The 113,342-nt window shown below is 72.5% G+C and carries 112 protein-coding genes, 4 tRNA genes and 10 pseudogenes (2 of these 126 only partly in view); 110 read left to right on the top strand and 16 right to left on the bottom strand.

Annotation, left to right across the window (positions count from 1 at the left end; genetic code table 11):
• The 9 genes from IPM45_08840 to IPM45_08800 form a co-directional block, all read left to right on the top strand.
• A protein-coding gene (locus IPM45_08840; GenBank protein MBK9179658.1) for an NADH-quinone oxidoreductase subunit H crosses the window boundary here: on the top strand, positions 1–487 show its final stretch. 494 nt of this gene lie to the left of the window's left edge; 487 of the gene's 981 nt are visible here — the last part of the coding sequence; its start codon lies off the left edge, out of view; the stop codon is at positions 485–487.
• Entirely contained in the window at positions 487–969 is a 483-nt protein-coding gene (locus IPM45_08835) for an NADH-quinone oxidoreductase subunit I (GenBank protein ID MBK9179657.1), read from the top strand. The genes IPM45_08840 and IPM45_08835 overlap by 1 nt, the downstream gene beginning before the upstream one ends.
• A 3-nt stretch (positions 970–972) precedes the next feature.
• Positions 973–1,464, top strand: coding sequence for an NADH-quinone oxidoreductase subunit J (locus IPM45_08830; protein ID MBK9179656.1), 492 nt, complete (start codon positions 973–975; stop codon positions 1,462–1,464).
• Between the two features lie 21 nt (positions 1,465–1,485).
• Positions 1,486–1,785: an NADH-quinone oxidoreductase subunit NuoK gene (nuoK, locus tag IPM45_08825; protein MBK9179655.1), complete on the top strand. Its 300-nt coding sequence runs from the start codon at positions 1,486–1,488 to the stop codon at positions 1,783–1,785.
• A gap of 7 nt (positions 1,786–1,792) precedes the next feature.
• Complete coding sequence (gene nuoL / locus IPM45_08820; protein MBK9179654.1) at positions 1,793–3,886, top strand: NADH-quinone oxidoreductase subunit L; 2,094 nt, start codon at positions 1,793–1,795, stop codon at positions 3,884–3,886.
• A 13-nt stretch (positions 3,887–3,899) separates the two neighbouring features.
• Positions 3,900–5,417 (top strand): NADH-quinone oxidoreductase subunit M, encoded by a 1,518-nt coding sequence (locus IPM45_08815; protein ID MBK9179653.1) that lies wholly within the window; start codon positions 3,900–3,902, stop codon positions 5,415–5,417.
• Between the two features lie 70 nt (positions 5,418–5,487).
• Complete coding sequence (locus IPM45_08810; GenBank protein ID MBK9179652.1) at positions 5,488–6,927, top strand: NADH-quinone oxidoreductase subunit N; 1,440 nt, start codon at positions 5,488–5,490, stop codon at positions 6,925–6,927.
• Complete coding sequence (locus IPM45_08805) at positions 6,924–8,099, top strand: SAM-dependent methyltransferase (GenBank protein MBK9179651.1); 1,176 nt, start codon at positions 6,924–6,926, stop codon at positions 8,097–8,099. The genes IPM45_08810 and IPM45_08805 overlap by 4 nt, the downstream gene beginning before the upstream one ends.
• A gap of 301 nt (positions 8,100–8,400) precedes the next feature.
• Positions 8,401–16,437 (top strand): DUF11 domain-containing protein, encoded by an 8,037-nt coding sequence (locus tag IPM45_08800; GenBank protein ID MBK9179650.1) that lies wholly within the window; start codon positions 8,401–8,403, stop codon positions 16,435–16,437.
• A 41-nt stretch (positions 16,438–16,478) separates the two neighbouring features.
• On the opposite strand, the gene IPM45_08795 is transcribed toward IPM45_08800, so the two are convergent.
• Positions 16,479–17,612, bottom strand: coding sequence for a peptidase M29 (locus tag IPM45_08795; protein MBK9179649.1), 1,134 nt, complete (start codon positions 17,610–17,612; stop codon positions 16,479–16,481).
• Between the two features lie 139 nt (positions 17,613–17,751).
• On the opposite strand from IPM45_08795, the gene IPM45_08790 reads away from it, so the two are divergent.
• Complete coding sequence (locus tag IPM45_08790) at positions 17,752–18,603, top strand: fumarylacetoacetate hydrolase family protein (protein ID MBK9179648.1); 852 nt, start codon at positions 17,752–17,754, stop codon at positions 18,601–18,603.
• 63 nt (positions 18,604–18,666) lie between these two features.
• Here the strand turns inward: IPM45_08790 and IPM45_08785 are convergent, their stop codons facing one another.
• On the bottom strand, positions 18,667–19,539 hold the full coding sequence (locus tag IPM45_08785) for an SDR family NAD(P)-dependent oxidoreductase (protein ID MBK9179647.1): 873 nt from the start codon (positions 19,537–19,539) through the stop codon (positions 18,667–18,669).
• Positions 19,540–19,602: 63 nt separating this feature from the next.
• Between IPM45_08785 and IPM45_08780 the strand changes: the two genes are divergently transcribed.
• Complete coding sequence (locus IPM45_08780; GenBank protein ID MBK9179646.1) at positions 19,603–20,295, top strand: type 1 glutamine amidotransferase; 693 nt, start codon at positions 19,603–19,605, stop codon at positions 20,293–20,295.
• Between the two features lie 42 nt (positions 20,296–20,337).
• Here the strand turns inward: IPM45_08780 and IPM45_08775 are convergent, their stop codons facing one another.
• Positions 20,338–21,393: a DUF362 domain-containing protein gene (locus IPM45_08775; GenBank protein MBK9179645.1), complete on the bottom strand. Its 1,056-nt coding sequence runs from the start codon at positions 21,391–21,393 to the stop codon at positions 20,338–20,340.
• Positions 21,390–22,217: a hypothetical protein gene (locus tag IPM45_08770; GenBank protein MBK9179644.1), complete on the bottom strand. Its 828-nt coding sequence runs from the start codon at positions 22,215–22,217 to the stop codon at positions 21,390–21,392. The genes IPM45_08775 and IPM45_08770 overlap by 4 nt, the downstream gene beginning before the upstream one ends.
• Positions 22,218–22,312: 95 nt before the next feature.
• Here IPM45_08770 and acs point away from each other — a divergent pair, with 95 nt between their 5' ends.
• The 3 genes from acs to IPM45_08755 are packed head-to-tail and all read left to right on the top strand — an operon-like array spanning position 22,313 to position 25,516.
• Positions 22,313–24,268 (top strand): acetate--CoA ligase, encoded by a 1,956-nt coding sequence (gene acs, locus IPM45_08765; protein ID MBK9179643.1) that lies wholly within the window; start codon positions 22,313–22,315, stop codon positions 24,266–24,268.
• A gap of 23 nt (positions 24,269–24,291) precedes the next feature.
• Positions 24,292–24,780 carry a hypothetical protein gene (locus tag IPM45_08760; protein ID MBK9179642.1) on the top strand — a complete coding sequence of 163 codons (489 nt, stop codon included), beginning with the start codon at positions 24,292–24,294 and terminating at the stop codon, positions 24,778–24,780.
• A gap of 4 nt (positions 24,781–24,784) precedes the next feature.
• Positions 24,785–25,516, top strand: coding sequence for an MBL fold metallo-hydrolase (locus tag IPM45_08755; protein MBK9179641.1), 732 nt, complete (start codon positions 24,785–24,787; stop codon positions 25,514–25,516).
• A 42-nt stretch (positions 25,517–25,558) separates the two neighbouring features.
• On the opposite strand, the gene IPM45_08750 is transcribed toward IPM45_08755, so the two are convergent.
• Positions 25,559–25,642, bottom strand: a tRNA-Tyr gene (locus IPM45_08750).
• Between the two features lie 26 nt (positions 25,643–25,668).
• Between IPM45_08750 and IPM45_08745 the strand changes: the two genes are divergently transcribed.
• Entirely contained in the window at positions 25,669–26,157 is a 489-nt protein-coding gene (locus IPM45_08745; protein ID MBK9179640.1) for a YajQ family cyclic di-GMP-binding protein, read from the top strand.
• Positions 26,158–26,190: 33 nt separating this feature from the next.
• On the opposite strand, the gene IPM45_08740 is transcribed toward IPM45_08745, so the two are convergent.
• The gene (locus IPM45_08740; GenBank protein ID MBK9179639.1) at positions 26,191–26,685 is read right to left on the bottom strand and encodes an N-acetyltransferase; all 495 of its coding nucleotides are present in this window, start codon (positions 26,683–26,685) and stop codon (positions 26,191–26,193) included.
• 95 nt (positions 26,686–26,780) lie between these two features.
• Positions 26,781–28,178, bottom strand: a complete 1,398-nt coding sequence (locus IPM45_08735; GenBank protein MBK9179638.1) for a hypothetical protein — start codon at positions 28,176–28,178, stop codon at positions 26,781–26,783.
• 92 nt (positions 28,179–28,270) lie between these two features.
• Between IPM45_08735 and IPM45_08730 the strand changes: the two genes are divergently transcribed.
• The 22 genes and pseudogenes from IPM45_08730 to rpsJ all read left to right on the top strand — a co-directional run bounded on the left by IPM45_08730 (position 28,271) and on the right by rpsJ (position 48,075).
• Positions 28,271–28,343 (top strand) — tRNA-Thr (locus tag IPM45_08730).
• Positions 28,344–28,437: 94 nt separating this feature from the next.
• Positions 28,438–28,514 (top strand) — tRNA-Met (locus IPM45_08725).
• Between the two features lie 93 nt (positions 28,515–28,607).
• Positions 28,608–29,793: pseudogene (gene tuf, locus IPM45_08720) on the top strand (elongation factor Tu).
• 10 nt (positions 29,794–29,803) lie between these two features.
• Entirely contained in the window at positions 29,804–29,965 is a 162-nt protein-coding gene (gene rpmG, locus IPM45_08715) for a 50S ribosomal protein L33 (GenBank protein ID MBK9179637.1), read from the top strand.
• 18 nt (positions 29,966–29,983) lie between these two features.
• Entirely contained in the window at positions 29,984–30,646 is a 663-nt protein-coding gene (locus IPM45_08710) for an RNA polymerase sigma factor (protein ID MBK9179636.1), read from the top strand.
• A gap of 17 nt (positions 30,647–30,663) precedes the next feature.
• Positions 30,664–31,029: a hypothetical protein gene (locus IPM45_08705; GenBank protein ID MBK9179635.1), complete on the top strand. Its 366-nt coding sequence runs from the start codon at positions 30,664–30,666 to the stop codon at positions 31,027–31,029.
• A 70-nt stretch (positions 31,030–31,099) separates the two neighbouring features.
• Positions 31,100–31,172, top strand: a tRNA-Trp gene (locus IPM45_08700).
• Positions 31,173–31,206: 34 nt separating this feature from the next.
• Positions 31,207–31,503 (top strand): preprotein translocase subunit SecE, encoded by a 297-nt coding sequence (gene secE, locus IPM45_08695; GenBank protein ID MBK9179634.1) that lies wholly within the window; start codon positions 31,207–31,209, stop codon positions 31,501–31,503.
• Positions 31,503–32,231, top strand: a complete 729-nt coding sequence (gene nusG, locus IPM45_08690) for a transcription termination/antitermination protein NusG (GenBank protein ID MBK9179633.1) — start codon at positions 31,503–31,505, stop codon at positions 32,229–32,231. The genes secE and nusG overlap by 1 nt, the downstream gene beginning before the upstream one ends.
• Before the next feature lie 114 nt (positions 32,232–32,345).
• Complete coding sequence (gene rplK / locus IPM45_08685; protein MBK9179632.1) at positions 32,346–32,771, top strand: 50S ribosomal protein L11; 426 nt, start codon at positions 32,346–32,348, stop codon at positions 32,769–32,771.
• Positions 32,772–32,849: 78 nt separating this feature from the next.
• Entirely contained in the window at positions 32,850–33,560 is a 711-nt protein-coding gene (gene rplA / locus IPM45_08680; GenBank protein ID MBK9179631.1) for a 50S ribosomal protein L1, read from the top strand.
• Between the two features lie 57 nt (positions 33,561–33,617).
• Positions 33,618–33,950: pseudogene (locus tag IPM45_08675) on the top strand (PGPGW domain-containing protein).
• A 76-nt stretch (positions 33,951–34,026) separates the two neighbouring features.
• A pseudogene (locus IPM45_08670) lies at positions 34,027–34,113 on the top strand (PEP-CTERM sorting domain-containing protein).
• Positions 34,114–34,349: 236 nt separating this feature from the next.
• On the top strand, positions 34,350–35,204 hold the full coding sequence (rplJ, locus tag IPM45_08665) for a 50S ribosomal protein L10 (GenBank protein MBK9179630.1): 855 nt from the start codon (positions 34,350–34,352) through the stop codon (positions 35,202–35,204).
• A 5-nt stretch (positions 35,205–35,209) separates the two neighbouring features.
• Positions 35,210–35,587, top strand: a complete 378-nt coding sequence (gene rplL, locus IPM45_08660; GenBank protein ID MBK9179629.1) for a 50S ribosomal protein L7/L12 — start codon at positions 35,210–35,212, stop codon at positions 35,585–35,587.
• A gap of 254 nt (positions 35,588–35,841) precedes the next feature.
• Complete coding sequence (locus tag IPM45_08655) at positions 35,842–39,432, top strand: DNA-directed RNA polymerase subunit beta (protein ID MBK9179628.1); 3,591 nt, start codon at positions 35,842–35,844, stop codon at positions 39,430–39,432.
• Positions 39,433–39,437: 5 nt separating this feature from the next.
• On the top strand, positions 39,438–43,361 hold the full coding sequence (locus tag IPM45_08650; protein MBK9179627.1) for a DNA-directed RNA polymerase subunit beta': 3,924 nt from the start codon (positions 39,438–39,440) through the stop codon (positions 43,359–43,361).
• A gap of 124 nt (positions 43,362–43,485) precedes the next feature.
• Complete coding sequence (locus IPM45_08645; GenBank protein MBK9179626.1) at positions 43,486–43,857, top strand: 30S ribosomal protein S12; 372 nt, start codon at positions 43,486–43,488, stop codon at positions 43,855–43,857.
• 2 nt (positions 43,858–43,859) lie between these two features.
• The gene (gene rpsG / locus IPM45_08640; GenBank protein ID MBK9179625.1) at positions 43,860–44,330 is read left to right on the top strand and encodes a 30S ribosomal protein S7; all 471 of its coding nucleotides are present in this window, start codon (positions 43,860–43,862) and stop codon (positions 44,328–44,330) included.
• Positions 44,331–44,406: 76 nt separating this feature from the next.
• Positions 44,407–46,506, top strand: a complete 2,100-nt coding sequence (gene fusA / locus IPM45_08635) for an elongation factor G (GenBank protein MBK9179624.1) — start codon at positions 44,407–44,409, stop codon at positions 46,504–46,506.
• 38 nt (positions 46,507–46,544) lie between these two features.
• Positions 46,545–47,731 (top strand): annotated as a pseudogene (tuf, locus tag IPM45_08630) (elongation factor Tu).
• 14 nt (positions 47,732–47,745) lie between these two features.
• A complete protein-coding gene (rpsJ, locus tag IPM45_08625) occupies positions 47,746–48,075 on the top strand; it encodes a 30S ribosomal protein S10 (GenBank protein MBK9179623.1) in 330 nt (109 codons plus the stop codon).
• 102 nt (positions 48,076–48,177) lie between these two features.
• On the opposite strand, the gene IPM45_08620 is transcribed toward rpsJ, so the two are convergent.
• Positions 48,178–49,026 carry a DUF420 domain-containing protein gene (locus tag IPM45_08620; protein ID MBK9179622.1) on the bottom strand — a complete coding sequence of 283 codons (849 nt, stop codon included), beginning with the start codon at positions 49,024–49,026 and terminating at the stop codon, positions 48,178–48,180.
• On the opposite strand from IPM45_08620, the gene rplC reads away from it, so the two are divergent.
• The 31 genes from rplC (at position 48,989) to truA (ending at position 65,329) form a co-directional block, all read left to right on the top strand.
• Entirely contained in the window at positions 48,989–49,636 is a 648-nt protein-coding gene (gene rplC, locus IPM45_08615; protein ID MBK9179621.1) for a 50S ribosomal protein L3, read from the top strand. The two genes, IPM45_08620 and rplC, sit on opposite strands and share 38 nt — an antisense overlap.
• A 2-nt stretch (positions 49,637–49,638) precedes the next feature.
• Positions 49,639–50,274, top strand: coding sequence for a 50S ribosomal protein L4 (gene rplD, locus IPM45_08610; protein ID MBK9179620.1), 636 nt, complete (start codon positions 49,639–49,641; stop codon positions 50,272–50,274).
• Positions 50,271–50,558 (top strand): 50S ribosomal protein L23, encoded by a 288-nt coding sequence (rplW, locus tag IPM45_08605; protein MBK9179619.1) that lies wholly within the window; start codon positions 50,271–50,273, stop codon positions 50,556–50,558. Before rplD ends, rplW begins: the two co-directional genes overlap by 4 nt.
• Before the next feature lie 14 nt (positions 50,559–50,572).
• Positions 50,573–51,409, top strand: coding sequence for a 50S ribosomal protein L2 (rplB, locus tag IPM45_08600; GenBank protein ID MBK9179618.1), 837 nt, complete (start codon positions 50,573–50,575; stop codon positions 51,407–51,409).
• A gap of 5 nt (positions 51,410–51,414) precedes the next feature.
• Complete coding sequence (gene rpsS, locus IPM45_08595; protein MBK9179617.1) at positions 51,415–51,699, top strand: 30S ribosomal protein S19; 285 nt, start codon at positions 51,415–51,417, stop codon at positions 51,697–51,699.
• On the top strand, positions 51,699–52,388 hold the full coding sequence (rplV, locus tag IPM45_08590; protein ID MBK9179616.1) for a 50S ribosomal protein L22: 690 nt from the start codon (positions 51,699–51,701) through the stop codon (positions 52,386–52,388). Before rpsS ends, rplV begins: the two co-directional genes overlap by 1 nt.
• Before the next feature lie 3 nt (positions 52,389–52,391).
• Positions 52,392–53,297: a 30S ribosomal protein S3 gene (gene rpsC, locus IPM45_08585; GenBank protein MBK9179615.1), complete on the top strand. Its 906-nt coding sequence runs from the start codon at positions 52,392–52,394 to the stop codon at positions 53,295–53,297.
• Between the two features lie 6 nt (positions 53,298–53,303).
• On the top strand, positions 53,304–53,720 hold the full coding sequence (rplP, locus tag IPM45_08580) for a 50S ribosomal protein L16 (protein MBK9179614.1): 417 nt from the start codon (positions 53,304–53,306) through the stop codon (positions 53,718–53,720).
• A 1-nt stretch (position 53,721) separates the two neighbouring features.
• Positions 53,722–53,955 carry a 50S ribosomal protein L29 gene (gene rpmC, locus IPM45_08575; GenBank protein ID MBK9179613.1) on the top strand — a complete coding sequence of 78 codons (234 nt, stop codon included), beginning with the start codon at positions 53,722–53,724 and terminating at the stop codon, positions 53,953–53,955.
• Positions 53,955–54,245, top strand: a complete 291-nt coding sequence (gene rpsQ, locus IPM45_08570) for a 30S ribosomal protein S17 (protein MBK9179612.1) — start codon at positions 53,955–53,957, stop codon at positions 54,243–54,245. The genes rpmC and rpsQ overlap by 1 nt, the downstream gene beginning before the upstream one ends.
• On the top strand, positions 54,242–54,610 hold the full coding sequence (gene rplN, locus IPM45_08565) for a 50S ribosomal protein L14 (GenBank protein ID MBK9179611.1): 369 nt from the start codon (positions 54,242–54,244) through the stop codon (positions 54,608–54,610). Before rpsQ ends, rplN begins: the two co-directional genes overlap by 4 nt.
• A gap of 10 nt (positions 54,611–54,620) precedes the next feature.
• Positions 54,621–54,926 carry a 50S ribosomal protein L24 gene (locus IPM45_08560; protein MBK9179610.1) on the top strand — a complete coding sequence of 102 codons (306 nt, stop codon included), beginning with the start codon at positions 54,621–54,623 and terminating at the stop codon, positions 54,924–54,926.
• Positions 54,923–55,492: a 50S ribosomal protein L5 gene (rplE, locus tag IPM45_08555; protein MBK9179609.1), complete on the top strand. Its 570-nt coding sequence runs from the start codon at positions 54,923–54,925 to the stop codon at positions 55,490–55,492. Before IPM45_08560 ends, rplE begins: the two co-directional genes overlap by 4 nt.
• Positions 55,493–55,498: 6 nt before the next feature.
• Complete coding sequence (locus IPM45_08550) at positions 55,499–55,684, top strand: type Z 30S ribosomal protein S14 (protein ID MBK9179608.1); 186 nt, start codon at positions 55,499–55,501, stop codon at positions 55,682–55,684.
• 13 nt (positions 55,685–55,697) lie between these two features.
• Positions 55,698–56,102 (top strand): 30S ribosomal protein S8, encoded by a 405-nt coding sequence (gene rpsH, locus IPM45_08545; protein ID MBK9179607.1) that lies wholly within the window; start codon positions 55,698–55,700, stop codon positions 56,100–56,102.
• A 13-nt stretch (positions 56,103–56,115) separates the two neighbouring features.
• Positions 56,116–56,655 (top strand): 50S ribosomal protein L6, encoded by a 540-nt coding sequence (gene rplF, locus IPM45_08540; protein ID MBK9179606.1) that lies wholly within the window; start codon positions 56,116–56,118, stop codon positions 56,653–56,655.
• Between the two features lie 11 nt (positions 56,656–56,666).
• Positions 56,667–57,029: a 50S ribosomal protein L18 gene (gene rplR, locus IPM45_08535; GenBank protein MBK9179605.1), complete on the top strand. Its 363-nt coding sequence runs from the start codon at positions 56,667–56,669 to the stop codon at positions 57,027–57,029.
• Positions 57,030–57,034: 5 nt separating this feature from the next.
• Positions 57,035–57,589 (top strand): 30S ribosomal protein S5, encoded by a 555-nt coding sequence (gene rpsE / locus IPM45_08530; GenBank protein MBK9179604.1) that lies wholly within the window; start codon positions 57,035–57,037, stop codon positions 57,587–57,589.
• Between the two features lie 25 nt (positions 57,590–57,614).
• Positions 57,615–57,788 (top strand): 50S ribosomal protein L30, encoded by a 174-nt coding sequence (gene rpmD, locus IPM45_08525; GenBank protein ID MBK9179603.1) that lies wholly within the window; start codon positions 57,615–57,617, stop codon positions 57,786–57,788.
• Positions 57,785–58,282, top strand: a complete 498-nt coding sequence (gene rplO, locus IPM45_08520) for a 50S ribosomal protein L15 (protein ID MBK9179602.1) — start codon at positions 57,785–57,787, stop codon at positions 58,280–58,282. The genes rpmD and rplO overlap by 4 nt, the downstream gene beginning before the upstream one ends.
• A 36-nt stretch (positions 58,283–58,318) precedes the next feature.
• Positions 58,319–59,620: a preprotein translocase subunit SecY gene (gene secY / locus IPM45_08515; GenBank protein MBK9179601.1), complete on the top strand. Its 1,302-nt coding sequence runs from the start codon at positions 58,319–58,321 to the stop codon at positions 59,618–59,620.
• Between the two features lie 45 nt (positions 59,621–59,665).
• Complete coding sequence (locus IPM45_08510) at positions 59,666–60,343, top strand: adenylate kinase (protein MBK9179600.1); 678 nt, start codon at positions 59,666–59,668, stop codon at positions 60,341–60,343.
• A 23-nt stretch (positions 60,344–60,366) separates the two neighbouring features.
• Entirely contained in the window at positions 60,367–61,107 is a 741-nt protein-coding gene (gene map, locus IPM45_08505; GenBank protein ID MBK9179599.1) for a type I methionyl aminopeptidase, read from the top strand.
• Positions 61,108–61,233: 126 nt separating this feature from the next.
• Entirely contained in the window at positions 61,234–61,458 is a 225-nt protein-coding gene (infA, locus tag IPM45_08500; GenBank protein MBK9179598.1) for a translation initiation factor IF-1, read from the top strand.
• Positions 61,459–61,487: 29 nt separating this feature from the next.
• Complete coding sequence (gene rpmJ / locus IPM45_08495) at positions 61,488–61,601, top strand: 50S ribosomal protein L36 (GenBank protein ID MBK9179597.1); 114 nt, start codon at positions 61,488–61,490, stop codon at positions 61,599–61,601.
• Positions 61,602–61,616: 15 nt separating this feature from the next.
• On the top strand, positions 61,617–62,000 hold the full coding sequence (gene rpsM, locus IPM45_08490) for a 30S ribosomal protein S13 (GenBank protein ID MBK9179596.1): 384 nt from the start codon (positions 61,617–61,619) through the stop codon (positions 61,998–62,000).
• A complete protein-coding gene (gene rpsK, locus IPM45_08485) occupies positions 62,000–62,398 on the top strand; it encodes a 30S ribosomal protein S11 (GenBank protein ID MBK9179595.1) in 399 nt (132 codons plus the stop codon). The genes rpsM and rpsK overlap by 1 nt, the downstream gene beginning before the upstream one ends.
• A 6-nt stretch (positions 62,399–62,404) precedes the next feature.
• Positions 62,405–63,031 (top strand): 30S ribosomal protein S4, encoded by a 627-nt coding sequence (gene rpsD / locus IPM45_08480; protein MBK9179594.1) that lies wholly within the window; start codon positions 62,405–62,407, stop codon positions 63,029–63,031.
• An 89-nt stretch (positions 63,032–63,120) separates the two neighbouring features.
• Entirely contained in the window at positions 63,121–64,059 is a 939-nt protein-coding gene (locus IPM45_08475; GenBank protein ID MBK9179593.1) for a DNA-directed RNA polymerase subunit alpha, read from the top strand.
• Between the two features lie 18 nt (positions 64,060–64,077).
• Positions 64,078–64,431, top strand: a complete 354-nt coding sequence (gene rplQ, locus IPM45_08470) for a 50S ribosomal protein L17 (protein ID MBK9179592.1) — start codon at positions 64,078–64,080, stop codon at positions 64,429–64,431.
• A 64-nt stretch (positions 64,432–64,495) separates the two neighbouring features.
• Positions 64,496–65,329, top strand: a complete 834-nt coding sequence (truA, locus tag IPM45_08465) for a tRNA pseudouridine(38-40) synthase TruA (GenBank protein ID MBK9179591.1) — start codon at positions 64,496–64,498, stop codon at positions 65,327–65,329.
• A 36-nt stretch (positions 65,330–65,365) separates the two neighbouring features.
• On the opposite strand, the gene IPM45_08460 is transcribed toward truA, so the two are convergent.
• Positions 65,366–66,592, bottom strand: a complete 1,227-nt coding sequence (locus tag IPM45_08460) for a threonine ammonia-lyase (GenBank protein ID MBK9179590.1) — start codon at positions 66,590–66,592, stop codon at positions 65,366–65,368.
• A gap of 112 nt (positions 66,593–66,704) precedes the next feature.
• Between IPM45_08460 and rplM the strand changes: the two genes are divergently transcribed.
• The 5 genes from rplM (at position 66,705) to IPM45_08435 (ending at position 71,275) form a co-directional block, all read left to right on the top strand.
• On the top strand, positions 66,705–67,151 hold the full coding sequence (gene rplM, locus IPM45_08455; protein MBK9179589.1) for a 50S ribosomal protein L13: 447 nt from the start codon (positions 66,705–66,707) through the stop codon (positions 67,149–67,151).
• A gap of 17 nt (positions 67,152–67,168) precedes the next feature.
• Positions 67,169–67,561: a 30S ribosomal protein S9 gene (gene rpsI / locus IPM45_08450; GenBank protein ID MBK9179588.1), complete on the top strand. Its 393-nt coding sequence runs from the start codon at positions 67,169–67,171 to the stop codon at positions 67,559–67,561.
• A gap of 70 nt (positions 67,562–67,631) precedes the next feature.
• Positions 67,632–68,975 carry a phosphoglucosamine mutase gene (glmM, locus tag IPM45_08445; protein MBK9179587.1) on the top strand — a complete coding sequence of 448 codons (1,344 nt, stop codon included), beginning with the start codon at positions 67,632–67,634 and terminating at the stop codon, positions 68,973–68,975.
• Positions 68,976–69,057: 82 nt separating this feature from the next.
• On the top strand, positions 69,058–70,893 hold the full coding sequence (gene glmS / locus IPM45_08440) for a glutamine--fructose-6-phosphate transaminase (isomerizing) (GenBank protein MBK9179586.1): 1,836 nt from the start codon (positions 69,058–69,060) through the stop codon (positions 70,891–70,893).
• A 16-nt stretch (positions 70,894–70,909) separates the two neighbouring features.
• Positions 70,910–71,275 (top strand): holo-ACP synthase, encoded by a 366-nt coding sequence (locus tag IPM45_08435; GenBank protein MBK9179585.1) that lies wholly within the window; start codon positions 70,910–70,912, stop codon positions 71,273–71,275.
• 10 nt (positions 71,276–71,285) lie between these two features.
• Here the strand turns inward: IPM45_08435 and IPM45_08430 are convergent, their stop codons facing one another.
• The gene (locus IPM45_08430) at positions 71,286–72,008 is read right to left on the bottom strand and encodes a class I SAM-dependent methyltransferase (GenBank protein MBK9179584.1); all 723 of its coding nucleotides are present in this window, start codon (positions 72,006–72,008) and stop codon (positions 71,286–71,288) included.
• 92 nt (positions 72,009–72,100) lie between these two features.
• Between IPM45_08430 and IPM45_08425 the strand changes: the two genes are divergently transcribed.
• The 12 genes from IPM45_08425 (at position 72,101) to IPM45_08370 (ending at position 81,614) form a co-directional block, all read left to right on the top strand.
• Positions 72,101–73,471, top strand: a complete 1,371-nt coding sequence (locus tag IPM45_08425) for an NAD(P)H-hydrate dehydratase (GenBank protein ID MBK9179583.1) — start codon at positions 72,101–72,103, stop codon at positions 73,469–73,471.
• Complete coding sequence (locus tag IPM45_08420) at positions 73,471–73,959, top strand: CBS domain-containing protein (protein MBK9179582.1); 489 nt, start codon at positions 73,471–73,473, stop codon at positions 73,957–73,959. Before IPM45_08425 ends, IPM45_08420 begins: the two co-directional genes overlap by 1 nt.
• Positions 73,960–73,961: 2 nt before the next feature.
• Positions 73,962–75,092, top strand: a complete 1,131-nt coding sequence (locus IPM45_08415) for an alanine racemase (GenBank protein MBK9179581.1) — start codon at positions 73,962–73,964, stop codon at positions 75,090–75,092.
• 7 nt (positions 75,093–75,099) lie between these two features.
• On the top strand, positions 75,100–75,936 hold the full coding sequence (locus tag IPM45_08410; GenBank protein ID MBK9179580.1) for a P1 family peptidase: 837 nt from the start codon (positions 75,100–75,102) through the stop codon (positions 75,934–75,936).
• Positions 75,830–76,531, top strand: a complete 702-nt coding sequence (locus IPM45_08405; GenBank protein ID MBK9179579.1) for a uracil-DNA glycosylase — start codon at positions 75,830–75,832, stop codon at positions 76,529–76,531. The genes IPM45_08410 and IPM45_08405 overlap by 107 nt, the downstream gene beginning before the upstream one ends.
• The gene (gene tsaE / locus IPM45_08400) at positions 76,528–77,016 is read left to right on the top strand and encodes a tRNA (adenosine(37)-N6)-threonylcarbamoyltransferase complex ATPase subunit type 1 TsaE (protein ID MBK9179578.1); all 489 of its coding nucleotides are present in this window, start codon (positions 76,528–76,530) and stop codon (positions 77,014–77,016) included. The genes IPM45_08405 and tsaE overlap by 4 nt, the downstream gene beginning before the upstream one ends.
• Position 77,017: 1 nt before the next feature.
• Positions 77,018–77,716, top strand: a complete 699-nt coding sequence (gene tsaB / locus IPM45_08395) for a tRNA (adenosine(37)-N6)-threonylcarbamoyltransferase complex dimerization subunit type 1 TsaB (GenBank protein ID MBK9179577.1) — start codon at positions 77,018–77,020, stop codon at positions 77,714–77,716.
• Positions 77,713–78,285, top strand: a complete 573-nt coding sequence (gene rimI, locus IPM45_08390; protein MBK9179576.1) for a ribosomal protein S18-alanine N-acetyltransferase — start codon at positions 77,713–77,715, stop codon at positions 78,283–78,285. The genes tsaB and rimI overlap by 4 nt, the downstream gene beginning before the upstream one ends.
• Positions 78,286–78,305: 20 nt before the next feature.
• Positions 78,306–79,319: a tRNA (adenosine(37)-N6)-threonylcarbamoyltransferase complex transferase subunit TsaD gene (tsaD, locus tag IPM45_08385; protein ID MBK9179575.1), complete on the top strand. Its 1,014-nt coding sequence runs from the start codon at positions 78,306–78,308 to the stop codon at positions 79,317–79,319.
• Between the two features lie 120 nt (positions 79,320–79,439).
• The gene (groES, locus tag IPM45_08380) at positions 79,440–79,733 is read left to right on the top strand and encodes a co-chaperone GroES (protein MBK9179574.1); all 294 of its coding nucleotides are present in this window, start codon (positions 79,440–79,442) and stop codon (positions 79,731–79,733) included.
• A 5-nt stretch (positions 79,734–79,738) separates the two neighbouring features.
• Positions 79,739–81,367 carry a chaperonin GroEL gene (gene groL / locus IPM45_08375; GenBank protein ID MBK9179573.1) on the top strand — a complete coding sequence of 543 codons (1,629 nt, stop codon included), beginning with the start codon at positions 79,739–79,741 and terminating at the stop codon, positions 81,365–81,367.
• A 91-nt stretch (positions 81,368–81,458) separates the two neighbouring features.
• Positions 81,459–81,614, top strand: a complete 156-nt coding sequence (locus tag IPM45_08370) for a hypothetical protein (GenBank protein MBK9179572.1) — start codon at positions 81,459–81,461, stop codon at positions 81,612–81,614.
• Between the two features lie 9 nt (positions 81,615–81,623).
• Here the strand turns inward: IPM45_08370 and IPM45_08365 are convergent, their stop codons facing one another.
• On the bottom strand, positions 81,624–82,409 hold the full coding sequence (locus IPM45_08365; GenBank protein ID MBK9179571.1) for an enoyl-CoA hydratase/isomerase family protein: 786 nt from the start codon (positions 82,407–82,409) through the stop codon (positions 81,624–81,626).
• A 37-nt stretch (positions 82,410–82,446) separates the two neighbouring features.
• On the opposite strand from IPM45_08365, the gene IPM45_08360 reads away from it, so the two are divergent.
• Together IPM45_08360 and IPM45_08355 are read left to right on the top strand one after the other, a co-directional pair.
• On the top strand, positions 82,447–83,121 hold the full coding sequence (locus tag IPM45_08360; GenBank protein ID MBK9179570.1) for a CoA pyrophosphatase: 675 nt from the start codon (positions 82,447–82,449) through the stop codon (positions 83,119–83,121).
• 58 nt (positions 83,122–83,179) lie between these two features.
• The gene (locus tag IPM45_08355; GenBank protein ID MBK9179569.1) at positions 83,180–83,638 is read left to right on the top strand and encodes a CAP domain-containing protein; all 459 of its coding nucleotides are present in this window, start codon (positions 83,180–83,182) and stop codon (positions 83,636–83,638) included.
• A 21-nt stretch (positions 83,639–83,659) separates the two neighbouring features.
• Here IPM45_08355 and IPM45_08350 read toward each other — a convergent pair whose 3' ends face one another.
• A complete protein-coding gene (locus tag IPM45_08350) occupies positions 83,660–85,069 on the bottom strand; it encodes an aspartate aminotransferase family protein (protein MBK9179568.1) in 1,410 nt (469 codons plus the stop codon).
• A gap of 115 nt (positions 85,070–85,184) precedes the next feature.
• On the opposite strand from IPM45_08350, the gene IPM45_08345 reads away from it, so the two are divergent.
• From IPM45_08345 to IPM45_08305, 9 genes and pseudogenes are all read left to right on the top strand, one after another.
• Positions 85,185–86,138: an alpha/beta hydrolase gene (locus IPM45_08345; protein MBK9179567.1), complete on the top strand. Its 954-nt coding sequence runs from the start codon at positions 85,185–85,187 to the stop codon at positions 86,136–86,138.
• 10 nt (positions 86,139–86,148) lie between these two features.
• Positions 86,149–86,535: a hypothetical protein gene (locus IPM45_08340; GenBank protein ID MBK9179566.1), complete on the top strand. Its 387-nt coding sequence runs from the start codon at positions 86,149–86,151 to the stop codon at positions 86,533–86,535.
• Positions 86,536–86,632: 97 nt separating this feature from the next.
• Positions 86,633–87,796, top strand: a complete 1,164-nt coding sequence (locus IPM45_08335) for a GuaB3 family IMP dehydrogenase-related protein (protein MBK9179565.1) — start codon at positions 86,633–86,635, stop codon at positions 87,794–87,796.
• Between the two features lie 67 nt (positions 87,797–87,863).
• Positions 87,864–89,402 carry a glutamine-hydrolyzing GMP synthase gene (gene guaA, locus IPM45_08330; GenBank protein ID MBK9179564.1) on the top strand — a complete coding sequence of 513 codons (1,539 nt, stop codon included), beginning with the start codon at positions 87,864–87,866 and terminating at the stop codon, positions 89,400–89,402.
• Positions 89,399–90,478, top strand: coding sequence for a cell division protein ZapE (gene zapE / locus IPM45_08325; protein ID MBK9179563.1), 1,080 nt, complete (start codon positions 89,399–89,401; stop codon positions 90,476–90,478). Before guaA ends, zapE begins: the two co-directional genes overlap by 4 nt.
• Positions 90,479–90,580: 102 nt before the next feature.
• Positions 90,581–91,747 (top strand): C40 family peptidase, encoded by a 1,167-nt coding sequence (locus IPM45_08320; protein ID MBK9179562.1) that lies wholly within the window; start codon positions 90,581–90,583, stop codon positions 91,745–91,747.
• Between the two features lie 2 nt (positions 91,748–91,749).
• Complete coding sequence (locus tag IPM45_08315; GenBank protein ID MBK9179561.1) at positions 91,750–92,553, top strand: dienelactone hydrolase family protein; 804 nt, start codon at positions 91,750–91,752, stop codon at positions 92,551–92,553.
• A gap of 42 nt (positions 92,554–92,595) precedes the next feature.
• Positions 92,596–93,360, top strand: a pseudogene (locus IPM45_08310) (UvrD-helicase domain-containing protein).
• A 291-nt stretch (positions 93,361–93,651) separates the two neighbouring features.
• Positions 93,652–95,890 (top strand): annotated as a pseudogene (locus tag IPM45_08305) (ATP-binding domain-containing protein).
• 16 nt (positions 95,891–95,906) lie between these two features.
• On the opposite strand, the gene IPM45_08300 reads toward IPM45_08305, so the two are convergent.
• On the bottom strand, positions 95,907–98,030 hold the full coding sequence (locus tag IPM45_08300; GenBank protein MBK9179560.1) for a zinc-ribbon domain-containing protein: 2,124 nt from the start codon (positions 98,028–98,030) through the stop codon (positions 95,907–95,909).
• 266 nt (positions 98,031–98,296) lie between these two features.
• On the opposite strand from IPM45_08300, the gene IPM45_08295 reads away from it, so the two are divergent.
• Positions 98,297–99,799, top strand: a complete 1,503-nt coding sequence (locus IPM45_08295; protein MBK9179559.1) for an AMP-binding protein — start codon at positions 98,297–98,299, stop codon at positions 99,797–99,799.
• On the opposite strand, the gene IPM45_08290 is transcribed toward IPM45_08295, so the two are convergent.
• Positions 99,796–100,308, bottom strand: a complete 513-nt coding sequence (locus IPM45_08290) for a hypothetical protein (GenBank protein MBK9179558.1) — start codon at positions 100,306–100,308, stop codon at positions 99,796–99,798. The two genes, IPM45_08295 and IPM45_08290, sit on opposite strands and share 4 nt — an antisense overlap.
• Positions 100,309–100,417: 109 nt before the next feature.
• Between IPM45_08290 and sucC the strand changes: the two genes are divergently transcribed.
• The 8 genes and pseudogenes from sucC to IPM45_08250 all read left to right on the top strand — a co-directional run bounded on the left by sucC (position 100,418) and on the right by IPM45_08250 (position 110,132).
• Positions 100,418–101,560, top strand: coding sequence for an ADP-forming succinate--CoA ligase subunit beta (gene sucC / locus IPM45_08285; protein ID MBK9179557.1), 1,143 nt, complete (start codon positions 100,418–100,420; stop codon positions 101,558–101,560).
• A 10-nt stretch (positions 101,561–101,570) separates the two neighbouring features.
• Complete coding sequence (gene sucD, locus IPM45_08280; GenBank protein MBK9179556.1) at positions 101,571–102,455, top strand: succinate--CoA ligase subunit alpha; 885 nt, start codon at positions 101,571–101,573, stop codon at positions 102,453–102,455.
• A 41-nt stretch (positions 102,456–102,496) separates the two neighbouring features.
• Positions 102,497–103,684, top strand: coding sequence for a beta-lactamase family protein (locus IPM45_08275; GenBank protein ID MBK9179555.1), 1,188 nt, complete (start codon positions 102,497–102,499; stop codon positions 103,682–103,684).
• Positions 103,685–103,797: 113 nt separating this feature from the next.
• A complete protein-coding gene (aqpZ, locus tag IPM45_08270; GenBank protein MBK9179554.1) occupies positions 103,798–104,544 on the top strand; it encodes an aquaporin Z in 747 nt (248 codons plus the stop codon).
• 70 nt (positions 104,545–104,614) lie between these two features.
• Positions 104,615–106,657: a bifunctional phosphoribosylaminoimidazolecarboxamide formyltransferase/IMP cyclohydrolase gene (gene purH / locus IPM45_08265; protein ID MBK9179553.1), complete on the top strand. Its 2,043-nt coding sequence runs from the start codon at positions 104,615–104,617 to the stop codon at positions 106,655–106,657.
• On the top strand, positions 106,657–107,526 hold the full coding sequence (locus IPM45_08260; protein MBK9179552.1) for a bifunctional 5,10-methylenetetrahydrofolate dehydrogenase/5,10-methenyltetrahydrofolate cyclohydrolase: 870 nt from the start codon (positions 106,657–106,659) through the stop codon (positions 107,524–107,526). The genes purH and IPM45_08260 overlap by 1 nt, the downstream gene beginning before the upstream one ends.
• A gap of 5 nt (positions 107,527–107,531) precedes the next feature.
• A complete protein-coding gene (locus tag IPM45_08255; GenBank protein ID MBK9179551.1) occupies positions 107,532–108,380 on the top strand; it encodes a methylenetetrahydrofolate reductase in 849 nt (282 codons plus the stop codon).
• Between the two features lie 108 nt (positions 108,381–108,488).
• A pseudogene (locus tag IPM45_08250) lies at positions 108,489–110,132 on the top strand (aldehyde dehydrogenase family protein).
• Positions 110,133–110,846: 714 nt separating this feature from the next.
• On the opposite strand, the gene IPM45_08245 reads toward IPM45_08250, so the two are convergent.
• Positions 110,847–111,038 carry a hypothetical protein gene (locus tag IPM45_08245; protein ID MBK9179550.1) on the bottom strand — a complete coding sequence of 64 codons (192 nt, stop codon included), beginning with the start codon at positions 111,036–111,038 and terminating at the stop codon, positions 110,847–110,849.
• Between IPM45_08245 and IPM45_08240 the strand changes: the two genes are divergently transcribed.
• From IPM45_08240 to IPM45_08220, 5 genes and pseudogenes are all read left to right on the top strand, one after another.
• Positions 111,031–111,255 (top strand): hypothetical protein, encoded by a 225-nt coding sequence (locus IPM45_08240; GenBank protein ID MBK9179549.1) that lies wholly within the window; start codon positions 111,031–111,033, stop codon positions 111,253–111,255. The two genes, IPM45_08245 and IPM45_08240, sit on opposite strands and share 8 nt — an antisense overlap.
• Before the next feature lie 93 nt (positions 111,256–111,348).
• Positions 111,349–112,102, top strand: a pseudogene (locus tag IPM45_08235) (malate dehydrogenase).
• A 26-nt stretch (positions 112,103–112,128) separates the two neighbouring features.
• Positions 112,129–112,581, top strand: a pseudogene (locus IPM45_08230) (hypothetical protein).
• A gap of 69 nt (positions 112,582–112,650) precedes the next feature.
• Positions 112,651–112,773, top strand: a pseudogene (locus tag IPM45_08225) (2-dehydropantoate 2-reductase).
• 11 nt (positions 112,774–112,784) lie between these two features.
• Positions 112,785–113,033, top strand: coding sequence for a hypothetical protein (locus IPM45_08220; GenBank protein ID MBK9179548.1), 249 nt, complete (start codon positions 112,785–112,787; stop codon positions 113,031–113,033).
• Between the two features lie 40 nt (positions 113,034–113,073).
• On the opposite strand, the gene IPM45_08215 is transcribed toward IPM45_08220, so the two are convergent.
• Positions 113,074–113,342, bottom strand: the 3' portion of a protein-coding gene (locus tag IPM45_08215) for a hypothetical protein (protein ID MBK9179547.1). It continues 112 nt past the right edge of the window; 269 of the gene's 381 nt are visible here — the last part of the coding sequence; its start codon lies beyond the right edge, outside the window; it ends in the stop codon at positions 113,074–113,076.

Below are 113,342 nucleotides of genomic sequence, written 5' to 3'. Positions count from 1 at the left end.
GGCCCAGGCCGACGGCGCCATCTTCGGCTTCGACCTCGTCGGCCTGCCCTACGTCGTCCCCCAGATCATCGGGTTCGTGATCTTCATGATCGCGGCCCAGGCCGAGCTCACCCAGACCCCGTTCGACATGCCGGTGGCCGAGAGCGAGGTCGTGGGCGGCTACCACGTGGAGTACACCGGCTTCCGGTTCCTGTTCTTCTTCCTCGCCGAGTTCGGCACCGCGTTCGCCCTCGCGGCGGTGGGCGCCACGCTGTTCCTCGGCGGCTGGGGGCTGCCCAACGTCGACCTCGACGCCGGGTGGATGAACCTGGTGGGCCCGGCGGTGCTGTTCGCCAAGATCATGCTGCTGGCCTTCATCATCTTCTGGGTTCGGTTCAGCTACCCCCGCTTCCGGGAGGACCAGCTGCAGAAGTTCGCCTGGAAGTGGCTCGTCCAGCTGGCGCTGCTCAACATCCTCCTCACCGGCCTCTTCAAGGTGGTGTTCTGATGCCCCAGGTCCCCGGGCTGCTGAAGGGGCTCGGCGTCACGTTCAAGACGATGCTGAAGCCGGCGGTCACGGTGCAGTACCCGCACGTCAAGGAGGCGCCGCCCACCCGGGCGCGGGGCGTGATCGCCCTCAAGGAGGAGAACTGCACCGTCTGCATGCTGTGCGCGCGCAGCTGCCCCGACTGGTGCATCTACATCGAGGGCCACAAGGAGAAGGCCCCGCCCCGGCGGCCGGGCGGGAAGCCCCGCACCGTCAGCGCCCTCGACCGCTTCGACATCGACTACGCGCTCTGCATGTACTGCGGGATCTGCGTCGAGGTGTGTCCGTTCGACGCCCTCTTCTGGAGCCCCGAGTACGAGTACTCAGAGCCGAGGATCGCCGATCTCCTCCACGACAAGGAGCGTCTCGGCGAATGGATGGAGACCGTCCCCGAGCCCGAGCCGCTCGAGGCCGGTGCCGAGACCAAGGGCAAGAAGAAGTAGGCCGTGGTCGCTCAGAACGTCTTCTTCGGGATCATCGCCGCGGCCATGGTCCTCGCCGCCATCAAGGTGGTCACCACCAAGAACGTGGTGCACGCCGCGCTCTACCTGGTGATCGTGTTCGGTGGGATGGCGGCCCAGTTCATCCTGCTGGCCGCCGAGTTCACCGCCATCGTGCAGGTGCTCGTCTACGTCGGCGCCATCATCGTGCTGATCCTCTTCGGCGTGATGCTGACCCGCGCCCGCCTCGGCAAGAGCGACGAGCTCACCAGCGACCAGTGGTGGATCGCCGCCGGGGTGTCGCTGCTGCTCCTCGGCACCCTCGCCTACGTGCTGATCGACGCGTTCGGCGACAACGAGGTCGACCCCGTCCGGGTCCAGCGCACCGCCGAGGTGGGCAACGCCATCTTCTCCGACTACATCATCCCCTTCCAGGCCGTCGGGGCCCTGCTGCTGGTGGCGCTGGTCGGCGCCATCGTGCTGGCCCGGCGGGACTGAAGGCGAGGGGGAGGGGTCGCCGTGCTGCTCAACCAGTTCCTGCTCCTGGGCGCGGTGCTGTTCTGCATCGGGGTCTACGGGGTGCTCGCCCGGCGCAACGCCGTGCTGGTGCTCATGTCGGTGGAGCTGATCCTGAACGCGGTCAACATCAACCTCATCGCCTTCGGCGCCTACAACGACGTGATCACCGGGCAGGTGTTCGCGCTGTTCGTCATCGCCATCGCCGCCGCCGAGGTGGGGGTGGGGCTCGCGCTGGTCCTCCTCGTCTACCGCAACCGCTCCAGCATCCAGCTCGACGAGCTCGACGCCATGAAGGGCTGAGGGAAGCATGCTCCGCAACGCCTGGATCATCCCCGCCCTGCCGTTCCTCTCGTTCTGGCTGATCCTGTTCGTCGGCAAGCGCCTGCCGAAGAAGGGGTCCGAGCTCGGCATCCCGGCGGTGGCCGGGTCGTTCGTGCTCTCGGTGGCGCTCGCGGTCCAATGGGCTCAGCGGGTCGAGGACGCCATGGGTGCGGGCGAGGGCGAGCACAGCGCCCTCGGCTTCGTCGGGACGATCGGACGGAGCATGTTCGGCCCGATGCTGGGCGCCGAGGAGGGCCACGCCGCCGTCATCGTCGAGCCCGTCACCCGCACGTGGACGTGGTGGCAGAGCGGCGGCATCACCTTCGGCATCGGCACCAACGTCGACGGCCTGGTGGCGATGATGTTCCTGGTCGTCACCATCGTGTCGCTGCTGGTGCACGTGTACTCCACCGCGTACATGCACGACGACCGCCGCTACACCTTCTACTACGCGGCGCTCAGCCTGTTCACCGCCTCGATGCTGTTCATGGTCGTGGCCGAGAACACCCTGCAGCTGATGGTGGGCTGGGAGCTGGTCGGTCTGTGCTCGTTCATGCTCATCGGCCACTGGTGGGAGGAGTACCCGAACGCCCGGGCGGGCATGAAGGCGTTCTTCACCACCCGCACCGGCGACATCGGCCTGCTCCTCGGCGTGATCGTGGTGTTCTTCGGGGCCGGCACCTTCGCCATCAACGTGATCAACGAGGAGGCGCTGGCGGGCGGCATCAGCCAGACCGCGATGCTCTGGGGCTCGATCCTGCTGTTCATCGGGGTGATCGGCAAGAGCGGCCAGTTCCCGCTGCACACCTGGCTGCCCGACGCCATGGCCGGCCCGTCGCCGGTGTCGGCCCTCATCCACGCAGCCACCATGGTGGTGGCCGGCGTGTTCCTGGTGGCCCGCCTCTACCCGGTGTTCTGGGAGGGCTTCGACATCAGCCTGGGCGGGTTCAACCCCCTGGTGGTGATCGGCGGCATCACCATCGTCATCGCCGCCCTGCTCGCCTTCGTGCAGACCGACATCAAGAAGGTGCTCGCCTACTCCACGGTGAGCCAGCTGGGCTACATGGTCATGGCTCTCGGCGCCGGTGCCTGGACCGCCGCGGTGTTCCACCTGTTCACGCACGCCTTCTTCAAGGCCCTGCTGTTCCTCGCGGCCGGCTCGATCAGCCTCTCGGCCACCCACCACTCGTTCGACATGCACAAGGACATGGGCGGCCTGCGCAAGTTCATGCCGATCACGTTCTGGACCTTCATCGTCGGGTCGGTGGCGCTGGCCGGCATCTTCCCGTTCGCCGGCTTCTGGTCGAAGGACGAGATCCTGCTCGGTGCCAGCCAGAACGACTACACGCTCTTCCTCTACGTCGGCCTGCTCGGCGCGTTCCTCACCGCGGCCTACATGACCCGCTGCGTGTACCTCACGTTCTTCGGCGAGTACCGGGGCCACGGCCATCCGCACGAGTCGCCGCCCGCCATCACCGTGCCGCTCATCGTCCTGGCGGTCCTGTCGGCCACGGCCGGCCTCTCCAACGCCGTGCCGTTCCGGGTGGAGAAGTTCAAGGAGTACGTGGAGCCGCTGATCTGGTTCCCGGGCGTCGAGCACCACGACTTCTCGGTGACCAAGGCGGTGATCTCCGTGACCGTCGCGCTGCTGGGCTTCGCCCTGTCGTGGGCCTACATGACCGGCAAGATCCCGGCGCTCAGGGACCTCACCCGGCGGCTGCCGGCAGCGCGGGCCGGCTACACGTTCCTCGTGAACAAGTACTACCTCGACGACCTCTACGAGAAGGTCGTCGTGGCCGGCATCAGCGGCCCCATCGCCCGGGCCGCCAACTGGGTCAACCAGAACGTGATCGACGCGGTGGTCAACGGCGCCGGCCGCGAGACGGTGCGCGCCGGCCGCTTCGCCTACCGCAAGGTCGACCAACCCGTGATCGACGGCATCGTGAACGGTGCCGGCGCCGTGGCCGAGAGCTCCGGGCAGGGGCTCCGCGGCCTGCAGACCGGGCGGGTCCAGCAGTACGGCGTGCTGCTCTTCGGAGCGGCCGCCGTGTTCGCCCTCATCTTCGTCCTCGTCATCTAGGAGCCCGAGTCCCATGAACCTCGACAGCTGGGCGCTCAGCGCGGCGGTGTTCGTCCCCCTCGTGGGGGCTGCCGTCATGCTCCTCGTGCCGAACCGCAACGAGCAGTCCTTCAAGTGGATCGCCCTGGTGACGAGCCTGCTCACCGCGGCCGTCGGCGTGTACCTGATCGCCGACTTCGACTTCGACCGGGCCGGTCAGCTGCAGTTCGTCGTCGACAAGCCGTGGATCGACGTGATCAACGCCCGCTACATCGTCGGCATCGACGGCATCTCCCTGCCCCTGCTGCTGCTGTCGATGCTGATCGTGCCGCTCTGCATCGTCTACTCGTTCGACCACCTGCCCGAGCCCGGCAACCCCAAGGCGTTCTTCATCCTGCTCATGATCCTCACCGTGGGCATGAACGGCACGTTCGTGGCCCAGGACCTGATCCTCTTCTTCGTGTTCTTCGAGGTCGTCCTGCTGCCCATGTACTTCCTCATCGGCGTGTGGGGCGGCGAGAACCGCCAGTACGCGGCCATCAAGTTCTTCCTGTTCACCCTGTTCGGGTCGGCGCTGCTGCTGCTGTCGTTCCTGGCCCTCTACTTCCTGTCCGACCCCCAGACCTTCGACATCAGGGCCCTGACGGAGGCCGCCCAGGGCATCGCCCGCACCAGCCAGCTGTGGATCTTCCTCGGCATGTTCGTCGGCTTCGCGGTGAAGGTGCCGATGTTCCCCCTGCACACCTGGCTGCCCGACGCCCACACCGAGGCCCCCACCGTGGGCTCGGTGATCCTGGCCGCCGTGCTGCTGAAGCTGGGCACGTACGGCTTCATCCGGATCGCCATCCCGATCCTGCCGGAGGCGGCCAAGGACTACGCGCCGTGGATCGGCTTCCTGGCGGTGATCGGCATCCTGTACGGCGCGCTCTGCTGCCTGGCCCAGACCAGCCTGAAGCGGCTCATCGCGTTCTCGTCGGTGGCCCACATGGGCTTCGTGATGCTCGGCATCGCCAGCCTCACCTCCTTCGGCTTCAACGCCGCGGTGTTCGGCATGGTGGCCCACGGGCTCATCACCGGCATGCTCTTCTTCCTGGCCGGCTCGGTGAAGGAGCGCTACCACACCTACGACATCGGCCACCTGGGCGGCATGCTCCTCCAGGCGCCGCGGCTCGGCTGGATCCTCGGCTTCTCGGCCATGGCCTCGCTCGGCCTGCCCGGCCTGGCCGGCTTCTGGGGCGAGTTCCCCGCCATCCTGTCGGCCTACCAGCCGGCGGCCGGGCTGCCGGTGGAGACCTTCCGGACCTTCATGGTGATGGCCGCCATCGGCACCGTGCTGGCCGCCGGCTACCTCCTCTGGATGTTCCAGCGCACCGCGTTCGGGCGCCCGAGGGAGGAGTTCAGCCACGAGGCCATCGCCGACGTGAAGGTGCCGGAGTGGATCGCGTGGACGCCGCTGCTCCTGCTGATCGTGGTGCTCGGCATCTACCCGAACCTGCTGTTCAAGGTCACCGACGACGCCGTCGGCGTGGCCCTCCGGGCCCTGGGGGCGTAGAGCCGTGCTGCTCGCCGCCGCCGCCGGGTTCAGCGAGCCGACCCTCGACTACCACGCCCTCGCGCCCCTGATGGTGCTGGGGGCCGCCATCGTGGTGGTGCTCGTGGCCGACCTGTTCTTCGGCGAGCGCACCAAGTGGGCGACGTCGTCGCTGGCCGGCATCGGCCTGCTGGCCACGCTCGTCCCCATCGTCACCCTCGCCATCGACGGCTCCGACCGCGTCATGTTCGGCGGGGCCCTCGTGGTCGACGACTTCTCGCTGGTGCTGTCGGGGTTGTTCGTGCTGGCCGGCTACGTGGTGGTGCTGCTCTCCAGCAACGAGCTGGCCGAGGGCGACTACTACGAGGGCGAGTACTTCGTGCTGCTGCTCGCCTCCCTGCTGGGCATGGTGCTCATGACCTCGGCCCGCGACCTGATCACGATCTTCGTGGCCCTCGAGGTGCTCTCCATCCCCGCCTACATGCTGGCGGCGTGGAAGAAGCGGTCGTCGCTGTCCAACGAGGCCGGGGTGAAGTACTACCTGCTCGGCGTGTTCGCATCAGCGGTGATGCTCTACGGCATGTCGCTGGTGTTCGGTGTGACCGGCAGCACCCTGCTGACCGAGATCGGCGAGGTCGTCGGCGGCTCGGCGAACAGCGAGCCCATCGTCACCCTCGGCATCGTGTTCGTGATCATCGGCTTCGGCTTCAAGGTGTCGGCCGTGCCGTTCCACACCTGGGCGCCCGACACCTACCAGGGTGCGCCCACCCCGGTCGCGGCCTTCCTGTCGGTCGCGTCCAAGGCGGCGGGCTTCGTCGCCCTGCTCGAGCTGATCCTCATCGGATTCTACGGGCGCAGCGACGTGTGGGAGCCGCTGCTGTGGATCCTGGCCGCCCTCACGATGACCTTCGCCAACCTGGTGGCCCTCCGCCAGACGAACATCGTGCGGATGCTCGCCTACTCGTCGATCTCCCAGGGCGGGTTCATCCTGGCCGCCATGTTCTCGCTGGGTGCCAGCCCCGAGTCGGCCCGCAGCGGCCTCACCGCGGTCGTCACGTACCTGCTCATCTACGGCGCCACCGGCCTCGGGGCCTTCGCGGTGGTGATCGCCGTCGCGCGCAAGACCCGGTCGGGCGAGATCTCGTCGTACGGCGGGCTGTTCTCGTATGCGCCCGGCCTGGCCACGTTGATGACGGTGTTCCTCTTCTCGCTGGCCGGGGTGCCCCCGCTGGCGGGCTGGGTCGCCAAGTTCACGATGTTCCGCGCCCTCGTCGACGCCGGTGGGGGCTGGGCCATCACCCTGGCCGTGCTGGCCGGCCTGAACTCCGTGGTGGCGCTCTTCTACTACGCCAACGTGGCCCGGCAGATGTGGATGAGCCCGGTCCCCGACGACGACCGCACGCCGGTGCGGGTGCCGGCGTCGCTCGGGTTCGCGCTGCTGCTCACCGGCGGCGTCACCCTGGTGGTGGGCGTGTTCCCGCAGCTGCTGGCCCGCTTCGGCGACATCGCGAGCTTCGCCCTCGGCGGGTGACGAGCGCGCTGGAGGCGCGGCTCGCCGAGCGCATCGCCCGGCACGGCCCCATCCCGTTCGACCAGTTCCAGGAGGCCGCCCTCTACGACCCGGAGGGCGGCTTCTACGCGTCGGGCGGCTCGGCCGGCCGGCGCGGCGACTTCGTCACGAGCCCCGAGGTGGGCCCGCTGTTCGGGGCTGTGGTGGCTCGCGCCCTCGACCGGTGGTGGGACGAGCTGGGCCGGCCAGACCCGTTCGTGGTGGTGGACGCCGGAGCCGGGCCGGGCACGCTGGCGCGGGCGGTGCTGGCCGCGGCCCCGGCCTGCGCACCGGCCTTGCGGTACCTGCTGGTCGAGCGGTCCGCCGCCCAACGGGCCCGCCACGGCGAGCACCTGGTGCTCGAGCCGGCCGTGGTGGCCTTCGCCGTGCCCCCGCCGGCGGAGGGCGACGAACCGGTGCCGGCCCGGGGCGTGGAGGGACCGGTGGTGGTGAGCCTCGACCGGCTCCCGAGGGAGCCGGTCACCGGCGTGATCCTGGCCAACGAGCTGCTCGACAACCTGCCCGTCGCCCTCCTCGAGCGGGCCCCCGGCGGATGGCTGGAGGTTCGGGTGGGGGTCGAGGAAGGGGCAGGGGCAGGGGCAGGGGCAGGGGCGGGGGTGGGCGGGTTCGCCGAGATCCTGGTGCCGGCCGACGGCGCCCTGGCGGAGGCCGCGGCGCGAGCGGCGCCCGACGCCCGTCCGGGGGCCCGCATCCCGGTCGAGCGCCACGCCGTGGCCTGGCTGCGCGAGGCGCTGGGTGCCCTGGTGGCGGGGCGCGTGGTGGTGTTCGACTACGCCGATCGCACGGGCTCGCTCGCCCGCCGGCCGTGGAGCGACTGGCTGCGCACGTACCGGGCCCACGAGCGGGGTGGCGCTCCCCTCGACGCGCCCGGCAGCCAGGACATCACCTGCGAGGTGGCCGTCGACCAGCTGTCGCGGGTGCGCGCGCCCGACGCCGACCGCGACCAGGCCGGCTTCCTGGCCGCCCACGGCCTGGGCGAGCTGGTGGAGGAGGGTCGGCAGGTGTGGGCCGAGCGGGCCCGGTTCGGCGACCTCGCCGCCCTGCGCGCCCGCAGCCGGGTGCGCGAGGGGGAGGCCCTCACCGACCCCGGCGGCCTGGGCGCCTTCCGGGTGCTGGAGTGGGTCGTGGGCTGACGTTCCCCGGGGTTCTCGGTCGCGTTCGGCGACGTTGGGGCGGGCTGGGTGCGTCGGGGATGGGTGGGGCGCGCGAGCGGTTCTCGGTCGCGTTCGGCGACGTTGGGGCGGGCTGGGCGCGTCGGGGACCCGTGGGGCGTGGGCCCGGCAGGTCAGGGGCGGCGGATCGGCGGGCCGCCGGGCCCGTGGACGGAGGGCCTCTGTCGCCAACGGGTCGCTCACATCGGCTGGGGGCCCTGCCGACAGGACGTCCATGTCGCGTCGTGCGCCCGCCCTCGGGCGTCGTTCCCCGGAGCCACCCATGCCTCAGCGCCACGCGTCGCCCCGCCGGCGGCGCCTCCTGGCCGTCGCCGGCCTGCTCGCCCTCGTCGCGTCGGCCGTGCCGGTCTGGACGCAGGTGCGGCCGGCACAGGCCGACCCACCCGAGATCACGTTCGACAAGGCCGCCGGCCCCACGGTGCTGTACGGCACCGACGCGCCCGTCAGCCTCGAGGCCAGCAACGCCCAGGGCCAGGCACCCCTGTACAACGTGTCGTTCCGCGACGTGCTGCTGCCCGGCCTGTCGTACGTGGCCGGCTCGGCCAGCCCGGCACCGGTCGTGGTGATCGACGTGCCGACCCCTGGCTCGACCACCCTGCTCTGGGAGAACATCGGCGACCTCCAGCCCGGATCGAACCTCACCGTCGGCTACCAGGTTCGCCACGTGGTCGGGCCGGTCGACGCCGCCAACCCGCTGCCGGTGGGCTCCGTGTACCCGAACTCGGCCGGGGCCTACGCCAACAGCAACCCGCGGTTCGTGCCCGACTTCGACGCGAACGGTGAGCCGATCCCCGGCCCGAGCAGCTTCACCACCTCCGACACCGACACGGCCGCCACCACCGTGGTGCCGATCCGCATCGACAAGAGCGAGCCCAGCCCCGAGGGCGAGCTGCTCCGAGGCGTGCACGACCAGACCACCGTGTACACGCTCACCGTCACCAACAACCAGATCGCGGCGACGAACGGCATCGTCGTCGACGACTACCTGCCCGCCAACCTGGAGTTCCTCGGCTGCGGCGCGGTCGACAACACGACCGACGCGCCGACCTTCCCCGGCAACGACGTGGAGTACTCGGGTGCCCCCCGACTCGCCGCCCCCACGCCCCCCGACTGCGTGGCCCCAACCCTGGTCGAGACCGTGCTCGTCGATCCCGACGGCGCCGGCCCGCTCCCGCAGGCCGTGTACACGCACGTGCAGTGGACCGGTCTCGGCAACCTGGCGCCGGGCCAGGTGAGGGTCCTGCGGTACGCGGCCGCCATCCCCATCCGCGCCAACACGCTCACGTGGAGCGGCGGCGCGGCCCCGCCCACCAACGGGCCGCAGACCGCCAACCTCGACAACAACAGCGGCCCGGAGGCCACGGACGAGCAGGCGCTCACCAACCTGGCCGGGGTGACCGGCACCTACACGGGGCGGTTCGCGCCCGGTGGGCAGAACCCGGTGCGCGACACGACCACGCTCACCCGCACCGCGGAAGACCTGCGGATCGTCAAGGGCGTCGACGACGCCACGGTGGTGGTGGGATCGCTTCGCCGGTGGACGCTCGACGTTGCCGTCAGCGAGTACCGGGACCTCGCCGGCCTCGTGGTCACCGACACGGTGCCCAACGGCCTGTGCCCGGTGGGCGGCACGCCGAGCGGCGAGTGCGGGCCCGAGGCCGGTGCCGAGCCCTCCATCCCGTACCTGGCGCCGACGCCCACCGCGAACCCGGACGGCAGCTGGACCGTGCAGTTCGACGTGGGCGCGATCGCCGCCGACGGCACCACCCAGGTGGCGTTCTCGACCCGCACCCGGGCCGACTACGACGCACCGACCACGCCGGTGCTGGCTTTCGACGGCCTCGAGAACGACGTGCGGATCGACGGGGACGCGTCGGTGGTCCGCGGCCAGGACGGGCTGCCCGTCGCCAACGACCGGCCGAACCCCGACGACCCGGCGCCCTACCCGATCGACGACGTCTCGTCGGCCGGCCTGTCGTCCAGCTGGAGCAGCATCGACAAGCAGCTGTACGTCGACCCGGCCGGCTTCCCGCTCGGCCTGACCTGCGACGCCCCGTCGGGGACCGGCGACCCTGTCCGGTTCGTCCCCGGCGACAACGTGTGCTTCCGCCTCACCCTCGCGTACCCCAGCACGGTCCGCGTCCGGGACGCGCTGGTGACCGACTTCCTCCCGGCCAACACCACCTTCGACGACTGGGTCGAGCTGCCCAGCAGCACCGTCAGCATCGACGGCTTCGACAGCTTCCCCGAGGGGCAGCTGCAGTGGGCGGTCGGCGACCCGCTGGCCCCTCCGGACGGCTCGCTCTACACGCAGTTCGGCGACGTGTTCGACGTCGCCATCTCGGTGGTGGTCAGCGACGACCCCACGGCGAACACCAATGCCGACCTCACCCAGAACCTGTTGAAGGGCACCGGCCTCAACACGCCGGGCCAGAGCGTGTCCCTGCGTGACGACGTCACCTACGCCGTCGCCGTGCCCGAGCTCGATCTGCTGAAGGGCGTGTTCGAGGTGCGGCGTGGCGCGAGCGTCGTGAACGGCCCCAATCTCCCCGACGTCGACGACGTGGTGGTCCGGCCGGGCGACGTGGTGACGTACCGGGTGGACGTCGGCAACCTGGCCCCGACCGATGCCGGCGGTGGCGCCGACGCCCGGAACGTCGCAGTCCGCGACGACCTGCCGACGGGGATCACCTGCGCCGACGTCACCCTGCCCGCCACCCCGTACGACGTCACGCCGAGCGTGCTGGCGCCGCCCGTCGGCCCCGCACCGGTCCCGCCGCCGACGGTGACGGGCGACGTGACGGTGGCGTCGGTCTCCTGCGCCGGCGACGTGATCACGTGGAGCGTCGCCGAGGGCTCCCCGCCACCCCAGGCCCTGCAGGCCGGCACCCAGCTCTCCCTGCGCTACGACGTGACGGTCCCGACGACCGCGGCCGCGAACCAGCAGTTCACCAACACCGCCGAGGTGACCGACTACGACGGCCCGGTCGGCACCAACGACGGCCCGTACGTGCCCGGCACCGGCGGGGTCCCTCCCGCCACCGACACCTCCCTCGTGCGGCTGGTCTCGGCCACCCTCGCCAAGGCCGGCACCACCTCGGTGGACGAGGCCGGCAACAACCTCAACGGCCAGGCGACCATCGGCGAGACGGTGACGTACACGGTGACGTTCGCGGTGCCGGCCAACAGCTCGGTGTACGAGGCGACGGTCTTCGACACGCCCTTCCCGAACGGGTTCGCGTACCAGGGCGATGCGGCCATCACCACGTGTCCCATCGCGGATTGCTCGGGCTTCGCGCCGGCAGCCGACGGCAACGGGTGGCGGATCACGTTCCCCACCCCGTTCGAGAACGCCACGTCGAGCGACTACGTCTTCACCGTGACCGCGTCGGCCCTGGTCCAGGACGTGCCCGCCAACGCCCGCGGCCAGAACAAGGCGAACACGGTGCGCTACCAGTGGGAGGACGAAGGCGGCAACCCGGTCGGCAACCTGTCGAGGCAGAAGAGCATCAGGGTCGTCGAGCCCAACCCGCGGATCACCAAGAGCCACACCCCGGCCGGGCCCTTCGACGGCGGCGACACCATCGGCTACGTGCTGGCGGTCACGAACCCGACCACCGGGGCGAACGTGTCGACGCTGCACGACGTGGTGGTGACCGACTGCGTGCCGAACGGTCTGACCGTGCAGACGCCGGTCGACCCACCCGGCCCGGGCGGCACGGTCGCCGTGTCGGTCGACGACCCGGCCTGCGGCGGTGGTACCGGCACCCTCGTCACCTGGGACCTGAGCGGCGACAGCCCGAACGGCCTGGAGCCGGCCGGCTTCGCTCCCGGCGCAGCCACGCTGTTCCTCGGGTACGACGCCGTCGTCGACAGCGACCAGGTGGCCGCCAGCACCCTGCAGAACACGGCCACCGTGGCCGGCGTGTCGCTGGGCGACAACCCCGAGGCCCGCGAGTACGCGGCCTCCACCACCGACACGGTGGCCCTCAGCCGGGCGACCATCGACAAGGTCGTCGACCCGGCCGAGACCACCGTCGGCGTGGCCTCCGACTCCACCCTCACGGTCACCGTGCCCGACGGGGTGAAGATCGTGAACGCCGAGGTGCGCGACGTGCTGCCCGCCGGGCTCGTCTACGCCGGCGACTGCTCGCCGGCCTGCACCGTGGCCGGCAGCACGATCACCTGGGACCTGGGCGCCGAGGTCGTCGGCCCGGCAACCCTCACCCTCACGTACTCTGCCTACCCCGACACCGACCAGGCGGCGGGCGACACCCTGGTCAACACCGCCACCCTCTCGTGGGAGGTCGGCGCCGGCACCGTCACCGACCAGGATCAGGCCACCCTCACGGTGGTCGAGCCCGACCTCGCCGTCGACAAGCTCGTGATCGTTCCCCCCGACCCGAACCCTGTGCAGGGTCCGGTCTCGGTGCCGGCCGGGACCACGCTCACCTATCTCGTGCGGGTCGCCAACAACGGCACGAGCCCGGCCTACGACGTGACGGTCACCGATGCGCTGCCCGCCACCGGGACCGGCGCCCCCGCGAGCATCAGCGACGGCGGCACCTTCGACGCCGGGCCGCCCCGTGAGATCACCTGGGTGCTCGACGGCCCGATCGCCGTGGGTGCGACGAAGGAGCTCAGCTACCAGGTTCAGGTCGACCCGGCGTCGACCTTCCCGCCGAACCCCCGCACGCTCGCCAACACCGCCTCCATCGACCAGTACTTCGGTGTGCCCGACCCGACCGACCCGGATCGCTACCAGGAGTACACGGGCGGGAGCGACCGCGTGACCGTCGACGTCGACACCCCGGTGCTCCAGATCGACAAGGCGGTCGGCACGACCGACCGCGCCGAGGTGGGGGCGCCCTTCACCTGGGTCGTCACCGTCGACAACACGGGTGGCGCGACGGCGTTCGGCGTCGACGTGGTCGACACGCTGCCGAACAGCTGGACGTACGACGCCACCACGTCGATCGTCTCGACCTCGCCGGCCGGCTGCACCGCCGTGCCGTCGGTGGCCGGCGCCCGGATCACCTGGGCCGACGTGTGCGACCTGCAGGCGGGCGGCTCGATCACCGTCACCTTCACGGCCACCCCCCAGGAGGCGGCCGCCACCACCGACCCGGGCTACCTGAACGCCCAGGTCAACTCGGCGACGGTGACGGGCACCGATGGTGGCGGCGATCCGCTGCCGCCCGACACCGCCACGGCCGAGGCCCGGCTCCTCGCCGCCGACCTGTCCATCGTGAAGGGCGACGGCGACGCCGCCTTCGTGGTGGGCGAGCCCGGCACGTACTTCGTCGACGTCACCAACCTGGGGCCGGACCCCGAGGCCGGACCGGTCACCGTGACCGACACAGTGCCGGCCGGTCTCAGCGCGACGGCCGTGAGCGGCGCCGGCTGGTCGTGCTCCATCCAGGGCGGCGGCTCGTCTTTCGGCTGCACGCGGCCCGGCCCCCTCGCGGCGAACACGGCCGCGCCCACCATCACGGTGACGGTCGACGTGTCCGCCGCCGCCATCCCCTCGGTGACCAACACCGCCTCGGTCGACGGCACCACGTTCGACCCCGATCCCGGCAACAACACCGACACGGAGGAGACCCCGGTCCGCCGGGTGTCCGACTTCACGATCGACAAGCAGCTGTCCGGCACGATCGTGCCCGGCGAGCAGGCCGCCTGGACGATCACCGTGACGAACCTGGGCCCGTCGCCGGCCAGCGGGCTGGTGACGGTCACCGACCCGCTCCCGGCGGGCACGGCCCTGGTCTCGGCCGGCGGCACCGGCTGGGACTGCAGCGCCTCGACGCCCGGCGCCTCCACGGACACCGACGGCAACGTGGTGGTGACCGCCAGCGGCGACGTGAGCTGCCAGCGCAGCGTCGTCGAGCTGGCGCCGGGCGGCCTCGAGCCCATCACCGCCACCTTCGTCGTGGACTCCAGCGTGACCGGGCCGGTGGTGAACGTGGCCACGGTGAGCGGTCCGGACGACCCGAACCCCGACAACGACACCTCGACTGCGAGCGGCCGGCCCGACCCGGACGCCCGGCTGGTGGTCGACAAGACCAGCCCGGCCGACTTCGTCGTGGGCCAGCAGGGCTCGTGGAACATCTCGGTCACCAACGTGGGCGTGTCCACCGAGCAGGGCCCGATCACGGTCACCGACCCGCTCCCCGCCGGGGTCGGCTTCGTGTCGGCCGGCGGAACGGGCTGGACCTGCTCCGAGGCCGCCGGCTCGATCGGCTGCACGCACCCCGGCCCGTTGCCCCCCGGCGTCACCCTGCCGCTGATCGCCGTGGTGGTCGACGTGCTGCCCGAGGCTGCCCCCGACCCGGCCGGGGGGAACACGGTCGAGAACACCGCCACCGTCGTGGGCACCACCGACCCCGACCCCGACACCGACACCGACGTGGTGCCGGTGATCCCGGTAGCGGAGCTGGTGGTGGACAAGGTCCACGACGGCGATCGGCTCACCGTGGGCGAGCAGGGGACGTACCGCATCAGGGTCACCAACAACGGCCCCTCGGCCGAGGCCGGCCCGGTCACGGTCAGCGACGACCTCCCCGAGGGCCTCACGGCCGTGACCGCGGCCGGCACCGGCTGGACCTGCGACATCACCGATGCCGGCGGCACGGTGCGCTGCACGCACCCCGGCCTGGTGGCGGCCGGTGAGGCGCTGCCCGAGATCGTGGTCACCGTGGACGTGGGGCCGGCGGCCGCGCCCCTGCCCGACCCCGCCCCCAACGAGGTGAGCAACCCGGCGACGGTGACCGGCACGACCGACCCCGATCCGGACACCGACGTCGACGTGGTGCCGGTGATCCCGGTGGCCGACCTCGCCATCACCAAGACGTCGGACGGCGACTTCGTGGTGGGCGCGCAGGAGACCTACACGCTCACCGTCGAGAACCTGGGTCCGTCGGCGGCCGGCACGCCGATCACCGTGACCGACGCCCTGCCCACCGGGCTCACCTTCGTGTCCGGCTCGGGCGGCGGCTGGTCGTGCTCGGCCGCGGCACAGGACGTGACGTGCACGCGGGGGAACCCGCTGGCCGCGGGGGCCGCGACGACGATCCTCCTCGTCGTGGACGTGCTGCCCGCGGCGGTGCCCGACCCGCCGACCGCGCAGATCGACAACGCCGCCACCGTCGGGTCGGTGACGGTCGACCCCGATCCCGACAACAACACCGACACCGACAGGGCCGAGGTGACGGCTGCGGCCGACCTGGCGATCCGGAAGGTGCACACCGGGGCGTTCCTGGTGGGCCGGGAGGGCACGTTCGTCCTGGACGTCACCAACAACGGGCCGTCGCCGGCCCTCGCCCCCACGACGGTCACGGACACGCTGCCCGACGGGCTGGCGTACGTGTCGGCGTCGGGGCCCGGATGGGCCTGCGTCGAGGGCGCAGGCGTGGTCACCTGCACCCTCGACGAGGATCTCGCCGTCGGAGCCTCGACCACGATCTCGCTCACGGTTGCGGTGTCCCCCGGCGCCCAGGGGACGCTGGTGAACCGGGCCACCGTGGGTGGCACGCTGCCCGACCCCGTGCCCGACAACGACACCGACGACGACCTGGTGACCGTGGTTCCCCTGAGCGACCTGGTCCTCACCAAGGACCTCGACGGGTCGTTGGTGAGCGGGCAGCAGGCCGTGTGGCGGATCGTGATCGCCAACCGGGGCCCGTCGCCGTCACCCGGTCCCGTGGTCGTCACCGACACCCTGCCTGCCGGCCTGGCGTACGTCGGCGGCACGGGCGACGGATGGTCGTGCGCGGCCTCGGGCCAGGCGGTCACCTGCAGCCGGTCCGCGGGCCTGGCGGTGGGCGAGACGTCGACGGTGCTCCTGGCGGTGCGCGTGGACCTGCCTGCGGGCTCGACGGTGACCAACGTGGCCACCGTCGACGGGCCGAACCTCGACCCCGACCCGGGCAACGACACCGACGGCGCCACGGGGGCCGTGTCCGGCGGCGGTGGGACCACGACGACCACGACGTCGACGACCAGCACCACCAGCACCACGGCGCCGCCGAGCACCGTCGTCCCGCCCCCGATCCCGCCCCCGACCGGCGGCACGACGACGACCACCATCGGCACCGGCGTGGGGGCCGGTGGCACCAGCACCGGCACCGGCACCGGCACCGGCACCGGCACCGGCTCGTCGAGCGGGTCCGGCGGGCTCCTGGCCGTCACCGGCGCCGCCATCGCCGGGCTGGTCGGCCTGGCCGTGCTCCTCCTCGTGTCGGGGACCGCGGTGCGGGGTGGCGCCGCCGTCGCGGGCCGGCGCCGCCGGCACCGCTGAGGTGACCGCCTGGTGGGTGCCCTCCAGGACGCGAGGGCGCGTCAGCAGCGGTCGAACCGGGGCGCCAGGTCGCCCTGGAGGCGGCCGTCGAGCACGACCACCTGGCTGTCGTCGAGGGTGACCGTGCAGTGTCGCATGGGAAGGTCGAACTGCCCGGCCGCGTGCGGCCCGGCCGTCTCGTCGGCGCCGGTCGAGTACAGGAAGGTGCCGGCGCAGGCCCTGGCCTCGGCGCCGTTGATCTGGCTCTTGTCGTACAGCTCGAGGTAGTCCCACCGGGCGCCCGGGTTCATGCCCCACCCCACGTGCGACGTGGCGCCGGCGCCCCGGTCGGCGAAGGCGGCGAGGTACGACCGGAACAGGTCGGCGTCGACCCCGTCGCCCGCGATCTCGACGATGTGGCCGTCGACGACGGTGAGCGCGACCGGCCGCTCCACGTAGCGCTTGAAGGTGAGGCTGAGGTCGCCGGGCGCGAGCACCAGGCTGCCCTGCACGGTGCCGGAGCCGGAGCCGGAGCCGGAGCCGGAGCCGGAGTGGGGGTGGGGGTGGGGGTGGGGGTGGGGGTGGGGGTGGGGGTGGGAGCGGGGGAAGGCCAGCACCAGTCCACCCGGCCAGCGGGCCGCCGTGCCCGGTCCGCTCGTCTCCCCGGTCGACCCGGCCCGGGGTGCGCCGGTGAGGTCGACGCGCAGGTCGGTGCCCGACGGTGAGGTGACGCGCAGGGTGCTCGCGGCCTCCAGCCGGTCGAGGGCTCGGCCCACCCGCTCGGCCAGGCCGGGCTGCGGGAGGAAGCGCTCGAAGCACTCCGGGTGCTCGTTGGAGATCGTCAGCACCCTCGCGCCGCCCGCCAGGATCGAGGGCAGCTCGGGCGCGTGGAGGAGGCCCTCGACGGTGCAGTCGGCCACGAAGCCGGCGGCGGCCAGCCCCGCGATCACCGCCCGGTTCTGCTGGACCGCCTGGCTGGCGCCGGTGGAGCGGATCGCGACCGGGCCGTGGTTGGGCGGGGTGGGGACCACCACCTGGAAGGCCTGGGCCTGCAGGCTCTCGGCGGCGAGCAGGGCCGTCTCCACCAGCTCGGGCCGGCTGGCCGACTCCGACAGCACGGCCACCAGCTCCCCGGGGTGCACACCGCAGCGCTCGTACTGCTCGGCGAACACCTTGATCCAACGCCACTCGGCCATGGGCCCAGTCTCCCGCGTCGGCCCACCGGGGCCGGCGCCGTGATCGACGGACGGTCCGAGTCCCCCTCCCGCCCGGCTCGGGGCCCGGGCGGGCCGGGTACGTTGGGGCGCGAACGACCAGCCAGGGGGAGGGACCGGCGTGCGGATGGCCAACGTGGGTGGGCGGGCGTCACTCGTCGTCGACGGCCGGGTGGTCGACGTCGAGCGGGCCAGCGGGGGCGAGCTGTCATCCGACCCCATGGTCGTCACCGACCTCGCGGTCCACCCCCGGCTGCGCGAGCTGCTCGCCGCGGCCGAGCCCTGGAACCTGCCCGAGCTCGACCCCACCCACCTCGGTCCCCCCGTGCCGAGGCCCGGCAAGATCGTCGCCGCCGCCCTCAACTACCGCTCGCACGCCGAGGAGTCGCGGCTGAGCATCCCCGACGAGCCCCACGTGTTCGCCAAGCTCACGAGCTGCGTCGCCGGCCCCTTCGACCCCATCGTGGTGCCGGCCGGCCGGGATCAGGTCGACTTCGAGGCGGAGATCGTCGTCGTCGTCGGCCGCACCATGAAGGCGGTGGCGGAGCGCGACGTCTGGAGCCACCTCGCCGGCGTCACCTGCGGTCAGGACGTCTCCGACCGGGGCGAGCAGTTCCGCCCCCCGGCCAGGCAGTTCACGCTGGCCAAGAGCTACGACACCTTCGGTCCGATCGGCCCGGTGCTGGTCTCCCCCGACGCCCTGGACGACCGTGACGACATCGGCATCGTGGGCCGGGTCGACGGCGCCGAGCTGCAGCGGAGCTCGAGCAGCGACCTGATCTTCTCCGTCCCGGCGCTGCTGGCGTGGCTGACGCGATTCGTCACGTTCCATCCCGGCGACCTGGTCTTCACCGGCACCCCCGGCGGGGTCGGGGAGAGCCGCACCCCGCCGGTGTTCCTGCGCCCGGGCATGGTGGTGGAGACCGAGATCCCGGGCGTGGGGGTCATGCGCAACCCGGTGGTCGCCGGCTGAGGGTGGTCGCCGGCTCGTTGCGGCGCCGCCAGGTGGACGGCGTGCGGCGGCCTCCGGTGCGCATCACCGCCACCTCTGGTCTCCCTCCTCGAGGATCGGGGCGCCGATCGGGCGCGTCGGCCGGGCCGCCCGGGCGCGTGCCACCAACAGGTCGGTGACCCGCCGGGTGAGGCCCGGGGCCGCGCCGGCCACCACCCGCAGCACCCTCGTGGACGGGTCGGGCACGATCACGCACCGACGGCGCTCGATGCCGTCGACGATCGCCGCCGCGACCCGCTCGGCCGACAGGGGCCTGATGGAGCCCGAGAGGGCGACCAGCTCGGGCGGCTTGAGGGGCGCCTCACCGTGCAGCATCGGCGTGTCGACGTCGGGCGGGTAGGCGACCGCCACCTGCACCCCGTGGGGTCGCAGCTCCACGCCCACCGTCTCGGCCAGCCCACGCACGGCGTACTTGGTGGGGCCGTAGGCGGAGTAGCCGAACACGCCGAGCAGGCCCGCGGCCGAGGAGATGCACACGATGCTGCCGTGACCGCGGCGCACCATGCCGGGGGCGACGGCGCGGATGGCGTGGAGCGTGCCGAAGTAGTTCACGTCCATCTGCCGGTGGAACTCGGCCTCGGGGAGGGCGGCGAAGTGGCCCGGCCGGGTGACGCCGGCCGACGCCACCAGGATGTCGGTGGGTCCCTGCGTCGCCTCCAGCGCCGTGATCGCCGCGGCCAGCGCCACCCCGTCGGCGACGTCGGCGGAGGCGGTCGCGAAGGGCGCCCCCGCCCCGGGGGCGCAGCGGGCCGCGGCGGCGAGCCGCCCGGGGTCGCGGGCAACGAGCGAGACGGCCGCCCCGCGCCCGGCGAGGGCCCGCGCCGTGGCCAGGCCGATGCCGCTCGAACCGCCGGTGACCACGGCGTGCGCCCCGGCCAGTCGGAACCGCTCCCCCATGGCCCCTCCTCTGCGGCGCTCCCGGTGCGGACTGTAGGGGCCCGCTGCCAGACTGGCGGTGTCATGGCTCGACCCCGGATCGCCGCCGACCGTCGGGCGCTGGCGATCGGTGACGACGCAACCGCCCCGGGCTTCGTGGGCGAGCGCCTGTCCGAGCGCGGGATCGAGGTGGTGGTCGCGGTGCGGGGTGGTCCCGAGCCCCTCCCGTCCCTCGACGGCTTCGACGTGCTCGTGCCCCTCGGGTCGGTGTGGTCGGTCGACGATCCCGCCTTCGCCTGGTGGATGGACACCGAGCTCGCCACCATCCGGGCCGCCGTCGAGGCCGGCCTGCCCGTGCTCGGGATCTGCTTCGGCGCGCAGGCCATGTCGGCGGCGCTGGGCGGCGTGGTCGGCCGGGCCGCACGGCCGGAGATCGGCTGGTACACGGTGGAGTCCGACGTGCCCGACGTGATCCCGCCCGGCCCGTGGTTCGAGTGGCACGGCGACACCTTCACCGTCCCCGACGGGGCCGTGGAGCTGGCCCGGAGCCCGGTCGGCCCGCAGGCCTTCCGGGTCGGGCCCCATCTCGCGGTGCAGTTCCACCCCGAGGTCACCGGGGAGATCCTGCGCTCGTGGGTTATCGACGGTCACGGCGAGCTGAGCCGGGAGAACCTCGACGGCGCCGCCATCCTGGCCGCCGGCGAGCGGCACCTGCCGGTGGCCCGGCTCGCGTGCCACCGGCTCGTCGACCACTTCCTCGACTCGGCGTTCGGGTGAGCCCGGGCTCCGTGCCGCGACCCCGTCGGGCCCCGGTCGCCGTCAGGCCGGGGCGTCGGGCCCGCCGCTCCCCTCGTCGGCGGGCGCGCCCACCTGCAGGCGGCGCCACCGGGGGAGGACGCTGAAGGGCACGGCCACGGCCTCGGGGTCCTCCCCCTCCTGGCGGATCCTCGCCGGGTCGGCCTGCCCCAGGAACCGCCCGGCCTCGACGAGGTAGTCGACCCGCTCGGGGTCGAGGCCCATCACCATGGTGGCGGTGACGTCGGTGGCCACAGGGTCGTTGCCGAACACGAGCACCCCCGCGTCGACGGGCGTTCCCTTGATCGGGCCGTCGCCCTCCATGCCCACGATCCCGTCGACGATGGCGTAGGCCGGCCGCACCGCGCCGGTGATGTCGAGGATGCTCTGGGCGATGCCGGCCCAGTGCAGCACGTTCTTGGGCCACCCGTAGAGGCGGCTCGGCATGGTGCCGAAGAGGTTCTTCATCGACAGCGTCACCCCGGCCCAGTGGTGGGTCTTCATCTTGGGCATGGAGATCACGACGTCGGCGCCCAGGACCGGCTCCGGCAGCCACAGGTCGCGCAGCCCCGTGTAGTGGCTCTCGAGGCGCCGCGGTGCCATGGCCGCGGTGTTGAGGTCGGTGAAGGGCGCCTCGACGGCTCCGAGGGCGTCGGCCAGGCCCGACGTCGCGACCACGAACTCGGTGTCGCGGCGGTGCCCGGGACCCTCGCCCACGACCACGTCGACCGCGCCGAGCCGGCGCACCGCGACGACCGCGGCCGCCACCAGGCGTGGGTCGGTGTTGATCACGGTGCCGGCGTCGTACTCCACCAGGTTCGGCTTGAGCAGCACCGAGCGTCCCCGGAGATCGGCGCCGACGGCGCGCAGGCCGTCCGACACCGTGCCCTCGAGGTCGCCGGTGTACGACGCCGCCGGGAGCACGGCCACCCTGCTGGCGCCCGGCGGCGGGAAGGCCCGGGCGTCCCACGGCTCGTGCTCGCCGCGGAGCAGCCGGGCACCCACCAGGCCCACGGCGGCCACGCCCAGGCCGACCTCGGCCGATCGCAGCAGGAACGTCCGCCGGCTCACCGGGGTCACGACGGGATCCTCAGCCGGTCGAGCCGGGGGCCGGTGGCGATGGCGGCCCAGGCCAGGGCCACCACGTCGTCGAGGAACGCCGTGGCCGCATAGCGCTCGGCCAGGGCCACCTCGACCTCCGTGACGTCCTCGCCCAGCAGGCGGAGCGCGGCCGCGGCCTGGGCCAGCGTGAGCCCGCCCTGCTCCCGGCGCCACAGGCCCTGGAGCACGTCGACGCCGCGCCGGGTGAGATCGCCCGGCGATCCCTGCAGGCCCAGCAGGGCGACGGCGGTGGTCTGCCCGAAGGGCTCGAGCTCCTCGGCCAGCACCACGCGGTTGCCGTAGTTCCACCCCCCGCCGACGCACTCCCTGTCGGCGAGGGTGCCGACGGCGTCGTCGATCGCCAGCCGGGCGGTGGGCCGGAGCCGGCGCAGAGCGAGCAGCGCCCGCGACGTGGGCTCCACCCAGGCGAACGTCTGCGGTGTCCACCCCCAGCCCTGCACCTCCTCGCTGTGCGGGGTGGCCTCGTTCGAGGGGAACAGCCCGGCGCGGCTCGCGACGAGGTGGTCGAGGGCCCGCTCGCGAGCCGGCCCCGGCGGCAGGGCCAGGGCCCCCAGGGCGGTGGACGAGTCGTTGCGGACCCGGCCCTCGATCAGGCCGAAGGCCCCGTCGGGCCGTTGGTCCGCCTCGAGCCAGGCCCGGCCCCGGGCGTCGTCGAGCGCGAGGCAGGCCAGCGCGGTGGGCTCCGCCTCGGCCGGCGCGCCCGGCCTGGGGCCCCAGCCGCCGACGGGGGAGCGGGCCGCGCCCAGCGCGGCGAGGAAGGTGTCGTGGATGGCCCTGCGCACCGCTCGCCAGTATCGCCGTGACCACCGGCCGAGCGGTGGCAGCCGGCGGGTAGGCTCCGGCGGCCACGCACCTCGTCCACGGGGAGAGCAGGGGGATGAGCGAGCCGACCATCGAGGACTACTACTCGGAGAAGCGCACCTTCCCGCCCCCGGACGGGTTCGCGCGGGCCGCGCTCGTGTCCGACACGCACCTGTACGACGAGGCCGCGGCCGACTACCAGGGGTTCTGGGCCCGCCAGGCCGCCGAGCTGCTCGACTGGGCCACCGACTGGCACACGATCTGCGAGTGGGACCTCCCCTTCGCCAGGTGGTTCGTGGGCGGCACCCTGAACGTGAGCCACAACTGCCTCGACCGCCACGTGGCGGCCGGCCGGGGCGACAAGGTGGCCTTCCACTGGGAGGGTGAGCCCGGCGACACCCGCACCATCACCTACGCCGGCCTCCTGGGCGAGGTGCAGCGGTTCGCCAACGTCCTGAAGGGCCTGGGCGTGCAGCGCGGCGACCGGGTGAACATCTACCTCCCGATGATCCCCGAGCTGGCGGTGGCCATGCTGGCGTGCGCCCGCATCGGCGCGGCCCACTCGGTGGTGTTCGGCGGGTTCTCCTCCGACGCCCTGGCCGACCGCATCAACGACGCCGAGGCCACGGTGCTGATCACCGCCGACGGCGGGTGGCGTCGGGGCAGCATCGTGCCGCTCAAGGCCAACGCCGACGTGTCGCTGGTGAGCACCCCGTCGATCGAGCACGTGGTGGTGGTGCGGCGGACCGGCCAGGACGTCCACATGGAGCGGGGCCGCGACCGCTGGTGGCACGAGCTGATGGCCGACGCCGAGCGTGCGTGCCCGGCCGAGCCCGTCGACGCCGAGCAGCTGCTGTTCCTGCTGTACACCTCGGGCACGACGGCCAAGCCCAAGGGGATCATGCACACCACCGGCGGCTACCTCGCCCAGGTGGCGTTCACCCACAAGTACGTCTTCGACCTCCACGCCGACACCGACGTCTACTGGTGCGCCGCCGACATCGGGTGGGTCACGGGCCACAGCTACATCGTGTACGGGCCCCTCGCCAACGGTGCCACCAGCGTCATGTACGAGGGAACCCCCGACTTCCCGGCCCGCGACCGGTGGTGGGACATCGTCGAGCGGTACGGGGTCACGATCCTCTACACAGCGCCCACCGCCATCCGGACGTTCATGAAGTGGGGGACCAAGGAGCTCGAGAAGCACGACCTGTCGTCCCTGCGCCTCCTCGGCAGCGTGGGTGAGCCCATCAACCCCGAGGCGTGGATGTGGTACCAGGAGCACGTCGGTGGCGGCCGGTGCCCCGTCGTCGACACGTGGTGGCAGACCGAGACCGGCGGGATCATGATCAGCCCGCTGCCCGGCTGCACCACCACCAAGCCCGGCTCGGCCACGTTCCCGCTGCCGGGCATCGGCGCCGACGTGGTCGACGACGAGGCCCATGTGGTCGAGCGGGGCGGCGGCTACCTCACGCTCACCCGGCCGTGGCCGTCGATGCTCCGGGGCATCTGGGGTGACCCCGAGCGCTACCGCGACACGTACTGGAGCCGGTTCCCCGGCCGCTACTTCGCCGGCGACGGCGCCAAGGTCGACGACGACGGCTACCTCTGGCTGCTGGGTCGGGTCGACGACGTCATGAACGTGTCCGGTCACCGCATCTCGACCACCGAGGTCGAGTCGAGCCTCGTCGCGCACCCTACGGTCGCCGAGGCCGCCGTGGTGGGCGCCAAGGACGACCTGACCGGCCAGGCGATCATCGCCTTCGTCACGCTGGTCGGTGGCATCGACGCCGACGCCGAGCACGGCGAGGCGCTCCGCGCGCACGTGGCCAAGCACATCGGCCCGATCGCCCGGCCGAAGACGATCGTCTTCACCCCCGACCTCCCCAAGACCCGCAGCGGCAAGATCATGCGCCGGCTGCTCCGCGACGTGGCCGAGGGCCGTGATCTCGGCGACACGACCACGCTGGCCGACGCCTCGGTGGTGGACGAGATCCGCACCCGAGCCACGATCTCGCCCCAGGAGGGCTGACCGCCTCCGGGCCGGTCGTCGCCGTGGAGGTCCCCGACCACTACCGCTGGAGGGCCGGGCCCGTCGGCACGGGCGCGGCGGTGGTGTTCGACCTCGACGGCGTGCTCTCCGACGCGGCGGGGCGCCAGCACTACCTCGACGAGGGGCGCAAGGACTGGGAGGCCTTCTTCGCGGCGTGCGGCGACGACCCCCTCATCGACGAGGTCGCAGCGCTGCTGCACCTGCTGCAGGAGCACCTGGTCGTGATCCTGCTCACGGCCCGGCCCATCCGGGTCCAGCCGGCCACCCTCGCCTGGCTGCACCGCTACGACCTGCGCTGGGACCTGCTGATCATGCGGGAGTACGGCGACTACCAGGCGTCCACCACCTTCAAGCAGCGCACCGTGGGGGAGCTGCGCGAGCTGGGCTTCGACCTCCAGCTCGCCTTCGAGGACGACCGTCGCAACGTCGACATGTTCCACGCCGAGGACGTGCCCTGCGTGTACATCCACTCCGGCTACTACGACCGGTAGCGCCGTGCGGATCGCCAGCGCCGACGACTGGTTCGAGGTCACTCCGCTGGCCGACGGCGTGACCCACGTCCACGAGCCGCACATCAAGGCCTTCTACCGCTGCAACGTCTGGCACGTGCGGGGCCGCGACCGCGACGTGCTCGTCGACTCGGGCATGGGGGTGGTCGGCCTGCGCCAGCAGGTGGCCCGGCTCGCCGAGCGGCGGGTGCTGGCCGTGGCCACGCACACCCACTTCGACCACATCGGTGCCCACCACGAGTTCGCCGAGCGGGCCGTCCACCGGGCGGAGGCCCCGTTGCTGGCGGCGCCGGGCCGGGCGGCGACCCTCGCCGAGCCGTTCGTGACCGACGACATGTTCGACCGGCTCCCCCCGGGGGGCTTCCGCTCCGATCGCTACCAGGTAACGCCTGCACCGGCGACCCTGCTGCTCGACGACGGCGACGTCGTCGACCTGGGCGACCGGCACCTGGAGGTGCTCCACGTCCCCGGCCACTCGCCGGGGGGCATCGCGCTGTGGGAGGAGCGGACCGGGATCCTGTTCTCCGGGGACACCGTGTACGACGGCGAGCTCCTCGATGACCTCCCCGGCTCCGACGTCGATGCCTACGTGCGCAGCATGGAGCGGCTCCGCGCCCTGCCGGTGCGGGTCGTGCACGGCGGTCACCTCCCGAGCTTCGGCCGGGCGCGCTTCGTGGAGCTGATCGACGCCTACCTGGCGGCGCGCTCGCGCCCCTGAGCGGCGCGACGACGCCCCGCCGCAGCGGGGCGTCGAGGTTGGTGGTGGGCCGGGAAGGATTCGAACCTCCGTAGCCGAAGCGGCAGGTTTACAGCCTGCTCCCTTTGTCCACTCGGGCACCGACCCAGGATCGGTCACGATAGCGTCTCGTCATGCCCAGCTTCGACGTGGTGTCCGAGGTGGACAAGCAGGAGGTGCGCAACGCCGTCGACCAGGCGCAGCGGGAGCTGGCCAACCGGTTCGACTTCAAGGGCACCGACTCGAGCATCGAGCAGACCGACCTCCAGCTCACCCTGCGGTCGGGCACCGAGGACCGGCTGCGCGCCGTGCGCCAGGTGCTCGAGGAGAAGCTGGTGAAGCGGGGCGTCTCCCTGAAGGCTCTCGACTACGGCAAGGTGGAGGAGGCCTCGGGCGGCGCCGTCCGGCAGGTCGCCACCCTGCAGGCCGGCATCTCCGCCGACAAGGCCCGTGAGCTGAACCGGTTCCTGAAGGACCTGGGCCTCAAGGGCGTCCAGTCCCAGACCCAGGGCGATCAGCTGCGGGTGACGGGCAAGAAGAAGGACGACCTGCAGGCGGTGATCGCGGCGCTGAAGGGCGGCGACTTCGGGATCGCCCTGCAGTTCACCAACTTCCGAGACTGAGCGCGCCCGGGCACCGGCTCGCGCCGGGCGCGGTCACAGCATCCGCTGCATGAGCACCACGTCGAGCCAGCGGTTGCGCTTGCGGCCCACCTCGCGCTCCACGCCCACGATCTCGAACCCCAGGGAGCGGTGGAGCGCGATCGACGCCTCGTGGCCCCCCACGATCCGGGCGACGACGGTGTGGAAGCCGTGCGCCCCGGCGAGCCGCACGAGCTCGCTCAGGATGGCCCGGCCGACGCCCCGGCCCTGCTGGTCGCGCCGCACGTACACCGAGTCCTCCACCGTGGTGGAGTAAGCGGGGCGGTCGCGGTAGGGGGACAGCGACCCGAAGCCGACCACCTCGCCGCTGTCGTCCACGGCGACGACGGCGGCGTGGGCACCCGAGCGCCGCTGGATCCACGCCCGCTGCTCGTCCCGGCTGCGGGGCACCAGGTCGAAGGTGACCGTCGACGTCTCGACCTCGAGGTTGTAGATCGCCCGGATCGCCTCGGCGTCGGAGAGCGTGGCCCGGCGGAGCTCGAGGGGCATGGCCGGGCACGCTACCGGGTGCCTGCCGGCCTCCAGGGGCGTGAGCAGGTGAGCAGGTGAGCAGGTGAGCAGGTGAGGCGGCGGCGCTGCGGCCCTCAGGTGCGCGACCAGGTCGGTCCGTCGGCCGGGCCCACCGACTGCTGCCCGGGGCTCCGGGGCGCGCCCGGCCCGTAGGGGCCCGGCTGGGCCCGAACGTGCTCGAACGCCGAGCCACCCGCGGCGGCCGGCGGTGCGAACGAGCCCGAGGGCCCGCCCGGCTCCACCAGCAGGAGGTCGCCGGTGAGCGCCTCCAGCCGGGCCCACTCGACCACCTGGTCGTCCTCGGTGAGCAGCAGCAGCTGCGGCCGCCCCGCCAGCCGGCTGACGAGCCCCAGCAGCTCCAGCTTGGTGGGGGTCTCGACGTGCACGAACGGGTCGTCGAGCACCAGCGGGAGGCTCACGCCCTGCGTGCCGAAGCAGTCGGCCCGGGCCAGCCGGGACACGAGCAGCCGGGTCATCGCGCCTCGCCGGGTGCCGTCGGGCACGGGTACGTCGCCGTCGGCGCCGGCGAGGGCCAGGATCTCCACGCGGTGCTCGAGGGCCCAGTCGGCCTCGACGCCACCGGCCATCTCCCGCCAGGCCCGCTGGGCGTCGTCCCGCCGCTCGGCCGCGTAGGCGAGCAGCCGCTGCTGCTCGCCGGCCGAGAGCATCCGCTGCAGGCGGCGCAGCTGCGAACCGAGATAGGAGGTGACGCCGGCCTCGCTGATGGCCCTCTGCTCGGCCTCCTCGGCGGCGATGGCCCGGCGCCGGAACAGGATCGACGCGACCAGGGCGAACACCGAGATCGCGACCAGGGCCAGCCCCAGCGGCGACTCCTCGGCCACCACCGGGATCGTGGCGATGGCGGCGACCGCGCCGATCAGGAGCGACCGGTACCCCGACCCCTCGCTGCGGCGCCGGGCCTTCTCGGCCTCGAGGTGGGCCTTCTCGATGCGCTCGAGCAGCTCGACCCGCTCGGGGGCGCTCGAGAAGGTCTCCTCCAGCTCCCGCAGGTAGGCCCGGGTGTCACGGACCCGCTCGGCCGAGGCCCAGAGGCGGTCCTGCTCCACCCCGGCCAGGGCGACCAGGGCCCGCTCGTGACGCTCGGCGGCGTCGACGTCGCCCGAGATGATCCGCAGGCGGCGCCGGGCCTGGTTCTCGTCGAGGCCCACCCGGTCGAGCAGGTCGATGCGGCCGTCGTGGCGGCGGAAGTCGTCGCTGACGTCGGTCGTGGTCGCCGCGTCGACGACCTTGCCGGCGGCGTCGGCGGGCCGGTAGACGGAGAGGTGGCGGTTGTCGTCGTCGACCAGCTGCAGGTGCACGCCCCCGCGGGAGCCGGCCATGGCCCCCAGGAGCTCACCGAGCAGGCTGTCGCGCTCCACCCGTCCCACGCCGGCGATGACGGTGAGCTGCGGGTGGAACTCGAGGGTGACCGGGGTGGGCCCGCCCTCGAAGATCAGGCGCTCGTACCTCACCCCCCCAGGATCGGCCGCACGAGTCGGCGACTTGAGGCTGGGCCGTGCACCGTCGCTATCATGCTTCGGTTCCGGCGCCGGTCGCCGGGCGGGCCCTCTTAGCTCAGTCGGCAGAGCACAGCCATGGTAAGGCTGGTGTCGTGGGTTCGATTCCCACAGAGGGCTCTCGGCCCCCACCCCCCGGACCCCGGACACCGGATGCCGGACACGGGACACGGGAAGCGGGGGCCGTCGTGCGTCGGCTCCGGCCGTGCGCCAGGGCGGCGTAGCTCAGTCGGTCAGAGCACTCGGCTCATAATCGAGTTGTCGTGGGTTCGAGTCCCACCGCCGCTACCAAGCACCAACCATCGGCGCCTCGCCGGTGCCGCCCGTCGTGTGTGAACACCGAATCGCCTGGGAGCGAAGACCCGTCGTGAGCGAGGACCCGTCGTGAGCAAGGCCAGGTTCGAGCGGACCAAGCCGCACGTGAACATCGGCACCATGGGCCACATCGACCATGGCAAGACCACGCTGACGGCTGCGATCACGAAGGTGCTCGCGGATGCGAATCCGGGGGTGTCGTTCACGCCGTTCGATCAGATCGACAAGGCGCCGGAGGAGAAGGCGCGGGGGATCACGATCTCGATCGCGCACGTGGAGTACGAGACGGACAACCGGCACTACGCGCACGTGGACATGCCGGGGCATGCCGACTACATCAAGAACATGATCACGGGTGCGGCTCAGGTGGACGGGGCGATCCTGGTGGTGTCGGCGGCGGATGGTCCGATGCCTCAGACGCGTGAGCACGTGCTGTTGGCCCGTCAGGTGGGTGTGCCGTACATCGTGGTGGCGTTGAACAAGGCCGACATGGTGGACGATCCGGAGCTGTTGGATCTGGTGGAGCTGGAGGTTCGGGAGCTTCTGAGCGAGTACGAGTTCCCGGGTGATGATGCGCCGGTGGTGCGGTTGTCGGCGTTGAAGGCTCTGGAGGGTGATCCGGAGTGGACGCCGGGGATCTTGGAGCTGATGGCGGCGTGCGACGAGTTCATCCCGGAGCCGGAGCGGGATCTGGACAAGCCGTTCCTGATGCCGATCGAGGATGTGTTCACGATCACGGGTCGGGGCACGGTGGTGACGGGCAAGGTGGAGCAGGGCCGGGTGCACGTGGGTGACGAGGTGGAGATCGTCGGGTTGCGTCCGACGCAGAAGACGGTGTGCACCGGGGTGGAGATGTTCCGCAAGCTGCTCGACGAGGGGCAGGCGGGGACAACATCGGGGCGTTGTTGCGGGGACGAAGAAGGAGGAGGTCGAGCGGGGGCAGGTGCTGTGCAAGCCCGGGTCGATCACGCCGCACACGAACTTCGAGGCGCAGGTGTACGTGCTGACGAAGGAGGAGGGTGGGCGGCACAAGCCGTTCTTCAACAACTACCGGCCGCAGTTCTACTTCCGGACGACCGACGTGACCGGCTCGATCAGCCTGCCCGAGGGCACCGAGATGGTCATGCCCGGCGACAACACGCCGATGGTCGTCGAGCTCATCAGCCCCATCGCCATGGACGAGGGCCTGCGCTTCGCCATCCGCGAGGGTGGCCGCACCGTCGGCGCCGGCCGCGTCGTCACGATCGTCAAGTAGGGAGCACCCGATGGCATCCGACAAGCGCGTCAAGGTCACCCTGGAGTGTCAGACCTGCAAGCGGCGCAACTACATCACCATGAAGAACAAGCAGAACGACCGAGAGCGCATCGAGCTGAAGAAGTACTGCCGCTGGGACCGGGTCCACACCGTCCACAAGGAGACGCGCTAGCCCGCCTACGCTCCCCGCATGCCGCTGGCCGAAGCCTCCGCCGCGCCGCCCGACGGTGACCCCGGCGGTTCCGCTCCGGTCGAGCGGCCGATGCCGCCCGACGGCATCGCCGAGCTGGTCGAGGCGGCCCGGCTCGGCGACCACGACGCCTTCGGCTCCCTGGTCCGGGCCACCTACGCCGACACGTACACGCTCGCCGTCCGCCTCACGGGCGACGAGGAGGACGCGCGCGACGTGGTCCAGGAGGCGTACCTGCGGGCCTTCCGCGGCCTCCAGCGGTTCCGCGGCGACGCCCAGTTCTCGACCTGGATGTACCGCATCACCGCGAACTGCGCCTCCACGCACCTGGGCCGGCGTCGCCGCCACCGCCACGAGGCCCTGGCCGACGAGGCCCAGGTGGTCGACCTCCACGTCGACCACGACCCCGTCCTGCGGGCCGACCTCGGCCATCTCCGGGCCCAGCTGGCGGACGCCCTCCGGGAGCTCCCCCCTCGGCTGCGCGCCGTGGTCGTGCTGCGCGACGTGTACGACCTCACCCACGAGGACATCGCCGCCGAGCTGGGCATCTCGGAGTCGGCGGCCAAGGTGCGCCTGCACCGGGCGCGCCGCAAGCTCCGCGAGCACCTGGTCCCCAGGCGTGACGGTGACGAGCCGAGCGAGTCGGCCCGTGCGGTGTCGTGACCGGCGGGCGGCGTCGCGTGCGGTGTGAGGCGGTCGCCGCCCTGCTGCCCGCGGCCGCCGACGGCACGCCGATCTCCGACCCGCGCGCCCGCCAGCACGTGGAGACCTGCCTGCGCTGCCAGGCCGAGCTGGTGCAGTACCGCCGCCTGCTGCGCGCCCTGCGGTCGCTGCGGGCCGAGCGTCTCCAGCCGGCTCCGGGCCTGGTCACCGAGGTGTTGGCGGCGGTCGAGTCGGCCGGTGAGCGCCATGCCGTGCGGGCCCTGCTCCGCGGCCGCCGGGTGGCCTACCTCGGGGGGCTGGCGGCGGCCACGGCCGCCGGCGCGGCGGGGGCGATCGTGCTCACGACCCGGTCCCGCCGGGGCCGCGTGCGCCTCGCCGGTTGACCGCCGCGGGCCGTGGGGCGCCTGGGGGAGGGTGGGGGTGCCCCTGCTATCCTTCCCGGGAACCCCCCCTAGGGCAGTAGCTCAGTTGGTAGAGCACCGGTCTCCAAAACCGGCGGTCGGGGGTTCGAGTCCCTCCTGCCCTGCTCATCCCTGCTGTCACGCCGAGGGTACGACGCCATGTCCATGAACCGAGAGACCAAGCGCATGCTGCAGCGCCAGGGGCAGCTGGGCGCCGACGGTCAGCCCACCGCGGCCCGGCGCGCGGCCCCGACGCCCAAGCCCAAGGAGCAGCGCACGAGCCCGGTGCAGTTCCTGCGCGAGGTGCGGGGCGAACTGCGCAAGGTGGCCTGGCCCACCCGGTCCGAGGTCGTGAACTACTCGATCATCGTGCTGGTCGCCGTGGTCATCCTCACCGCCATGATCGCCGGCCTCGACTGGCTGTTCGGTCAGTCCGTCCTCCGCCTGTACCGCTGATGAGCACCGCCACCCCCACGGACGACGACGACCTGCAGGCCGAGCTGGGGGAGCTCGACGACAACGCGGCCGACGATGCCACCGCCGACGGGCCCGACGACGTGATCGCCGGCGACGTCGTCACCGCCGAGGAGCTCCTCGAGGAGGAGCTCGCCGAGGACGAGGAGCCCGAGGAGAGCCCGTACGACCGGCCGGGCCGGTGGTACGTCGTGCACACCCAGTCGGGGTACGAGAAGAAGGTGAAGCAGAACCTCGAGGCCCGCATCTCCTCGATGAACATGGAGGAGCGCATCTTCGAGGTCGTCATCCCGATGGAGGACGTCACCGAGTTCAAGAACGGCCGCAAGGTGGTCGTCGAGAAGAAGGTGTTCCCCGGCTACCTCCTGGTGCGATGCGACCTCGACGACGACTCCTGGTACGTCGTCCGCAACACGCCCGGGATCACCGGGTTCGTGGGGCAGGGCGCCAAGCCCTCGTCGCTGCCGCGGCGCGACGTGGAGTCGTTCCTCAAGCCCAAGGTCGAGGGGGCCGAGCCGTCCAAGCGCAGCCGGCCCCGCCTCGAGTACGAGCTCGGCGAGAGCGTACGCGTGAAGGAGGGCCCCTTCGCGGACTTCACCGGCCAGATCGCCGAGATCAACGAGGACCAGCTCAAGCTCAAGGTGCTGGTGAACATCTTCGGGCGAGAGACGCCCGTCGAGCTCGAGTTCAGCCAGGTCACCAAGCTCTAGCCCGGCCGTCGCGCGCCGCTCGACTGGCGGAGTGGGGCGGCCAGCGGGCATCATCGAAGGTCGCCGTCGCGCGCTGGTTGCACGGCGCCCGCACCGGAAGGAACGCTCAGACCCATGGCCAAGAAGAAGGTCGCGGCCGTCGTCAAGATCCAGATCCCCGCGGGCAAGGCCACCCCGGCCCCGCCGGTGGGCACGGCCCTCGGGCCCCACGGCGTGGCGATCATGGACTTCTGCAAGGCCTACAACGCCGCCACCGAGTCGCAGACGGGCACCATCGTCCCCGTCGAGATCACGATCTTCGAGGACCGGTCGTTCACGTTCGTCCTGAAGACCCCTCCGACCGCCGTGCTGCTCCGCCAGGCCGCCGGGCTCGAGAAGGGCTCGCAGACGCCGGGCCGCACCCCGGCCGGCACGGTCACCGACGAACAGGTCACCGAGATCGCCAAGACGAAGATGCCCGACCTGAACGCCAACGACCTGGAGGCGGCCAAGGAGCAGATCCTCGGCACCGCCCGGTCGATGGGCATCACGGTCGCCTAGACCGCACCATCGGGGCTCGGCCGGGAGGACCTCGCCCGGCGGCCCACCACCCGTCCACCCACGCACGAGGGAGCCGACATGGCGAAGGGCAAGAAGTACCTGGACGCGAGCCGCCGGTTCGACCGCGAGCAGCTGCACAGCCCCGCGGAGGCCGTCGATCTGGTGAAGGCGCTGGCCTCGGCCGGCTTCGACGAGACCGTCGAGCTGGTGGTGCGGCTGGGTGTCGACCCTCGCAAGTCCGACCAGATGGTGCGGGGCACGGTCGCCCTGCCCGCTGGCACCGGCAAGGACGTGCGCGTCGCCGTGTTCGCCGCGGGCGAGGCCGCCGCCGAGGCCCGCGAGGCCGGGGCGGCGATCGTCGGCGCCGACGACCTGGCGGCCCGGGTGGAGAAGGGCGAGCTCGACTTCGACGTGGCCATCGCCACGCCCGACCTGATGCCCCTGGTGGGCAAGCTGGGGCGGATCCTCGGCCCCCGCGGCCTCATGCCCAACCCCAAGACCGGCACGGTCACCACCGACGTGGGCAGGGCCGTGAGCGAGTTCAAGGGCGGGAAGGTCGAGTACCGCACCGATCGCTACGGGAACGTGCACGTGCCCATCGGCAAGGCCAGCTTCGGCGAGGACGCGCTGCTCGACAACTTCCGGGCCGTCGTCGACGAGCTGCAGCGGGCCAAGCCGGCGGCCGCCAAGGGCCGCTACATGAGGAAGGTGACGGTGGCCTCCACGATGGGACCCGGCGTGAAGATCGACACGTCCAGGCTGCGACCCGAGGTCGAGACCCGCTCCTGACGGGGTACCGGCGGCGGCCCCTGTCAGGTTCGTTGACCTTCCGGTAATCTTCTTCGTATGACGTCCGAACCGGCGCGCCTTCCCCGGGACGATGCGCCCGCCGAGGTCGCGGACGCCCCGCTCCTCGAGCCGGCCACCGACGCCGACCTGGCCGTCGCCCCGGTGCCGCCGGCCTGGAGGCGGGTGGGGCTCCACGGGCCTCGCATCGTCGGTCGGTGGATCCTGCGGAGCGGCAAGCGCATCGCCGTGGCCGTGCTCGGGACCGTCCTGCTCCTGGCCGGCCTGGTGATGCTGGTCCTGCCCGGCCCCGGCTTGCTCGCCATCGTCGCCGGCTTCGCCGTGCTCGCCACCGAGTTCACGTGGGCCGAGCGGGCCCTCGATCGGGCCAAGGACCACGCGGCCCGGGCGGCGGCCAAGGCCCAGGCCACCGTCCGGCGGGCCGGTCGTCGGGGCCGTGGGAGCCCGACCGGAACCGGTGCCGGCCCCGGCCCCGACACCGACACCGACACCGACACCGACACCGGGACCGGCACCGACACCGACACCGAGACCGGGGTGCCCGGCGGGCCCGGATTGCCCGAGGCGGGCCGGACCCCCTAGCATCGTCCGGACAAGCCAACGCTCGCCGCAGACCTCGAGGTCGCGCTCCGGCGCCGAAGGGGCCCCTGACCGGGGTCCGCCCGACGAGGCGATCACCTCCTCCATCCCGGGGTGTTCGTGCCGTGCGCGCGAGCGCCCCGTTTCGCGCCGCCCGTGCGGTGGTGCCCGAGCAACGAGAGAGGAGGTGTCGTGGAGAACCCGAGACCCGAGAAGGTCGCCGTGGTCGACGAGGTGCGGGAGCGCCTGTCGTCGGCCAGTGCCGCCCTCCTCACCGAGTACCGCGGCCTCGACGTGCAGGCGATGGCGCAGCTGCGACGCTCGCTCCGGGAGGCCGGCGGCGAGTACCGGATCTACAAGAACACCCTCGTGCGCTTCGCCGTGCGCGACCTCGGCCTGCAGGGCCTCGAGGCGCTGCTCACCGGGCCCACGGCCATCGCCTTCGTCGAGGGCGACGCCGCCGCCGTGGCCAAGGCCCTGCGCGACTTCGCCAAGGCGCACCCCAGCCTCACGGTGAAGGGCGGTTTCCTCGGGGAGAAGGTGCTCTCCGGGGTCGAGGTCGCCGCCCTCGCCGACCTGCCCCCGCGCGAGGTGCTGCTGGCCCGTCTGGCCGGGGCGTTCGCCGCGCCCCTGCAGCAGTTCGCCGGTCTGCTCCAGGCCCTGCCCCGCAACTTCGCGTACGGCCTGCAGGCCCTCATCGACCAGGGCGGGGCCGGCTCGACGCCGGCCGTGGCCGCTGGCACGGCGACCGCCGTGGCCGAGATGCCCGAGCCCGAGGCCCCCGTGGCCGTGGCCGAGACGCCCGAGCCCGAGGCCCCCGTGGCCGTGGCCGAGGCGCCCGAGTCCGAGGCCCCCGAGCCCGAGGCGCCCGAACCCGAGGCGCCCGTGGCCGAAGCCCCCGAGCCCGAGCCCGAGACCCCCGAGCCCGAGGCCCCGGTGGCCGAGGCTGCTCCCGATGACGCCACCCCCGAGGTGGCCGACGCCCCTGCCGCCGAGGCGGCGACCGACGACGCCGCGGCCTCGGCCGACGCTCCCCAGGAGGACTGACAACCATGCCCACCAAGGACGAGATCCTCGACGCCATCTCCGCCATGACCGTCCTCGAGCTCAGCGAGCTGCTCAAGGACTTCGAGGAGCGCTTCGGCGTGACCGCCGCCGCCCCGGTGGCCGTGGCCGCCGCCGGCGGTGGGGGCGAAGCCGCCCCGGTCGTCGAGGAGAAGGACGAGTTCGACGTCGTGCTCACTGTCACCGGCGAGAAGAAGATCCAGGTCATCAAGGAGGTCCGGGCGCTCACCAACCTGGGTCTCAAGGAGGCCAAGGACCTGGTCGACGGCGCGCCCAAGCCGGTGCTGGAGAAGGTGTCCAAGGAGGACGCCGAGAAGGCGAAGGCCCAGCTCGAAGGGGCCGGTGCCACCGTCGAGCTCAGGTAGCCACCGTCGCTCGCCTCGGGCGGGGTCGCCCGGCCCGAGGCGAGGTGCACCGGGGCCGGCGTCGTTGACAGCCGGGACCGGGCCTCTTACCCTGCCGGGCACCCGCCGGCCCCGGGCCGCGTGCGGGTTGCTTTCTGACGCCTCGGCGCGTACCCTCACGGGTTGCCGTGCGTGCCCGCGTCATGTCCCCGACTTGTGCCCGCTGACCTGCCGCGCCCCGGCATCCGCCCCCGTTCGTCCCGGAGGACCCGTCGTTGCCTTCCCGCACCGCCGTTCGCGAGCGCTACTCCTTCGCCAACCTCGATGAGGTCCTCGATCTCCCTGACCTGATCGCGATCCAGCGCGAGTCCTTCGAGTGGTTCCTCCACCAGGGGCTCGCCGAGACCTTCCGCGACATCAGCCCGATCAAGGACTTCACGGAGACCCTCCAGCTCGAGCTGGAGTTCGACCCCGACGACGAGGACCTGCGCCCGCCGCCCAAGTTCTCGGTCGAGGAGTGCAAGGAGAAGGACATGACCTTCTCCGCGCCCATCTTCGTGCGCGCCCGCTTCATGAACGCCCAGACCGGCGAGATCAAGGAGCAGACGGTCTTCATGGGCGACTTCCCGATGATGACCGACAAGGGCACGTTCATCATCAACGGCACCGAGCGGGTGGTCGTCTCCCAGCTCGTGCGCTCGCCCGGCGTGATCTTCCAGCCCGGCGAGCGCTTCCGCCTCCGGAACCTGGCCAAGCACCAGCTGGTCACCGGCACGATCCACCCCTACCGCGGCGAGTGGATCGAGTTCGACGTCGAGCAGAAGCCCGGCAAGGACGTCACCGCGGGCACCCGCGTCGCCCGCAAGCGCCGCCTGTCCATGTTCGTGCTGCTGCGAGCCCTCGGCTACGACGAGGAGAACGCCCCGGGCTTCCTCGAGAGCTTCGTGCGCCGGTTCGACTTCCTCGAGGGCCAGTGGGAGAAGGACCGCTTCCTCGCTCCCTCCCGGGACGAGGCGCTGGTCGAGATCTACAAGCGCGCCCGGCCGGGCGAGCCGCCCTCGGTCGAGTCGGCCCGGGCCTACTTCAACAACGCCTTCTTCGAGAACCGGCGCTACGACCTGAGCCGGGTCGGGCGATACAAGCTGAACCGCAAGCTCGGGCCCGAGGTCGCCAAGCTGAGCGGCATCTACGCGCTGGGCGCCGATCTCGTCGACGCGCCCGGCGCGGACCAGGACGTGCTGAGCCGTTGCGAGGTCCTGGCCGCGTGCAGCTACCTGCTGCACCTCGCCAAGGGCGAGCCCGGCTACCGCCTCGACGACCAGGACCACTTCGCCAACCGGCGCATCCGCTCGGTGGGTGAGCTCATCCAGAACCAGGTCCGCATCGGCTTGTCCCGCATGGAGCGGGTGGTGCGCGAGCGCATGACCACCCAGGACGTCGAGGCGATCACGCCCCAGACGCTCATCAACATCCGTCCGGTGGTCGCGGCGATCAAGGAGTTCTTCGGCACCAGCCAGCTCTCGCAGTTCATGGACCAGGTGAACCCCCTCTCGGGGCTCACCCACCGGCGCCGCCTGTCGGCACTCGGGCCCGGCGGCCTGTCCCGTGAGCGGGCCGGCTTCGAGGTGCGCGACGTGCACTTCAGCCACTACGGCCGGATGTGCCCCATCGAGACGCCGGAGGGCCCGAACATCGGCCTCATCGGTGCGCTGTCCACGTACGCCCGGGTGAACGAGTTCGGCTTCATCGAGTCCCCCTACCGCAAGGTGGTCGACGGCAAGGTCACCGACGACATCTTGTACCTCGCCGCCGACGAGGAGGAGGAGTACGTCGTCGCCCAGGCCAACGCCCCGCTCACGGCCGACGGCCTGTTCAAGGAGAGCCGGGTCCTCGTCCGCAGGAGCCCGCAGGCCGCGAGCCTCTCCGAGCTGAAGCTCCAGCTCGAGCGCGACGTCTTCTTCGGCGCCACCACCGAGGTCGGCTTCGTGCCGCCCGACGAGGTGCAGCTGATGGACGTGTCGCCGAAGCAGATCGTCTCGGTGGCCACGGCGCTGATCCCGTTCCTCGAGCACGACGACGCCAACCGGGCCCTGATGGGGGCCAACATGCAGCGCCAGGCCGTGCCCCTCCTGCGGACCGAGGCGCCCTACATCGGCACCGGCATCGAGGCCCGGGCGGCCCGCGACGCCGCCGACATGCTCCTGGCGCTCGACGACGGCGCGGTCACCGAGGTGAACGGCGACTCGCTCGCGATCGAGTACGCGAAGCTCGGTCGCAAGGTCCACCGGATCGCCAAGTTCCGTCGTTCCAACCAGGACACCTGCATCAACCAGCGGGTGCTGGTGCGCGAGGGCCAGAGGGTCACGAAGGGCGACGTCCTCGCCGACGGCCCGTCCACCGACCACGGTGAGCTGGCCCTGGGCAAGAACCTCCTCGTGGCCTTCATGCCGTGGGAGGGCTACAACTTCGAGGACGCCATCATCCTGTCGGAGCGGCTGGTCCGCGACGACGTGCTCACCTCGATCCACATCCACGAGCACGAGGTCGACGCCCGCGACACCAAGCTCGGCCCGGAGGAGATCACCCGGGACATCCCGAACCTCTCCGAGGAGATCCTGAAGGACCTCGACGAGCGGGGCATCGTGCGCGTCGGCGCCGAGGTGGGCCCCGGCGACGTGCTGGTGGGCAAGGTCACGCCCAAGGGCGAGACCGAGCTCACCCCCGAGGAGCGCCTGCTCCGGGCGATCTTCGGCGAGAAGGCCCGCGAGGTGCGCGACACCAGCCTCAAGGTGCCCCACGGCGAGTCCGGCAAGGTCATCGACGTGAAGGTCTTCAGTCGCGACGAGCACCACGAGCTGCCCCCCGGCGTGAACCAGCTGGTGCGGGTGTACGTGGCCCAGAAGCGCAAGATCTCCGTGGGCGACAAGCTCGCCGGTCGCCACGGCAACAAGGGCGTGATCTCCAAGATCCTCCCGATCGAGGACATGCCGTTCCTGGCCGACGGCACCCCGGTCGACATCATCCTCAACCCCCTGGGCGTGCCCAGCCGGATGAACGTGGGCCAGGTCCTCGAGGCCCACCTCGGCTACGCGGCCCGCTGGGGATGGGAGGTCGACGGTCGCGCCGCGGTCGGCGACGCGCCGCTGCGCAACACCGAGACGAAGACCCGACCCGTCACCCCGCCGTCGGTGTTCGTCGCCACCCCGGTGTTCGACGGCGCCCACTGGGACGAGGAGGAGGAGGCGGGCCGCCACCCCACCATCAAGCGGGCGCTCGAGCAGCTGCGTCCCGAGTCGGTCGACGGGGTGCGCCTGATCGGCTCGAACGGCAAGACCGAGCTGCAGAACGGCCGCACCGGCGAGCCGTACGACCAGCAGATCACCGTCGGGTACGTCTACATCCTGAAGCTGGCCCACCTCGTGGACGACAAGATCCACGCCCGGTCGACCGGCCCCTACTCGATGATCACCCAGCAGCCCCTGGGTGGGAAGGCGCAGTTCGGCGGGCAGCGCTTCGGCGAGATGGAGGTGTGGGCCCTCGAGGCCTACGGCTCCGCCTACTGCCTGCAGGAGCTGCTCACGATCAAGTCCGACGACGTCCTCGGCCGGGTCAAGGTCTACGAGGCCATCGTGAAGGGCGAGAACATCCCCGAGCCCGGCATCCCGGAGAGCTTCAAGGTGCTCATCAAGGAGATGCAGGCCCTGTGCCTGAACGTCGAGGTGCTCTCCACCGACGGCAAGGAGATCGAGATGCGGGAGCTCGACGAGGACATCTTCCGCACCGCCGAGGAGCTCGGCATCGACCTGAGCCGCCCCGAGCGCGGCAGCGACGAAGAAGACGAGCGCCGCCGCGAGAGGAGCTACTGAGCATCATGCTCGACGTCAACACCTTCGACCAGATCCGGATCGGCCTGGCCACGGCCGACTCGATCCGCACGTGGTCGCACGGCGAGGTCAAGAAGCCCGAGACGATCAACTACCGCACCCTGAAGCCGGAGAAGGACGGCCTCTTCTGCGAGAAGATCTTCGGCCCCACCAAGGACTGGGAGTGCTACTGCGGCAAGTACAAGCGCGTCCGGTTCAAGGGCATCATCTGCGAGCGCTGCGGGGTGGAGGTCACCCGCTCGAAGGTCCGTCGGGAGCGGATGGGCCACATCGAGCTGGCGGCCCCGGTGGTGCACATCTGGTACCTCCGCGGCACGCGCTCGTGGCTCGCGTACCTGCTGGCCGGCATCGAGCCCCGTGAGGAGCTGAAGGCCAAGCAGCTCGAGAAGGTCATCTACTTCGCGGCCAACCTGGTCACCTGGGTCGACGAGGAACGCCGCCACAACGACCTCCCCAACCTGGAGGCCGAGCTGGCCGAGGAGCTCGACGAGATCCGCAAGCAGCTCGAGCTCGACGTCGACCGGCGCTTCAAGGAGCTGGAGAGGGAGGTCGAGGCGCTCGAGGCCGACGGCGCCAAGGACTCCGACCTGAAGGCCCGCCAGCGGGCCGCCGAGAAGGAGGTCGCCGGGCTCCGCGAGCGCCACGAGATGGATCTCGAGATGGTCCAGCGGGCCTTCGACGAGTTCCGCGACCTCTACGCCCGCAAGATCATCGAGGACGAGTTCCTCTGGCGTGAGCTGAAGGACCGCTACGGCGAGTACTTCGAGGGCGGGATGGGCGCCGACGCCATCAAGCAGCTCATCGACCGCATCGATCTCGACGAGGAGGAGCGCAAGCTCCGCGACGCCATCGACCCGCAGGAGGGCCGGCGCCCCCTGTCCGCCCAGCGCAAGCAGAAGGCCATCAAGCGGCTGAAGATCGTGTCGGCGTTCAACCGTCGCGACGACCACGGCCGCCGGGTCAACGACCCGCGCGCCATGATCCTCGACGTCGTGCCGGTGATCCCCCCCGAGCTGCGGCCGATGGTGCAGCTCGACGGTGGTCGGTTCGCCACGTCCGACCTGAACGACCTCTACCGCCGGGTGATCAACCGCAACAACCGGCTCAAGCGCCTGCTCGACCTGCAGGCGCCCGAGATCATCGTGAACAACGAGAAGCGCATGCTCCAGGAGGCCGTCGACGCGCTGTTCGACAACGGCCGCCGCGGCCGGCCGGTGACCGGCCCGGGGAACCGCCCGCTCAAGTCGCTCTCGGACATGCTGAAGGGCAAGCAGGGTCGGTTCCGCCAGAACCTGCTGGGCAAGCGCGTCGACTACTCGGGCCGCTCCGTCATCGTCGTCGGCCCGACCCTGAAGCTCCACCAGTGCGGTCTGCCCAAGCTGATGGCCCTCGAGCTGTTCAAGCCCTTCGTCATGAAGCGGCTCGTCGACACCGAGCTGGCCCAGAACATCAAGTCGGCCAAGCGGATGGTGGAGCGCCGCCGCCCCCAGGTGTGGGACGTGCTCGAGGAGGTCATCAAGGAGCACCCCGTGCTCCTGAACCGGGCCCCCACGCTGCACCGCCTGGGCATCCAGGCCTTCGAGCCGGTGCTGGTGGAGGGCAAGGCCATTCAGATCCACCCGCTGGTGTGCACGGCCTTCAACGCCGACTTCGACGGCGACCAGATGGCCGTCCACCTGCCCCTGTCGGCCGAGGCCCAGGCCGAGAGCCGGGTGCTGATGCTCTCGGCCAACAACATCCTGTCGCCGGCGTCGGGCCGTCCCATCGTCGTCCCGACCCAGGACATGGTGATCGGCGCCTACTACCTCACGGCCGAGCTCCCCGGTGCCGCAGGCGAGGGTCGCGTGTTCCGCCACCGCTGGGAGGCCGAGCGGGCCCTCGACGAGGGCGGCGTGTCGCTCCACGCCCGGATCACCATCCGCGGCGACCGCGACGGCGACGGCAACGCCGCCGACCAGGTGACCACGGTCGGCCGGTGGCTCCTCAGCGAGGCCCTACCCGACGACTTCGGCTTCCTCGTCGACTTCAACCGGCCCGTGCGCAAGCGCGACATGGGCGAGATCGCCGAGCGGCTCTCGGACCGCTACCCGAAGGCCGTGGTGGCGTCGAGCCTCGACGCCATCAAGAACCTCTGCTACCGGTACGCCACGCAGTCGGGTCTCACCATCTCCATCGACGACGTGAAGACGCCCCGCGAGAAGGCGGGCATCCTCGATCGGTACGAGAAGGAGGCCGACAAGGTCGAGACGCAGTTCCGGCGGGGCATCATCACCGACGGTGAGCGGCGCCAGAAGGAGGTCGAGATCTGGACCAACGCCACCGCTGAGGTCCAGTCGGCCATGGAGAAGGCGCTGAAGGCGGAGCCCTTCAACCCCATCGACATGATGGTGGGCTCGGGTGCCCGAGGGAACATGATGCAGGTCCGCCAGATCGCCGGCATGCGCGGCCTGGTGGCCAACCCCCGGGGCGACATGATCCCCCGGCCCATCAAGTCGAACTTCCGCGAGGGCCTGGCGATGCTCGAGTACTTCATCGCCACGCCGGGTGCCCGCAAGGGCCTGGTCGACACCGCCCTGCGGACCGCCGACTCCGGCTACCTCACGCGACGGCTCGTCGACGTGTCGCAGGAGCTCATCATCCGCGAGGTCGACTGCGGCACCAGCCGGGGCCTGTGGATCGAGAACGTCCGCCCCGACCGGGCCGGCCGGCGCTCCTACCTGGAGACCCGGCTGTTCGGCCGCTGCCTGGCCGAGCCGGTCACCCTCTCCGACGGCACGGTCCTCGACCGCGACACCGTGATCGGCGACGCCGAGATGGACGCGTTGCGTGACGACGAGGCCGTCGACACGGTGCGGGTTCGCTCGGTGCTCACGTGCGACACGTCGTTCGGGGTGTGCGGCAACTGCTACGGCCGCTCCCTCGCCACCGGCCGCGAGATCGAGCTGGGCGAGGCCGTCGGCGTGATCGCAGCCCAGTCGATCGGCGAGCCCGGCACGCAGCTCACCATGCGGACCTTCCACACCGGCGGCATCGCCGGCCAGGACATCGCCGGCGGCCTCCCGCGCGTCGTCGAGCTGTTCGAGGCCCGCAGCCCCCGCGGCAAGGCGGTGCTCGCCCGAACCTCGGGGGTGGTGCGGCTGGCCGACGACGAGGGCAAGGGGCGGGTCATCACGATCGTCGGCGACGAGGGCACCGAGGACGTCTACACGGTGCCCACCGGCAGCCGTCTCGAGGTGGTCGACGGCCAGGAGGTGCGGGCCGGCGACGCGCTCGTCGAGGGCCCCCGGGACCCGAAGGAGCTGCTGGAGATCAAGGGTGTCCGCGAGACCCAGCAGTACCTGGTCGAGGAGGTCCAGAAGGTCTACCGGGACCAGGGCGTGTCGATCCACGACAAGCACATCGAGCTGATCGTGCGCCAGATGACCCGCCGGGTGGCCGTGCAGGAGCCCGGTGACTCCGACTTCCTGCCGGGCGAGCGGGTCGACCAGAAGGTCTACGCCGACGTGAACCGGGCCCTTGTCCAGGACGGCAAGGTGCCGGCCGAGGGGCGCCCCGAGCTCATGGGCATCACCAAGGCGTCGTTGGCCACCGACTCGTGGCTGTCGGCGGCGTCGTTCCAGGAGACCACCCGGGTGCTCACCGAGGCCGCCATCGAGTCCAAGAGCGACGGCCTGCTCGGGCTCAAGGAGAACATCATCATCGGCAAGCTGATCCCGGCCGGCACCGGGATGGGTCGGTACCGCGAGTTCGACATCGAGGCCCCCGACTACCAGCCGATGGCGTTCTGGTCCTCCGACGAGCAGAGCCCGGCGGAGTGGCTGGCCAGCCTGCACGGCGGCCGCGACGAGGAGCCCGGGGAGGTGGCGCTGGCCGAGGTCACGCCGCTCTCCCCCGAGGAGTCGGCCGGCTGACGTCCCCGCCACCCGAATTGCCGCGGCGGTGACCGCCGCCGTAACATGCACCGTTCGCCGTCGCCCCGGGTGCGGGGCCGTCGGCGGCCGTTTCGTCCACGTCGAACGCTCCCGAGGTCGGTTCGTGCCCACCATCCAGCAGCTGGTCCGCAAGGGCCGGGAATCCAAGTCCTCGAAGACGAAGACCCCTGCCCTGAAGGGGGCCCCGCAGCGACGGGGTGTGTGCACGCGCGTCTACACGAACACCCCGAAGAAGCCGAACTCGGCCCTGCGCAAGGTGGCCCGCGTGCGGCTCACCAGCGGCATGGAGATCACGGCCTACATCCCCGGCGAGGGCCACAACCTGCAGGAGCACTCGATCGTGCTCGTGCGCGGCGGCCGCGTGAAGGACCTGCCCGGCGTTCGCTACAAGATCATCCGCGGCACCCTCGACACCTCGGGCGTCCGCGACCGCAAGCAGGCCCGCAGCCGCTACGGCGCCAAGAAGGAGAAGTAGCCGTGCCCCGCAAGGGTCCCGCCCCCCGCCGAGAGCTCATGCCCGACCCCATCTACCGGTCGGTCCTCGTCACCCAGGTCGTGAACAAGGTGCTGCAGCGGGGCAAGCGCACGGTCGCCGAGCACATCGTCTACGAGGCGCTCGACACCATCCAGGAGAAGACCGGCAACGACCCGGTGGCCACCCTCAAGCGGGCCATCGACAACGTGAAGCCGCCCCTCGAGGTGCGCAGCCGCCGGGTGGGCGGCGCCACGTACCAGGTGCCGGTCGAGGTCCGGCCACGCCGGGCCAACACGCTCGCCATCCGTTGGGTGGTCGGCTACGCCCGCCAGCGGCGGGAGAAGACCATGGCCCAGCGACTCGCCAACGAGCTGCTCGACGCGGCCAACGGCGTCGGTGCCGCGATCAAGCGCAAGGACGACCTCCAGAAGATGGCCGAGTCGAACAAGGCCTTCGCCCACTACCGCTGGTAGGCGGCGCCCCGCGGGCCGCCGCCGCGCCCGCGACCGACCGATGACCGACCGAAGACCGGACGAGAAGTGACGCGCCATGGCTGACGGCCCTGCCATCCGAGAGTTCCCGCTGAGCCGGACCCGAAACATCGGGATCATGGCCCACATCGACGCGGGCAAGACCACGACGACGGAGCGGATCCTCTACTACACGGGCCGCACGTACAAGATCGGCGAGGTCCACGAGGGCGCAGCCGTCATGGACTGGATGGTCCAGGAGCAGGAGCGGGGGATCACCATCACGTCCGCCGCCACCACCTGCCGGTGGAAGGACACCTGGATCAACATCATCGACACCCCTGGCCACGTCGACTTCACCGTCGAGGTGGAGCGCTCGCTCCGGGTGCTCGACGGCGCGGTCGCGGTGTTCGACGCCGTCGCCGGCGTGGAGCCCCAGACCGAGACCGTCTGGCGGCAGGCCAACAAGTACCGGGTGCCGCGCATCTGCTTCGTCAACAAGATGGACCGGATCGGCGCCGACTTCTACCAGGCCGTCGAGAGCATCAAGGACCGCCTCGAGGCCGTCGTCGCGGTGATCCAGCTGCCGGTGGGCGCCGAGGGCCACTTCCGGGGCGTCGTCGACCTGCTCGACATGAGGGCCCTCCTCTGGGACGAGGCCGGCCTGGGCGACGACTGGGAGACCGTCGACATCCCCGACGACCTCGTCTCCGAGGCCGAGACGTGGCGCCACGAGCTCATCGACGTCCTCAGCCAGCACGACGACAACCTGCTCGAGAAGTTCATCGGCGACGAGGAGATCAGCGCCGCCGACCTGCGCACCGCCCTGCGGGCCGCCACCATCGACAACGAGGTGGTCCCGGTGATGTGCGGCTCGGCGTTCAAGAACAAGGGCGTGCAGCCGCTGCTCGACGCCGTCATCGACTACCTGCCCTCGCCGCTCGACCTCCGGCCCGTGCAGGGGTTCGACCTCAAGGGCATCGAGCACCTCGAGCGGGCCCCGTCCGACGACGAGCCCTTCTCGGCGCTGGCGTTCAAGATCATGAGCGACCCCTACGTGGGCAAGCTCACGTACTTCCGCGTGTACAGCGGCAAGCTCACCGCCGGCTCCCAGGTGCTCAACACCACCAAGGACCGCAAGGAGCGGATCGGCCGCATCCTCCAGATGCACGCCAACCACCGTGAGGACAAGGACGCCGTCTTCACCGGCGACATCGTCGCCGCCGTCGGCCTCAAGCACACGACCACCGGCGACACGCTCTGCGAGCCCGGCCACCCCTTGATCCTCGAGTCGCTCGAGTTCCCCGAGCCGGTCATCCACGTGGCCGTCGAGCCCAAGACGAAGGCCGACCAGGACAAGCTGGGCAAGGCCCTCTTCGCGCTCTCCGAGGAGGACCCGACGTTCCAGGTGCGCACCGACGAGGAGACCGGCCAGACCGTGATCTCGGGCATGGGCGAGCTGCACCTCGAGGTGCTGGTCGACCGCATGCTGCGCGAGTTCAAGGTCGACGCCACGGTGGGCAAGCCGCAGGTGGCCTATCGCGAGACCATCTCCAAGCCGGTGACCAAGGTGGTCTACCGCCACGTGAAGCAGACCGGCGGTGCGGGCCAGTTCGCCCACGTGGTGATCGATCTCGAGCCCACCGGTCCGGGCGGCGGCTACGAGTTCATCGACAAGATCAGCGGCGGGCGGGTGCCCCGGGAGTTCATCCCGGCGGTCGACCAGGGCATCCAGAGCGCCCTCGACGCCGGCGTGCTCGCCGGCTACACCACCGTCGACGTCCGGGCGATCCTCACCGACGGCTCGGCCCACGACGTCGACTCCTCGGAGATGGCGTTCAAGATCGCCGGTTCGATGGCCTTCAAGGAGGCCGCCCGTCGGGCCGGGCCGGTGCTCCTCGAGCCGATCATGGCCGTCGAGGTCGTCACCCCCGAGGACTACATGGGCGACGTGATCGGCGATCTGTCGAGCCGCCGGGGCAAGGTCGAGGGCATGGAGCAGCGGGGCAACAGCCAGGTGGTGCGGGCCACCGTGCCGCTGTCGGAGATGTTCGGCTACGCTACCGACCTTCGGTCGCGCACCCAGGGTCGCGCGACCTACACGATGCAGTTCCACTCCTACCAGCAGGTCCCCGACTCGATCTCGAAGGAGATCGTGGCCCGGGTCCGAGGCGAGTAGCGAAGCACCCTCCCTCAGAAAGGAACCAGGGGACAGCCATGAGCAAGGCCAAGTTCGAGCGGACCAAGCCGCACGTGAACATCGGCACCATGGGCCACATCGACCATGGCAAGACCACGCTGACGGCTGCGATCACGAAGGTGCTCGCGGATGCGAATCCGGGGGTGTCGTTCACGCCGTTCGATCAGATCGACAAGGCGCCGGAGGAGAAGGCGCGGGGGATCACGATCTCGATCGCGCACGTGGAGTACGAGACGGACAATCGGCACTACGCGCACGTGGACATGCCGGGGCATGCCGACTACATCAAGAACATGATCACGGGTGCGGCTCAGGTGGACGGGGCGATCCTGGTGGTGTCGGCGGCGGATGGTCCGATGCCTCAGACGCGTGAGCACGTGCTGTTGGCCCGTCAGGTGGGTGTGCCGTACATCGTGGTGGCGTTGAACAAGGCCGACATGGTGGACGATCCGGAGCTGTTGGATCTGGTGGAGCTGGAGGTTCGGGAGCTTCTGAGCGAGTACGAGTTCCCGGGTGATGATGCGCCGGTGGTGCGGTTGTCGGCGTTGAAGGCTCTGGAGGGTGATCCGGAGTGGACGCCGGGGATCTTGGAGCTGATGGCGGCGTGCGACGAGTTCATCCCGGAGCCGGAGCGGATCTGGACAAGCCGTTCCTGATGCCGATCGAGGATGTGTTCACGATCACGGGTCGGGGCACGGTGGTGACGGGCAAGGTGGAGCAGGGCCGGGTGCACGTGGGTGACGAGGTGGAGATCGTCGGGTTGCGTCCGACGCAGAAGACGGTGTGCACCGGGGTGGAGATGTTCCGCAAGCTGCTCGACGAGGGGCAGGCGGGGGACAACATCGGGGCGTTGTTGCGGGGGACGAAGAAGGAGGAGGTCGAGCGGGGGCAGGTGCTGTGCAAGCCCGGGTCGATCACGCCGCACACGAACTTCGAGGCGCAGGTGTACGTGCTGACGAAGGAGGAGGGTGGGCGGCACAAGCCGTTCTTCAACAACTACCGGCCGCAGTTCTACTTCCGGACGACCGACGTGACCGGCTCGATCAGCCTGCCCGAGGGCACCGAGATGGTCATGCCCGGCGACAACACGCCGATGGTCGTCGAGCTGCACAAGCCGATCGCCATGGACGAGGGCCTGCGCTTCGCCATCCGCGAGGGTGGCCGCACCGTCGGCGCCGGCCGCGTCGTCACGATCGTCAAGTAGAGCGGGAGCGCACCATGGCCGACGCGGCCTCCAAGCAGAAGATCCGGATCCGGCTGAAGGCCTACGACCACGAGATCATCGACCAGTCGACGAAGAAGATCGTCGAGACGGTCCTGCGGACGCAGGCCACCGTGCGCGGCCCGGTTCCCCTCCCGACCGAGAAGCACCGCTACACGGTGATCCGCTCGCCCCACAAGGACAAGGACTCCCGGGAGCACTTCGAGATGCGCATCCACAAGCGCCTCCTCGACATCCTGGAGCCCAGCCCCAAGACGGTCGACTCGCTCCAGCGGCTCGACCTGCCGGCGGGCGTGGACATCGAGATCAAGATCCAGCAGGCGTAGCGCCCGCAGCTCTGGGTGAAAGGGGGCCGGCCCGGCGGGGGCCGGCCCCCTTCGCGTCCGCCCGGGTCGTCGGCGGGGCCGCGCCCGTCGGGGGCGGGGCGGTCAGGAGCCAGCCGTGCGGAGCAGGATCACGACCACCACGCCGGTGACGCTGACGTAGAGCCACACGGGGAGCGTGATGCGAGCGATGCGCCGGTGCGCGGGGAAGCGGGCGGCCAGCGCGGCCCAGAGCGTCCCGAGGACCAGGGGCAGGGCCACCACCGAGAGCAGGACGTGGCTCACCAGGACGGCCAGGTAGAGGGCCCGGATCGGTCCGGGGCCCTCGAACGGCGTGTCGCCGTGCAGGGCGTGGTAGGTGAGGTAGCTGATCAGGAACGCGGCCGAGAACCCGACCCCGGTCAGCATGGCGCGCCGGTGGACGGCCACGGCACCCTGGCGGATCGCCCGGTAGCCGACCACCAGTGACACCGCACAGGCCGCGTTGAGCGTGGCGTTGAGGACGGGGACGGCCGACCAGGAATCGTCGCCGTCGCCGCCGTCGCCTGCGTACACCAGGAGCAGGAGCCCGCACGACGCGAGGAGGCCGAGGCCGACGACGGCGGCCGCTGCCCGGGCCGGTGGCACCGCCGCGAGCCGCGTGGACGCCGGCGGGGGGAGCGGGGTGGTGGGCCGGTCGGGATCCACGGCGAGGATCCTGCCAGGCAGGGCGCGCCACCGACCAGCACGGGCGATTGGCGGCTGCCGACGAGCGTCGCTATCCTCTCCTGGTTGCCCGGTTCGCCCCTGGACGGCCGGACTCCCTCGAATCGACGTCCGCGAAGGCCCGCGACCGCGGGAACCGCACGGCACAACCGAGTCGACGCTCCGCCGGCCCAGCCGTGCGGAGCGTCCGCGTGCAGGAAGAGCCTCCGAGATGGCGACAAAGGCAATCGTCGGCGAGAAGGTCGGCATGACGCAGGTGTGGGACGACGACAACCGTGTCGTCCCGGTCACCGTGCTGAAGGTCGCGCCCTGTCGCGTGGTCCAGGTGAAGACGCCCGAGCGCGACGGGTACGCCGCCCTGCAGGTCACCTTCGGGCGCAGGGACCCCCGCAAGCTGAGCCGGCCCGAGGCCGGCCACTTCTCGGGTGCAGGGGTCGAGCCGGGCCGGCGGCTCGTCGAGCTGCGCCTCGACGACGTCAGCGGCTTCGAGGTCGGCCAGGAGCTGAGCGTCGACGTGCTGGCCGAGGGCGAGCTGGTCGACGTCACCGCGGTCAGCCGGGGCAAGGGCTTCTCCGGCGTGATGAAGCGGCACGGCTTCTCCGGCATGGGCGCCGGCCACGGTGCCCACAAGGTCCACCGGGCACCGGGTGCCATCGGCGCCTGCGCCACCCCCGGTCGCGTGTTCCGGGGCACCCGCATGGCCGGCCGGTCGGGTGCGGCCAAGGTCACCACCCTGAACCTGAAGGTCGTCCAGGCCGATGCCGAGCGCGACCTGCTCCTGGTGCGCGGCGCGGTCCCCGGCCCGCGCGGCGGCGTGGTGGTCGTCCGCAACGCCGTCAAGGTCGCCGAGAAGAGGTAGCGATGCCCGTCGTCGACGTCCGCAGCCAGGCCGGCGCCATCGTCGGCAGCCTCGAGCTCGATCCCGACGTGTTCGGGATCCAGCCGAACCTGCCGGTCCTGCACCAGGTGGTCACGGCCCAGCTGGCCAACCGCCGGGCCGGCACCCAGAGCACCAAGACCCGCGCCGAGGTGCGCGGAGGCGGGGCCAAGCCCTTCCGCCAGAAGGGCACCGGCCGGGCCCGCCAGGGCAGCACGCGGGCTCCCCACTGGAGTGGTGGTGGCGTGGCCCTCGGTCCGAAGCCCCGCAGCTACCGCCAGCGCACCCCCAAGAAGATGGTGCGGCTCGCCCTGCTCTCGGCGCTGTCCGACCGGGCCGTCGAAGCCAGGGTGGTCGTGATCGACGAGTGGTCGTTCGCGGCCCCCAGGACCAAGGACGCCGTCGCCGCGCTGGGCGCGATCGGCGTGACCGGCAAGGTGCTGGTGGTGGTCGCCGACGGCGACGAGGTCACGGCGCGCAGCTTCCGGAACCTCCCCGACGTGCAGCTGCTGCGGTCGAGCGAGCTCAACGCCTACGACGTGCTCTGCAACGACTGGATCGTGTTCAGCCGCGACACGCTGCCCACCACTGCGGGGGCCCAGGGAGGTGAGGTGGCGTGAACGCCCGTGACGTGATCATCGAGCCGATCGTGAGCGAGAAGTCGTACGCGCTGCTCGAGCAGAACGTCTACACGTTCAAGGTGCACCGAGGCGCCAGCAAGCCGCAGATCTCCGACGCGGTGGAGACGATCTTCAACGTGCGGGTCGTCAAGGTGAACACCCTCAACCGCCAGGGGAAGCGCCGGCGGAACCGTCGCACCAACCGGATGGGCAAGCGCCCCGACACGAAGCGCGCCTTCGTGACGCTCGCCGCCGGTGACCGCATCGAGCTGTTCGAGAGCTAGGAGCGAAGCGCACCATGGCCCTCCGCAAGCGCAAGCCCACCAGCCCGGGCCGCCGCTTCCAGACCGTCTCCGACTTCTCCGAGGTGACTGCGGAGAGGCCGGAGCGCTCTCTCCTCGCGCCCAAGTCGGGCAGCGGCGGCCGCAACAACCACGGTCGCAAGACCGCCCGCCACAAGGGTGGCGGCCACAAGCAGCGGTACCGCGTGATCGACTTCCGGCGCACCAAGGACGGGGTCCCGGCCAAGGTCGCGGCCATCGAGTACGACCCCAACCGCACCTGCCGCATCGCCCTGCTGCACTACCTCGACGGTGAGAAGCGCTACATCCTCGCCCCGGCACGGGTGCAGGTCGGCGACCTGCTGCAGAGCGGCCAGGGGTCGGAGATCAAGCCGGGCAACGCCCTGCCGCTGCGCTACATCCCGGTCGGCACCACGATCCACAACGTCGAGCTGAAGCCGGGCGCCGGCGGCAAGATGGCCCGGAGCGCCGGTGCCAGCGTGCAGCTGGTCGCCAAGGAGGGCGACTTCGCCACCCTGCGCCTGCCCAGCACCGAGATGCGCCGGGTTCCCATCGATTGCCGGGCGACCGTCGGCGAGGTCGGCAACGCCGAGGCCGAGCTGGTCAAGGTGGGCAAGGCCGGCCGCAACCGCTGGAAGGGCGTTCGGCCCCAGACCCGCGGCGTGGCCATGAACCCCGTCGACCACCCCCTCGGCGGCGGCGAGGGCAAGACCTCCGGCGGCCGCCACCCGGTGTCGCCGTGGGGCAAGCCCGAGGGCCGCACCCGCCAGAAGGACAAGCCGTCCTCGAAGCTCATCATCCGGCGTCGCCGCACCCGCGGCTCGCGGAGGTAGGTCTGATGCCCCGAAGCCTCAAGAAGGGCCCGTTCGTCGACGACCACCTGCTGAAGAAGGTGGACGACCTGAACACGGTCGGTGAGAAGCGCGTCGTCAAGACGTGGTCTCGCCGCTCCACGATCATCCCCGACATGGTCGGGCACACCATCGCCGTGCACGACGGCCGCAAGCACGTGCCCGTCTACATCACCGAGGCCATGGTGGGGCACAAGCTGGGCGAGTTCGCTCCCACCCGCACGTTCAGGTACCACGCCGGCCAGGAGAAGGCCGCGAGGGGGCGTCGCTGATGCCGGGCGTCAAGACCAACGAGCGCCCGGGCACGCGCTCCCAGGTGCGCTACGTGCGCATCTCGGCGTACAAGGCCCGGGAGGTGCTCGACCTCGTCCGCGGCCTCGACGTGCAGCGGGCCGACGAGGTGCTGCGCTTCTCCGAGCGCGACGCTGCCCAGGTCATCCGCAAGTGCCTGGCGTCGGCGGTGGCCAACGCCGAGCACAACGACGGCCAGACGGCCGACGAGCTGTACGTGTCGGCCTGCTTCGCCGACGAGGGTCCCACGCTCAAGCGTTGGCGCCCGCGGGCGCGGGGACGGGCGACGCGGATCCGCAAGCGCACCTGCCACATCACCGTGATCGTCAGCCGGCTCCCCGACGAGGCCCTGGAGCGCCGCCGGGTCGCCGAGGCATCCTCGGGCCGGGCCGGGCGGCGGGCCCAGCAGTCGGCCGAATCCCGGCGCCGGCGGGTCGCCAAGAGCCGCGGGGCCGAGGCCGCGCCGGCCGCCGCCGAGGCCGCGGTCGAGCTCGACGAGGGGCCCGAGGCGCTCGCCGGCGAGGCGACCTCCGGCGAGGCGACGTCCGGCGAGGCGACGTCCGGCGAGCAGCCCGAGGCGACCGCCGCCGCCGGGGCCGACGACTCGCCGGACACCGAGGACGAGGCACCGGCGACCGAGGGCGACGACGACACGAAGGGCAAGGCGTAGCGCATGGGTCAGAAGGTCAACCCCTACGGCTTCCGGCTCGGTGTCACCACCGACTGGAAGAGCCGCTGGTTCAGCGACCGGGAGTACACGGAGTACCTCATCGAGGACTGGAGGATCCGTGACTACCTGATGACCCAGCTCCCCCATGCGGCCATCAGCCGCATCGAGGTGGAGCGGACGCGCGACCGGCTGCGCGTCGACGTGCACACCGCCCGGCCCGGCATCGTGATCGGCCGTCGGGGCGCCGAGGCCGAGCGGCTGCGCACCGGGCTGGCCCGCATCACCGGCAACAACAAGGTCCAGCTGAACATCCAGGAGATCAAGCAGCCCGAGCTCGACGCCGCCCTCATCGCCCAGGGGGTGGCCGACCAGCTCGCGGGCCGCGTCGCCTTCCGCCGGGCCATGAAGCGGGCCGTGCAGAACGCCCAGAAGGCCGGCGCCCTCGGCATCCGGGTGCAGTGCTCCGGGCGTCTCGGCGGCTCGGAGATGGCCCGCACCGAGTGGTACCGCGAGGGTCGCGTGCCGCTCCACACGCTGCGCGCCGACATCGACTACGGCTTCCGCGAGGCCCGCACCACCTACGGCCGCATCGGCGTGAAGGTGTGGATCTACAAGGGCGACATCCTCCCCTACAAGACGGTCGTCGAGGACAAGATCGCTCGCGAGGCGGCCATGGCCGCCGGTGAGACCTCGGGCCAGGCACGTCCCCGCAAGGTGGTGTCGTCGGCCGCCCATCGCCGACCGGCGGCCGAGGCGAGCCCCGAGGCGGTGGAGGAGCTGCCCGAGGCCACGCCGCTGCTCAAGGAGGCCGACCCCGAGCTCGAGCGCCTCCTCGCCGACGAAGAGGAGATCGAGCGTCGCACCCGCCAGAGCCACGAGACGCCGCACTTCCGGCCCCACGAGGACTGAGTCGCCATGTTGATGCCGAGGAAGGTCAAGCACCGCAAGCAGCAGCGCGGCCGCTTGAAGGGCACGTCGAAGGGGGGCACCAACGTCACCTTCGGCGACTTCGGGATCCAGGCCCTCGAGCCGGGTTGGATCACCGCGCGCCAGATCGAGGCCGCCCGAGTCGCGATGACCCGTCACGTGCGCCGCGGCGGGAAGGTCTGGATCAACATCTTTCCGGACAAGCCGGTGACCGAGAAGCCGGCCGAGACGCGCATGGGCTCGGGCAAGGGCAACCCCGAGCGCTGGGTCGCCGTGGTGCGGCCGGGTCGCATCCTGTTCGAGCTCGCCTACCCGAACCCCGAGGTCGCCAAGGCCGCCCTGGAGCGGGCCATCCAGAAGCTCCCCATCAAGGCCCGGGTCGTGGCACGCGAGGAGGTGGCCTGAGATGCCGATCGACATCGCCGAGCTCCGCGGCCTCGACGACGCCACGCTCGCCGAGCGCCTCGACGAGGCCAAGGAGACCCTGTTCAACCTGCGCTTCCAGCACGTCACCGGCCAGCTCGACAACACCGCTCGCCTGGGCGAGGTGCGCCGAGAGGTGGCCCGGCTGGCCACGCTGATCCGAGAGCGCGAGATCGCCGCGGCCGACGAGCTGGCCCGGCAGGAGGAGAGGTCGTGATGGCCGACGACGCCGTGCAGGCCGACGCGGCCGCCGATGCCCGCCCCGCCCGCAAGGTGCGGGAAGGGCTCGTGGTGTCCGACAAGATGGACAGGACGGTCGTGGTCGCCGTGGTGGACCGCGTGCGCCACCGCCGCTACGCCAAGACCGTCCAGCGCACCAAGCGCCTCTACGCCCACGACGAGGCCAACGACGTGCGCGTCGGCGACCGGGTGCGCGTCATGGAGACCCGGCCGCAGTCGAAGCTCAAGCGCTGGCGGGTCATCGAGGTCCTGGAGCGTGCCAGGTGATCCAGCAGGAGACCCGCCTGCGGGTTGCCGACAACTCGGGTGCCCGCGAGGTGCTCTGCATCAAGGTGCTGGGCGGCTCGAAGCGCCGCTACGCCTCGATCGGCGACATCTTCGTGGCCACCGTGAAGGACGCCATCCCCGGCGCGGGCGTGAAGAAGGGCGACGTCGTCAAGTGCGTCGTGGTCCGCGTCAAGAAGGAGAAGCGTCGTCCCGACGGTTCGTACATCCGCTTCGACGAGAACGCCGCCGTGCTCATCAACGATCAGCTGCAGCCCCGCGGCACCCGGATCTTCGGCCCGGTGGGCCGCGAGCTCCGCGACAAGAAGTTCATGCGGATCGTCTCCCTCGCCCCGGAGGTGCTCTGAGGTGCCCGGCATGAAGATCCGCAAGGGCGACCGCGTCCGTGTGCTCACCGGCAAGGACCGCGGCAAGGAGGGCACCGTGATGCGCGCCCTCCCGGCGGAGCGCAAGGTGATCGTCGACGGCGTGAACGTCGCCAAGAAGCACCAGAAGGCGAAGCAGGCCACCATGCAGGGCGGCATCATCGACAAGGACATGCCCCTGCCGGTGGCCAACGTGGCCATCGTGTGCAGCAGCTGCGGGCCCACCCGGATCGGCTACCGCTTCGATGCCGCCGGCGACAAGGTGCGGGTCTGCCGCAAGTGTGGGGGTGACCTGTGAGCGCCACCCCCACCACGGAGGCGCCCCGGCTGAAGGCTCGCTACAACGCCGAGATCCGCGGCCGGCTCCAGGAGCAGCTCGGCGTGGCCAACGTGATGCAGGTGCCGCGCCTCGACAAGATCGTGATCAACATGGGCGTCGGCGCCGCGGTGGCGCAGGCCTCGCTGCTCGAGGGCGCCGTGGCCGACCTCACGATCATCGCCGGGCAGAAGCCGGTCGTCACCCGGGCCAAGAAGTCGATCGCCGGCTTCAAGCTCCGCGAGGGCAACGCCATCGGCTGCAAGGTCACCCTCCGGGGCGACCGGATGTGGGAGTTCCTCGACCGGCTGATCTCGCTGGCGATCCCCCGGATCCGCGACTTCCGGGGCCTGCCCAGCACGTTCGACGGCCACGGCAACTACACGTTCGGCCTCACCGAGCAGCTGGTCTTCCCGGAGATCGACTACGACAAGATCGACACCACGCGGGGCATGGACATCACCATCGTCACCACCGCCCGTACCGACGCCGAGGGTCGCGCTCTGCTCGACGCCTTCGGCTTCCCGTTCAAGCGCGAGGGGCAGTAGCACCACATGGCCAAGAAGGCGCTCATCGAGAAGCAGCAGCGCAAGCCGAAGTACAAGGTGCGGGCGTACACCCGCTGCCGTCGCTGCGGTCGTCCGCGCGCGGTGTTCCGCAAGTTCGGCCTGTGCCGGATCTGCCTGCGCGACATGGTGCACGCGGGCGAGGTCCCCGGCGTGACCAAGGCCAGCTGGTGAAGGGGGGGCACGCATGACCATGACCGACCCTCTCGCCGACATGCTCACCCGGATCCGCAACGCCAACGTGGCGATGCACGACCAGGTGCGCATGCCGTCGTCCAAGGCGAAAGAGGCGCTGGCCGAGATCCTCACCAAGGAGGGCTACATCGGTGGCTTCTCCGTCGAGGACGACCAGGGCCGCCCGGGGCGCGTGCTCACCGTGCGGATGAAGTACTCGCCCGAGCGCGAGCGCACGATCCAGGGCCTCCGCCGGGTCTCCAAGCCCGGGCTCCGGGTGTACTGCAAGGCCGACCGGGTGCCGCGCGTGCTCGGCGGCCTCGGTGTCGCCGTCCTGTCGACCAGCCAGGGACTCATGACCGACCGCCAGGCGCGCAAGCAGCGGGTGGGCGGCGAAGTCCTCTGCTACGTGTGGTGAGAGGAGGCAACCCATGTCGCGCATCGGACGCAGCCCCATCCCCGTGCCGGCTTCGGTCGACGTGACGGTCGACGACCGCACGATCACGGTGACCGGCCCGAGGGGCGCGCTGTCGCGGGCCATCCCCGGTGCCATCACGGTGCGCCGTGACGGCGACGTGCTCCTCGTGGAGCGACCCGACGACGAGCGCCAGAACCGGGCGCTGCACGGGCTCACGCGCTCGCTGGTCAACAACATGGTGGTGGGCGTGACCGACGGCTTCACCAAGCAGCTCGAGATCGTCGGCGTCGGCTACCGGGCCACGGCCCAGGGTCCGACGACGCTCGAGCTGGCGCTCGGCTTCAGCCACCCCGTGAAGGTCGAGGCGCCCGACGGCGTGACCTTCGAGGTGCCCCAGCCGACGCGCATCACCGTGCTGGGCATCGACAAGGAGGCGGTGGGCCAGGTGGCCGCCGACATCCGAGCCATCCGCAAGCCCGAGCCCTACAAGGGCAAGGGCGTGCGCTACGCCGGCGAGCGGGTCCTCCGCAAGGCCGGGAAGACCGGCAAGTAGGTGAACGAGCGATGACCGACGCCGCCAAGAAGCGCGAGGCCCGCCTCCGGCGCCACACGCGTGTGCGCAAGAAGGTGCGGGGCACCACCGAGCGGCCCCGCCTGGCCGTGCACCGCTCCAACAAGCACCTGGTCGCCCAGGTGATCGACGACGTGGCCGGTCGCACGCTCGCGGCCGCGTCCACCCACGAGGTCGACCTCCGCGCCGGCGCCACGGGCAACAAGGAGGCCGCCGCCTCGGTCGGCCGCCTCGTGGCCGACCGGGCCCGGGCGGCCGGCATCACCAAGGTGGTGTTCGATCGCGGCGGGTTCAAGTACCACGGGCGGATCGCCGCCGCCGCCGACGCGGCCCGCGAGGCCGGACTGGAGTTCTAGAGGTCATGGCGAACGACGCCCCCCTGCGCGAATCCCGCGTCATCAACATCAACCGAGTCGCCAAGGTCGTGAAGGGCGGCCGTCGCTTCTCGTTCACCGCCCTCGTGGTGGTGGGCGACGGCAACGGCCGGGTCGGCCTCGGCTACGGCAAGGCCAAGGAGGTGCCCCTGGCCATCCAGAAGGGCACCGAGGAAGCCAAGAAGAACCTGTTCAGCGTCCCGCTCGCGGGCTCCACGATCATCCACCCGGTGATCGGCGAGACCGGTGCCGGTCGCGTGCTGCTGAAGCCGGCCGCTCCCGGTACCGGTGTCATCGCCGGCGGCGCGGCCCGGGCGATCCTCGAGGAGGCCGGCATCCGTGACGTGCTGGCCAAGTCGTTGGGCTCGTCCAACCACATCAACGTGGCCCGTGCCACCATCGCCGGCCTGCGCGCCCTGCGCCGGCCCGACGAGGTGGCGCGGCTGCGGGGCCTGTCACCCGAGGAGTTCGTGCCCACCGGCCTGCTGAACGCCTACCGGGAGTCGCAGCGGGGCCCGCACGTGCCGGAGGAGGTGGCCTGACGTGAGCGCCGCCGGTGAGGGCCGCCTGCGGGTGACGCAGGTGCGCTCCGCGATCGGGACCAAGCCCAAGCATCGGGGCACGCTGCGCGCCCTCGGCCTCGGCCGGATCGGGAAGTCGAACGACCTCCCCGACCGTCCCGAGATCCGGGGCATGCTGGCGCGCGTCCCCCACCTCGTCTCCGTGGAAGAGGTGTCATGAGCATCACGAGGATGCACGACCTGAAGCCGCCGCCCGGGTCCAGCCGCTCGCGCAAGCGGGTCGGCCGGGGCACGGGCGGCAAGGGCGGCAAGACGGCCGGCCGTGGCACCAAGGGCCAGCGGGCCCGCAACACGGTGGCGATCGGCTTCGAGGGCGGCCAGATGCCGCTGAAGCAGCGCGTGCCCAAGCTCAAGGGGTTCAAGAACCCCTTCCGGGTCGAGTACCAGGCCGTCAACCTCGACGCCATCGACGCCCTCGGCGTGGCCGAGGTGTCGCCCGACGTCCTCCTCGAGCGCGGCGTCGCCCACAAGGGCGCGCTCGTCAAGGTGCTCGGGCGGGGTGAGCTCACGCGTGCCGTGCGGGTGCAGGCCCACGCCTTCTCGCGCTCGGCCGAGGCGGCCATCACCGCGGCGGGGGGTAGCGTGGAGGTCGTGCCGCTGCCGTTCGGCGATCGCCGGCCCCCGGCTCGCGGCAACCACCTCATGAACCGCTAGCGGCCAGCCCACCGAACGAGCGCGTCAGGAGCCCGGGTGTTCTCGAGCCTGCGAAACATGTTCCGGGTGGCGGACCTCCGGAACAAGATCCTCTTCACGATCGCGATGATCGCCCTCTACCGGCTGGGCGCCCACGTGCCCGTCCCCGGCGTCGACTTCGACGCGGTTCGCCAGCTGCAGAGCGAGGCCAGCCGGGGTGGGGTGCTGGGCTTCCTCAACCTGTTCTCCGGAGGCGCCCTCACCTCGTTCGCGGTGTTCGCGCTGGGGATCATGCCCTACATCACCTCGTCGATCATCATGCAGATCCTGGGCGTGGTGATCCCCAAGCTCGAGGAGTGGCGAGACCAGGGCGCAGTGGGGCAGCGCAAGATCACCCAGTGGACCCGGTACCTCACCATCGGGATCGCGGTGCTGCAGGCCACCGGCCTGGCCTTCCTGTTCGGCCGGGGCGGGGGTCAGGCGTTCCTCGGTCAGGGCGTGCCCGACATCGTCCTGCTGCCCGACTTCACGCTCCCGCGGGTGCTGCTGGTGATCCTGACGCTCGTGGCGGGAACCGCCCTGCTCATGTGGATGGGCGAGCTCATCACCCAGCGGGGGATCGGCAACGGCATGTCCCTCTTGATCTTCGCCTCGGTCGTCAGCCGGCTGCCCTTCCAGATCTGGGCGATCCGCGAAGAGGCGGGCACGGTGGTGTTCGTGATCTTCGTGCTCATCGCCCTCGGGATCCTGGTGGGGATCGTGTTCGTCGAGAACGGCCAGCGCCGGATCCCGGTCCAGTTCGCCAAGCGGGTCGTCGGCCGGCGGATGTACGGAGGCCAGAGCACCTACATCCCGCTGAAGGTGAACCAGTCGGGCGTGATCCCGATCATCTTCGCCAGCTCGGTGCTGTACCTGCCGGCGCTGCTGGCCCAGGTGGTGCAGGTCGACTGGCTCCAGAACTTCGTCGACGACTACATCCTCGACCCCACGAACCTCGTCCACATCATGCTGTACGGCCTGCTGGTGATCGGGTTCGCCTACTTCTACACGGCGATCACGTTCGATCCGGCCAAGCAGGCCGACACCATCCGCAAGCAGGGGGGGTTCATCCCGGGGATCCGGCCGGGGCCCCAGACCGAGCGCTACCTGGCCAAGATCCTGTCGCGGATCACCTTGCCGGGCGCCCTGTTCATCGCTGCCATCGCCTTGCTGCCGTCGATCGTGCTCGCCATCTTCGACGTCTCCAACTTCCCCTTCGGCGGGACCACCATCCTCATCGCCGTGGGCGTCGCCCTGGAGACCATGAAGCAGATCGACAGCCAGCTGATGATGCGCAACTACGAGGGCTTCCTGAAGTAGCGCCGGCCCGGTGCTCCCCATCGCAGACGTGAAGGAAGCCGCACGATGATCCCCGGGGTGCGCCTCGTGGTGTTCGGCCGCCAGGGTGCCGGGAAGGGCACGCAGTGCGTCCGGCTGTCCCGGCACTACGTGGTGCCCCACATCTCCACCGGCGACATGCTCCGCGCCGCCGTCAAGGAGGGGACCGCCTTCGGGCGCAGGGCCAAGGAGTACATGGACGCCGGCGAGCTGCTCCCCGACGACGTCATCATCGGCGTGGTGGAGGAGCGCCTGGCCCGGTCGGACACGTCGACGCGCGGCTTCATCCTCGACGGCTTCCCTCGCACCGTGGCCCAGGCCGAGGCCCTGGCCGGCGTCGCCGGCCCCGGCGGCATCGATCTGGCCGTGGATCTCGAGGTGGCGCGCGACGTGGTGCTGCGGCGTCTGGCCGGCCGGCGCGTGTGCGCAGACTGCGGGACCAACTACTCCATCGCCGACCCGCCCGGCGGGGCGTGGGTGTGCGAGCACTGCGGCGGCGACGTCATCCAGCGACCCGACGACACCGAGGCGGCCATCGCCCGGCGCCTCGACCTCTACGACCGGGAGACGGCACCTCTGGTGGCCTGGTTCGACGACCGGGGGCTGCTGGTGGTGGTGGACGGGGTGGGCAGCCCCGACGCGGTGTCCGACCGGCTGGTCGCGGCGATCGACGCGCGCCGCCACCGCCGGCCGACCAGCGCCTGAGCGGCCTCGGTAGCCTGACGCCGATGCGTCGTACGACAGACGAGCTCGCCAAGATGCGCAAGGCCGGCCAGGTCGTCGCCGAGATGCACGAGCGCATCCGGGCCGTCATCCGGCCGGGCGTCACCACCGAGGAGCTCGACGCGGTGGGGCGCGAGGTGATCGAACGCCGGGGGGCCCGGTCCAACTTCCTCGGCTACCACGGCTTCCCGGCGGTGATCTGCGCGTCGCCCAATGACGTGATCGTCCACGGCATCCCGGGCCCGCTTCGGCTCGAGGAGGGCGACATCATCTCCGTCGACTGCGGGGCGATCGTGCAGGGCTACCACGGCGACGCCGCCTTCACCGCGCCGGTCGGCGAGGTGTCGGACCAGGCCCTGAAGCTGCTCGAGGTCACCGAGAAGAGCCTGTACGCGGGGATCGCCCAGATGGTGGACGGCAACCGCATCTCCGACATCGGCCACGCGGTGCAGTCGGTGGCCGAGGCCGCCGGGTTCTCGGTCGTCCGCGAGTACGTGGGCCACGCCATCGGCACGGCCATGCACGAGAAGCCCGAGGTCCCCAACTACGGCCCGCCGGGTCGGGGCCCCCGGCTGCGCGCCGGGAACGTCTTCGCGGTGGAGCCCATGGTGAACGTGGGCCAGCCCGGCACGCGCCTGCTCGACGACGGCTGGAGCGTGGTCACCGCCGACGGCAGCCTCTCGGCGCACTTCGAGCACACCATCGCCATCACCGACGAGGGGCCCGAGATCCTCACGGTGCCCTGAGGCGGAGTGGACTTGTTGGCGGGCCGTCCCAGCCGGTAGCCTCTCTCTTTGGCCCCGTAGCCGCCTCCTGGAGGCGGGAGCAACGCGCCCCGGGTCGCACAACCTCGCCCGACCAGGAGGTCAACCCTGCCGAAGCCCAAAGAAGACGCGATCGTGCTCGAGGGGACGGTCATCGAGCCGCTCCCCAACGCCATGTTCCGGGTGGAGCTGGAGAACGGCCACAAGGTGCTGGCCCACATCTCCGGGAAGATGCGGATGCACTACATCCGGATCCTGCCTGGCGATCGCGTCCAGGTTGAGCTGACGCCCTACGACCTCACCCGTGGTCGCATCACCTACCGCTACAAGTAGTCCGAACTCGCCCGCCGACCGAGGACGCCATGAAGGTCCGACCCAGCGTCAAGAAGATCTGTGAGAAGTGCAAGGTCATCCGCCGCCACGGGCGCGTGATGGTCATCTGTGAGAACCCTCGCCACAAGCAGCGCCAGGGTTAGTAGGAGCCGCGTCGAATGGCACGAATCGCGGGGGTCGACATCCCCAGGGAGAAGCGTCTCGAGGTCTCCCTCACGTACGTCTACGGCATCGGCCGCACCACGTCGCAGAAGCTCTGCGCCGAGCTGGGGGTCGACCCCGACACGCGGGTGCGCGACCTGACCGACGAAGAGGTCAACCGCATCCGCGGCTACGTCGACGCGAACCTCAAGGTCGAGGGCGACCTGCGCCGCGAGGTCGCCCAGGACATCAAGCGCAAGATGGAGATCGGTTGCTACCAGGGCCTCCGCCACCGGCGGGGCCTGCCGGTCCATGGCCAGCGCACCCACACCAACGCCCGCACCCGCAAGGGCCCGAAGAAGACCGTGGCCGGCAAGAAGAAGGTTCTGAGGAAGCACTGATGGCCAAGCCCAAGCCAGGCGGCAGGCGCCCCCGCCGCCGCGAGCGCAAGAACATCGCCTACGGCGTCGCGCACATCAAGAGCTCGTTCAACAACACGATCGTCACCATCACCGACCACGAGGGCAACACGATCTCGTGGGCGTCGGCGGGCAACGTGGGCTTCAAGGGCTCGCGGAAGTCGACGCCGTTCGCGGCCCAGATGGCCGCCGAGAAGGCCGCCCGCGCAGCGATGGAGCATGGCGTCCGCAAGGTCGACGTGCTGGTGAAGGGCCCCGGCTCGGGCCGCGAGACCGCCATCCGCTCCCTGCAGAACGCGGGCATCGAGATCACCGGGATCAAAGACGTCACACCCGTGCCCCACAACGGGTGCCGCCCGCCCAAGCGACGGAGGGTCTGACCAGCCATGGCTCGCTACACCGGACCGGTCTGCAAGCTCTGCCGCCGAGAGCGCATGAAGCTGTTCTTGAAGGGCGCCAAGTGCGAGACCATGAAGTGCCCCATCGAGCGCCGGCCGTACCCGCCGGGCGAGCACGGCCGCTCGCGGCGACAGACCGGCTCCGAGTACCTCGTGCAGCTGCGGGAGAAGCAGAAGGCCCGCCGGATCTACGGGGTGATGGAGAAGCAGTTCCGCCGCATCTACGCCGAGGCCAACCGCCAGTCGGGGGTGACCGGTGAGAACCTCCTCCGGCTGCTCGAGCTCCGGTTGGACAACGTGGCGTTCCGAGCCGGGTGGGGGGCGAGCCGGGCCCAGGCCCGCCAGCTGGTCCGCCACGGCCACGTCAACGTGAACGGCAAGCGGGTCACCATCCCGAGCTACCAGGTCCGCCGCGGCGACGTCGTGGAGCTGCGGGACAAGGCCCGCTCCATGATCGTCGTCCGCCACAACCTCGACACGCTCGACCGCTCCACCCCGCCGTGGTTGGAGAGCGGCGACGGCGGCATGCAGGCCACCGTGCGCGACCTGCCCCTGCGCGAGCACATCGACGTCCCCGTGCGCGAGCAGCTCATCGTCGAGCTCTACAGCAAGTAGCCGCGGCGTCGCCGGGCGCCCTCGGCGCCCTGCCGCCCCCACCCGCCCGGCACCACCCCACCACCACGAGTCGAGCAGCGAGGAACGACATGCTGGTCATGCAGCGCCCCACCGTCGAGCCGTTGGGCGACCCCGAAGGCAACCGTCAGCGGTTCGCGATCGGGCCGCTCGAGCCCGGGTTCGGCTACACCATCGGCAACTCGCTGCGACGCACCCTGATGTCGTCGATCCCCGGCGCCGCCGTCACCACCGTCCGCTTCGACGACGCCCTGCACGAGTTCGACACCATCAGCGGCGTGGTCGAGGACGTCACCGACGTGATCCTGAACCTGAAGGACGTCGTGCTCACCTCGTTGTCGCCCGACCCCCTCGTGCTCCGCCTGGACGTGAAGGGCCCGGCCGAGGTGACTGCCGGCGACATCAAGACGAGCGCCGACGTCACCATCGTCAACCCCGAGCTCCACCTGGCCACGGTGAACGCCAAGGGCCGCCTCGCCGTCGACCTCACGGTCGAGCAGGGCCGCGGCTACCTGTCGGCCGAGCGCACCAACCCGACGTCCACCATCGGGGTCGTCCCGATCGACGCCATCTTCTCGCCCGTCCGGCGGGTCGCGTTCTCGGTCGAGCCCACCCGCGTGGAGCAGTCGACCAACTACGACCGCCTGGTGCTCGACATCGAGACCGACGGCTCGCTGTCGCCCCGCGAGGCCCTGGCGTCGGCTGGCGACACGCTGCGGTCGCTCGTGAGCCTGGTCGCCGACATGAGCGACCAGCCCCTCGGGCTGGAGCTGGGCGACCCCGTCGGCGCCACCGCCGGCTCGCCCGACCTGAACCTGCCGATCGAAGACCTCGACCTGTCGGAGCGCCCCCGCAACTGCCTGAAGCGGGCCCAGGTCAACACCATCGGCGAGCTGCTCGAGCGCAGCGAGGACGACCTGTTGGCGATCACCAACTTCGGCCAGAAGTCGCTCGACGAGGTGAAGCAGAAGCTCGACGAGCGCGGCCTGTCCCTCAAGGGCGCCCGCTGATCCGGAGGACCTGACCCCATGCCTGCCACGCCCAGGAAGTCCCGCCGGTTCGGCGGCGATGCCGCCCACCAGCGGCTCATGATGGCCAACATGGCCGCCTCGCTGTTCGCGGCCGAGGCCATCGTCACCACCGAGGCCAAGGCCAAGGCCCTCCGGCCGATCGCCGAGAAGCTGATCACGAAGGCCAAGAAGGGTGGCGTCCACCGCCATCGCGACGTGGTGTCGTTCCTCGGTGACAAGGAGATGGCCCACAAGCTCTTCGAGGAGATCGCGCCGCGCTACACCGAGCGCCCCGGCGGCTACACCCGGATCCTCAAGCTGGGGCCGCGTCACGGCGACAACGCGCCCATGGCGCGCCTCGAGCTGATCTGACCCCTGAGGCGGTCCCCGGGGTGACGCGCACGCCGCGGACGCCCGCTCGCCCGGCGCCGGGGGCATGAGCCTGTTCGACGCGCCGGCGGGGCCGGCTGGACGCCAGGCGCCCCGGCCCCGGCCCCGGGTCCGGGTCCGGATGGTGATCGCCTACGACGGCAGCGGGTTCCACGGGTTCGCGGCCAACGCCGGGGTCCGGACGGTGGCCGGGTCGCTGACGGAGAGCCTCGAGCAGGTGCTCCGCCAGCCGGTCGAGCTGGCGTGCGCCGGCCGAACCGACGCCGGCGTGCACGCGTGGGGCCAGGTCGTCAGCTTCGACGCCTCGTCCGACGGTCTCGACCTGGCCAAGGTGCAGCGCTCGCTGAACGGCCTGTGCGCACCGACGATCGTCGTCCGCGAGCTCTCGCTGGCCGATCCCTCGTTCCACGCCCGCCACTCGGCGGTGTCCCGCCGCTACCGCTACACCATCCTCAACCGCCCCGTTCCCGATCCGTTCCTGGCGTCCACCTCCTGGCACATTCCCGAGCCCCTCGATCTGAGCGAGCTCCGGCTGGCCTGCGATCCGCTCGTCGGCGAGCACGACTTCACGTCGTTCTGCCGGCGACCCCGGACCGACGCCGGCAGCCCGTCGCCGTCGCTGGTGCGACGCGTGCTCGACGCGCGCTGGGTCGACGCCGGTGGCGGCGTGCTGCGGTTCGAGATCGAGGCGTCGGCCTTCTGCCACCAGATGGTGCGCAGCATCGTGGGCACCCTCGTGGACGTGGGGAGGGGCCGGCTCCGCGCCGGTGAGCTGCTCGCGATCCTGCGGCGGCGCGACCGCGCGGCGGCCGGCCAGCCGGCGCCGGCCCACGGCCTGTGCCTCTGGGCGGTGCGCTACCCCGACACGCCGCCGGGTTGACGGCGGGCGGGCCCGGGCCGCCCGCCGGCCGTGGGTTCAGCGGACGAGCTCGACCCGCAGGCCGGCGCGACCGAGGGCCCCGAGCACCTCGGCCCGGTGCTCGGGGCCGCGGGTCTCCAGCGTGACGACCACCTCCACCTCGTCGACCCCGAGCGCCACCCCCAGCCGGTGGTGCTCGACGGCCAGCACGTTGAGGCCGAGGTCGGCGATGGCCCGGGTGGCGTCGGCCAGCGCGCCCGGCCGGTCGGCGAGCACCAGCCGCAGGACGAGGTAGCGACCGGCCGCGCTGAGGCCGAAGTCGATCACCTCGGTGAGCACCGGCGCGTCGACGTTGCCGCCCGACAGCACCGCGAGCACCGGCCCGTCGCCGGGCACCTTCCCGGCGAGCAGCGCGGCCAGCCCGGCCGCCCCGGCCGGCTCCACCACGGACCTGGCCCGCTCCAGGAGCAGCAGCACGGCCCGGGCCAGCTCCTCCTCGGTGACCGTGACCACCTCGTGGACGTGCGCCTGCACGTGGGCGAGGGTGAGCGCCGAGGGGGAGCGCACGGCGATGCCGTCGGCGAGGGTGCGGTGCGCGGCCACCTCGACCGGGCGACCGGCCGCCAGTGAGACGACCATCGACGGCACCGCGGCCGCCTGCACGCCGATCACCCGCACCTGCGGGCGGACGTGGGCGAGGGCGGTCGCCACCCCGCCGATCAGCCCGCCTCCCCCGACTGGCACGACCACGACCTGGGCCTGCGGGGCCTCGGTGGCCAGCTCCAGGCCGAGGGTGCCCTGTCCCGCGAGCACGGTGGCGTCGTCGAACGGAGGCACGAACACCGCTCCGGTCGACTCGGCGTGGGCCCGTGCTGCGCGGACGGCGTCGTCCACCGTCGCACCGACGAGCCGCACCTCCGCGCCGTAGTCGCGCGTGGCTGCCAGCTTCGGCAGCGTCACCGTGCTGGGCATGAACACCAGGGCCCGGTGCCCCGTGATCGTGGCGGCGAGGGCGACACCCTGGGCGTGGTTCCCGGCCGACGCGGCCACCACATCGGGGAGGTCGTCGCGCCCCTCCGGCGGGCGGGCGGGGAGGCCGGCCAGGCGGTGGTAGGCGCCGCGGATCTTGAACGAGCCCGTCCGCTGCAGGTGCTCGGGCTTCAGCAGCACCTCTCGTCCGCACACGCGGCTCAGGGCGTGCGCCCGGCGGACCGGCGTGGGTCGCAGCACGGGGGTGACCACCTCGGCCGCGGCCCGGATCTCCTCCAGCCCGATGAGGTCCACCCTCCACCCCCTTGTTTGCCTGGTGCGCTGCGGGGCCGTATCCTGCCAGGTGCCCTTCGCGCGCCGACCGGCGCGCTCTCGGTCTGGGCCCAACACCGAAAAGGTCCGTCGCGTGCGTACGTTCTCACCCCGAGCCAGTGACATCCAGCGAGCTTGGTACGTGGTCGACGCCGAGGGTCTCGTCCTCGGCCGGTTGTCCACCGAGGTCGCCCGCGTCCTGCGGGGCAAGCACAAGCCGGTGTTCGCGCCCCACCTCGACACCGGCGACCACGTGATCATCGTCAACGCCTCCAAGGTGGTGCTCACCTCGGGCAAGGCCGAGACCAAGCAGGTGTACCGCCACAGCCAGTACCCCGGCGGCCTGCGCAGCGAGAGCTACGCCGAGCTGCTGGCCCGCCGGCCCGAGGACGCCGTTCGCCGCACGGTGCGGGGCATGCTCCCGAAGGGCCCGCTGGGGCGCAAGATGCTGAAGAAGCTGAAGGTGTACGCCGGCCCGACCCACCCCCACGAGTCCCAGCGGCCCCAGCCCCTCGAGCTGGCCCACGCCCGGGCCCGCTGACCAGGAGCCGAATCGCCTTGTCCAAGCCCCTCGTGCAGTCCACCGGCCGTCGCAAGGAGGCCGTCGCCCGCGTGCGGCTCCGCCCCGGCTCGGGCCAGATCACGGTCAACCGGCGGTCGATCGAGACGTACTTCCCGTCGGAGACCCATCGGGTGATCGCCACCGAGCCGCTGCGCGTCACGTCCACCGCCGAGGTGTACGACGTCGACGCCACGATCGACGGCGGCGGGGTTTCGGGGCAGGCCGGTGCCCTGCGTCTCGGCATCGCCCGCGCCCTCATCGAGCTCGACGCGGAGATGCGGCCCCTTCTCAAGCGAGGTGGCTTCCTGACGCGCGACGCCCGCGTGAAGGAGTCGAAGAAGTACGGGCTGAAGAAGGCCCGGAAGGCCCCCCAGTACTCGAAGCGCTGACGCGGGTGCGGGTGCTGGGGCGGGTGCTGAGGCGGCGCGCGCTCCTCCCACCGATGGGCGCAGGCACACGATGACCCTCCGGTTCGGCACCGATGGCGTCCGCGGGGTCGCCAACAGCGAGCTCACGCCCGAGCTGGTGCTCGCGCTGGGGCGGGCGGCGGCCCGCGTGCTCGTACCCGGCGGTCTGGTCCTGATCGGTCGCGACACCCGCCGCTCGGGGCCCCTGCTCGAGGCGGCGCTGGCCGCCGGCCTGGCGTCCGAGGGCGTGGCCGTGGGGCGGCTCGGTGTGCTCCCGACGCCGGGCGTGGCCTGGCACTCGGCGGCCGGCAACGTGCCGGCCGCCATGATCTCGGCGTCGCACAACCCGTTCCCCGACAACGGCATCAAGTTCTTCTCGCCCGGCGGGCGCAAGCTCTCCGACGACGAGGAGGCCCGGCTGGAGGCCGAGCTCGACCGGGTCCTGGCCGATGCAGCGGGCGGCGAGCGGGCGCGGGTCGGTGACGGGGTGGGGGCGGTCACCGACGTGAGCGATCCCACCGAGGGCTATGCGGCTGCCCTCGCCGACTCGATCGGCGGCCACTCGCTGGAGGGTGTCCACGTGGTGCTCGACGGCGCCAACGGGGCCGCCAGCGCACTGGCACCGGAGGTGCTGCGCCGCCTGGGCGCGCGCGTCGACGTGATCCACGACGAGCCGGACGGCTGCAACATCAACGACGGGTGCGGGTCGACGCACCCGGGCGACCTGCAGGCGGCGGTGGTCCGTCTCGGGGCGCACCTCGGTCTGGCCTTCGACGGGGACGCCGACCGGGTGCTCGCGGTGGATCACGCCGGCCGGCTGGTCGACGGCGACCACCTCATCGCCATGTGCGCGATCGACCGGGCGGAGCGGGGCGTGCTCACCGACGACACCGTGGTGGTGACCGTGATGACGAACCTCGGCTTCCGGCTGGCCATGGCCGAGCGCGGCATCCGTGTGGTCGAGACGCCGGTCGGCGACCGCTACGTGCTGGAAGCGCTCGACCAGGGAGGCTGGTCGCTCGGCGGCGAGCAGTCCGGCCACGTGATCTTCCGAGACCTGGCCACCACCGGCGACGGCGTGCTCACCGGCCTGCAGGTGCTCGACCTGCTCGCGCGCTCCGGCCGCCCGCTGGCCGAGCTGGCCGACGCGGCCATGGTGCAGCTGCCCCAGGTGCTGTGCAACGTGCGGGTCGCGCATCGGCGCCCCGACGTGGCCGAGGCCATCGCCGACGAGATCGGCGCGGCCGAGGCCGAGCTGGGCGAGCGTGGCCGGGTGCTCGTGCGCGCCAGCGGCACCGAGCCACTCGTGCGCGTGATGGTGGAGGCGCCGACCGCCGAGCAGGCCGACGACGTGGCCGGACGGCTCGTGGCCGCCGTCGAGGCCGTCTGCGCCTGACCCCGGCCGGCGGGCCGGCCGGGCCGGGCGCCCGGCCCCGCCGAGAGCCCCGACCGGGCCGACCCCGTTACCCTTCGCTGCCATGTGCGGCATCGTGGGTGTGACCGGTGCGGATCCGGCGCTGCCGGTCCTCCTCGAGGGGCTCGGGCGCCTGGAGTACCGGGGGTACGACTCGGCCGGCGTCGCCCTCCAGGCCGACGGGGCGATCTGGCGCCGGCGGCGGGCCGGGAAGCTCGCCGAGCTGGCCGGCGCGGTGGGCGACGCGCCCGTCGGCGCCCACGCCGGGATCGGCCACACCCGTTGGGCCACCCACGGCCGGCCCAACGAGGCCAACTCGCACCCGCACGTCGACGCGTCGGGCCGGCTGGCCCTCGTGCACAACGGGATCATCGAGAACTTCCGCGAGCTGCGGGCCGAGCTCGAGGCGGCCGGCGTCGAGTTCGCGTCGGAGACCGACACCGAGGTGCTGGCCCACCTGATCGCGCGGGTGAAGGCCGACGACGGTGTCGGCCTGGCCGAGGCCGTGCGCCGGGTGCTCCGGCGGGTGAGCGGCTCGTTCGCGATCGCGGTGATCGACGCCGACGACCCGGAGCTGATCGTGGCGGCCCGGCGCTCGTCGCCCCTCGTCGCCGGCCTCACGGCCGACGCCGGCTACCTGGCCTCCGACATCCCGGCGATCCTCGATCACACCCGGGAGGTGTTCGTCATCGACGACGACGACCTCGTCGAGCTCCGCCCCGGCCGGATCCGGGTGACGACCCCCGGCGGGGACGAGGTCGAGCCGCGGCCCCGCACCGTGAGCTGGGACCTCGAGGCCGCCGAGAAGGGCGGGTTCGAGGACTTCATGCTGAAGGAGATCCACGAGCAGCCGCAGGCGATCGCCGAGACGCTGCGGGAGCGCCTCCAGCCCGGAGGACGGCTGCACCTCGATGAGGTCCGCCTGAGCGACGAGGAGCTGCGGCTCGTCGACAGCGTGTTCATCGTCGGGTGCGGCACCAGCTACCACGCCGGCCTGGTGGCGAAGTACGCCATCGAGCACTGGACCCGGCTGCCGTGCCAGGTTGAGATCGCCAGCGAGTTCCGCTACCGCGACCCCGTGCTCGACCGTCAGACCCTGGTCGTCGGGGTGAGCCAGAGCGGCGAGACCCTCGACACCATGGAGGCGACTCGGTTCGCTCGCCGCAACGAGGCCCGGGTGCTGGCCGTCGCCAACGTGGTCGACTCCTCGATGGCCCGCGAGGCCGAGGCCGTGCTCTACACGCGGGCCGGGCCCGAGATCGGCGTGGCCGCCACCAAGACCCACGTGGCCCAGATCGTGGCCATGCAGGTGCTGGCCCTCTACCTGGCCCAGCTGCGCGGCACCCTCTACCCGGCCGAGATCGCCGACCTGGTCGATCACCTGCACCAGCTGCCGGCCAAGGTCGAGGCCGTGCTCGCCCGGGCCGACGAGCTCGTCCGGGCGGGCGCCTCCTACGCCGGGGTGCGCGACTTCTTCTTCCTGGGCCGAGGGCCCGGGGTACCGGTGGCGATGGAGGGGGCGCTCAAGCTGAAGGAGATCAGCTACGTGCGGGCCGAGGGCTACCCGGCCGGCGAGCTGAAGCACGGCCCCATCGCCCTGGTGGAGCCGGGCACCGTGGTGCTGGCCGTGGCCACCCGGAGCCGGCTGCTCGACAAGATCGTGTCGAACCTGCAGGAGGTGAAGGCGCGCGGCGCCACCGTCGTGGCCGTCGTCACCGAGGGCGACGAGGCGACGGCCGCCCAGGCCGACGAGGTGCTGTGGGTGCCGGGCACCCACGAGCTGTTCGCCCCCGCCGTCGACGTGGTCCCGCTCCAGCTGTTCGCCTACGGCCTGGCCAAGGCCCTGGGCCGCGACGTCGACCAGCCCCGCAACCTGGCCAAGACGGTCACCGTCGAGTGACCCTGGCCCTCCACCCGTGATCGGGATCGGGATCGACGCCGTCGAGCTCGACCGGTTCCGCCGGGCCCTCGAGCGCACGCCCGGCCTGGTCGGCCGGGTGTACACCGACGACGAGGCCGCCTACGCCCACCGCCGGCGCGACCCGACCGAGCGCCTCGCCGCCCGCTTCGCGGCCAAGGAGGCGGTGATGAAGGCCATGGGGGTCGGGCTGTGGCGGGTCGCGTTCCGGGAGATCGAGGTGGTGCGGGCCCCGTCGGGGCAGCCGACGGTGCGCCTGACCGGCCGGGCCGCGGCGCGATCCGAGGCCCTGGGCGTGACCAGGTGGCACCTCACGATCACCCACACCGAGCGCTCGGCCCACGCCGTGGCCGTGGCCGAGTAGACCGGCGCGATCACCGGCGCATCAGCACGACGAGGGCGTGGCGGTCGGCTCGCGGCCGGGGCCGATCCGGGTGGGGAAGGCTCCGCAGCGCGGCGATCGTCGGCACGGCCACCCTCTCCCAGGTGTCGGCATCGAGCTCCCAGGTCCACGAGAAGTCCCGCCGTTCGAGACCTCGCGCCACGTCGGCGGGCGACTGCTCGAACCGATGCAGCCCGCAGTCGCCCACCTCGTGCAGCCGCAGGCCCGCGCCCGGGGCCAGCTCGGCGAGGCGCTCGGGGGCGTCGGCCGGGGGGTGGCTGTGCGCGGCCAGCGCCTCGAGGGCCTCGGCGATGTCGTCGCGCTGGTACCACCCCCGGCCCGGCACGACGACCACCCGCCCGCCCGGACGCAGCACCCGGGCGCACTCGGCCAGCACGGCGGCCACGTCGGCGACGAGGTGCAGCACCCACACCACGACGACGGCGTCGACGCGACCGGCCCGCACCGGCAGCGCCGACCCGTCGGCACGGGCCACCCGGGCCCCGAGGCGCTCCTTCGCGCGGGCCAGCATCGGTGACGAGATGTCGACGCCGCAGACGGCGAAGCCGGCGTCGGTGAGCGGTCGGGCGACCGCGCCGGTGCCCACGCCCACCTCGAGCACCGCCGCCCGGGCGGGGATCCGGGCGGCGATGGCGGTGGCCAGGCGGCCGCCCCGCTCGAGGCCGCCGCGCGTCTCGTCGTAGCAGTGGGCCACGCGGTCGAACGGGACCGACGCCGGGCGACCAGCCGCTGATCCGGGAGGGGTCATCGGCCGGGACCGTACCGGGCTGGCATCATCGGGGCTCGATGATCCCGGTGGTCTCGCCCGCCGAGATGGGCGCCATCGACGCCGCCGCCCCCGAGCCGGTCGAGGTGCTCATCGGCCGAGCCGGGGACGCGGTCGCCCGCGCCGCGACCCGCCTCATGGGCGGCACCTACGGCCGCCACGTGGTGGTCGTGGCCGGCAAGGGCAACAACGGCAACGACGGGCGCGCCGCCGCGGCCTGGCTCCGGCGCCGGGGCGTGCGGATCACGGTCGTCGACGCCGCCGACGCTCCCTCGGTGCTGCCGCCGGCCGACCTCGTGATCGACGCGGCGTACGGCACCGGGTTCCGTGGCACGTGGCGGGCCCCCGATCCGGGCGGCGTGCCGGTGCTCGCCGTCGACATACCCTCGGGGGTCGACGGGCTCACCGGCGAGGTGGCCGAGCGGGTGCTGGCCGCCACCCGAACCGTCACCTTCGCGGCCCTGAAGCCGGGTCTGCTCCTCCCGCCCGGGTCGGGCTCGGCGGGCCGCGTGTCGGTGGCCGACATCGGCCTCGACGTGTCGAGCGCCCGGGCCCACCTGGTGCAGGGCGTCGACGTGGCCGGGTGGCTCCCGGCGCGGCCGGCCCAGGCGCACAAGTGGCGGGCCGCCCTCTACGTGGTCGCCGGTTCGCCGGGCATGACCGGCGCCGCCCATCTGGCGGCCTCGTCGGCGCAGCGCGGCGGGGCCGGCATGGTGCGCCTGGGGTCGCCCGGTGTGGACCACGACCCGCTGGCACCCACGGAGGCCGTCGGCCGGCCGCTCCCGGCCGTGGGATGGGATGCCGCGGTGCTGGAGGAGCTGCCGAGGTGCCACGCCCTGGTGGTGGGGCCCGGTCTGGGGCGGGCGCCCGCGACGGCCAGCGCCGTGTGCCGGGCGGTGGCGGCTGCGCCCGTCCCCGTGCTGGTCGACGGCGACGGACTGGTGGCCCTGGCCGGGGCGCCGGGCGGCTCGGCCGGCGTGCTCCGCGGCCGGGGTGCCGCCACCGTGCTCACGCCCCACGACGGCGAGTTCGCCCGGCTGGCGGGTGGGCCACCCGCCGCCGACCGCATCGGGGCGGCCCGCGAGCTGGCGGCCCGGCTGGGCGCGGTCGTCCTGCTGAAGGGGGCGTGCAGCGTGGTGGCCGAGCCCGGCGGGGCGGTGCTGGTGAGCGCCAGCGGCGACGCCCGCCTGGCCACGGCCGGCACCGGTGACGTGCTCTCGGGGCTCGTCGGCGCCCTGCTCGCCCAGGGGGTGCCCGCCTTCGAGGCGGCGGCGGCCGGGGCGTACGTGCACGGCGTGGCCGGCACCCTAGGCTCACGGGTGGGCCTGGTGGCCAGCGACCTGGTCACCCGCCTGCCCACCGTGCTGAGCGATCCCGGAGTGTGGCCCTGATGCCCGACACCGCCTGCATCCGCGACGTCATGAGCGCCGCCGCCGTGACGTTCCGCCCCGACGACACGGTCGAGGTGGCCCTCCGGCGCCTGCTCGACCTCGATGCCAGCGGCGGCCCGGTGATCGACGCCGACGGCAAGGTGGTGGGGATGCTCACCGACGGCGATCTCATCGTCCAGGAGGCCGAGGTCCCCACCCCGACGGCGCTGGGGATCTTCGGGGCGCTCCTGCAGTCGCGCCACCGCCGCGAGGAGTTCGACGAGCAGGTGCAGAAGGCCTTCGGCACCACGGTCGCCGCGCTGATGGAGCCCGACGTCATCGCCTGCCACCCCGACGACACGGTCGAGCAGGCCGCCACCGTGATGCACGAGCACGACATCTCGCGGCTGCCGGTCGTCGATGCCGACGGTGCGCTGCTCGGCCTCGTCACCCGGCGCGACCTGCTCCGGCACCTCCTCGCGTCGTACCGCCGGGAGGGGTCGGCGTAGCGGTGCGCCCGGCCTGGGTCGAGGTCGACCTCGGCGCGCTCCGCCACAACGTGCGGATCCTCGCCGAGCTGGTCGCCCCGGCCCGCGTCTGCGCCGTGGTGAAGGCCGACGCCTACGGCCACGGCGCGGTTCCGGTGGCCACCGCGGCGGTGGAGGCCGGGGCGACCTGGCTGGCCGTCGCCCTGGCCCAGGAGGGCGCCGAGCTGCGCCGGGCCGGCATCGAGGTGCCGATCCTCGTGCTGTCCGAGCCGTCGGCCGCCGAGCTGGCCGTCGTGGTCGCCGAGGGCCTCCGGCCCGCGGTGTACTCGCTGCGGGGCATCGAAGCCGCCGCCAAGGCCGTGGCCGAGGCGGGCTCGTCCCCGCTCCCCGTCCATCTGAAGGTCGACACCGGCATGCACCGGGTGGGCGCCTCGCCCGAGCGCCTCCCCGAGCTGGCCCTGGCGGTGACGGAGCACCCCGAGCTGCGACTCGAGGCCGTGTGGACCCACTGCGCGGTGGCCGACGAGCCGGAGCACCCCTTCACCGAGGAGCAGCTGGCCCGGTTCGAGCGGGCCCTGGCCGGGCTGCGGGCCCTCGGCATCGACCCGCCGCTGGTGCACGTGGCCAACAGCGCGGGTGCGCTGGCCCACCCGCGGAGCCGCCGCGACCTGGTGCGCTGCGGCATCGCCCTGTACGGCGTGGCCCCCGGACCCGACCTGGCCGAGGCCAGCGCCGGCCTACGGCCGGTCATGGCGGTGAAGGCGGCCGTCTCGTGGGTGCAGACCCTGCCCGCCGGCGAGGGGGTGTCCTACGGCCTCCGGCACCGGGCCGAGGTCGACACCGTGGTCGCCACCGTCCCGATCGGCTACGCCGACGGCGTCCCGCGCCGGCTGTTCGAGGTGGGCGGGGCCGTCCTGGTGCACGGGAGGCGGTGCCCGATCGTGGGGGCGGTGACGATGGACCAGCTGATGGTGGCGTGTGGGCCGGCCGGCGACCCCGCCACGCCGGACGTGGAGCGCGGCGACGAGGTGGTCCTCATCGGCCGGCAGGGGGGCGAGCGGATCGGGGTCGAGGACTGGGCGGGCCGCCTGGGGACGATCCCCTACGAGATCGTCTGCGGCATCAGCCCCCGTCTCCCGCGCCGCTACCGCTGAGCGGGCCGTGCTCACCGACGTCCCCGGGGTGCGGGTCGGCCACTGGACCGACGAGGTGGCCCGGACCGGCTGCACGGTGGTGCTCCTGCCGACAGGCACGGTCGCCTCGGGTGAGGTGCGCGGCGGCGCCCCCGCGACCAGGGAGTTCGCCCTGCTCGACCCGCAGCGGCTCGTCGACCGGGCCGACGCCGTGGTGCTCACCGGGGGATCGGCCTTCGGCCTGGCTGCGGCCGACGGGGTGATGCGCTTCTGCGAGGAGCGCGGCGTGGGCTTCCCCACGATCGGTGGCCCGGTCCCCATCGTCGTCGGCCTCGGTCTGTTCGACCTGGGCGTGGGCGACCCGGCGGTGCGTCCGGGGCCGGCCGAGGGCTACGCCGCGTGCGTGGCCGCGTCGGCCGGGCCGGCGCGCCTCGGGCAGGTGGGCGCGGGGACCGGGGCGACCGTCGGCAAGTGGCGGGGGCGCGAGCACGCCCGCCCCGGCGGGCTCGGTGCGGCCACCGTGACCCGGGGGGCGCTGGTGGTGAGCGCGCTGCTCGCGGTGAACGCGCTGGGCGAGCCCGACGACGGCACCCTCCACTGGTTGCCGGGCACCGAGGACCACGTGTTCGGGAACACCACGATCGGGGTGATCGCCACCAACGCCTCCCTCGACAAGGACGGGTGCCTGCTGGTGGCCCAGAGCGGCCACGACGGCCTGGCCCGGGCGCTGCTCCCCGTCCACACGCTGGTCGACGGCGATGCCCTGGTCGCTGCGGCCACCGCCGAGGTGCGGGCCGACCTCGACCTCGTCCGGTTGCTCGCCGTGCGGGCAGTGGAGGCAGCGGTGCGCGACGCCGTGGGGTAGCGGGCCCGCCGCCGCTACCATCGCCTGCGTGCCGACCCTCGACGAGCTGGCTCGCGAGGCGGCCGGGTGCACCCGGTGCGGACTCGCGGCCCGGCGGAGCACGGTGGTCTTCGGGATGGGCGATCCCCGTGCCGACCTCATGTTCGTGGGTGAGGCGCCCGGCGCCGAGGAGGATCGCCAGGGCCTGCCGTTCGTGGGCCGCTCGGGCAAGCTGCTCGACCGGCTGCTGCTGGAGGAGCTGGGCATCACGCGCCAGCGCGTGTACATCGCGAACGTGGTGAAGTGCCGCCCGCCCGACAACCGCGACCCGAAGCCGGAGGAGATCGCGGCCTGCCGGCCCTATCTGGAGGGCCAGGTCGACGCCATCGACGCCCGGGTGGTGGTGACCCTCGGGCGCTTCGCGGCCCAGGTGCTGTTGGGCACCACCGAGGGGATCACCCGGTTGCGCGGCCGGACCTACCCGTACCGCGGCGGGGTGCTGATCCCCACGTTCCACCCGGCAGCCGCGCTGCGGGGGGGCAGCGAGCCCCTCGCGCAGATGCGGGCCGACCTGGTCAGGGCCAAGCTCGCGCTGGCCGACGGAGCGGCTCGGTGACCGTCGCCGGCACCGCTTCGGCCGCCGAGACCCGCCGGCTGGCCGCCGCCCTGGCGGCGTTGGCGCAGCCCGGCGACCTGGTGGTGCTGATCGGCGAGATGGGCGTGGGCAAGACGGCGTTCGCCCAGGGCTTCGCCGCCGGGCTCGGCGTCACCGAGCAGGTGACGAGCCCCACCTTCACGCTGGTGCGCCACTACCAGGGGCGGCTGACGCTGCACCACGTGGACGTGTACCGCCTCGACCGGTTGTCGGAGGCGCTCGACCTGGGGCTGGCCGAGCTGCTCGACTCCGGCGGCGTCACCCTCGTCGAGTGGGGAGACGTGGTGCTCCCCGTACTGCCGTCGGACTACCTGGAGGTGCGCCTGTCGTACGTGGACGACGACGAGCGCCGGCGCCTGTCGGCGCGCGCGGTGGGGAGGACCTGGGCCGGCCGGCGCGCGGCCGTCGACGCGGCGCTGGCGCCCTGGGCGGACGGGTCGGCGTGACGTGCTGATCCTGGGCATCGACACGGCCACGCCCCAGGTGGGGTGCGCGATCGGCGGCCACGAGGGGGTGCTGGCCCGCTTCGAGAGCGCGCGTGGCCAGCAGCACACCGAGACCCTCACGCCCGCGATCGACTTCGTGCGCCGCCGGGCCCGGGTGGAGCTCGCCGACATCTCGGTGGTGGCGGTCGACGTCGGCCCCGGGCTCTTCACGGGGCTCCGGGTCGGCGTCGCCACCGGCAAGGCGATCGCCCACGCGCTGCGGGTCCCCATGATCGGCATCTCGAGCCTCGACCTGCTGGCGCTGCCGGTCCGGTACACGTCCCGGCTGATCGTGGCCGTCGTCGACGCCCGGCGCGGGGAGCTGTTCTACGCGTTCTACCGGCAGGTGCCGGGCGGTGTGCAGCGGGTCGTCGAGCCCCAGATCGGCTCCCCCGAGGACCTGGCGTCCGACCTGGGCGCCCTGGACGACGAGATCCTGCTCGTCGGCGACGGCGCGCTGCGCTACGCCGACCACCTGGCTCGCCGGGCCAAGACGGAGCTGGCCGACCGCGGCCTCGCGTACCCGTCTGCCGCCTCCCTCGTGCAGCTGGCCCACCCCAAGGCGCTGCGCGAGGAGTTCGTCAACCCGTGGGACCTGCAGCCCCTGTACCTCCGCAGGCCCGACGCGGAGATCAACTGGAAGGTGCGAGAGGGTCGGTGAGCAAGCTGGCCGACTCCATGCGGGACGCCGGGGGCCCGGCCCTCGACGTGCGGCTGGCGCCCATGCGGCGCCGCCATCTCCGCTCGGTCCTGCGCATCGAGTCGCAGGTGTACCCGCGCCCGTGGTCGCTCGGGCTGTTCCTGTCGGAGCTCGGCCTCAAGACGTCGCGCGTGTACGTGGTGGCCCGCGCCGAGGGCCACACCGTCGGGTACGCGGGCCTGATGCTGGCGGCCGGTGACGGGCACATCACCACGATCGCCGTCGACCCGGCCTGGCACCGCGGCCACATCGGCACCCGGCTGCTCCTGGTGCTCGCACGGGAGGCGGTGGCGCGCGGCTGCACCGCCCTCACGCTCGAGGTGCGGCTGGGCAACGCCCCGGCCCAGGCCCTGTACCGCCGGTTCGGCTTCGCGCCCGCCGGGATCCGGAAGAACTACTACACCGACACCAACGAGGACGCCGTCGTGATGTGGGCCCACGACGTGGACCAGCCGGCCTACGCCGAGCGGCTGGCGGCCATCGAGGAGGGCATCCCGGGCACCACCGTGGTGGAGGGGTTCGACCGGTGATCCCCGATCGCCCGGCCCCGATCGAGGTCACGCCGGACACGTGCGTCCTGGGCATCGAGACCTCCTGCGACGAGACGGCGGCCGCGGTCGTGCGGGGCCCGGCCACGGTGCTGTCGTCGGTCGTGAGCAGCCAGGTCGACCTGCACGCCCGCTTCGGCGGCGTCGTGCCCGAGATCGCCAGCCGGGCACACGTCGAGCTGCTCACCCCGGTGATCGCCGAGGCCCTGGTGGAGGCGGGGGTGGCCGACGGCGGCATCGACGCCGTGGCTGCCACCATCGGCCCGGGCCTGATCGGCTCGCTGCTCGTCGGGGTGAGCGCGGCGAAGGCGCTGGCGCTGGTGTGGGACGTGCCGTTCGTGGGCGTCAACCATCTCGAGGCCCACCTGGTCGCCTCGTTCCTCGAGGAGCCCGACCTCGAGCTGCCGCTGGTGGTGCTGCTCGTGTCCGGTGGGCACACCCTCCTCGTCCACATGGAGGACCACGGCCGGTACCGGCTGCTGGGCGGCACGGTCGACGACGCCGCCGGCGAGGCCTTCGACAAGGTCGCGCGCTACCTCGGGCTGGGGTACCCGGGCGGCCCGGCGATCGACCGCGTCGCGCTCGAGGGCGACCCCGCCGCCATCGCCTTCCCCCGGGCCATGCTCGACGAGAGCTACGACTTCTCCTTCAGCGGGCTGAAGACGGCCGTGGTCAACCACGTGCGGGCGCACCCCGACGTGGCCACGGCCGACGTGGCCGCGTCGTTCCAGCAGGCGGTCGTCGACGTGCTCGTCGCCAAGGCCCGGCGGGCGGTCCGGGAGGTGGGTGCCGCCGGGCTCTGCCTCGGTGGCGGGGTCGCGGCCAACACCGCCCTGCGCACGCAGGTGCTCGACGCCTGCGACGCCGATGGCATCCGCTGCTTCCTGCCGAGCCGGGCCCTGTGCACCGACAACGCGGCCATGATCGCGGCCGCGGGCTGGTGGCGGCTGCGCCTCGACGGCCCCACCCCGCTCGACGTGGGCGCCGACCCGAACCTGGCGCTGCGGCTGCTCTGAGCCCCGCCGGGCCGGCCCCGGCCGGCGGATCCGCGCGGGACGGTTGCGTTCCGGGGCCCAGCGGCCCTATCGTTAGCACTCGCCGTTTGAGAGTGCTAACGAATGCCAACGGAGGCATGCATGAAGCTCAAGCCCCTCGACGACCGCATCGTGGTTCGTGCCAACGAGGCCGAGGAGAAGACCGCCTCGGGCCTCGTGATCCCCGACACCGCCAAGGAGAAGCCCCAGCAGGGCGAGGTCCTGGCCGTGGGCCCGGGCCGGCGGTCGGAGCAGACCGGTGCGGTCATCCCGCTCGACGTGAAGGTCGGTGACACCGTCGTGTACAGCAAGTACGGCGGCACCGAGATCACCGTGGACGGCGAGGATCTCCTCATCCTCAGCTCCCGCGACATCCTCGCGACCCTCAAGAAGTAGGCGTCGTGGCCAAGATCCTGAAGTTCGACGAGGACGCCCGGCGGTCCCTGGAGGCGGGCGTGAACCGCCTGGCCGACGCGGTGAAGGTCACGCTCGGCCCCAAGGGCCGCAACGTCGTCCTCGACAAGAAGTGGGGCGCCCCCACCATCACGAACGACGGCGTGTCGATCGCCCGCGAGGTGGAGCTCGACGACCCGTTCGAGAACATGGGCGCGCAGCTCGTGAAGGAGGTCGCCACCAAGACGAACGACGTCGCCGGTGACGGCACCACCACCGCCACCGTGCTCGCCCAGGCCATGGTGCGCGAGGGCCTGCGCAACGTGGCCGCCGGCGCCAACCCGATGAGCCTCAAGAAGGGCATCGAGAAGGCCGTCGAGGCTGCCGTCGAGGCCATCCGCGAGCTGTCCAAGGACGTCGAGGACAAGAGCGAGATCGCCCAGGTCGCCGCCATCTCGGCCGCCGACCCGGCCATCGGCGAGGTGATCGCCGACGCCATCGACAAGGTCGGCAAGGACGGCGTTGTCACCGTCGAGGAGTCGAACACCTTCGGCATGGAGCTCGAGTTCACCGAGGGCATGCAGTTCGACAAGGGCTACATCTCGCCCTACTTCGTCACCGACCCGGAGCGCCAGGAGGCCGTGCTCGAGGAGCCGTTCATCCTGCTGGTCAACTCCAAGATCAGCAGCGTGCAGAGCCTGCTGCCGGTGCTCGAGAAGGTCATGCAGTCGGGCAAGCCGCTGGTGATCGTGGCCGAGGACGTCGAGGGCGAAGCCCTCGCCACCCTGGTGGTCAACAAGATCCGCGGCACGTTCAACTCGGTGGCGGTGAAGGCGCCGGGCTTCGGCGAGCGCCGCAAGGCGATGCTGCAGGACATGGCCATCCTCACCGGCGGCCAGGTCATCTCCGAGGAGGTCGGCCTCAAGCTCGACAACGTCACCCTCGACCTGCTCGGCCGGGCCCGCAAGATCGTCGTCACCAAGGACGACTCCACGATCGTGGAGGGCGCCGGCTCCGAGGCCGACGTGCAGGGCCGGATCAACCAGCTCAAGGCCGAGATCGACAGCACCGACTCCGACTGGGACCGCGAGAAGCTCCAGGAGCGGCTGGCCAAGCTGGCCGGCGGCGTCGCCGTCGTCAAGGTCGGTGCGGCCACCGAGGTGGAGCTCAAGGAGAAGAAGCACCGCATCGAGGACGCCCTGTCGGCCACCCGGGCCGCCATCGAGGAGGGTGTCGTCCCCGGTGGGGGCACGGCCCTGCTCCGGGCGCGCGGCTCGGTCGCCAAGGCGGTCGAGAGCCTCGAGGGAGACCAGGCAACCGGTGCCCGCATCGTGTACGTCGCCCTCGACGCCCCCGCCCGGCTCATCGCCGCCAACGCCGGCAGGGAGGGGGCGGTCACCGTGGAGCACGTCGAGCGCGAGACGGGCAGTGTCGGGTTCAACGCCGCCACCGGGCAGTTCGAGGACCTGGTGAAGGCGGGCGTGATCGATCCCGCCAAGGTCACCCGTGCCGCCCTGCAGAACGCGGCGTCGATCGTGGCGCTCCTGCTCACCACCGAGGCCGTCGTGGCCGACAAGCCGGAGCCCCCGAGCCCGGCGCCGGCCATGCCCCCCGGCGGTGGGATGGGGATGATGTAGCGCTCCGCACCTGCGCGGGTCGCACCGAGGGCCGGGGCCGTGGGGCCCCGGCCCTCGGCGTTCCCCGCCGGACCCCGTAGGCTCGTCCCCCGTGGAGACGCCCGCATCCGATCCGGCCAAGCTGCTCGCCTACTGGATGGAGTGGGAGCGCGGCGACACCCCACCCGGCCGGGTGATGTCGAACCTCAAGACGGCCGGGCTGCGCCAGCTCCTCGAGCGGCTGGCCGCCTCCGGCGAGGAGAGCTGACCGAGGCGATCAGCGCCCGGTGAAGCGGGGCTCTCGCTTGTCGGCGAACGCGGCCGGGCCTTCCTTGGCGTCGTCGCTGGCGTAGACCTCGGTGCCCAGGCGCAGCTCCTCGAGCAGGGCGTCGGCCTGCGGGAGGCGCTGACCCCGCCACACCGCCTCCTTGATCCGGCGGACGGCGAGGGGGCCGTTGCGGCAGAGCCGCTCGGCGATCTCGCGGGCCCGGTCGAGGGCCTGGCCCGGGCCCGCGGGCACGACCTCGTTGACCAGGCCGATCTCGAGCGCGGTGGGGGCGTCGATGCGGTCGCCGAGGAGCAACAGCTCCATGGCCCGGCAGTGGGGGACCTGGCGGGGGAGGCGCACGGTGGCGCCGGAGATGGGCATCAGCCCCCACCGCACCTGCTGCAGGCCGAACGTGGCGTGCTCGGCCGCATAGCGCAGATCGGTGGCGAGGAGCAGCTCGAGGCCGCCGGCGACGCAGTGGCCGTTGACCGCGGCCACGATCGGCTTGGGGAAGAACCGGTCGCGGAGCAGCGTGCGGTTGGTGTTCGGGTACCGCTGCTCGTCTCCCCGCCCGCCGGTGACGCCGGGGATGGTGAGCTTCAGGTCGGCACCCGAGCAGAAGGCCTCGTCGCCGGCACCGGTGAGGATCACCGCGAGCACGTCGTCGTCGTCCTCGGCCGCGTCCCAGGCTTCGGCGAGCCCGTAGAGCATCGCCGGGTCGAGGGCGTTGCGGGCCTCGGGCCGGTCGAGCGTGATGATGGCGATCCGGTGGTCCACCTCGTAACGAACGGACATGCCCCTATCCTGCCAGCGTGCCCGGGGGGTCCCGAACATGACGCGCCGTGGCGGGAGCCAGCGCATCCCGCGGCCACCCGGTGCCCGGCCCGGCCGGCCCGCTCCCTGGGCCGGGCTGGCGCCCGCCGAGCGGCGGGTGAGCCTCGACGCCATCCGGGAGCGCGTGGCTGTTCGCGGCCCGGGCCGGCGCAGCCCGGCCGAGCTGCCGGGCGTCCGGGCCGCGGCGGTGCTCGCCCCGCTCTACGAGGAGGCCGGCGAGGTGCGGGTCGTCCTCACCCGGCGGGCCGAGCACCTGCGGTCCCACCGGGGCGAGATCAGCTTCCCCGGCGGTGGCCAGGATCCGGGCGAGACGTGGACCCGCACGGCCCTGCGCGAGGCCCACGAGGAGATCGGCCTCGACCCGTCGACCGTCGAGGTGATCGGTGAGCTCGACCACCTCAGCACCATCGTGAGCCGGTCGTTCATCGTGCCGCTGGTGGGGGTGCTGCCGGGGCCGCCGAGGCTCGTGCCCAACCCGGCGGAGGTGGACCGGGTGCTCGAGGTGCCGCTGGACGAGCTGGTCGCCGACGGCGTCTTCCGGGAGGAGCGCTGGGGGCTGGCCCGGCTCGACCGCCCGGTCTGGTTCTTCGAGCTGATCGGCGAGACGATCTGGGGGGCCACTGCGGCCATGTTGCGCCAGCTGCTCTCGGTGGCGCTCGACTGCGAGCGATGAGCGGCTCCAGCAACTGGCGCTCGACGCCGATGGGAGGGGGGTGGGAACCTCTCGGGTCATGACCGTCTGCTCTCGGCGCCTGGTCGGCGCCGTGCTCGTGGTGCTGGCGGTGCTGGCGCTGGCCGCCTGCATGTCGGCCGAGGAGCGGTCGTCGTTCGACCGCGTGAACGGCCTCCGGGCGCAGCGTGGCCTCCCGGCGCTGGCCGAGGACCGGGAGCTGGTGGACAAGGCCCGCGCCTGGGCGCAGGTGCTGGCGGCCGAGGGCGGGCTCCGTCACTCCGACCTGCACCAGGGCACGACCCCGGGTCGCTGGGGCGCGCTGGCCGAGAACGTCGGGTTCGCCGGCCCCGGCGCCGACGTCGCCGGCCTGGTGCTCGCCGTGCAGCGGGCCTTCGAGGGCTCGCCGACCCACCTCGCCAACCAGCTCGACGGTCGGTACACCCATGCGGGCGTGGGCGTGGCCCGATCCGCCGACGGGCGGGTCTTCGTGGTGCAGGAGCTCGCGGCGGCCCGCTGAGCCGCCGGCGGCCGGGCGGCGTCAGACCGGCCGGGCCAGCCCGTCGATCAGGTGCCAGAGCCCGTCGACGTGCTCGCGGGTGGTGGCGGTGCCGCCGATGGCCACCCGCAGCACGAGCCGGTCGTCGAGCCTGGTGTGGGTGCAGAGCACCCGCCGGGTGGCGTTGAGGTCGTCGAGGAGCTGCTGGGTGGCGTCGTCGCCGGCGGTGTGGCGGAGGCACACCAGGCCGAGGGGGGCGGGAGCGGCCAGCTCGACGCGGGGGTCGGCGTCGACGCGTGCGGCCAGCTCGGCGGCGAGGGCCAGGTGGCCACGGAGGTGCGCCCGCAGGCCCTCGGCGCCGTAGTGGCGGAGCACGAACCACAGCTTCAGGGCTCGGAACCGCCGCCCCAGGGGCACCTGCCAGTCTCGGTAGTCGACGACCGCGCCTGACGAGGAGGCCGGGTTGCGGAGGTACTCGGGCTGGATCCCGAGGGCACCGGTGAGCGCGGCCCGGTCGGCCACGTAGAAGGCCGTGCAGTCGAAGTTCGTGAGCAACCACTTGTGCGGGTTGGTGCAGTAGCTGTCGGCCAGCTCGAGGCCGTCGTGGATCCAGCGAAGCTCCGGGCACAGGGCAGCCACACCGGCGTAGGCCGCGTCGACGTGGAGCCAGAGGCCGTGGCGGTGGCACACCTCGCCGACGGCGCGCACCGGGTCGATGGCCGTGGACGAGGTGGTGCCGACGGTGGCGCAGGTGAAGAACGGCCGCCGGCCGGCGGCCAGGTCGGCGCGGATCGCCCGGTCGAGCGCGTCGGGCCGCATGGCGTGGGTGTGGTCGACCTCCACCAGCCGGAGGTTGTCGCTGCCGATGCCGGCGACCCGCACGGCCTTCTCGACCGACGAGTGGGCCTGGCTCGACGCGTAGGCCACCAGGCTGCCGTCGGCGCCCCGTCGGTTGGACCGGCCGGCGGTGGCCCGCTCGCGCGCCGCCACCAGCGCGCACAGCACCGCGCTGGACGCGCTGTCCTGGATCACCCCGCCTCCGGTCGACGTCGATCGGAGAGCCGCCGGGAGGCCCAGGAGGTCGGCCAGCCAGTCGAGCACGTGGGCCTCCACCTCGGTGCAGGCCGGGCTCGTCGACCACAGCATCCCCTGGACGCCCAGGCCGGCGGCGACGAGGTCGCCGAGGATCCCCGGGCCCGACGAGTTCGCCGGGAAGTAGCCGAAGAAGCCCGGGGCCTGCCAGTGGGTCAGGGCCGGCACGACCACGCGATCGAGGTCGGCGAGCACGGCGTCGAAGGGCTCGCCCCACTGGGGCGCCGCCGGCGGGAGCAGCGCCCGCACGTCGCCGGGCGCGACGTCGGGGGTCACGGGGAGATCCGGGAGCCGCTCGAGGTACGACGCCACCCAGTCGACCGTGGCGTGGCCCCACCGCCGCAGCTCGTCGGGCGTCATGTGGCGGGGCGGCGTGGCCTGCTGGTCGTCCATGCGGCCGGCGAGCCTACGGGTCGGCCGGGCGCAGCGCCCGCCGGTGACACCGCCGATGGTCGCCGGCCCTACCGTGGCCGCCATGCACGCCCGGCCCGACCTCGACCCTGCCCGCTTCGCGGTGCACCGCGCCGCTCCCCGCGGCTTCGCCCAGGCCTACGTGCGCGAGGGCGTGGGCGGCGTGCCGCTCGTGCTCGTCCACGGCTGGCCCGAGACCAAGCGGGTGTACTGGCGGGTGATCGCGCCGCTGGCGTCAGCTGGCTTCGACGTGATCGTGCCCGACCTGCGGGGGTTCGGCGACAGTGACCTCGGCCCCGACGGGTTCCACGACGTGCCCGCCCACAGCCGCGACCTCCACGCCCTGGTGCGCGACCACCTGGGCCTCGATCGGGTCGTGCTGGTCGGTGGCGATCTGGGCGGGCCCGTGATCCAGGACCTGTCGCTCCGCCACCCCGGCTGGGTCGACCGGCTCGTGATCTTCAACTCGCCCCTGCCGTACGACAAGGAGCGCATGGCCGGCATGCGCACCCGCCCTCCCGCCGAGTCCGCCGACTACTTCGTCCGGCAGGGCACGGAAGCCGATGCCCTCGCCGCCGAGCTGGCCACCGCCGATCAGCGCCGCCGCTACGTCGCCACCTTCTACACGTCGCGGTTCTGGGCCCATCCCGGCGCGTTCGACCCGGCGGCGGTGGCGTTCCACGTCGAGCCCTTCGCCGACGGAGCCAGGCTCCGGGCGGGCTTCGGCGCCTACGAGAGCGCCTTCTCGGAGGCCGCTCGGAGCGAGCCGCCCGTGCTCACGACCAACCCCACGCCCGCGCTGATCCTCTTCGGGCCGTCGGATCACGTGATCTACCCGGAGTTCGACCGCATGGCCACCGTGGTGTTCCCGAACCACGTGGGGCCGTTCCTGCTCCGCGACTGCGGGCACTTCGTCCCGTGGGAGGCGGCGGAGTCGCTGGTGGGGTCGGTGCGCGCGTTCTGCGGCGATCGCCTGGCGCTCGCCGGGCACCCCCCGTTCCCGTCCGCCCGGGGGTAGGGTCGGGCTCATGCCGACGGTGACGTTCGAGGGGGACACGCACGCCGAGATCGTGGCCAAGGTGCGCAAGTGGCTGGCGTCGACCGAGCAGGAGGCGCCCACCCTCTCGCCCACCGAGGCCGTCCAGGCCGGCGCCGAGCTCACCAAGGAGGCGCTGCGGATCATCGCGTCGGCCGCGCCCAAGCCGGTGGCCGAGAGCGACGTGGTGAAGTCGCTGCGCGACATGGGCTACAAGGCCACCGACACCACCCGCGACGCCATGGTCGAGAGCCTCGACGCCATCGCGTCGCTCACGGGCGGCGGGGTGCTGCGCAGGGTCACCGACGCCGGGGCCAAGGTGGCCTTCGAGATGAACGCGGCGGTGGCCAAGCAGGTCTTGAAGAGCCTCCGCGGCTGACCGGTCCCTCTCGGCGAGCGCCGGGGCACCCCTGCCGGGCCCCCCACCGGGGCTAGACTGACCGCTTCCGGGGCAGGGCGAGCGGAAGGTGGTTGCCGTGGCCGAGGTCGAGATCGGCATGGGCAAGTCGGGGCGACGGGCGTACGGGTTCGACGACATCGCCATCGTGCCGAGCCGGCGCACCCGCGACCCGGAGGACGTCGACATCTCGTGGGAGATCGACGCGTTCCGGTTCGAGCTCCCCCTCATGGCGGCGGCCATGGACGGGGTCGTGAGCCCGGCCACCGCCATCGAGATCGGGCGCCTGGGCGGGGTGGGCGTGCTGAACCTCGAGGGCCTGTGGACCCGCTACGAGGACCCCGACGCCCTGCTCGAGGAGATCTCCGAGCTCACGGCCGAGAAGGCCACCCAGCGGATGCAGGAGATCTACCAGGAGCCGATCCACGAGGAGCTGATCGGGCTGCGGATCCGCCAGATCCGCGAGGCGGGCATGGTGGCCTGCGCGTCGGTCACCCCGCAGCGCACCGAGCGGTTCTCGAAGGCGATCCTCGACGCCGAGCTCGACCTGCTGGTGATCCAGGGCACCGTCGTCTCGGCCGAGCACGTGTCGAAGACCGTGGAGCCCCTCAACCTCAAGCGCTTCATCCGCGAGCTCGACATCCCGGTGATCGTCGGTGGCTGCGCCAGCTACCAGGCGGCGCTGCACCTCATGCGCACCGGCGCGGTGGGCGTGCTGGTCGGCGTCGGCCCCGGCCACGCCTGCACGACCCGCGGCGTCCTCGGCATCGGGGTGCCGCAGGCCACGGCCATCGCCGACGCCCGGGCCGCCCGCATGCGCCACCTCGACGAGACGGGCGTGTACGTGCACGTCATCGCCGATGGCGGCATGGGCACCGGCGGCGACATCGCGAAGGCCATCGTCTGCGGGGCCGACGCGGTGATGCTGGGGTCACCCCTGGCGGCCGCGGCCGAGGCGCCGGGTCGGGGCTACCACTGGGGCATGGCCACGTTCCACCCCACGCTGCCCCGCGGGGCCCGGGTCAACGTCGGCACGCGAGGCACCATGGCCGAGATCCTCGTCGGCCCGGCCCACGAGAACGACGGCCGCATGAACCTGTTCGGCGCCCTGCGCACCTCCATGGCCACCTGCGGCTACGACTCGGTGAAGGACTTCCAGAAGGCCGAGGTGATGGTGGCACCCGCGCTGCAGACCGAGGGCAAGGCGCTCCAGAAGGCCCAGCGCGTGGGCATGGGCCACTGAGCCCGCCCGATCCCACCGACCCCCCGTGACCGCCCTGCCGACCGCTGACGGCCCCTTCGACCCCACGCTGGAGGCGGCCTTCGACACGGTGCTCGTGGTCGACTTCGGCGCCCAGTACGCACAGCTGATCGCCCGGCGGGTCCGGGAGGCGCACGTCTACTCGGAGATCGTGCCGCACTCCATCACCGCGGCCGAGCTCGTCGAGCGGCAGCCGGCCGGGGTGATCCTCTCGGGTGGGCCCGCCAGCGTGAACGTCGAGGGTGCACCCGGTCTCGACCCGGCCATCTACGCCGCCGGGGTCCCGATCCTCGGCATCTGCTACGGCGCCCAGCTCCTGGCCCGCGACCTGGGCGGCGAGGTGGCCGAGACGGGGCAGGGCGAGTACGGGCGAACGGGGCTGCGGGTCGTGTCGGGGGGCGTGCTGCTCGCCGACCAGCCGGTCGAGCAGCCGGTGTGGATGAGCCACTTCGACTCGATCGTGCGCGCGCCCGACGGCGCACGGATCACCGCGGCCACCGCCTCCACGCCGGCGGCCGCCTTCGAGGCGCCCGACCGTGGCCTCTACGGGGTGCAGTTCCACCCGGAGGTGGTCCACACGCCCCACGGCCAGGAGCTCCTCAAGCGGTTCCTCTACCGGGCCTGCGGGTGCCGGCCCACGTGGACGATGACCTCGATCATCGAGACGTCGGTCGAGGTCATCCGGGCCCAGGTGGGCGGGGCCGAGGTGATCTGCGGCCTCTCCGGCGGGGTCGACTCGGCCGTCGCCGCCGCGCTGGTCCACAAGGCGATCGGCGACCAGCTGACGTGCGTGTTCGTCGACCACGGGCTGCTGCGGGAAGGCGAGGCCGAGCAGGTCGTCGAGTCCTTCACCCGGCACCAGGGCATCACGCTGCTCCACGTCGAGGCCTCCGACCGCTTCCTCGACGCCCTCGACGGGGTGACCGACCCCGAGGAGAAGCGCAAGGCCATCGGCGAGCTGTTCATCCGCGTGTTCGAGGACGCCGCCGGCTCGATCGGCGAGGCCCGCTTCCTGGTGCAGGGGACCCTCTATCCCGACGTGATCGAGTCGGGCACCAAGGACGCAGCCAGGATCAAGAGCCACCACAACGTGGGGGGCCTGCCGGAGGACATGGACTTCGAGCTGGTCGAGCCGTTGCGTGCCCTCTTCAAGGACGAGGTCCGGCGGGTGGGGGAGGAGCTGGGCCTGCCCGAGGAGATCGTGTGGCGCCAGCCGTTCCCGGGTCCCGGGCTGGCGGTGCGGATCATCGGGGCCGTCACCAGGGACAAGCTGGCGACGCTGCGCCGGGCCGATGCCATCGTGCGCGAGGAGATCCGGCGGGCCGGGCTCGACCGTGAGGTTTGGCAGGCCTTCGCCGTGCTGCCCGACATCCGCTCGGTCGGCGTGATGGGAGACGAGCGCACGTACGCCCACCCGATCATCGTGCGGGCGGTCACCAGCGAGGACGCCATGACCGCCGACTGGGCCCGGCTGCCGTACGACCTCCTCGAGCGCATGGCCAGCCGGATCATCAACGAGGTGCCGGGCGTGAACCGGGTCGCCTACGACATCACGTCCAAGCCGCCCGGCACCATCGAGTGGGAGTGACGAGACCCCACCCCGTCCGGCTCGTCGATCGCCGGCCCGCCCTCGCCGCCGATCTCGTCGTGGCGCGCTGCGTGCCGCCGCACCGCTTCGCCGACGTGCGGTTCGACACCTACCGGCCCAACCCCGGCCACCCCAGCCAGGCCGAGGCGCTGGCCGCGGTGCGGGCGGTGGCGAGTCGGCTCGAGACCGGGGCGGACGGCCCGGGCGGCGGGCTCGGAGGCCGGGGACGGGGCCGGTTCCGCCGCCGCCGGGCCGGCGCCGAGTCGCCCGGCGAGGCCCCCGGTCGGTACCTCGACGGTGGCTTCGGCGTGGGCAAGACCCACCTGCTGGCGGCCCTGTGGCACGAGTCGCCACGGCCGTCGGCCTACCTCACGTTCGCCGAGCTGGCGGCCGTGATCGGCTTCCTCGGCATGGAGGCGGCCGTCGAGGCCTTCGCCGGGTGCCGGCTCCTCTGCATCGACGAGTTCGAGCTCGACGACGTCGCCAACACGCTGATGACGGTCACGTTCCTGCGAGCGGTGGTCGGCGCCGGGACGCTGGTCGTCACCACGTCCAACTCCCTGCCGGACCGGCTGGGCGAGGGGCGGTTCCACGCCGACGACTTCCGCCGGGAGATCGCGGCCATCGCCTCGCACTTCGAGGTGATCCGGATCGACGGGCCCGATTACCGCGCCGGCCAGCGCGTGGTCACCGAGCTCTGCGCGCCCGGGGAGCTCGACTCCCTGGCCGAGGGGTGGCGGGCGGCGGGCAGCACCGTCGCCGAGGACCGCTTCGACGAGCTGCTCGCCCACCTCCGAGTGGTGCACCCGGTGCAGGTCGGCGCGCTGCTCGACGGGCTCGACGCCGTCGCCGTCCACGGCGTCCACCCCATCGCCAACCAGGGGGACGCGCTGCTCGTCGTGCACCTCGTCGACGAGCTGTACGACGCCGGCCTCACCGTGGGCCTGTCGGGCTGCCGGGTCGACCAGCTGTTCCCCGACACGTACCGCCATGGCGGCTACCGGGTGAAGTACGGCCGCTGCGAGAGCCGCCTGTCGGCCCTGCTCGCCGAGGCGGCCACCGCCGCAGCGGGCTGAGCCGGTCCGGGCGGGCGTCGTGGCCGGTGGGGACCGGTGTCGGCGCCGCCAGCGGCGGGGCTGCTGGCCCTGGAGGGCTCCCGCCGGTAGCATGACGGTCCTGTGACGGACCCGCGCCGCCACCGGCACCGCGTGCCGGCCCCGATCCGGGTGCTGCTCCTGGCCCTCCTCGCCGTGCTGCCAGTGGTCGCGCTCGTCCCCCCCGCCGCGGCCGACAGCATCGCCGAGAAGCGAGCCGAGGCGCAGCGGGTGGCCGACGAGCTCGAGCAGCTCCAGGACCGCGTCAGCGTGCTGGCCGAGCAGCACCACCAGGCCCAGTCCCGGCTGGACGAGCTCGAGCGCCAGGTGGCCGACAACCAGGTCGCGCTCGAGCGCACCACCCAGCAGGAGGACCAGGCCCGCCTCCGCCTGCAGGACTGGGCCGTGCGCGCCTACGTGAACGTCGACGCCGACTCCGGCCTGGTGTCGATCCTGAGCAGCGACGGCTCGGACCTGGGCCAGCGGGTGGGCTACGTCGACGCCGCCCTTCGCCGTGACCGCCGGGTGATCGACGATCTGCGCGCCGCCGAGGAGGACGCCCGGGTGAGCCGGGATGCCCTCGCCACGGCGCGCGACGAGGCCGCCGCGGTCGAGTCCGAGATGGAGGGGCAGACCGCCGAGGCCGACGCCGCCGTCGACCAGCAGACCCAGCTGCTCGCACGGGTGCAGGGCGAGCTGGCCACCCTGGTGGCCGAGGAGCAGCAGCGGCGGGCCGACGAGGAGGCCCGCCGGGCGCGGGCCGAGGCCCAGGCCGCCGCCGCCCGGGCCGTGCCGCCGGCGGTGCCGTCCCGGCCGTCGAGCGGTGGCGGTGGTGGCGGCGGCGGGGGCGCAGCCCGCCCCACGCCCCAGCCCCTCGCTCCCCTCCCCCCGGTCAACGGTCGCGTCGGCGAGGTGATCGCCGCGGCCCAGAGCCAGCTGGGGGTGCCCTACCGCTACGCCGGCACCTCGCCGTCGGAGGGCTTCGACTGCTCGGGGCTGGTGGTGTGGGCGTACCGCCAGATCGGGGTCAGCCTCCCCCGGTCGTCGTTCGCCCAGTGGGACGCCCTGCCCGCGGTGCCGATCGACCAGCTCCAGCCAGGTGACCTGGTGTTCTTCTACCCCGACGTCCACCACGTGGGCCTCTACGTGGGCAACGGCCAGATGATCCACGCACCGCACACCGGCGACGTCGTGAAGTACGCCTCGGTCTGGCGCGACAACCTCACGGGCGCCCGCCGACCCATCGGCTGAGCGTGGCGCCGCACGACGACCTCGCCGACTTCCAGCGGGGCTCGTTCACGTGGCAGGGCGCCACCCGCACCGTGTTCCGCCGAGGCGAGGGCCCGGGCGTGGTGGTCATGCACGAGATGCCGGGCATCACGCCGGCCGTCGCGGGGTTCGGTCGGCGGGTGGCCGACGCCGGGTTCACGGCCGTGCTGCCCTGCCTGTTCGGCGAGCCGGGCAAGCCGATGTCGCCGACGTACGGTGCTCGCCAGCTGGCGTGGGGGTGCGTGTCGCGGGAGTTCACCACCTGGGCCACCGGCCGGACCTCGCCCATCGTGGCCTGGTGCCGGGCCCTGGCCCGCCAGGTGCACGCCGAGTGCGGGGGTCCGGGCGTGGGCGCGCTGGGGATGTGCTTCACGGGCGGCTTCGCCCTGGCCATGATGGTCGACGACGGGGTCGTGGCCCCGGTGCTCTCGCAGCCGTCGCTGCCCTTCGCCGTCGGGCCGGGCCGCTCCGCCGATCTGGGGCTCTCGCCCGCCGACGAGGCCCGGGTGCGGGAGCGTGCCGAGGCGGGCTGCGACGTGCTCGGGCTGCGGTTCACCCACGACCGCTTCGTGCCTGCGGCCCGCTTCGCGTCGCTCCGCCGGCTGCTCGGCGAGCGGTTCCTCTCGGTCGAGATCGACTCGTCGCCGGGCAACCCGTGGGGGCTCAGCGGCGCCTCGCACTCCGTGCTCACCGAGCACCTCGTCGACGAGCCCGGCCACCCCACCGCCGAGGCGCTGCACCAGGTTCTCGAGTTCTTCCGGGAGCGGCTGGAGCCCACCGCCGGCTGACCGGCGTGCCCGAGGGCCGACACCACCCGGCCGTAGGATGGCATGGCGATGGCGTCCCTCCTCGAAGGCCTCAACCCGGTGCAGCGCGAGGCCGCGGCCCACGGCGACGGGCCCCTGCTCATCGTCGCCGGGGCCGGGTCGGGCAAGACCCGGGTGCTCACCCACCGCATCGCCCACCTGATCGCCGAGCACGGCGTCTCCCCCTACCGCATCCTCGCCATCACCTTCACCAACAAGGCCGCCGACGAGATGCGGCACCGGGTCGAGCAGCTGGTCGGGCCGGTCGCTCGCAAGATGTGGGTGAGCACGTTCCACGCCGCCTGCGTGCGGATCCTGCGCCGCGACGGTCATCTGCTCGGCTACCCGTCGAGCTTCACGATCTACGACCAGGCCGACGCCGTGCGGCTCACCGGCTACGTCCTGCGCGACAAGAACATCGACGCCAAGCGGTTCCCTCCCCGGGGCGTCCACGCCGCCATCAGCGCGGCCAAGAACGAGCTGCTCGGGCCGGCCGACCAGGCCGAGCGGGCCGCCACGATCTTCGACCGCCGGATCGCCGACGTGTACGCCGAGTACCAGGCTCGCCTGCACAAGGCCGGCGCCATGGACTTCGACGATCTCCTGGCCAACGTGGTGCGGCTGTTCCGCGAGCACCCCGACGTGCTGGCCCACTACCAGGAGCGCTTCCAGCACATCCTGGTCGACGAGTACCAGGACACCAACCACGCCCAGAACGAGCTCGTGTTGGCCCTCGCCGCCGACCACCGCAACGTGTGCGTGGTCGGCGACAGCGACCAGTGCCTGCCGCCCGGGACCCTGGTGACCACGCCGTCAGGGGCGGTGCCGATCGAGGCGGTCGCCGCGGGCGACGTGGTGGTGGGCACCGGTGGTCGGGTCGATCCGGTGGCCGGCCGGGTCGCCGCCGTGGCGCGGGGCCACTACGCCGGCCCGCTCGTCACCGTGGCGGCGGGTGGCCGCGAGCTGCGGGGAACGCCCCACCACCTCGTGCCGGCGCGCCTCGCCCTCGGTCCGAGCCACCACCTCGTGTACCTCATGCATCGATCGGATCGGGGCTACCGGATCGGGCGGACGGAGCCGATGGGTGCCGTCGGGGCCGGTCGCCACGACGGCGGGCTCGGCGCTCTCCTCGACCGGGAGCACGCCGACGCGGCGTGGATCCTGCAGGTGTGCGCCTCGTCGGCCGAGGCGGCCTACGGCGAGGCCTTCCACGCCGCCGAGCACGGCCTTCCCACGACACCGTTCCGGGGCGTGGCCGGCGAGGCGGACGACGAGGAGTGGCGGGAGCGCCTCTACCTCGAGCTGGACACGGCTCGCAGCGCGAAGCGCCTGCTCGACGGGCTGTCGCTCCACCCGGGCTTCCCGCACGTGCGGCCCGACGGCGGCGGCCGCCGCCCGACCGTCGACCTCACCATGTTCTCGGATGCGCGCGGCACGGCCGTGGGCCGGCACCGGGTGCAGTGGTCGTCGAGTGACGACGCGGCCGCCGGGCTGCGCGCCGCCGGCCTCCCCGTGCGCGCGGGGACGCTCGCCGGCACGGCTCGGCTGGAGACCGGTCACGACGAGTACCCCGAGGCGCTCGCGCTCGCCCGGGCGGCCGCGGCGGCCGGGGGGCTGGGGCTGCGGCGCCGGGTGTCGGTGGGCGGCACGATCTACGACCTCGCTCCCCTCGCCCACCTCCGGCCCGGGATGCGGGTGCTCGTGCACGACGCCGGCGTGCTCCGCGAGGCCCCCGTCGCGGGGGTCGACGTCGAGGCCTACGACGGCCCCGTGTTCGACCTGGAGGTCGAGCGCACCCACACGTACCTCGCGAGCGGCCTGCTCGTGCACAACTCGATCTACAACTTTCGTGGCGCCGACATCCGCAACATCCTCGAGTTCGAGCAGGCCTTCCCCGACGTCACGGTGATCCTGCTCGAGCAGAACTACCGATCGACGCAGACGATCCTCGACGCCGCCAACGCCCTGATCGCCAACAACCTGGGCCGCAAGCCCAAGGAGCTCTGGACCGACCAGGGAGCCGGCGCCCGCCATCACCCGCTACCAGGCCGACGACGAGGGCGACGAGGCCCAGTGGGTCGCCCACACCGCCGGCGCGCTGCACGACGCCGAGGGCTACCGGTGGGGCGACATCGCCGTGTTCCACCGCACCAACGCCCAGAGCCGGGTGGTGGAGGAGGGCCTGATGCGAGCCGGGATCCCCTACAAGGTGGTGGGCGGCACCCGGTTCTACGACCGCCGGGAGATCAAGGACGCCCTGGCCTACCTGAAGGCGGTGGTGAACCCGGCCGACGAGGTCAGCGTGAAGCGGGTGCTCAACGTACCGAAGCGGGGGGTCGGCGACACCACGGTCGGTCGTCTCGACGCGTGGGCCGCCGCCCACGGCCTGACCTTCGCCCAGGCCCTGCGCCGGGCCGACGACGCCGGCGCCAGCGGCCCGGCCCTGCGCGGCATCGCGCGGTTCGTCGAGCTGATCGACGGGCTGGCCGAGCTGGTGCCCGACGGTCCCGCAGCCGTGCTGCACGCGGCCCTGGAGCGCAGCGGCTACGCCCAGGAGCTCGAGGCCGAGCACTCCGTCGAGGCCGACGGCCGGCTCGAGAACCTGGCCGAGCTGGTGGGGGTGGCCAAGGACTTCGACGGCGTCGACGAGTTCCTGGAGCAGGTGGGCCTGGTCGCCGACACCGACGAGCTGCCCGCCCCCGGGGAGGACGCCAGCCAGGTCGTGCTCATGACCCTGCACGCGGCCAAGGGCCTCGAGTTCCCCGTCGTCTTCATGGTCGGCTGCGAGGACGGCGTCTTCCCCCACCTGCGCTCGCTGGGCGAGCCCGACCAGCTGGAGGAGGAGCGCCGCCTGGCCTACGTGGGCATCACCAGGGCGCGTGAGCGGCTCTACCTCAGCCACGCCTGGAGCCGCACCATCTTCGGCTCCACCCAGTACAACCCGCCCAGCCGGTTCCTCGACGAGATCCCGGCCGAGCTGGTCGAGACCACGGGCGAGGGTCGGCGCCTCGGCCGCGAGCGGAGCGCCGGGTGGGATCGCGACGGCTGGGGCGGCGGATCGGGCTGGGGTGGCGATCGCCGCTCCGAGGCCCGGGAGCGCATCGTCGATCGGGCGGTGGCCGCGGGCAACCGGCCGAGCCCGAGCGGCGCCGACCGTCTCGGGCTCAGGCGGGGTGACGACGTGCGCCACAACGCCTGGGGCGAGGGCGTGGTGCTCGACGTCACCGGCGAGGGCGACAAGGCCGAGGCGGTCGTGCGCTTCCCGGGCGTGGGCGAGAAGCGCCTGCTCCTCGCCTGGGCGCCCCTCCAGAAGCTCTGAGCCGGGGCCGACCCGGCTACGGCTGGGGCGCGACGCCACCTCCACCGACGGGGTCGTCGGCCGTGGGATCGTGCATGCAGAGCGTGTAGGCCATCTGCTCGGGTCCGGGCTCCCCCGAGCCGTACGGGCTGCAGTCGAGCGACAGCTCGTTCGACGTGGCCGCCGGGCTCGTGGCGCCGCCGACCACCGCCACAACTTGGAACGTCCAGCTCGCCGCCGGGTTGTTGCCCCACACGGTGAACGTCGTCTGGGTGGTGCCGGCGGCCACCGACTTGGAGCCGGTCGCCGACCCGCCCTGCAGCGCCGTCACCGTGTACGACTGCACCTCGCAGCCGCTGGGCGCCTGCCACGTCACGGTGGCCGGCAGGCCCAGGTCGGTGCCGCCCGGCCACGTCCCGGCGCTGGCCTGCACGCCCGTCGGCGCGCAGTCGGCCGCCGTGCTGCCCGGTGGGGGTTCGGTGGGCGGTTGCGGCGGGGGCTCGACGGGCGGCTGCGGCGTGGGCAGCACGGGCGCCGGGGGCGTCGGGGGCTGCTCGCCGCCCGGAGGTGGCGCGGCGGGGTGGTTCGCCTTGAACAGGATGGTGCCGCCCGGCGGGAGGCTGCCCGAGTACTCCTGGCGCAGCGCCCCGCCGGCGGTGGCCTCCACGTCGGTGGCGACCAGCACGATCTCGGGCTCCCCGCTCCCGGCGTGCAGCGCGGCGGGCACGATGGGAGCGAGGCCTCCGTTGGAGACGAAGGCGAGGGTGAAGCTCTGGGGTCCCTCACCGGCGCACTCGCCGTAGTAGTGGACCTCGAGCAGGTACTCGCCGAGGGGGGCCTGCCCGGGGGGCCAGAAGACGTTCTCGACGGGTGGGTCGCCGGCGCAGGCACCGTTGGCGTCCACGTCGAGCTGGCCCCCGCTGGGCGAACTGGTGGCCTCGTAGCTGATGCGGGCGCCGGTGGGGTCGGTGACGGCAAGGTCGAGGTCGGCGGTGCTGCTCCAGCGCAGGGTCACCTGCACGTCGCCGGAGCCGAGCGTCGGCTCCTCCGGCACGGTGACGGTCGGGGGCACGGTGCCTTCGGGGGGTGGGCCCTCCTCGCAGCCGGGGAACGTCGGGTACTCGATGCAGATCTCCTCGCCTGGGATCGGGTCGTCACGGTCGGGCGGCCACCCCGGCGGCCGGTTGATGCCGCCCCCGGAGATGACGTCGACGATCACGAAGATGTTGATCTGGACGTTCACCTGGGTGATGACGGTGATGCGGGTGGGGGAGAAGCCCGGCCACGGGTTGCCCCGGTAGCGGGGCCGGCCGGAGGTGGGGACCGGTGGGGTCAGCGGGTTGCCGCAGCCGCACTTCACCCGGGGCACGCCGTACACGTCGACCAGCACGGCGGTGCCGGCCTGCAGCACCGCCTGGCGGGCGGTGGCCCGGCCGTTGCTGAACCCGTGGTTCGTGACCCGGGTGTCGCGGGTCAGCACCATCGGGGTGAGCGAGCGCAAGTAGCCGGGGATGTCGCCCACGGGGATGCCGAGGACCTGGGCGAAGGCTGCGGCCTTGTCGCGGTTCTGCTGCAGGTAGGTGATCTGGCGCTCCACGTCGCACGTGGCCTGGTTCAGGGAGCCGCCGTACAGGCCGACCTGGTCACCGGCCACCGCCGTGACCGTCGTGGCGCCCCTCGCCGTCGTCGAGGTGCTGGCCGTGGACGTGCTGGCCGTCGAGGTGGTGGACGGCACGGTGGGGGCGGTCATGTCGGTGGGGAGCGCCGCGGTGCTGTCGGTGAAGGGATCGGGCCCCGAGGTGGCGGCGGCTTCGAGGAAGACCTCACCGCCGGCCTCGTCGCCGCCGGCGAGGACCAGCACGCCGACCACCAGCGCGACCACGGCCAGGACCCCGACGCCGCTGAGGACGAGCGCCAGGGTGGTGCGGCGCCGCTTCGGCCCCTCGGCCGGGGGCGGGTAGGGCAGGGGCGCGGCCGGGCCGGGGGGCGGCGGGGGAGGCGGCGGGGGAGCGGTGGGGCCGGGGGGGCCGGGGGGCGGGCCGGTCGGGGGTCCCGCGGCTGGGTCCCCGGGGCCGACCGGGGCGCCACAGCCGGTGCAGAAGTGGGCGCCGGGCGTGACCGGCCGACCGCACGAGGAGCAGAAGCTCGTGACCTCGCTCATCGCTCATCACCTCGACTCGAGGGGGCCCGACGGGCGAGGGGTGCCCGTCGGTGCGCACCCATCGTGCGCCGGCGGTCGCACGCGCCCAGGGGCGAAGGTCCCGCCGGGCGGTCGGGGCCCCGCGGCGGCCCGTTGCCCGGCCGTTCTCCGCCTCGTCGACCACCGCCGGGGTGGTGAACCCGCCGGAGAACGGACTCGCAAGCCGCCTCGGCCGCCGGGGGCGGCCGGTCTGGCCCGGGACGGGTCGGGTCGTCCAGACTGCTGGCGTGATCGGCCGCGCTGTCGCCCGTGCCCGCCTGGCCCTGCAGCGCGACCACACCCTGGGCACGATCCTCGAGCGCCTGGCGCACATCCACGGCAGCGGGGCCCTGGCCGAGGAGGACGGCACCGGCCTGCGGCTCACGTACGCCCAGGCGGCCAAGCGGGTCGACCGCTGGGCCGGGGGCATCCGGGCCGAGGTCGACCCCGGCGACCGGGTGGTGATCCACACCCGCAACGGCTACGAGCTGCTGCTGCTGTGCCTGGCCGCGGCCCGCGCCGGTGCCCTCCCCGTGCCGGTGAACACCCAGATGCGGCCGGACGAGGTGCGCCACGTGGTGAGCGACGCCGGGGCCCGGCTCGTGGTCGAGAGCGTGCACCAGGTGGACGGGGCCCAGCCGCTCGGGCGGGCCGAGCCGGTGCCGCCGGCGCAGGTCGCCGCCCTCTTCTACACGTCGGGCACCACCGGGAGGCCCAAGGGGGCGGAGCTCACCCACCAGGCGCTCGTGGGCCAGCTGGCCACCGGCGCCCTGTGGCCCGCCGACCTGCGACGGGACGAGGCCGTGGTGGCCCTGCCGGTGCCGCACATCATGGGCTTCGTCACCCTGCTCGGCCTGGCGACCGCCGGCATCCCCGCCTACGTGCTGCCCAAGTTCCGGCCCGACGTGGTGCTCGACGCCATCGAGACCAGGCGCTGCACCATGTTCATCGGGGTCCCGGCGATGTACCGGATGCTCCTCGAGGCCGGCGCCGAGCAGCGCGACCTGTCGTCGGTGCGGCTGTGGGCGTCCGGGGCCGACGTGATGCCGCCCGAGCTGGCCCGCCGCTTCCAGAGGATGGGCGCCCTCGTCACCCTTCCACTGGTGCACCGCAGCGTCGGCCAAGCCGTGTTCATGGAGGGGTACGGGATGGTGGAGCTGGCCGGCGGGGCCGCGGCCAAGCTGTCGCTCCCGTTCCTGGCCCTCATCCCCGGCGATGCCCTCGGCATGGCCCTCCCCCGGTACCGGATGAAGGTCGTCGACGATCACGGGCACGAGGTCGTGCCCGGCCAGGTGGGCGAGCTCTGGGTGAAGGGCCCGGGCGTGCTGCGCGGCTACCACAACGACCCCGAGGCCACCGCCGCGGTGGTGACACCCGAGGGCTGGCTGCGCACCGGCGACCTGGCGCGCAAGGGGCCGTTCGGCACGGTGCTGTTCGCGGGCCGCAAGAAGGACGTGATCAAGCACGGCGGCTACTCGGTGTACGCCATCGAGGTCGAGGCCGCGCTCGAGGAGCACCCGGACGTGCTCGAGGCCGCGGTGGTGGGCCTGCCCGACGACCGCATGGGCGAGGTGCCGGTCGCCGCGGTGAGGCTGGCCGAGGGATCGTCGATCACGCCGGACGAGCTGGTCGCCTGGGCCCGTACCCGGCTGGCCGAGTACAAGGCCCCGCAGCGCGTGGTGGTGGTGGACGACCTGCCCCGCACCGGCACGTCGAAGGTGCAGCGGGCCGAGATCCTCGCCCACTTCTAGGGGCGGGGGCGCGCCGCCGAGGGTGCCGTGGTGGACGTCGTGGTGCCCCGACCCGGCCGGCCCTCCGGCGTGAGGTCGACGACCAGCAGCCCGTCGTCGTCGACGCGCGTGGGGTAGCCGGGCTGATCGCCGCCGTCGGCGGGCACGACGGTGCCGTCGCAGGGATCGACGAAGCGGCCGTCGTCGGCCACCCACTCGAGGGTGCAGGAGCGGGGCTGACCCGCGAGCCGTGCGTCGAACGCGACCCACCCGGCGTCGGGGTCGGCCGCCAGGTGCTGCACCCAGATGTCTCGCTGGCCGCCCACGAGGAGGTCCTGGAAGAGCAGCGGACGGTCGTCGCGCTCGATGGCGGCCGCCAGCTGCTCGGCCGGACCGACCACGAACTCGTCGTCGCCCAGGCGGACGTCGACGTCGCCCGAGCCGGCCAGGTTCGCGACCGACACGAACACGCCGATGCCGATCAGCACGCCTGCCCCCGCGCCGAGGGCACGAACGGTGGTGCGCCTCACGACGGCGGATCGCGCCGGCCCGCGGGCGCGCCGGCGGCATTGGGAGGGGTCACGGGCACCCGCTTAGTATGCGACCTCGTCGGGACCCCCCTCCAGAGCGGGAGCGCGCGTGGACCTCTTCGAGTACCAGGGCAAGCAGTACTTCGGCCGCTACGGGATCCCGGTGTCGGCCGGCGAGCCGGTCACCACCGTCGACGACGCCGTCGCCGCCGCCGGGCGGGTCGGCTACCCGGTGGTCGTGAAGGCACAGGTGCAGGTGGGCGGCCGGGGCAAGGCGGGCGGCATCAAGCTGGCCGCCGACGCCGACGAGGTCCGCCTCCACGCGGGGAACATCCTCGGCATGGACATCAAGGGCCACGTCGTGCGCCGGGTCTGGATCGAGCACGCCTCCGACATCGACAAGGAGTACTACGCCTCGTTCACCCTCGACCGGGGCCGAAAGCTCCACCTGGGGATGGTGTCGGCCAGGGGCGGGGTCGACATCGAGCAGGTCGCGGCCGAGGATCCGTCGGCCATCGCGAAGCTCCACATCGACCCCGTGGACGGCCTCACCCGGGCCGACGCCGAGTGGTTGGTGACCGAGGCCGGGCTCGACGCCGAAGCCCGCTCGGGCGCGGTCGAGGTGCTCCTGTCGCTGTGGCGCTGCTTCGTGGAGGGCGACTGCGACCTGGTCGAGATCAACCCCCTCATCCTCACGCCCGACGGCCGGGTGCACGCGCTCGACGCCAAGGTCACCCTCGACGACAACGCGGAGTTCCGGCATCCCGAGTGGGAGGAGTTCAAGGCGGTGGTCGAGCGCGACCACCGCGAGCAGCTCGCCCACGAGAAGGGCCTGCAGTACATCGGCCTGGACGGCACCGTCGGGATCATCGCCAACGGGGCCGGGCTGGCCATGAGCACGCTCGACGTGGTGACCCAGGTGGGCGGCAAGGCCGCCAACTTCCTCGACATCGGTGGTGGCGCCAGCGCCGACGTGATGGCCGGCGCGCTCGAGGTGATCAACACCGACGAGAAGGTGAGGAGCATCCTCATCAACATCTTCGGGGGCATCACGCGCGGCACCGAGGTGGCCAACGGCATCGTCGAGGCCTTCTCGCGGGTCGACGTCCGGGCCCCGATCGTGATCCGCCTCGACGGCACGCTGGCCGACGAGGGCCAGAAGATCCTGGCCGCCCACCGCACCGAGAAGCTGATCGTCGCACCCACCATGCTCGACGCCGCGCGCATCGCCGTCGACCTGGCCTCGAAGTAGAGGAGCCGAGATGTCGATCTTCGTCGACGAGCGCACCAAGGTCATCGTCCAGGGCCTCACCGGCGGCCAGGGCCGGTTCCACGGCCTCCGCAACCGCGACTACGGCACCCAGGTCGTCGCCGGCGTCACCCCCGGCAAGGGCGGCCAGGACGTCGAGGGCATCCCCGTGTTCGACACCGTGGCCGATGCCGTGGCCGCCACCGGCGCCAACGCGTCGTTCGTGTCGGTGCCGCCCAAGATGGCCTCGGGCGCCGTCCTCGAAGCCGCCACCGCCGGGATCCCGTTCATCGTGTGCATCACCGAGGGCATCCCGATGCACGACGAGGCCCGCACCTTCAACCTGCTGAAGCGCGACCACGCCGAGAGCCGGCTGCTCGGCCCCAACTGCCCGGGGGTGATCAGCCCCGGCAAGTGCAACATCGGCATCACCGCCGGTGAGATCGCACTGCCGGGCGGGCCCGTCGGCATCGTCAGCCGGTCGGGCACGCTCACGTACCAGGCGCTCTACGAGCTGAAGCAGATGGGCATCGGCGTCACCACCTGCGTGGGGATCGGCGGCGACCCGGTGCCGGGCACCAACTTCATCGACTGCCTCTCGGCCTTCGAGGCCGACCCCGACACCAGCGCCGTGATCATGATCGGCGAGATCGGTGGCGAGGAGGAGGAGAAGGCGGCGGCCTTCATCGCCGACCACATGTCGAAGCCGGTGGTCGCGTACATCGCGGGGGTCACCGCCCCGCCGGGCAAGAAGATGGGCCACGCCGGCGCCATCATCAGCGGCTCGAAGGGCACGGCTCAGGCCAAGATGGAGGCCCTCGGGGCCGCGGGCGCCAGGGTGGGCCAGAACCCCACCGAGACCGGCCTGCTCATGGCCGAGGTGCTCGCCACCCTCTAGCGGGGGCGGCCGGCGAGGACGGCGAAGGGGGAGGAGCACCCGTGGCAGCTGGTCAGGGTTGGGTGGCACCGGGCTTCGAGGGCGTGCGCGACGCCTTCGAGCGGAACTTCGCCGAGCACGGCGAGGTGGGCGCGTCGTTCGCGGCGTACCACGGGGGGCGTCAGGTGGTCGACCTCTGGGGCGGCGTCGCCGACGCCGACACCGGCCGGCCGTGGGAGCGCGACGCCATCGCCCTGTTCTTCTCCACCACCAAGGGCGTCACCGCGGTGTGCGCCAACAAGCTGGTCCAGGAGGGCCGGCTCGACCCCGAGGCGCCCGTCGCCACCTACTGGCCCGAGTTCGCCCAGAACGGCAAGGACGACATCACCGTCGCCCACCTCCTGTCGCACCAGGCCGGCCTGGCCTGGGTCGACGGCGACATGACGGCCGAGGAGGCGCTCTCGTGGGAGCCGGTGGTGGAGGCGCTGGAGAACCAGCACCCGTACTGGCACCCGGGGTCGCAGCACGGGTACCACGCCACCACCTTCGGGTGGCTGGTGGGCGAGGTCATCCGGCGGGTCACCGGCCGCAGCGTGGGGACGTACCTGCGCGAGGAGGTGGCCGACCCGCTGGGCCTCGACCTGTGGATCGGCCTCCCGGAGGAGCAGGAGCACCGGGTCGCGACCCTCATCAGCATGCTCCCGCCCGGCGTCAGCGTCGAGGCCCTCGCCGACCCCGGCCACGATCCGGTGCTGCAGCTCATGTCCCAGTTCCTCGGCCCCGAGTCCAGGCTGGGCAAGGCCCTGTTCGCTCCGGGCGGCGCCCTCACCGATCAGGACATCTGGAACTCCCGGGCCATGCGGGCCGCAGAGGTCCCGTCGGCCAACGGGGTCGGTGACGCCCGTTCCCTCGCCCGGCTCTACGCCGCCTGCGTGGGGGAGGTCGACGGGATCCGGCTGCTCGGGCCCGCGCAGGTGGACGCGGCGGTGACCCAGCGCACCGAGGGCCCGAACACCGTGCTGTTCGACATGGACATCCAGTTCGGCCTGGGCTTCATGTTGAGCACCGGCATCCTCGCCCTGGGCGGCCCTCGCTCCTTCGGGCACTTCGGGGCCGGCGGCTCCGTCGGCTGGGCCGACCCCGACGCCGAGCTGGCCGTCGGGTACGTGATGAACCGCATGGAGATGGGCCTGGCAGGGGACCCCCGCAGCGCCACCCTGGTCGAGGCCTGCTACGCGGCCATCGGCTGACGTCGGGCCACCCTCCCGACACCTCACTATCACCTCCGTGTCATCGGGTGCCGGACTACCTTGCGCCTGACAGCAGTCAGGCCTGGAAGGGGACGCGGGGAATGAGCAGTGCACTGGGCAAGCGGCTGGCCGCCGAGTTGATCGGCACCTTCTGGCTCGTGTTCGGCGGCTGCGGGAGCGCCGTGCTCGCAGGCGTCTTCCTCAGCGACGGCGACGGCGGCTTCAACCTCGGCATCGGGTTCCTCGGCGTGTCGTTCGCCTTCGGCCTCACGGTGCTCACCGGCGCCTACGCCCTCGGTCGGATCTCGGGCGGCCACTTCAACCCGGCGGTGAGCCTCGGGGTGTGGGCGGCCGGGCGGTTCCCGACCAAGGACCTGCTCCCGTACATCGTCGTCCAGCTCATCGGCGGGGTGCTCGGCGCCGGTGCCCTGGCCCTGATCATCAACGGCAAGCAGGGCTTCGAGGCCAGCGGGAACTGGCTCGCCGCCAACGGCTTCGGCGACCAGTCGCCCGGGCTGTTCAACGCCGGGTCGGCGGCGCTGGCCGAGGTGATCGCCACCTTCATGTTCCTCGTCGTGATCATCGGGGCGACCCACAAGAAGGCGTCGCCGGTGGCCGGTGGCCTGGCCATCGGCCTGGCCCTCACGCTCGTCCACCTGTTCCTGATCCCGGTCACGAACGCCTCGGTGAACCCGGCCCGCTCCCTCGGCCCGGCCGTCTTCGTGGTGGGCGACTACCTCACCCAGGTGTGGTTCTTCTTCCTCTTCCCGATCCTCGGGGCGCTGGTGGCCGGGTTCACCTACCGGGCGCTGTTCGAGGCCGACGAGGAGGAGCCCGCCCTCGAGGGCACGGCCACCTGACCGGCCCGGGGTGCCCCGGGGGCCCGCTGCGCCAGCCGGGGTCGGACGGGGGCGCTGGTAGCGTCCAGGGGTGCGGTTGGGCGTGCTCGCATCCGGGAGCGGCACCATCCTCGAGGCGATCCTCGGGAGGGGCTTGCCGGTCGTGGTCGTGCTCGTCGACCGTCCGTGCCGGGCGCTCGACGTGGCGTCGGCGGCGGGCCTGCCGGCGGTGCTGGTCGAGCGCGACACCTTCGGCGCGGGCTTCGACCGCGACGCCTACACGTCCCGCGTGGTCGCCGCCCTGCGGGAGCACGCGGTGGAGCTGGTTGCCATGGCCGGGTTCATGACCATCCTGGGCCGAGAGATGTTCGACGCCTTCGACGGTCGTGTGGTCAACACGCACCCGTCCCTCCTGCCCGCCTTCCGCGGGGCCCACGCGGTGCCCGACGCCCTGGCCGCCGGGGTGAAGGTCACCGGCTGCACGGTGCACGTCGCCACCCCGGCGGTCGACGAGGGGCCGATCCTCGCCCAGGAGGCCGTGCCCGTGCTGCCCGGCGACACCGTCGAGCCTGCACGAGCGGATCAAGGCGGTGGACGCGACCTCCCCCCGCACGATCGCCGACCTGCTGGAGGCGTCGCCGTGAGAGCGCTGCTGTCCGTGTACGACAAGACGGGCGTCGTCGAGCTGGGTCGGGGTCTCGTCGACCTGGGCTGCGAGCTGGTGTCGAGCGGTGGCACCTCGCGGGCCCTGGCCGAGGCCGGGCTGCCCTGCACCGAGGTCGCCGACGTGACCGGCATGCCCGAGATGCTCGGCCACCGGGTGGTGACCCTCCACCCGAGCATCCACGGCGGCATCCTCGCCGACCTCTCGCAGCCCGAGCACCTGGCCGACCTGGAGCGCCACGGGATCCAGCCGTTCGACCTGGTGGTGGTGAACCTCTACCCGTTCCGAGCGAACCCCTCGGTGGAGCTGATCGACATCGGCGGGCCGGCGATGGTCCGGGCCGCGGCCAAGAACCACGCCCACGTGGGGGTGGTGGTCGACCCGGCCGACTACGGCGCGGTCCTCGACGAGCTGCGGGGTGCCGGCAGGCTCTCCGACGAGACCAGGCGCCGGCTGGCGCGGACCGCCTTCGCCCACACCGCCGCGTACGACGCCGCCATCGTCGCCTGGCTCGACCGCGACGAGCTGCTGCCCCCCACGCTCAACCTGGCGCTCGAGCGCGCCCAGTCCCTCCGCTACGGCGAGAACCCCCACCAGCAGGGGGCCCGCTACCGGTTCGTGGGCCGCCACTCGTGGTGGGACGACGCCGTCCAGCACGGCGGCAAGGAGCTCAGCTACCTCAACCTGTACGACACCGAGGCGGCCTGGCGGCTCGTCCACGACCTCGGGGACCGCCCGGCGGTGGCGATCATCAAGCACGCCAACCCCTGCGGGGCGGCGGTCGCCGACCACCCCACCACCGCCTACACCCTCGCCAACGAGTGCGACCCCACCTCGGCCTTCGGCGGCATCGTGGCCGTCAACCGGCCGGTGCCGGTGAGCCTGGCCGAGGCCCTCGCGCCGGTGTTCACCGAGGTGGTGGTCGCCCCGGGCTACGAGCCGGGTGCGCTCGACGTCCTCCTCGCGAGGAGGAACCTCCGGGTCCTCGAGGCAGCACCGCCGTCCCCGGTCGCCCTCGACCTCCGGTCGATCGACGGCGGTCTGCTCGCCCAGCAGGCCGACCGCGTGCCGGTCGATCGGGCGGCCTGGCGGGTCGTCACCGCGGTCCCGCCCACCGAGGACCAGTGGGCAGACCTCGAGTTCGCCTGGACCGTCTGCGCGGCCGTGAAGAGCAACGCCATCGTGCTGGCGGCGCGCGGCGGGCAGGCCGTGGGCATCGGCGCCGGCCAGCAGAGCCGGGTCGACGCCGTGCAGATCGCGGCTCGCAAGGCCGACGGCCGGGCCGCGGGCGGCGTGTGCGCCAGCGACGCCTTCTTCCCGTTCCGCGACGGCCTCGACGCGTCCGTCGCGGCCGGGGTCACCGCGGTGATCCAGCCCGGCGGGTCGGTGCGCGACGACGAGGTGATCGCGGCGGCGGACGAGCACGGGGTGGCCATGGTGTTCACCGGCGAGCGGCACTTCCGGCACTGATGGCCGCGCAGCTGCTCGACGGCGCGGCCCTCGCAGCCGCGATCCGCGCCGACCTCGCCACCGCCACGGCCGAGCTGGCCGTCGCCGGCGTCCGGCCCGGGCTGGGCACCATCCTCGTCGGCGACGACGGTGCCAGCGCCACCTACGTCGGTGCCAAGATCCGCGCCTGCGACGAGGTCGGCATCGCGTCGATCCACGCGCACCTCCCGGCCGACACCGCCCAGGAGCAGCTCCTCGATGTCATCGGGCGGTTCAACGCCGACCCCGCCGTCGACGCCTACCTGGTGCAGCTGCCGCTGCCCGGTCACCTCGACGAGGAGGCCGCGCTGCTGGCCGTCGACCCGGCCAAGGACGCCGACGGCCTCCACCCGGTGAACCTGGGGAAGCTGGTCATGGGCACGCCCGGACCGCTGCCGTGCACGCCGCACGGCATCCAGGAGCTGCTCGTGGCCAACGGGGTGCCCATCGAGGGCCGCCACGTGGTGATCATCGGTCGTGGGCTCACGATCGGGCGCCCCCTGGCGCTGCTGCTCGCCCTCAAGCGGCCGCACGCCAACGCCGCGGTCACCGTGGTGCACACCGGGGTCGGCGACCTGGGCGCCTACACCAGGCAGGCCGACGTCCTCGTGGCCGCGGCCGGCACCCCCGGGCTCGTCACCCCCGACATGGTCAAGCCGGGCGCCGCGGTGGTGGGGGCGGGGATCACGAGGGACGGCAAGAAGATCCTCTCCGACGTGCGGGATGACGTGGCCGACGTGGCCGGCTGGATCACCCCCCGCCTCGGCGGGGTGGGGCCCATGACCGTGGCCATGCTGCTCAGCAACACGGTCGAGGCGGCTCGGCGCCGGTCGGGGGCGACGCGCCCGTGACCCGCATCAGCGACCTGCTGCAGGCCGGCCCCACCGTCTCGTTCGAGTTCTTCCCGCCCAAGACGCCCGAGGCCGAGGAGGCCCTCAGCCGCGCCCTCGAGGAGCTCGAACCGCTCGGGCCCTCGTTCGTGTCCGTCACGTACGGCGCGGGCGGCTCCACCCGTGCCCGCACCCACGAGATCGTGGTGCGGATCCTCCGCGACACGGCGATGACGCCGATGGCGCACCTCACGTGCGCGGCCCACGCCCGCTCCGACCTCGTCGAGATCCTCGCCGGCTACCGCGAGGCCGGCGTGGAGAACATCCTCGCGCTGGCGGGCGATCCCCCCACCGACCCGGACGCGCCGCCCACCGAGCTGCACTACGCGCTCGAGCTGGTGGAGCTGGCCCACACCGTCGGGGCCTTCTCCGTCGGCGTCGCGGCCCACCCCGAAGGCCATCCCCGCTCGCCCGACCTGGCCTCCGACCGCCGGCACCTCGCCGAGAAGCTGCGCGTGGCCGACTTCGCCATCACCCAGTTCTTCTTCGACGCCCTGCACTACCGGCGGATGGTCGACGAGCTGGCCGCTCTGGGCGTGGACAAGCCGGTGATCCCCGGGATCATGCCGGTCACCAACGTCGGCCAGGTCGAGCGCATGGCCCGGATGTCGGGCGCGGCCTTCCCGCCGGCCCTGGCCGAGCGGCTGCGGGCCGCCGACGGCCCCGACGAGGTCCGCCGGATCGGTGTCGAGGCAGCCACCGAGCTGTGCGCGGAGCTCCTGGCCCACGGGGTGCCGGGGCTGCACTTCTACACGCTCAACCGCTCCACCGCGACCCGCGAGATCGCGTCGAACCTGGGTCTGGCGCTGGCGTAGGGCGAGCCCGGTGGCGCCCGTCCGGGCGCGTCGCCGAGCCCCGTGGCCGTTCGGGCGGCGTCGTCGGTAGGCTCGCACGGAAGCAGCGTCGCGTGGGGAGGAGACCCGATGCACGTCCACGACAAGGTGTACATCGATGGCGCCTGGGTGGCGTCCAGCGGTGCCGGGGCCATCGAGGTGCACGACGCCTCGACCGAGGAGCCCATGGGCACGGTGCCCGAGGGCACGGCCGACGACGTCGACCGCGCCGTCGCGGCGGCCCGGGCCGCCTTCGAGGCGTGGGAGCTCACCCCCGCCGAGGAGCGGATGAAGTACGTGCAGCGCCTGGCCGAGGGCCTCCAGACCCGGATGGCCGAGATCGGCCAGGTGGTCGCCCGCGAGGTCGGCATGCCGATCAACCTGGCAATGATGATCCAGGCCGGCCTGCCGGCCGCGGTGATGAGCAGCTACGTGGAGATCGGCAAGGACTTCCCGTTCGAGGAGCGGGTCGGCGACTCGCTGGTGCTGCGGGAGCCGGTCGGCGTGGTCGGCGCCATCACGCCCTGGAACTACCCGCTCCACCAGGTCGTGTGCAAGGTGGCCCCGGCGCTGGTCGCGGGGTGCACGATCGTGCTCAAGCCGAGCGAGGTCGCCCCCCTGAGCGCCTTCATGCTGGCCGAGATCGTCCACGACGTGGGGCTCCCGGCAGGCGTGTTCAACCTGGTGTCGGGCTACGGCCCCGTGGTGGGCGAGGCCATCGCCGCCCACCCCGACGTCGACATGGTGTCGTTCACCGGGTCGACCCGGGCGGGCAAGCGGATCTCGGAGGTCGCCGCCCACACCGTGAAGCGGGTGCACCTCGAGATGGGCGGCAAGTCGGCGGCGATCATGCTCGACGACGTCGACCTGGCCGATGCCGTGCCCAAGGCGATCGGCTCCTGCTACCTGAACTCGGGCCAGACCTGCATCGCGTGGACCCGCATGCTCGTGCCCAAGGACAGGATCGACGAGGCCGCAGCCGTGGCCAGGCAGGTGGCGGAGGGCTACACCGTTGGCCACGCCCTCCAGAGCGAGACCACCCTCGGGCCGCTCGTGTCCCATGCCCAGCGCGACCGCGTGCGCGAGTACATCCGCAAGGGCATCGACGAGGGTGCCACGCTGGTGGCCGGCGGTCCCGAGGAGCCCGATCACCTCGACGCCGGCTTCTTCGTGAAGCCGACGGTCTTCGCCAACGTGACCAACGACATGACGATCGCCGGAGGAGAGATCTTCCGGACCGGTGCTGTCGATCATCGGCTACGAGGACGAGGACGACGCCGTTCGCATCGCGAACGACTCGATCTACGGCCTGCACGGTGCCGTCTTCTCCAACGACACCGACCGGGCGATGCGCGTCGCCCGCCGGCTGCGCACCGGCCAGGTCGACATCAACGGCCAGAAGTTCAACCCGATGGCCCCGTTCGGTGGCTACAAGCAGTCGGGGCGGAGGCACGGCTCGGCAAGTTCGGCCTCGAGGAGTTCGTGGAGATCAAGTCCATCCAGCTCTGGGCGCGCCGCCGCTCCGAGCACGGCGGCCGAGCGCCCGCCGGGGAATCGACCGAGCAGCCCGGCCACGTCGGCCGGGCTGCTCTCGCGTTCGCCCCGCTCGATGGCCCGCAGGGAGCTCGTGGACCGCGGCGCCCACCGCCGTGGGCATGTGGTTGGCAGATCACGGGTGGTCGAGCGACCCGGGACGTTCGCCCCTGGCCGGCCCGAGGGACCCGGTCCAGCTGAGCACATGAGGATCCACGCCGGGCGTGGGTGTCGCACGGCTCGACCAGTGTGGCGGCCTTCGCCGTGGCCTGCCTCGCGCTGGCGTGCGCCGACGAAGTGACGGGGGCGACGACCGCCTCCCCCGGCCGGCGGGTCGGGCGTTGGGGTGACGAAGGCGCCTTCTTCGTCGTCATGGGCCTTCGACGGGGCTACACCGCCGACCAGGTGGTCGTGGCCCCCCACAAACAACCCCCCCCCCCCCACGGCCCGCGGCGGTGGGCTCTTCGGCGAGGCCCGTGCGTCGGGGCCTGGGTCCTGGCGGGCGGATCGCCGGCGGCGTGCTCGTCTGTCGTCGGCGATGCCGCCGACCCCCCCCCCCCGCCCCGGCCCCGCCCCTCAGGGCTCGTGGCTCTCGGCTTCCTCCCCGGACAGGCGGAGGTGGCCCGCCTGAGCGCGGAGGAGGCCGAGGCCGACTTCGCGCTACGTGTCGGAGATGGCGATCCTCCTCGGACGGCAGGGCTACTCGGTCCCCAGATCATAGGCCATGTGCGGCTCTTGCTCGGTCGGGGCCGGCACCTGGCCATCGCTGCCGCGGCACGTATCCCGGCGTCGCGGCGGCGACCTGGGTTGCATCCCGCGGAAGGTGTCCAGGAGGCCGAAGCGGAACGACAGGCCGAGGCTGAACGCGAGGACGACGACGGCGCCGACGGCTACACGAGCGACACCGACCCGACCTCACCCGACGTCGTTGGTGCGGTCACCTACGTCGGCACCGTCAGGCCGGTGGCCGGGGCCGAGGAGCTCGTCACGATCAGGGAGTCGAGCGTCGTGATCGAGGTTCGGGAAGGGACAGCCGACATGACGGTCGATGTCACCTTCGAGGCGATCTGGGTGCAGTTCGAAGGGGACGAGGCCCTGCGTGAGCACGGATCGGATCGTGGTCTCCGGGACCGGCCCGGCGTCCATGACGACGATCAACGTCGAGTTCGACGAGGTGTCGTACGAGAACCTGGAGATCAGCGGTTGCAGCACCGACCCCACCGACGAGGAGGACGAGGCGCTCTCGTTCACGGGCACCATCAGCGGTGGTGTGATCACCGGCACCGTCTTCGTGTTCGACGTGACCGCTGAGCGAGGGCAGTGAACCGACGAGAGGTCTCGGGGAACGGATGGCGGGCACAGCATCGTGGGTGGGCGCCTTGGTGGCCCACGGCCCGCGGCGCGTAGTGTCGTCGCCATGAGCACGACGCCCGTCCGAGTCGCCATCACCGGTGCCGCCGGCCAGATCGGCTACGCCATCGTCTTTCGCATCGCGAGCCGCGCCGACCTGCTCCAGGCCAACGGGGCCATCTTCACGGTCAGGGCAAGGCCATCTCCGACAGCGCCGCTCCCGACATCCGGGTGCTGGTGGTGGGCAACCCGGCCAACACCAACGCGCTCATCGCCATGCCAACGCGCCCAACGTGCCCCACGAGCGCTTCACGGCCATGACCCGCCTCGACCACAACCGCGCCGTCGCGCAGCTGGCCCGCAAGACGGGGCGGCCGGTGAGCGCCATCCGCCGCCTGACGATCTGGGGCAACCACTCGGCCACCCAGTACCCCGACCTCTTCAACGCCGAGGTCGACGGGCGGCCGGCGGTCGACGTCGTCGACGACCCGGCCTGGCTGGAGAGCGACTTCATCCCCACGGTGCAGCAGCGCGGTGCGGCGGTCATCGAGGCGCGCGGTGCCTCCAGCGCTGCCTCGGCCGCCAGCGCGGCCATCGGTCACGTGCACACCTGGACGCTCGGCACCGCCGAGGGCGACTGGGCGAGCATGGCGGTGCCGTCCGACGGCTCGTACGGCGTGCCCGAGGGGATCATCTCGTCGTTCCCCTGCACCACCTCCGGCGGCACCTACTCGATCGTGCAGGGCCTCGAGTGGAACGAGTTCTCGCGCCTGCGCATCGAGCAGTCGGTCGCCGAGCTGGTCGAGGAGGCGACGCGGTGAAGGGCTCGGCCTGATCTAGCGCAGCCGTGCGTCGCTCCGTCGGCCAGGATGTGGCTGTGCGCATCCTCGTCGCCGGGGTCGGGGCCATCGGAGGATGGCTCCTCGCCCGCCTCACCGAAGGAGGCGCCGACGTCGAGGGCTGGGCTCGCGGGGCCACCTACGAGCGGCTCGCCGCCGGGGAGCCCCTCGAGCTCCGCTCGTACGAGCGGCCCTGGTCCGGCCCGGTCCGGGTGGTCGCCGCGCCGCAGGGGCCGTACGACCTCACCCTGGTGGCCGCCAAGTCGCACGACACCGGAGCGGTGTCGGCGGCCCTCCACCCCGGGGGGATCGTCGTGTCCGTGCAGAACGGGGTCGAGAACCCCGGGGTGCTCCGCCGGCGCCACCCCGCGGTGGTGGCCGCCGTCGTCTACTCGGGCTGCGAGCGCGTCGACCCGGTCACCGTGGTGCACCGCTCCAACGGCTTCCTCGTGCTCGACGACGCCCGCGTGGCCGGCGTGCTGCGGGAGCACGGCGTTCCCTGCCACGTGGTGCCCGACGTGCGGGTGGCCATGTGGCAGAAGCTCATGGGGAACGTCACCGTGAACTCGCTGTGCGCCGTGACCGGGCTGCCCGTGGGCGCCATCCTCGACGGTGACGGGCTCGACGGCGTGGCCCTGGCGCTGCTGCACGACGGCTGGCCGCCGTGGGCGCCGCGGTCGGGGTCGGCCTCGAGCCCGGTCTGGCCGAGCGGGTGCTGGCCGGCATCAAGTCCCTCCCCGGTGACGCCACGCCGTCGACCCTCCAGGATCGCCGGGCGGGTCGGCCCCTCGAGGTCGATGCCCTCACCGGGGTGGTGGTGCGCCTGGCCGACGAGCACGGGCTGGCCGTGCCCACGGTGCGCACCCTCGACGCCCTGCTCCGCGCCGTCGACCCTGGCCGCCGTCGCCCGTGAGGGCGCGGGCGCGGGGGTGGTGCGCCAGGGGCGGCTCCGCCTACTTGAGGAACCTCGACGTCGTGTTGTCGGCCAGCACCCGGCCTGCGGTCTGGCACGTCGGGCAGTACGCCACGGTGTAGGAGCGGTACTCCACCGAGCGGATCGTGTCGTGGCCCAGCGGGCAGGCCTCTCCCCCCCGGTGGTGGACGCCACCGGGCCGGTCGGCCGATGCGCTCGTCTCGCTGAGCCTGCGCTCGTAGGTGAGCCCCTCCGCCACGGCCGACGCGATGGCCGCGACCAGCCGCTCGGCGTCGTCGGGGCCGAGCC

The organism is Acidimicrobiales bacterium (assembly GCA_016716005.1).
Lineage (GTDB): Bacteria > Actinomycetota > Acidimicrobiia > Acidimicrobiales > JADJXE01 > JADJXE01.
The sequence above is the reverse complement of the archived record's forward strand: the minus strand, read 5'-3'. Positions and strand labels throughout refer to the sequence as shown.

Bases quoted from the DNA above. Each gene is read 5' to 3' on its own strand.
- IPM45_08835 (MBK9179657.1), top strand. From the start codon at position 487: ATGCCCCAGGTCCCCGGGCTGCTGAAGGGGCTCGGCGTCACGTTCAAG.
- nuoL (MBK9179654.1), top strand. From the start codon at position 1,793: ATGCTCCGCAACGCCTGGATCATCCCCGCCCTGCCGTTCCTCTCGTTC.
- IPM45_08815 (MBK9179653.1), top strand. From the start codon at position 3,900: ATGAACCTCGACAGCTGGGCGCTCAGCGCGGCGGTGTTCGTCCCCCTC.
- IPM45_08810 (MBK9179652.1), top strand. From the start codon at position 5,488: ATGGTGCTGGGGGCCGCCATCGTGGTGGTGCTCGTGGCCGACCTGTTC.
- IPM45_08800 (MBK9179650.1), top strand. From the start codon at position 8,401: ATGCCTCAGCGCCACGCGTCGCCCCGCCGGCGGCGCCTCCTGGCCGTC.
- IPM45_08795 (MBK9179649.1), bottom strand. From the start codon at position 17,612: ATGGCCGAGTGGCGTTGGATCAAGGTGTTCGCCGAGCAGTACGAGCGC.
- IPM45_08785 (MBK9179647.1), bottom strand. From the start codon at position 19,539: ATGGGGGAGCGGTTCCGACTGGCCGGGGCGCACGCCGTGGTCACCGGC.
- IPM45_08780 (MBK9179646.1), top strand. From the start codon at position 19,603: ATGGCTCGACCCCGGATCGCCGCCGACCGTCGGGCGCTGGCGATCGGT.
- acs (MBK9179643.1), top strand. From the start codon at position 22,313: ATGAGCGAGCCGACCATCGAGGACTACTACTCGGAGAAGCGCACCTTC.
- IPM45_08745 (MBK9179640.1), top strand. From the start codon at position 25,669: ATGCCCAGCTTCGACGTGGTGTCCGAGGTGGACAAGCAGGAGGTGCGC.
- IPM45_08740 (MBK9179639.1), bottom strand. From the start codon at position 26,685: ATGCCCCTCGAGCTCCGCCGGGCCACGCTCTCCGACGCCGAGGCGATC.
- rpmG (MBK9179637.1), top strand. From the start codon at position 29,804: ATGGCATCCGACAAGCGCGTCAAGGTCACCCTGGAGTGTCAGACCTGC.
- IPM45_08710 (MBK9179636.1), top strand. From the start codon at position 29,984: ATGCCGCTGGCCGAAGCCTCCGCCGCGCCGCCCGACGGTGACCCCGGC.
- secE (MBK9179634.1), top strand. From the start codon at position 31,207: ATGTCCATGAACCGAGAGACCAAGCGCATGCTGCAGCGCCAGGGGCAG.
- nusG (MBK9179633.1), top strand. From the start codon at position 31,503: ATGAGCACCGCCACCCCCACGGACGACGACGACCTGCAGGCCGAGCTG.
- rplK (MBK9179632.1), top strand. From the start codon at position 32,346: ATGGCCAAGAAGAAGGTCGCGGCCGTCGTCAAGATCCAGATCCCCGCG.
- rplA (MBK9179631.1), top strand. From the start codon at position 32,850: ATGGCGAAGGGCAAGAAGTACCTGGACGCGAGCCGCCGGTTCGACCGC.
- rplL (MBK9179629.1), top strand. From the start codon at position 35,210: ATGCCCACCAAGGACGAGATCCTCGACGCCATCTCCGCCATGACCGTC.
- IPM45_08650 (MBK9179627.1), top strand. From the start codon at position 39,438: ATGCTCGACGTCAACACCTTCGACCAGATCCGGATCGGCCTGGCCACG.
- fusA (MBK9179624.1), top strand. From the start codon at position 44,407: ATGGCTGACGGCCCTGCCATCCGAGAGTTCCCGCTGAGCCGGACCCGA.
- rpsJ (MBK9179623.1), top strand. From the start codon at position 47,746: ATGGCCGACGCGGCCTCCAAGCAGAAGATCCGGATCCGGCTGAAGGCC.
- rplC (MBK9179621.1), top strand. From the start codon at position 48,989: ATGGCGACAAAGGCAATCGTCGGCGAGAAGGTCGGCATGACGCAGGTG.
- IPM45_08620 (MBK9179622.1), bottom strand. From the start codon at position 49,026: ATGCCGACCTTCTCGCCGACGATTGCCTTTGTCGCCATCTCGGAGGCT.
- rplD (MBK9179620.1), top strand. From the start codon at position 49,639: ATGCCCGTCGTCGACGTCCGCAGCCAGGCCGGCGCCATCGTCGGCAGC.
- rplB (MBK9179618.1), top strand. From the start codon at position 50,573: ATGGCCCTCCGCAAGCGCAAGCCCACCAGCCCGGGCCGCCGCTTCCAG.
- rpsS (MBK9179617.1), top strand. From the start codon at position 51,415: ATGCCCCGAAGCCTCAAGAAGGGCCCGTTCGTCGACGACCACCTGCTG.
- rplV (MBK9179616.1), top strand. From the start codon at position 51,699: ATGCCGGGCGTCAAGACCAACGAGCGCCCGGGCACGCGCTCCCAGGTG.
- rpsC (MBK9179615.1), top strand. From the start codon at position 52,392: ATGGGTCAGAAGGTCAACCCCTACGGCTTCCGGCTCGGTGTCACCACC.
- rplP (MBK9179614.1), top strand. From the start codon at position 53,304: ATGTTGATGCCGAGGAAGGTCAAGCACCGCAAGCAGCAGCGCGGCCGC.
- rpmC (MBK9179613.1), top strand. From the start codon at position 53,722: ATGCCGATCGACATCGCCGAGCTCCGCGGCCTCGACGACGCCACGCTC.
- rpsQ (MBK9179612.1), top strand. From the start codon at position 53,955: ATGGCCGACGACGCCGTGCAGGCCGACGCGGCCGCCGATGCCCGCCCC.
- IPM45_08560 (MBK9179610.1), top strand. From the start codon at position 54,621: ATGAAGATCCGCAAGGGCGACCGCGTCCGTGTGCTCACCGGCAAGGAC.
- IPM45_08550 (MBK9179608.1), top strand. From the start codon at position 55,499: ATGGCCAAGAAGGCGCTCATCGAGAAGCAGCAGCGCAAGCCGAAGTAC.
- rpsH (MBK9179607.1), top strand. From the start codon at position 55,698: ATGACCATGACCGACCCTCTCGCCGACATGCTCACCCGGATCCGCAAC.
- rplF (MBK9179606.1), top strand. From the start codon at position 56,116: ATGTCGCGCATCGGACGCAGCCCCATCCCCGTGCCGGCTTCGGTCGAC.
- rplR (MBK9179605.1), top strand. From the start codon at position 56,667: ATGACCGACGCCGCCAAGAAGCGCGAGGCCCGCCTCCGGCGCCACACG.
- rpsE (MBK9179604.1), top strand. From the start codon at position 57,035: ATGGCGAACGACGCCCCCCTGCGCGAATCCCGCGTCATCAACATCAAC.
- rplO (MBK9179602.1), top strand. From the start codon at position 57,785: ATGAGCATCACGAGGATGCACGACCTGAAGCCGCCGCCCGGGTCCAGC.
- IPM45_08510 (MBK9179600.1), top strand. From the start codon at position 59,666: ATGATCCCCGGGGTGCGCCTCGTGGTGTTCGGCCGCCAGGGTGCCGGG.
- map (MBK9179599.1), top strand. From the start codon at position 60,367: ATGCGTCGTACGACAGACGAGCTCGCCAAGATGCGCAAGGCCGGCCAG.
- rpmJ (MBK9179597.1), top strand. From the start codon at position 61,488: ATGAAGGTCCGACCCAGCGTCAAGAAGATCTGTGAGAAGTGCAAGGTC.
- rpsM (MBK9179596.1), top strand. From the start codon at position 61,617: ATGGCACGAATCGCGGGGGTCGACATCCCCAGGGAGAAGCGTCTCGAG.
- rpsK (MBK9179595.1), top strand. From the start codon at position 62,000: ATGGCCAAGCCCAAGCCAGGCGGCAGGCGCCCCCGCCGCCGCGAGCGC.
- rpsD (MBK9179594.1), top strand. From the start codon at position 62,405: ATGGCTCGCTACACCGGACCGGTCTGCAAGCTCTGCCGCCGAGAGCGC.
- IPM45_08475 (MBK9179593.1), top strand. From the start codon at position 63,121: ATGCTGGTCATGCAGCGCCCCACCGTCGAGCCGTTGGGCGACCCCGAA.
- rplQ (MBK9179592.1), top strand. From the start codon at position 64,078: ATGCCTGCCACGCCCAGGAAGTCCCGCCGGTTCGGCGGCGATGCCGCC.
- truA (MBK9179591.1), top strand. From the start codon at position 64,496: ATGAGCCTGTTCGACGCGCCGGCGGGGCCGGCTGGACGCCAGGCGCCC.
- glmM (MBK9179587.1), top strand. From the start codon at position 67,632: ATGACCCTCCGGTTCGGCACCGATGGCGTCCGCGGGGTCGCCAACAGC.
- glmS (MBK9179586.1), top strand. From the start codon at position 69,058: ATGTGCGGCATCGTGGGTGTGACCGGTGCGGATCCGGCGCTGCCGGTC.
- IPM45_08425 (MBK9179583.1), top strand. From the start codon at position 72,101: ATGATCCCGGTGGTCTCGCCCGCCGAGATGGGCGCCATCGACGCCGCC.
- IPM45_08420 (MBK9179582.1), top strand. From the start codon at position 73,471: ATGCCCGACACCGCCTGCATCCGCGACGTCATGAGCGCCGCCGCCGTG.
- IPM45_08405 (MBK9179579.1), top strand. From the start codon at position 75,830: ATGCCCTGGTCGCTGCGGCCACCGCCGAGGTGCGGGCCGACCTCGACC.
- groES (MBK9179574.1), top strand. From the start codon at position 79,440: ATGAAGCTCAAGCCCCTCGACGACCGCATCGTGGTTCGTGCCAACGAG.
- IPM45_08365 (MBK9179571.1), bottom strand. From the start codon at position 82,409: ATGTCCGTTCGTTACGAGGTGGACCACCGGATCGCCATCATCACGCTC.
- IPM45_08360 (MBK9179570.1), top strand. From the start codon at position 82,447: ATGACGCGCCGTGGCGGGAGCCAGCGCATCCCGCGGCCACCCGGTGCC.
- IPM45_08355 (MBK9179569.1), top strand. From the start codon at position 83,180: ATGACCGTCTGCTCTCGGCGCCTGGTCGGCGCCGTGCTCGTGGTGCTG.
- IPM45_08350 (MBK9179568.1), bottom strand. From the start codon at position 85,069: ATGACGCCCGACGAGCTGCGGCGGTGGGGCCACGCCACGGTCGACTGG.
- IPM45_08345 (MBK9179567.1), top strand. From the start codon at position 85,185: ATGCACGCCCGGCCCGACCTCGACCCTGCCCGCTTCGCGGTGCACCGC.
- IPM45_08340 (MBK9179566.1), top strand. From the start codon at position 86,149: ATGCCGACGGTGACGTTCGAGGGGGACACGCACGCCGAGATCGTGGCC.
- IPM45_08300 (MBK9179560.1), bottom strand. From the start codon at position 98,030: ATGAGCGAGGTCACGAGCTTCTGCTCCTCGTGCGGTCGGCCGGTCACG.
- sucD (MBK9179556.1), top strand. From the start codon at position 101,571: ATGTCGATCTTCGTCGACGAGCGCACCAAGGTCATCGTCCAGGGCCTC.
- IPM45_08260 (MBK9179552.1), top strand. From the start codon at position 106,657: ATGGCCGCGCAGCTGCTCGACGGCGCGGCCCTCGCAGCCGCGATCCGC.